Source organism: Thioalkalivibrio sp. ALM2T (assembly GCF_000381505.1).
Lineage (GTDB): Bacteria > Pseudomonadota > Gammaproteobacteria > Ectothiorhodospirales > Ectothiorhodospiraceae > Thioalkalivibrio > Thioalkalivibrio versutus.
On the sequence record NZ_KB906556.1, the window covers coordinates 115344 to 229227 of the forward strand.

The 113884-nt window shown below is 65.1% G+C and carries 106 protein-coding genes, 1 tRNA gene, 1 other RNA gene and 2 pseudogenes (1 of these 110 running past the window's edge); 78 read left to right on the plus strand and 32 right to left on the minus strand.

All coding sequences use genetic code 11. The features are described 5' to 3' along the window. The first annotated feature begins 73 nt into the window (after nt 1-73). The 8 genes from F816_RS13940 (at nt 74) to dinB (ending at nt 7680) form a co-directional block, all read left to right on the plus strand. On the plus strand, nt 74-847 hold the full coding sequence (locus tag F816_RS13940; protein ID WP_019593077.1) for an IS5 family transposase: 774 nt from the start codon (nt 74-76) through the stop codon (nt 845-847). A 225-nt stretch (nt 848-1072) separates the two neighbouring features. Then, nucleotides 1073-2149: a DUF4328 domain-containing protein gene (locus F816_RS0100500; RefSeq protein WP_081622654.1), complete on the plus strand. Its 1077-nt coding sequence runs from the start codon at nt 1073-1075 to the stop codon at nt 2147-2149. Between the two features lie 227 nt (nt 2150-2376). Beyond that, the gene (locus F816_RS14805) at nt 2377-2931 is read left to right on the plus strand and encodes a hypothetical protein (RefSeq protein ID WP_155998475.1); all 555 of its coding nucleotides are present in this window, start codon (nt 2377-2379) and stop codon (nt 2929-2931) included. A 733-nt stretch (nt 2932-3664) separates the two neighbouring features. Then, entirely contained in the window at nt 3665-4786 is a 1122-nt protein-coding gene (locus tag F816_RS0100505) for a Fic family protein (protein WP_019593079.1), read from the plus strand. Nucleotides 4787-4931: 145 nt separating this feature from the next. Next, nucleotides 4932-5318, plus strand: a complete 387-nt coding sequence (locus F816_RS0100510) for a BrnT family toxin (RefSeq protein WP_369773220.1) — start codon at nt 4932-4934, stop codon at nt 5316-5318. Next, complete coding sequence (locus tag F816_RS0100515) at nt 5315-5590, plus strand: hypothetical protein (protein WP_019593081.1); 276 nt, start codon at nt 5315-5317, stop codon at nt 5588-5590. Before F816_RS0100510 ends, F816_RS0100515 begins: the two co-directional genes overlap by 4 nt. 105 nt (nt 5591-5695) lie before the next feature. Beyond that, a complete protein-coding gene (locus F816_RS0100520; RefSeq protein WP_019593082.1) occupies nt 5696-6382 on the plus strand; it encodes a YceH family protein in 687 nt (228 codons plus the stop codon). Nucleotides 6383-6540: 158 nt separating this feature from the next. Beyond that, nucleotides 6541-7680 carry a DNA polymerase IV gene (dinB, locus tag F816_RS13945; RefSeq protein WP_231363366.1) on the plus strand — a complete coding sequence of 380 codons (1140 nt, stop codon included), beginning with the start codon at nt 6541-6543 and terminating at the stop codon, nt 7678-7680. Nucleotides 7681-8273: 593 nt separating this feature from the next. On the opposite strand, the gene F816_RS0100530 is transcribed toward dinB, so the two are convergent. Both F816_RS0100530 and ssrA read right to left on the minus strand, forming a co-directional pair. Then, nucleotides 8274-8693, minus strand: coding sequence for a secondary thiamine-phosphate synthase enzyme YjbQ (locus tag F816_RS0100530; RefSeq protein WP_019593084.1), 420 nt, complete (start codon nt 8691-8693; stop codon nt 8274-8276). Nucleotides 8694-8752: 59 nt separating this feature from the next. Then, nucleotides 8753-9113: a transfer-messenger RNA gene (gene ssrA / locus F816_RS14240) on the minus strand. Nucleotides 9114-9315: 202 nt separating this feature from the next. Here ssrA and purL point away from each other — a divergent pair. The 34 genes and pseudogenes from purL to F816_RS0100700 all read left to right on the plus strand — a co-directional run bounded on the left by purL (nt 9316) and on the right by F816_RS0100700 (nt 43577). Further along, nucleotides 9316-13191 (plus strand): phosphoribosylformylglycinamidine synthase, encoded by a 3876-nt coding sequence (purL, locus tag F816_RS0100535; protein ID WP_019593085.1) that lies wholly within the window; start codon nt 9316-9318, stop codon nt 13189-13191. A gap of 60 nt (nt 13192-13251) precedes the next feature. Next, nucleotides 13252-13788, plus strand: coding sequence for a PilZ domain-containing protein (locus tag F816_RS0100540; RefSeq protein ID WP_019593086.1), 537 nt, complete (start codon nt 13252-13254; stop codon nt 13786-13788). 93 nt (nt 13789-13881) lie between these two features. Continuing rightward, nucleotides 13882-15262 (plus strand): annotated as a pseudogene (locus tag F816_RS13950) (sigma-54 interaction domain-containing protein). 211 nt (nt 15263-15473) lie between these two features. Next, nucleotides 15474-16832, plus strand: coding sequence for a sigma-54-dependent Fis family transcriptional regulator (locus F816_RS0100550; RefSeq protein WP_019593088.1), 1359 nt, complete (start codon nt 15474-15476; stop codon nt 16830-16832). Between the two features lie 113 nt (nt 16833-16945). Then, on the plus strand, nt 16946-17284 hold the full coding sequence (fliE, locus tag F816_RS0100555; RefSeq protein WP_018937642.1) for a flagellar hook-basal body complex protein FliE: 339 nt from the start codon (nt 16946-16948) through the stop codon (nt 17282-17284). A 32-nt stretch (nt 17285-17316) separates the two neighbouring features. After that, entirely contained in the window at nt 17317-18990 is a 1674-nt protein-coding gene (gene fliF / locus F816_RS0100560; RefSeq protein WP_019593089.1) for a flagellar basal-body MS-ring/collar protein FliF, read from the plus strand. Beyond that, nucleotides 18980-19990, plus strand: a complete 1011-nt coding sequence (fliG, locus tag F816_RS0100565; RefSeq protein WP_018145758.1) for a flagellar motor switch protein FliG — start codon at nt 18980-18982, stop codon at nt 19988-19990. The genes fliF and fliG overlap by 11 nt, the downstream gene beginning before the upstream one ends. Continuing rightward, the gene (locus tag F816_RS0100570; protein ID WP_019593090.1) at nt 19987-20709 is read left to right on the plus strand and encodes a FliH/SctL family protein; all 723 of its coding nucleotides are present in this window, start codon (nt 19987-19989) and stop codon (nt 20707-20709) included. Before fliG ends, F816_RS0100570 begins: the two co-directional genes overlap by 4 nt. Then, entirely contained in the window at nt 20706-22085 is a 1380-nt protein-coding gene (locus F816_RS0100575) for a FliI/YscN family ATPase (protein ID WP_019593091.1), read from the plus strand. Before F816_RS0100570 ends, F816_RS0100575 begins: the two co-directional genes overlap by 4 nt. Continuing rightward, complete coding sequence (gene fliJ, locus F816_RS0100580; protein WP_019593092.1) at nt 22082-22528, plus strand: flagellar export protein FliJ; 447 nt, start codon at nt 22082-22084, stop codon at nt 22526-22528. The genes F816_RS0100575 and fliJ overlap by 4 nt, the downstream gene beginning before the upstream one ends. A 65-nt stretch (nt 22529-22593) precedes the next feature. Then, on the plus strand, nt 22594-23679 hold the full coding sequence (locus tag F816_RS0100585; RefSeq protein ID WP_019593093.1) for a flagellar hook-length control protein FliK: 1086 nt from the start codon (nt 22594-22596) through the stop codon (nt 23677-23679). 310 nt (nt 23680-23989) lie between these two features. Next, complete coding sequence (fliL, locus tag F816_RS0100590) at nt 23990-24487, plus strand: flagellar basal body-associated protein FliL (RefSeq protein WP_019593094.1); 498 nt, start codon at nt 23990-23992, stop codon at nt 24485-24487. Nucleotides 24488-24497: 10 nt separating this feature from the next. Continuing rightward, on the plus strand, nt 24498-25472 hold the full coding sequence (gene fliM, locus F816_RS0100595) for a flagellar motor switch protein FliM (protein ID WP_019593095.1): 975 nt from the start codon (nt 24498-24500) through the stop codon (nt 25470-25472). A 10-nt stretch (nt 25473-25482) separates the two neighbouring features. Next, nucleotides 25483-26091 (plus strand): flagellar motor switch protein FliN, encoded by a 609-nt coding sequence (gene fliN, locus F816_RS0100600; protein WP_019593096.1) that lies wholly within the window; start codon nt 25483-25485, stop codon nt 26089-26091. A gap of 2 nt (nt 26092-26093) precedes the next feature. Beyond that, complete coding sequence (fliO, locus tag F816_RS0100605; RefSeq protein WP_026333069.1) at nt 26094-26540, plus strand: flagellar biosynthetic protein FliO; 447 nt, start codon at nt 26094-26096, stop codon at nt 26538-26540. Beyond that, nucleotides 26540-27292, plus strand: a complete 753-nt coding sequence (gene fliP / locus F816_RS0100610) for a flagellar type III secretion system pore protein FliP (protein ID WP_019593098.1) — start codon at nt 26540-26542, stop codon at nt 27290-27292. Before fliO ends, fliP begins: the two co-directional genes overlap by 1 nt. A gap of 9 nt (nt 27293-27301) precedes the next feature. Beyond that, nucleotides 27302-27571 carry a flagellar biosynthesis protein FliQ gene (gene fliQ / locus F816_RS0100615; RefSeq protein ID WP_019593099.1) on the plus strand — a complete coding sequence of 90 codons (270 nt, stop codon included), beginning with the start codon at nt 27302-27304 and terminating at the stop codon, nt 27569-27571. 4 nt (nt 27572-27575) lie between these two features. Then, nucleotides 27576-28349, plus strand: a complete 774-nt coding sequence (gene fliR, locus F816_RS0100620) for a flagellar biosynthetic protein FliR (RefSeq protein WP_019593100.1) — start codon at nt 27576-27578, stop codon at nt 28347-28349. A gap of 1 nt (nt 28350) precedes the next feature. After that, complete coding sequence (flhB, locus tag F816_RS0100625) at nt 28351-29502, plus strand: flagellar biosynthesis protein FlhB (protein ID WP_019593101.1); 1152 nt, start codon at nt 28351-28353, stop codon at nt 29500-29502. Next, nucleotides 29502-31604 carry a flagellar biosynthesis protein FlhA gene (gene flhA / locus F816_RS0100630; protein ID WP_018951414.1) on the plus strand — a complete coding sequence of 701 codons (2103 nt, stop codon included), beginning with the start codon at nt 29502-29504 and terminating at the stop codon, nt 31602-31604. Before flhB ends, flhA begins: the two co-directional genes overlap by 1 nt. 43 nt (nt 31605-31647) lie before the next feature. Next, nucleotides 31648-32740: pseudogene (flhF, locus tag F816_RS0100635) on the plus strand (flagellar biosynthesis protein FlhF); the annotation flags it as partial. A 168-nt stretch (nt 32741-32908) separates the two neighbouring features. After that, nucleotides 32909-33733, plus strand: a complete 825-nt coding sequence (locus F816_RS0100640; RefSeq protein WP_018937629.1) for a MinD/ParA family protein — start codon at nt 32909-32911, stop codon at nt 33731-33733. Beyond that, nucleotides 33730-34497 carry an RNA polymerase sigma factor FliA gene (locus F816_RS0100645; RefSeq protein ID WP_018951417.1) on the plus strand — a complete coding sequence of 256 codons (768 nt, stop codon included), beginning with the start codon at nt 33730-33732 and terminating at the stop codon, nt 34495-34497. Before F816_RS0100640 ends, F816_RS0100645 begins: the two co-directional genes overlap by 4 nt. A gap of 41 nt (nt 34498-34538) precedes the next feature. Continuing rightward, nucleotides 34539-34919, plus strand: coding sequence for a chemotaxis response regulator CheY (gene cheY / locus F816_RS0100650; RefSeq protein ID WP_018145741.1), 381 nt, complete (start codon nt 34539-34541; stop codon nt 34917-34919). A 95-nt stretch (nt 34920-35014) separates the two neighbouring features. Next, a complete protein-coding gene (locus F816_RS0100655) occupies nt 35015-35791 on the plus strand; it encodes a protein phosphatase CheZ (RefSeq protein ID WP_018145740.1) in 777 nt (258 codons plus the stop codon). Between the two features lie 44 nt (nt 35792-35835). Beyond that, on the plus strand, nt 35836-37899 hold the full coding sequence (locus tag F816_RS0100660; RefSeq protein WP_019593103.1) for a chemotaxis protein CheA: 2064 nt from the start codon (nt 35836-35838) through the stop codon (nt 37897-37899). 2 nt (nt 37900-37901) lie between these two features. Then, nucleotides 37902-39017 (plus strand): chemotaxis response regulator protein-glutamate methylesterase, encoded by a 1116-nt coding sequence (locus F816_RS0100665; RefSeq protein WP_019593104.1) that lies wholly within the window; start codon nt 37902-37904, stop codon nt 39015-39017. A gap of 1 nt (nt 39018) precedes the next feature. Continuing rightward, nucleotides 39019-39762: a flagellar motor protein gene (locus F816_RS0100670; RefSeq protein WP_018145737.1), complete on the plus strand. Its 744-nt coding sequence runs from the start codon at nt 39019-39021 to the stop codon at nt 39760-39762. A gap of 7 nt (nt 39763-39769) precedes the next feature. Next, complete coding sequence (motD, locus tag F816_RS0100675) at nt 39770-40672, plus strand: flagellar motor protein MotD (RefSeq protein ID WP_019593105.1); 903 nt, start codon at nt 39770-39772, stop codon at nt 40670-40672. Further along, nucleotides 40669-41469: a ParA family protein gene (locus tag F816_RS0100680; RefSeq protein WP_018169735.1), complete on the plus strand. Its 801-nt coding sequence runs from the start codon at nt 40669-40671 to the stop codon at nt 41467-41469. Before motD ends, F816_RS0100680 begins: the two co-directional genes overlap by 4 nt. Beyond that, nucleotides 41466-42176, plus strand: a complete 711-nt coding sequence (locus tag F816_RS0100685) for a chemotaxis protein CheW (RefSeq protein ID WP_019593106.1) — start codon at nt 41466-41468, stop codon at nt 42174-42176. The genes F816_RS0100680 and F816_RS0100685 overlap by 4 nt, the downstream gene beginning before the upstream one ends. Before the next feature lie 127 nt (nt 42177-42303). Continuing rightward, nucleotides 42304-42762 (plus strand): chemotaxis protein CheW, encoded by a 459-nt coding sequence (locus F816_RS0100690; RefSeq protein WP_018145733.1) that lies wholly within the window; start codon nt 42304-42306, stop codon nt 42760-42762. Nucleotides 42763-42825: 63 nt separating this feature from the next. Then, nucleotides 42826-43011 (plus strand): hypothetical protein, encoded by a 186-nt coding sequence (locus F816_RS0100695; protein WP_018169737.1) that lies wholly within the window; start codon nt 42826-42828, stop codon nt 43009-43011. Between the two features lie 140 nt (nt 43012-43151). Next, a complete protein-coding gene (locus F816_RS0100700) occupies nt 43152-43577 on the plus strand; it encodes a DUF2802 domain-containing protein (RefSeq protein WP_018145731.1) in 426 nt (141 codons plus the stop codon). Here F816_RS0100700 and F816_RS0100705 read toward each other — a convergent pair. Both F816_RS0100705 and F816_RS0100710 read right to left on the minus strand, forming a co-directional pair. Continuing rightward, entirely contained in the window at nt 43572-43934 is a 363-nt protein-coding gene (locus F816_RS0100705; RefSeq protein ID WP_019593107.1) for an EscU/YscU/HrcU family type III secretion system export apparatus switch protein, read from the minus strand. The two genes, F816_RS0100700 and F816_RS0100705, sit on opposite strands and share 6 nt — an antisense overlap. Before the next feature lie 4 nt (nt 43935-43938). Continuing rightward, a complete protein-coding gene (locus tag F816_RS0100710; protein ID WP_019593108.1) occupies nt 43939-45207 on the minus strand; it encodes a flagellar hook-length control protein FliK in 1269 nt (422 codons plus the stop codon). A 119-nt stretch (nt 45208-45326) separates the two neighbouring features. Here F816_RS0100710 and F816_RS0100715 point away from each other — a divergent pair, with 119 nt between their 5' ends. Beyond that, the gene (locus F816_RS0100715) at nt 45327-45818 is read left to right on the plus strand and encodes a low molecular weight protein-tyrosine-phosphatase (RefSeq protein ID WP_026333070.1); all 492 of its coding nucleotides are present in this window, start codon (nt 45327-45329) and stop codon (nt 45816-45818) included. A gap of 197 nt (nt 45819-46015) precedes the next feature. Here F816_RS0100715 and F816_RS0100720 read toward each other — a convergent pair whose 3' ends face one another. Beyond that, nucleotides 46016-49021, minus strand: coding sequence for an Rne/Rng family ribonuclease (locus F816_RS0100720; protein WP_019593110.1), 3006 nt, complete (start codon nt 49019-49021; stop codon nt 46016-46018). Between the two features lie 435 nt (nt 49022-49456). Between F816_RS0100720 and F816_RS0100725 the strand changes: the two genes are divergently transcribed. From F816_RS0100725 to F816_RS0100735, 3 genes are read left to right on the plus strand one after another with little or no spacing between them, the layout of a single operon-like run. Continuing rightward, entirely contained in the window at nt 49457-50437 is a 981-nt protein-coding gene (locus tag F816_RS0100725; RefSeq protein ID WP_019593111.1) for an RluA family pseudouridine synthase, read from the plus strand. Next, nucleotides 50434-51129: an HAD family hydrolase gene (locus F816_RS0100730; protein ID WP_019593112.1), complete on the plus strand. Its 696-nt coding sequence runs from the start codon at nt 50434-50436 to the stop codon at nt 51127-51129. Before F816_RS0100725 ends, F816_RS0100730 begins: the two co-directional genes overlap by 4 nt. 13 nt (nt 51130-51142) lie before the next feature. Further along, complete coding sequence (locus F816_RS0100735; protein ID WP_019593113.1) at nt 51143-52108, plus strand: S49 family peptidase; 966 nt, start codon at nt 51143-51145, stop codon at nt 52106-52108. A gap of 30 nt (nt 52109-52138) precedes the next feature. Here F816_RS0100735 and F816_RS0100740 read toward each other — a convergent pair whose 3' ends face one another. The 5 genes from F816_RS0100740 to F816_RS0100760 form a co-directional block, all read right to left on the minus strand. Continuing rightward, nucleotides 52139-52816: a CsiV family protein gene (locus tag F816_RS0100740; protein WP_019593114.1), complete on the minus strand. Its 678-nt coding sequence runs from the start codon at nt 52814-52816 to the stop codon at nt 52139-52141. Beyond that, the gene (gene mfd / locus F816_RS0100745; protein WP_019593115.1) at nt 52817-56287 is read right to left on the minus strand and encodes a transcription-repair coupling factor; all 3471 of its coding nucleotides are present in this window, start codon (nt 56285-56287) and stop codon (nt 52817-52819) included. Nucleotides 56288-56480: 193 nt separating this feature from the next. After that, complete coding sequence (locus F816_RS0100750) at nt 56481-57377, minus strand: carbon-nitrogen hydrolase (RefSeq protein ID WP_019593116.1); 897 nt, start codon at nt 57375-57377, stop codon at nt 56481-56483. Between the two features lie 21 nt (nt 57378-57398). Beyond that, nucleotides 57399-58472 carry an agmatine/peptidylarginine deiminase gene (locus tag F816_RS0100755; RefSeq protein WP_019593117.1) on the minus strand — a complete coding sequence of 358 codons (1074 nt, stop codon included), beginning with the start codon at nt 58470-58472 and terminating at the stop codon, nt 57399-57401. Further along, nucleotides 58469-58801, minus strand: a complete 333-nt coding sequence (locus F816_RS0100760) for a hypothetical protein (RefSeq protein WP_019593118.1) — start codon at nt 58799-58801, stop codon at nt 58469-58471. The genes F816_RS0100755 and F816_RS0100760 overlap by 4 nt, the downstream gene beginning before the upstream one ends. Nucleotides 58802-58945: 144 nt before the next feature. Here F816_RS0100760 and F816_RS0100765 point away from each other — a divergent pair, with 144 nt between their 5' ends. Both F816_RS0100765 and F816_RS0100770 read left to right on the plus strand, forming a co-directional pair. Continuing rightward, entirely contained in the window at nt 58946-60196 is a 1251-nt protein-coding gene (locus F816_RS0100765) for a lipoprotein-releasing ABC transporter permease subunit (protein WP_018937609.1), read from the plus strand. After that, nucleotides 60189-60911 (plus strand): ABC transporter ATP-binding protein, encoded by a 723-nt coding sequence (locus tag F816_RS0100770; RefSeq protein WP_019593119.1) that lies wholly within the window; start codon nt 60189-60191, stop codon nt 60909-60911. Before F816_RS0100765 ends, F816_RS0100770 begins: the two co-directional genes overlap by 8 nt. A gap of 61 nt (nt 60912-60972) precedes the next feature. Here F816_RS0100770 and F816_RS0100775 read toward each other — a convergent pair whose 3' ends face one another. Further along, entirely contained in the window at nt 60973-61569 is a 597-nt protein-coding gene (locus tag F816_RS0100775; protein ID WP_019593120.1) for a DUF2062 domain-containing protein, read from the minus strand. Between the two features lie 215 nt (nt 61570-61784). Here F816_RS0100775 and F816_RS0100780 point away from each other — a divergent pair, with 215 nt between their 5' ends. The 17 genes from F816_RS0100780 (at nt 61785) to galU (ending at nt 81300) form a co-directional block, all read left to right on the plus strand. Continuing rightward, the gene (locus tag F816_RS0100780) at nt 61785-64097 is read left to right on the plus strand and encodes a DNA internalization-related competence protein ComEC/Rec2 (protein ID WP_019593121.1); all 2313 of its coding nucleotides are present in this window, start codon (nt 61785-61787) and stop codon (nt 64095-64097) included. Between the two features lie 9 nt (nt 64098-64106). Then, nucleotides 64107-65183, plus strand: a complete 1077-nt coding sequence (gene mtnA, locus F816_RS0100785) for an S-methyl-5-thioribose-1-phosphate isomerase (protein WP_019593122.1) — start codon at nt 64107-64109, stop codon at nt 65181-65183. A 142-nt stretch (nt 65184-65325) separates the two neighbouring features. After that, nucleotides 65326-67959, plus strand: a complete 2634-nt coding sequence (gene gyrA, locus F816_RS0100790; RefSeq protein WP_019593123.1) for a DNA gyrase subunit A — start codon at nt 65326-65328, stop codon at nt 67957-67959. Continuing rightward, entirely contained in the window at nt 67956-69035 is a 1080-nt protein-coding gene (gene serC / locus F816_RS0100795) for a 3-phosphoserine/phosphohydroxythreonine transaminase (RefSeq protein ID WP_019593124.1), read from the plus strand. The genes gyrA and serC overlap by 4 nt, the downstream gene beginning before the upstream one ends. A 50-nt stretch (nt 69036-69085) precedes the next feature. Next, on the plus strand, nt 69086-70249 hold the full coding sequence (locus F816_RS0100800; RefSeq protein ID WP_019593125.1) for a 3-phosphoglycerate dehydrogenase family protein: 1164 nt from the start codon (nt 69086-69088) through the stop codon (nt 70247-70249). Nucleotides 70250-70252: 3 nt separating this feature from the next. After that, nucleotides 70253-71368 carry a prephenate dehydratase gene (pheA, locus tag F816_RS0100805; protein ID WP_019593126.1) on the plus strand — a complete coding sequence of 372 codons (1116 nt, stop codon included), beginning with the start codon at nt 70253-70255 and terminating at the stop codon, nt 71366-71368. Nucleotides 71369-71385: 17 nt separating this feature from the next. Then, nucleotides 71386-72543 (plus strand): histidinol-phosphate transaminase, encoded by a 1158-nt coding sequence (gene hisC, locus F816_RS0100810; protein WP_019593127.1) that lies wholly within the window; start codon nt 71386-71388, stop codon nt 72541-72543. Further along, complete coding sequence (locus F816_RS0100815; protein WP_019593128.1) at nt 72540-73421, plus strand: prephenate dehydrogenase/arogenate dehydrogenase family protein; 882 nt, start codon at nt 72540-72542, stop codon at nt 73419-73421. Before hisC ends, F816_RS0100815 begins: the two co-directional genes overlap by 4 nt. Nucleotides 73422-73427: 6 nt before the next feature. Continuing rightward, nucleotides 73428-74732: a 3-phosphoshikimate 1-carboxyvinyltransferase gene (gene aroA / locus F816_RS0100820; RefSeq protein WP_026333071.1), complete on the plus strand. Its 1305-nt coding sequence runs from the start codon at nt 73428-73430 to the stop codon at nt 74730-74732. After that, nucleotides 74729-75436, plus strand: a complete 708-nt coding sequence (cmk, locus tag F816_RS0100825; protein WP_019593130.1) for a (d)CMP kinase — start codon at nt 74729-74731, stop codon at nt 75434-75436. Before aroA ends, cmk begins: the two co-directional genes overlap by 4 nt. Nucleotides 75437-75521: 85 nt before the next feature. Then, nucleotides 75522-77192: a 30S ribosomal protein S1 gene (gene rpsA / locus F816_RS0100830; protein WP_026333072.1), complete on the plus strand. Its 1671-nt coding sequence runs from the start codon at nt 75522-75524 to the stop codon at nt 77190-77192. Nucleotides 77193-77285: 93 nt separating this feature from the next. Beyond that, the gene (locus tag F816_RS0100835; RefSeq protein ID WP_018937599.1) at nt 77286-77582 is read left to right on the plus strand and encodes an integration host factor subunit beta; all 297 of its coding nucleotides are present in this window, start codon (nt 77286-77288) and stop codon (nt 77580-77582) included. Nucleotides 77583-77591: 9 nt separating this feature from the next. Further along, on the plus strand, nt 77592-77909 hold the full coding sequence (locus F816_RS0100840) for a lipopolysaccharide assembly protein LapA domain-containing protein (RefSeq protein WP_018145703.1): 318 nt from the start codon (nt 77592-77594) through the stop codon (nt 77907-77909). Between the two features lie 69 nt (nt 77910-77978). Continuing rightward, nucleotides 77979-79211, plus strand: a complete 1233-nt coding sequence (locus tag F816_RS0100845) for a tetratricopeptide repeat protein (RefSeq protein WP_019593132.1) — start codon at nt 77979-77981, stop codon at nt 79209-79211. Next, nucleotides 79208-79927 (plus strand): orotidine-5'-phosphate decarboxylase, encoded by a 720-nt coding sequence (gene pyrF / locus F816_RS0100850; protein WP_019593133.1) that lies wholly within the window; start codon nt 79208-79210, stop codon nt 79925-79927. Before F816_RS0100845 ends, pyrF begins: the two co-directional genes overlap by 4 nt. Before the next feature lie 99 nt (nt 79928-80026). After that, nucleotides 80027-80308 (plus strand): ComEA family DNA-binding protein, encoded by a 282-nt coding sequence (locus F816_RS0100855; RefSeq protein WP_018949517.1) that lies wholly within the window; start codon nt 80027-80029, stop codon nt 80306-80308. Nucleotides 80309-80421: 113 nt separating this feature from the next. Beyond that, nucleotides 80422-81300, plus strand: a complete 879-nt coding sequence (galU, locus tag F816_RS0100860; protein ID WP_019593134.1) for a UTP--glucose-1-phosphate uridylyltransferase GalU — start codon at nt 80422-80424, stop codon at nt 81298-81300. Between the two features lie 326 nt (nt 81301-81626). Here the strand turns inward: galU and F816_RS0100865 are convergent, their stop codons facing one another. Genes F816_RS0100865 through hspQ form a run of 3 tightly spaced genes read right to left on the minus strand, consistent with a single transcriptional unit; the run spans nt 81627 to nt 84363 of the window. Continuing rightward, complete coding sequence (locus F816_RS0100865) at nt 81627-82313, minus strand: rhomboid family intramembrane serine protease (RefSeq protein ID WP_019593135.1); 687 nt, start codon at nt 82311-82313, stop codon at nt 81627-81629. Between the two features lie 22 nt (nt 82314-82335). Beyond that, nucleotides 82336-84021: a dihydroxy-acid dehydratase gene (gene ilvD / locus F816_RS0100870; protein ID WP_019593136.1), complete on the minus strand. Its 1686-nt coding sequence runs from the start codon at nt 84019-84021 to the stop codon at nt 82336-82338. Between the two features lie 21 nt (nt 84022-84042). Continuing rightward, complete coding sequence (gene hspQ / locus F816_RS0100875) at nt 84043-84363, minus strand: heat shock protein HspQ (protein WP_019593137.1); 321 nt, start codon at nt 84361-84363, stop codon at nt 84043-84045. Between the two features lie 142 nt (nt 84364-84505). On the opposite strand from hspQ, the gene F816_RS0100880 reads away from it, so the two are divergent. Beyond that, complete coding sequence (locus tag F816_RS0100880) at nt 84506-85060, plus strand: NUDIX domain-containing protein (RefSeq protein WP_019593138.1); 555 nt, start codon at nt 84506-84508, stop codon at nt 85058-85060. Between the two features lie 22 nt (nt 85061-85082). Here the strand turns inward: F816_RS0100880 and F816_RS0100885 are convergent, their stop codons facing one another. After that, nucleotides 85083-85754: an L-fuculose-phosphate aldolase gene (locus tag F816_RS0100885; protein ID WP_019593139.1), complete on the minus strand. Its 672-nt coding sequence runs from the start codon at nt 85752-85754 to the stop codon at nt 85083-85085. Between the two features lie 209 nt (nt 85755-85963). On the opposite strand from F816_RS0100885, the gene F816_RS0100890 reads away from it, so the two are divergent. After that, entirely contained in the window at nt 85964-86431 is a 468-nt protein-coding gene (locus F816_RS0100890) for a cytochrome c (protein WP_019593140.1), read from the plus strand. Nucleotides 86432-86482: 51 nt separating this feature from the next. Beyond that, nucleotides 86483-87352 carry a cytochrome c gene (locus F816_RS0100895; protein ID WP_019593141.1) on the plus strand — a complete coding sequence of 290 codons (870 nt, stop codon included), beginning with the start codon at nt 86483-86485 and terminating at the stop codon, nt 87350-87352. A 65-nt stretch (nt 87353-87417) separates the two neighbouring features. On the opposite strand, the gene F816_RS0100900 is transcribed toward F816_RS0100895, so the two are convergent. Both F816_RS0100900 and F816_RS0100905 read right to left on the minus strand, forming a co-directional pair. Then, nucleotides 87418-87493 (minus strand) — tRNA-Asn (locus tag F816_RS0100900). An 83-nt stretch (nt 87494-87576) separates the two neighbouring features. Continuing rightward, nucleotides 87577-88767 carry a pyridoxal phosphate-dependent aminotransferase gene (locus tag F816_RS0100905; RefSeq protein WP_019593142.1) on the minus strand — a complete coding sequence of 397 codons (1191 nt, stop codon included), beginning with the start codon at nt 88765-88767 and terminating at the stop codon, nt 87577-87579. 84 nt (nt 88768-88851) lie between these two features. Here F816_RS0100905 and uvrB point away from each other — a divergent pair, with 84 nt between their 5' ends. The 5 genes from uvrB (at nt 88852) to F816_RS0100930 (ending at nt 93918) form a co-directional block, all read left to right on the plus strand. Then, on the plus strand, nt 88852-90882 hold the full coding sequence (gene uvrB, locus F816_RS0100910; RefSeq protein WP_018145690.1) for an excinuclease ABC subunit UvrB: 2031 nt from the start codon (nt 88852-88854) through the stop codon (nt 90880-90882). Between the two features lie 42 nt (nt 90883-90924). Then, a complete protein-coding gene (gene nagZ, locus F816_RS0100915; protein ID WP_019593143.1) occupies nt 90925-91968 on the plus strand; it encodes a beta-N-acetylhexosaminidase in 1044 nt (347 codons plus the stop codon). Between the two features lie 114 nt (nt 91969-92082). Continuing rightward, a complete protein-coding gene (locus F816_RS0100920) occupies nt 92083-92451 on the plus strand; it encodes a DsrE family protein (protein WP_018145688.1) in 369 nt (122 codons plus the stop codon). A 140-nt stretch (nt 92452-92591) separates the two neighbouring features. Then, nucleotides 92592-93143, plus strand: coding sequence for a hypoxanthine-guanine phosphoribosyltransferase (locus tag F816_RS0100925; RefSeq protein WP_019593144.1), 552 nt, complete (start codon nt 92592-92594; stop codon nt 93141-93143). 22 nt (nt 93144-93165) lie between these two features. Further along, nucleotides 93166-93918 carry an S-methyl-5'-thioinosine phosphorylase gene (locus F816_RS0100930; RefSeq protein ID WP_018937586.1) on the plus strand — a complete coding sequence of 251 codons (753 nt, stop codon included), beginning with the start codon at nt 93166-93168 and terminating at the stop codon, nt 93916-93918. Nucleotides 93919-94148: 230 nt separating this feature from the next. On the opposite strand, the gene F816_RS0100935 is transcribed toward F816_RS0100930, so the two are convergent. Beyond that, nucleotides 94149-95507 carry an adenosylmethionine--8-amino-7-oxononanoate transaminase gene (locus F816_RS0100935; RefSeq protein ID WP_019593145.1) on the minus strand — a complete coding sequence of 453 codons (1359 nt, stop codon included), beginning with the start codon at nt 95505-95507 and terminating at the stop codon, nt 94149-94151. 38 nt (nt 95508-95545) lie between these two features. Further along, nucleotides 95546-96916: a KamA family radical SAM protein gene (locus F816_RS0100940; protein ID WP_019593146.1), complete on the minus strand. Its 1371-nt coding sequence runs from the start codon at nt 96914-96916 to the stop codon at nt 95546-95548. 658 nt (nt 96917-97574) lie between these two features. On the opposite strand from F816_RS0100940, the gene F816_RS0100945 reads away from it, so the two are divergent. Next, nucleotides 97575-98708, plus strand: a complete 1134-nt coding sequence (locus F816_RS0100945) for an aminotransferase class V-fold PLP-dependent enzyme (RefSeq protein WP_019593147.1) — start codon at nt 97575-97577, stop codon at nt 98706-98708. 95 nt (nt 98709-98803) lie between these two features. On the opposite strand, the gene F816_RS0100950 is transcribed toward F816_RS0100945, so the two are convergent. The 10 genes from F816_RS0100950 to fabD form a co-directional block, all read right to left on the minus strand. Then, nucleotides 98804-99142, minus strand: coding sequence for a PilZ domain-containing protein (locus F816_RS0100950; protein ID WP_017941553.1), 339 nt, complete (start codon nt 99140-99142; stop codon nt 98804-98806). Nucleotides 99143-99239: 97 nt separating this feature from the next. Further along, the gene (locus F816_RS0100955; RefSeq protein ID WP_026333074.1) at nt 99240-100229 is read right to left on the minus strand and encodes a DNA polymerase III subunit; all 990 of its coding nucleotides are present in this window, start codon (nt 100227-100229) and stop codon (nt 99240-99242) included. Between the two features lie 7 nt (nt 100230-100236). Then, nucleotides 100237-100890 (minus strand): dTMP kinase, encoded by a 654-nt coding sequence (gene tmk / locus F816_RS0100960; protein ID WP_019593149.1) that lies wholly within the window; start codon nt 100888-100890, stop codon nt 100237-100239. A gap of 17 nt (nt 100891-100907) precedes the next feature. Next, nucleotides 100908-101942 carry an endolytic transglycosylase MltG gene (mltG, locus tag F816_RS0100965; protein WP_019593150.1) on the minus strand — a complete coding sequence of 345 codons (1035 nt, stop codon included), beginning with the start codon at nt 101940-101942 and terminating at the stop codon, nt 100908-100910. After that, the gene (locus F816_RS0100970; RefSeq protein ID WP_019593151.1) at nt 101929-102741 is read right to left on the minus strand and encodes an aminotransferase class IV; all 813 of its coding nucleotides are present in this window, start codon (nt 102739-102741) and stop codon (nt 101929-101931) included. The genes mltG and F816_RS0100970 overlap by 14 nt, the downstream gene beginning before the upstream one ends. Then, complete coding sequence (locus F816_RS0100975) at nt 102738-104087, minus strand: aminodeoxychorismate synthase component I (protein WP_019593152.1); 1350 nt, start codon at nt 104085-104087, stop codon at nt 102738-102740. The genes F816_RS0100970 and F816_RS0100975 overlap by 4 nt, the downstream gene beginning before the upstream one ends. Before the next feature lie 15 nt (nt 104088-104102). Beyond that, complete coding sequence (gene fabF, locus F816_RS0100980) at nt 104103-105323, minus strand: beta-ketoacyl-ACP synthase II (RefSeq protein WP_018937578.1); 1221 nt, start codon at nt 105321-105323, stop codon at nt 104103-104105. Nucleotides 105324-105452: 129 nt separating this feature from the next. Further along, nucleotides 105453-105692, minus strand: a complete 240-nt coding sequence (gene acpP, locus F816_RS0100985) for an acyl carrier protein (RefSeq protein WP_018145676.1) — start codon at nt 105690-105692, stop codon at nt 105453-105455. A 133-nt stretch (nt 105693-105825) separates the two neighbouring features. Next, nucleotides 105826-106563 carry a 3-oxoacyl-ACP reductase FabG gene (gene fabG / locus F816_RS0100990; RefSeq protein WP_019593153.1) on the minus strand — a complete coding sequence of 246 codons (738 nt, stop codon included), beginning with the start codon at nt 106561-106563 and terminating at the stop codon, nt 105826-105828. 44 nt (nt 106564-106607) lie between these two features. After that, the gene (gene fabD / locus F816_RS0100995; protein ID WP_081622644.1) at nt 106608-107552 is read right to left on the minus strand and encodes an ACP S-malonyltransferase; all 945 of its coding nucleotides are present in this window, start codon (nt 107550-107552) and stop codon (nt 106608-106610) included. A 197-nt stretch (nt 107553-107749) separates the two neighbouring features. Between fabD and infA the strand changes: the two genes are divergently transcribed. Further along, a complete protein-coding gene (gene infA / locus F816_RS0101000) occupies nt 107750-107968 on the plus strand; it encodes a translation initiation factor IF-1 (RefSeq protein ID WP_012982660.1) in 219 nt (72 codons plus the stop codon). 92 nt (nt 107969-108060) lie between these two features. Here the strand turns inward: infA and clpA are convergent, their stop codons facing one another. The 3 genes from clpA to icd all read right to left on the minus strand — a co-directional run bounded on the left by clpA (nt 108061) and on the right by icd (nt 112025). Next, nucleotides 108061-110331, minus strand: coding sequence for an ATP-dependent Clp protease ATP-binding subunit ClpA (clpA, locus tag F816_RS0101005; protein ID WP_018145673.1), 2271 nt, complete (start codon nt 110329-110331; stop codon nt 108061-108063). A 5-nt stretch (nt 110332-110336) separates the two neighbouring features. Then, nucleotides 110337-110663, minus strand: coding sequence for an ATP-dependent Clp protease adapter ClpS (gene clpS, locus F816_RS0101010; RefSeq protein ID WP_018650138.1), 327 nt, complete (start codon nt 110661-110663; stop codon nt 110337-110339). Between the two features lie 105 nt (nt 110664-110768). Beyond that, on the minus strand, nt 110769-112025 hold the full coding sequence (gene icd, locus F816_RS0101015) for an NADP-dependent isocitrate dehydrogenase (protein WP_019593155.1): 1257 nt from the start codon (nt 112023-112025) through the stop codon (nt 110769-110771). A gap of 152 nt (nt 112026-112177) precedes the next feature. Between icd and F816_RS0101020 the strand changes: the two genes are divergently transcribed. From F816_RS0101020 to hflD, 3 genes are all read left to right on the plus strand, one after another. After that, nucleotides 112178-112639, plus strand: a complete 462-nt coding sequence (locus F816_RS0101020; protein ID WP_026333075.1) for an NUDIX domain-containing protein — start codon at nt 112178-112180, stop codon at nt 112637-112639. Continuing rightward, on the plus strand, nt 112636-113733 hold the full coding sequence (mnmA, locus tag F816_RS0101025; protein WP_019593157.1) for a tRNA 2-thiouridine(34) synthase MnmA: 1098 nt from the start codon (nt 112636-112638) through the stop codon (nt 113731-113733). The genes F816_RS0101020 and mnmA overlap by 4 nt, the downstream gene beginning before the upstream one ends. 75 nt (nt 113734-113808) lie before the next feature. Beyond that, on the plus strand, nt 113809-113884 hold the 5' portion of the coding sequence (hflD, locus tag F816_RS0101030; protein WP_019593158.1) for a high frequency lysogenization protein HflD. 554 nt of this gene lie beyond the right edge of the window; 76 of the gene's 630 nt are visible here — the first part of the coding sequence; the start codon lies at nt 113809-113811; the stop codon falls past the right edge of the window.

The window sequence follows — 113884 nt, forward strand, 5'->3', positions numbered from 1 at the left end:
GGGTCAAACCTTGCCTTTTGCCTTCGATGTCGCTCGGGCAAATGGCAAGGTTTGACCCCGTTGCCCGCAGCTAGTGCAGCAGTGCTTCAACCTGTCGGATGAAGGGATCGAGGATGCGGTCTTTGATAGCCAGGCGATCCGGAGCTTTGTCGGGGTCGACCTGAGCCGCGAAGACGCCCCGGATGCTACGACCCTGCTGCAGTTCCGCCGGCTGCTGGAGCAGCACAACCTGACCCAGGTGATTTTCGACCGGATCAACGCCCATCTGCAGCAGCGGGGCCTGCTGCTGCGCGAAGGGACGGTCGTGGATGCCACCCTGATCGCGGCCCCGCCCTCCACCAAGAACCGGGAGAAGGCCCGCGATCCGGAGATGCACCAGGCGAAGAAGGGCAACCAGTGGTACTTCGGGATGAAGGCGCATATCGGTGCGGATGCCGTCACCGGGCTGGTTCATACGGTGAAGGGCACGGCGGCGAACGTCTCGGATGTCTCGCAGGTGCCGGAACTGCTCCACGGCGAGGAAGCCAGTCTGCATGGCGATGCCGGTTACATCGGTGCGGAGAAGCGATTGGAAGGGCATCGTCCGGAGACGCACATCGCTCGCAAGCGCGGCACGGTGCGCGCGATGCCGGAAGGCCCAGAGCGCGACCAGGTGCGGGCCGATGAACGGCAGAAGGCCCAGTTGCGTTCGGTCGTGGAGCATCCGTTCCATGTGCTGAAGAACCTGTTCGGGTATCGCAAGGTGCGCTACCGGGGCCTCAAGAAGAACACCGCGCAGCTGCACAGCCTGTTCGCCCTAGCGAACCTGTACCGCGCACGACGATGGGGGCTGCTGCCGCAGGGGTAGTGTGTCCGCAGGACCGGAAATCGCCCCTGTAACCGCCAAAAACGGCGGTTACAGGGGCCCAGGCCGGCCGTAATGGCCCCAGTGCCATTCCAAAAACGCTTCGGCGGGGCACGGAGCCGGATGCAGGCCCATTGATCAGTGTTTCCCTAGGGAGAGAGAGACGAGGAACCAGATTTAATTTAGACTGGCAATTGCTAGTCGAAACTCTAAAAGGAAATGATGGTCATGGATGAAGTGAATGAGCCCCATATTGCCAATGTGACGGTCGCCCGCAACTGGTTTTCCGCCTCTCTCTGGATTTATGGTTTTCTGGTCGGGTTTGGTTTGCTTTCTTGGATAAGGGAGAGAGGGTTGGTGGTCGACTATCTTGCGGCGGAATCGGGCACTCAAAGGGCAGTGTTGGCGTCGAGGATCGAAGATAACGCCGTACTCATTCCGGTTTTACTCTATACGGTTCCTTTGCTTTTGCCCTTTGCTATGTTCTTGGTATGGAAGTACCTAATGAGCAGGGTCGTAAGCGAATCATATAATAGTCATGCTCGGTTTGATCCGACATTGTCAGTGGTCTGGTATTTCGTTCCGATTTTGAATATATGGAAGCCCTATCAGGCGCTGAAGGAAAAGATATTGATTCTGGGGTTTAACAGCACCGGTGGCCTTAAATTATGGTGGTTTCTATGGTTGCTGTCTTTCGCTCTATCATTTATTGCTTCAGGAATTCTTCTATGGGGTGAAGGGCTCGGCCAATATCTTTCCGCCATCAACTGGGCGGTGGTTAGCTCTGTTGTGTCGCTAACGATGATTGCCGTGTGGTGGGGGTTGGTTACGGAAATCACTAATACCGTTGAATCTCTCAATGGAGAACAAGTCGAGAAAAGTAACGATGGCCTAGATGAGCTTATTGAGTGGGCTCATTCAATCGACTCCGAACGGGTAAAGCTGGCAAACGAGACGGGGGCGGGAGACCTTCAAGTGATCGCCCAAGAAGAGTTTGTGGATAGAAACGCTCCATCCGGGTTCGAGCGTCAAGAGGCCCCCGGGGAAGAAAGGAAAAATCCTACTACGGAAGATCTTCAGGCGTTCAAATGGGTAAACTCTTTTGTTCAAGAGTCGGAGGGCGTTCTCACGGAGCCAAAGATAGAATTGAGAAGGGGTGAATCTGGAAACGATGACTCCTTTGTAAGTGTTGCTGTGTGCGCGCCGAATGGATTCATGCAGCGTTTTGAGGCGCGAGTTCCCGACTTGATGCAAGAAAAAGAGGACGCCCATGATCTTCTTGACGGTCTGAGGCGGTCGGGCTAGGTTTCAGGGGGAGCCCATGGGGGGGCATGAAGAGGACACCCGTGATGTTCTTAAATCAATGTTTCCCTAACATGCGGCGTAATTCGGAGCCTTATTCTTCGGCTTTACTGAGGCCTGTAGGGCAACTTTGGAGTTTGTGTTACAGCAACGCCATCTTATTGCAGACTTACAGCCTGTAAAGGTCGATGTGGATGTATCAATTCAATTCCTAGGAATGAAACTTTATCATGAAGAGAATCGTCTTTCTTACTCTGCTTACCCTTCTGGCGTCTACTCAACTGCACGCTAAGCACCCTCATATCATCGGAACTGAGTCATCTTGGGACTATCAGGAAGAAGGGCAACGGTGGGGCTGGGTTCCCTTGCTCACCTCCGGTACAACATATAGTTCGAGTTCCGTAAGTGATCGTGGAGGTATTGTGGTAATCTGTGACTCTGGTACTGGCCATGTATCAATCCAAGCCTCTATGGATCAAGGAGAATATTACCACTCAGGCGGAACAATGAGGGTGGGTACTTGGAATAATAAATTCAGGATAATCCAAAGCAATTGGAGCTGGGACGATGAAAGAAACACTGCTATTCTTACCTCTGAAGATGCTCCTCAAATAGTGGATAGCACATTGTCCCAAATCAAAGATAACTTTGAGCATTTTGGAGTTACCTTTTATGGAAATCCTCATGGTCGACTTCTTAAGTTCAGGATTATAGCTCCTCTGGAAGGGCAGGCTAACGTAGCCAAAGCTCTTTCCAATTGCGGCTATACCGCACCCGAAAAGTAAGGGCAAGAATACAAGGACAAGAAGAGAGCAGGGACACCCATGATCGTCTTGACGGTCTGAGGCGGGCCGGCTAGGTTTCAGAGAGACCGGCAGATATACGGGGTCGGACCACGCCAACCTGCGGAAAATAAAACCGAAACCGTCGGATAAAGGGCCGAATTCGGGCTTAAAGCCGCAATTTCAGGGGTCAAATGGCCCGTCCAGGGAGGGAGGCCATCATTAGCTCCGCAGGATGTGCGGAGAATGTGATGCGGTATGTTTGGCAACATCCGGACTGGCCGGCGTGGTTTTTGGGATGCAGGGCGCACCGCACAGCCGCTGGGCGCCGCGGCGCGGGAGCAGGGGTGGCTGCTTCAGGGCATGGCCTTCGATCTGCGCGATGAGGCGTGGCAGTCAAAGTGGGATCTTGCCTTTTGCGCCTGTGCGGCAGGGAGGGAAGAACGCGGGATCGGGCCCCGTAGCCCTGCGGCGCCCCGTCAGAGTCCCGCCGATCAAGCAAGCCAATCACACGAACGAGACCGCCCAATGCCGCATACTACGCACCACTCCCGCAACCGGATCCGATGTGCATGAGCGAGCAAAACGAAACCGCCCCAGGCCTGCCTCTGGACCCGCCACTGGAACCTGAAGAGGCCCGCGTGTTGGGCTGCTTGATAGGTGGTGCCGGGACATCCCCTGGTTGGTGTTGCGGTGAATAGGCGTCATAATCTCCGCAGGATGTGCGGAGATTGGTATGCGGTATATCTGGCAACACCCGGACTGGCCGGCGTGGGTTTGGGATGCGGAGCGCATTGCACAGCCGCTGGCCGCCGCGGCGCGGGAGCAGGGGCGGCTGCTTGGACGGATGCAGGGCCTGGGCTTCGAGCTGCGCGATGAGGCGTGGCTGAGCGCACTTTCGGCGGACATCGTGGACTCCAGCGCGATTGAAGGGGAGCGGTTGCCGCTGGATCAGGTGCGGTCGTCGTTGGCGCGCAGGCTCGGTCTGGAAACGACCGGTCTGGGTCGGGCCGCGCGGGATGTCGAGGGCGTGGTGGAGATGATGCTGGACGCCACGGAGGGCCTTGATCGTCCGCTGACGGTGGACCGGCTTTTCGACTGGCATGCGGCGCTGTTTCCGACAGGCCGAGCGGGCATGACCACGATTCCGGTCGGGCAGTGGCGCGATGACCGTGACGGTCCGATGCAGGTGGTGTCCGGTTCGGTGGGGCGCGAGAAGGTGCATTTTGAGGCGCCGCCTGCGGTGCGCGTGACGGCGGAGGTCGAGGCCTTCCTGGAGTGGTTTGAACGCCCCGGCCATGTCGATGCTTTGCTGGTGGCCGGGCTGGCGCATTTGTGGTTCGTGACCATTCATCCATTTGCCGACGGGAACGGGCGCATCGCGCGGGCGATCGCCGACATGGCGCTGGCTCGGGCGGATGGCTCGCCGCGGCGCTTTTACAGCATGTCCGGGCAGATCCTTCTGGAACGCAGCGACTACTACGCGATGCTGGAACGCACCCAGAAGCAGGATGATCTGGACGTGACGGACTGGCTGGAATGGTTTCTTGGATGCCTGTTGCGTTCGCTCGGCAACGCGCAGGAGGCGCTACATGCTGTGCTGTACAAGGCGCGGTTCTGGGAGCGGTTCGCAACCGAGCCGCTGAATGCGCGGCAGATCAAGGTGCTCAATCGGCTGCTGGATGGGTTCGAGGGCGGGATGACGTCATCGCGCTGGGCGCGGATGGCCCGGTGCTCGCAGGATACCGCGCAGCGTGACATCGCCGATCTTGTACGCCGCGGCGCGCTGAAGAAGAACCCCGGTGGAGGGCGCAGCACCAGCTACGCCCTCCCGCAGGACCTCGAAGCTTCCGAGTGACGCGCAATCTGCTGGATTGGATCTCGTTGGCATGGATCCTTCGGCGTGGGGTGACGAACCGGACCGGGTAGGGTTCTGGTCATTGGGATGCCCTCGCTGGCGAGCCGTTCGTTCGTGCCAGAGGGGATGTATCTCGGAGGAGGTCGTGCGCGGAGGCGACGGCCGCTATGCCGATCTGAATTGCTCCCTCTATACAGCACAACTTTTGGACGGAATGAGTGCAAAAGGCACACGTTGTACTAAAATGGCGTTTATGAAGCCGATCACGTGGAGCCCTGAGAAGAACAGGCGTCTTAAAGAAGAACGGGGTGTCTGTTTCGAGGATGTCGTTCTGCATATGTCGCTGGGAGGTATCCTGGATACGTTCGAGCATCCGAATCAGGAACGGTATCCGCGCCAGCACGTGCATGTGGTCGACATCGAGGGGTATGCCTACCTGGTGCCCTTCGTGGAATCGGAAGACGAGGTGTTCCTGAAAACGATCATCCCGAGCCGGAAGGCGACGAAAACCTATCTTGGAGGCCCGAAATGAGCAGGCTGGACAAAGAAGAGCAGGAAATCCTGGATGCCTTCGATGCGGGTGAGCTCCAGCGCGTGCCGGATTCCGAGGAGCGGAAGGCGCGGCATCGGGAGTACGCAGAGGCCATGTTCAAGAAGGATGCGCGTATCAACATCCGGCTTTCTTCCAGGGATCTTCGCGGGCTCCAGAAGAAGGCATTGGCGGAGGGCATCCCCTACCAGACGCTTGTAGCCAGCATTCTCCACAAGTATGTGGAAGGCCGGTTGCACGAAGATCCATCGTAATCTCGGCGTGCGCGGCGGAGCGGGCGCGCATCTCATTCCAGGATCCGACCCGGAGAACTCAATGCCCCATACTACGCACCACTCCCGCAACCGGATCCGATGTGCATGAGCGAGCAAAGCGATACCGACCCAGGCCTGCCTCTGGACCCGCCACTGGAGCCTGAAGAGGCCCGTGTGCTGGGCTGTCTGATCGAGAAGGCAGCGGCCACGCCGGAGAGCTACCCGCTGACCCAGAATGCCACGGTCACGGCGGCCAACCAGAAAACCAGCCGGCACCCGGTGATGAAGCTTGAGCCGGGCCAGGTCGGTCAGGCGCTGCGCAAGCTGGAGCAGCGCGGCCTCGTCAAGAGTGATGTTGGTGCCCGCGCGACGCGCTACGCACACAGGGCCAACCATGTGCTTGAACTGACGTCGGCTCAGTCCGCGATCATTGGGCTGCTGCTGTTGCGCGGCCCGCAAACGGTGGCCGAGTTGTATACGCGGTCCGAGCGGCTGCATGGCTTTGATGACCTGGAAGACGTGCGCGACAACCTTCAGCGCCTGGCCGGGCGCGAAGCACCCCTGGTCACGGACCTGGGCCGTGCGCCGGGGCAGCGCGAGGACCGCTACATGCACCGCCTGTGTGGTGAGGTCGACGTCGAACTGCTGCAACGGTCGTTTGCCAGCGCCAGTGGAGCAGCCAATTCTGATAACCCGGCTCTGACTGAGCGGGTCGAAGCATTGGAAGCCCGATTGGCCGAACTGGAAGCGCACCTGGGGTTAAGTGGCGATTCGGACGGGGCTGAGGACTGACTAGGGCGACCCCCAGCCTGATGTCGCAGGCCATTGGCCCGTGCTGTTCGCCGCCGGCGGCCGTTAAAGAAGAACCCCGGTGGCGGGCGCAGGCCCAGGTACGCCCTGTCGCAGAATCCGGCCGCTCTTAGGTGAATAACCTCCGGCACAACACTTCCGTGAGAACCATCGCCCATCTGGATATGGATGCGTTTTATGCATCCGTGGATCTGCTGCGCTTTCCGGAGCTGCGTGGGCGGCCCGTGGTGATCGGGGGGCGGCGGTTATCGGCGCCCGAGCGGGGCGCGGACGGGCAGCATCAATTCGAACGTCTGGGTGACTATCGGGGGCGCGGCGTGGTTACGACGGCGACGTACGAGGCGCGTGCGTTCGGGGTGCATTCCGGGATGGGGTTGATGAAGGCCGGCAAACTGGCGCCGGATGCGGTGCTGCTGCCGGCGGATTTCGATGCCTATCGGGCCTATTCCCGCCAGTTTAAGGAGGTGGTCCGGGCGCGGGCCGAAAAGGTCGAGAATCGCAGTATCGATGAGCTGTTCATCGACCTGAGCGAGGCGCCGGGCGACCCGGTGGCGACGGCGCGCGATATACGGGATGCGGTGCAGGCAGAGACAGGGCTGTCCTGCTCGGTTGGCCTGGCCGCGAACAAGCTGCTGGCCAAGATCGCCTCGGATCTGGAGAAGCCGGCGGGGATGACGGTGCTGGGCGCGGGTGACCTCGAGACGCGCATCTGGCCGCTGGGGGTGGGGAAGGTCAACGGCATCGGCCCCAAGGCAACGCAGCGCCTGGAGGCGTTGGGCATTGTCTCGATCGGGGATTTGGCGCAGGCGGATCTTTATTGGCTGCGCCAGCACTTTGGTGAGAGCTATGCCTGGTGGCTGCACCAGTCGGCGCATGGGCGGGACGATAGCCCGGTGGTGACAGAGCGGGCGCCCAAATCGGTGAGCCGGGAGTCGACCTTTGAGCGGGATCTGCATCCCCGCGCGGATCGTGACGAGCTGACCCGGATATTGCTGGGCCTGTGCGAACGGGTGGCCGAGGACCTGCGGACGAAGGGGTATCTGGGGCGGACGGTCGGGATCAAGATCCGGTATGACGATTTCCGCACGGCCACGCGTGATCTGACGCTGGAGGCCTGGACGGACGATCCCGAGCAGATCCTGGCGGCCACCCGCGACTGCCTGCGCCGGATTCCGCTGGACCGGCCCATGCGCTTGCTGGGGGTGCGGATCGGCAAGCTGGCCCTGGACGCGCGACAGGGGGCGCAGGAGGAGGGGCAGCAGGCCATCCTGCCGTTCTAGGGGGCGTACGGTCATCGCGAGGCGCGTAGCGACGTGGCGATCTCTGTGGGTGCCCCGGCGGCGGGTGGCGGAGCTGGGCGGACGTCTTTGTCATCCCGGAAACCGCGTCGCGGTTATCCGGGATCTGGTTGGGGGTTGCAGGGCGTGGGTGCCGGGGTCTGGAGATCCCGGCTCTCCGCTGCGCTCCGGCCGGGATGACGTGGCTTGGGTGGCGCCGGGGGTGATTGGGGATCGTGCGAATGGCTTTGACAGCGGGCCGGGAGCGGGTAGAACGGGGCGCCGGGGTCAAACCTTGCCTTTTGCCATTTCGGGGCGCCGGGGTCAAACCTTGCCTTTTGCCATTTCGAACGGGGCGCCGGGGTCAAACCTTGCCTTTTGCCATTTCCGAAGCGGAGGGACGCCGAGCTGGTGTTTGTCTTTCTTCAGGAGAGGGTTGAATCCTATGGCTCCACGTGACCTCTGGGCTCTCTGGGTGTGGGTCGACGCACCGGACGCGTGCTGGATGCGGGGATCGCGCATGGGATACCGGCGCGTCAGCGGTATCACGACCGCGAGGAAAGCACGGCGCATGTGGAGCGGGGCTGAGTCGGGTCCTATTCGCCCTGCACGGTGATCGTGAGCTTGCGCGTGTGGGCGGCGTAGCGGTGCTCCCAGAGGAAGAGGCCCTGCCAGGTGCCGAGGATCAGGCGGCCCTGGCCGACCGGCACGGTCAGGTCGTTGTGCGTGAGCATGGCGCGGGCGTGGGCGGCCATGTCGTCGTCGCCTTCCATGTCGTGGCGGTAGGCGGGGTCGCCGTCCGGGGCCATGCGCGCGATCAGGGTCTCCAGGTCGTGGCGGACGTCGGGGTCGGCGTTCTCGGTGACGAGCAGGGAGGCGCTGGTGTGATGCTGGAATACGTGGCAGGTGCCGGTGGTGATGCCGGAGGCGCGCACGATGTGCTCCACGGCGGTGGTGATGTCGTGGGTGCCGCGGCCTCGGGTCTGCTGGGTCAGGGTGTCCTGGTAGACGGCCATAGGGTTCCTCGAATGCAAACAAAAAAGCGCCCGTAGGCGCTTGATTGGTCGTTCTAAATTGGTGGAGGCGGCGGGAATCGAACCCGCGTCCGCAGGACCTCCGCCTTCGGCTCTACATGCTTATTCTGTCTTTTAATTTAACCAGCGACCACCCGACAGTCAGGGCATGTAACTGGCGATCCCGGTTGAGTTTTAATGGATCCACGCCGGGCGCGCTTCACCACGAGCTTATGAGAGTCGACGCCCGATACTGGACGCATAAGCACGGCTCCAGTCGGACGGCATCTACCGGTTTTTAAGCGGCGAGTGCGTAGTTGTCGTCGTTGGCAACTATTTTTTTGCAGTGATTTTTACGAGGTTCACCACATCCTCGGCATGCACCTAAGGTTTCGCGACCCGCGTCGAAGCCATGTCGCCCCCAAGTACTGAATGGACATGGTAGCGCATCGAGAGTTCCCCGGCCACGGGAACTCCTTCTGTGTGTCCTCTGGGGTCGCCGTAGTGGAAATGACCTGGGCACGTGGTTGGCGCTGATCCGTCGCGGTTGGCTGGCAGGTCCCGCGCGGGGGGCGGGTCCGGTACAATGCGCGGCTTTCGGTACGTCCGGTTTCGAGGAAGCGTAATGCGGGTTGTGGAAGGGGGCGCGGCGGTCTCGCCGTTTCGACTGCGGGCTCTGGAGGCAGGGCTGCGGACAAGCGTACCGGGTGCCGGCCCGCTGGCGGCACGGTTCATCTATTTCGTGCAGACTCGCCGCCGGCTGAGTCCGGACGAGGAGGCGGTGCTGGCGCGCCTGCTGCGCGAGGGCGAGGCCTGGGAGGCCCCCGAGTTTGCGGTGCAGCGCGAACTGGTGGTGATCCCGCGCTTTGGCACGATCAGCCCGTGGTCGTCCAAGGCCACCGAGATCGCCCACCATGCCGGACTGGAGGACGCGGTCGATCGCATCGAGCGCGGCATCCACTGGCAGGTCGGGGGTGAAGCGGCGGCGAGCGCCGATCTGGAGGCGCTGGCCGAACTGCTCCACGATCGCATGACCGACGCGGTGATCGAGGACCCAGCGGCCGCCGCCCAACTCTTTCACAACGAGACGCCACGGTCGTTGGGACGTGTGGAGCTGGGCGAGGATGCCCACGCGGCGCTGGAACGCGCGAATGGCGAGCTGGGCCTGGCACTGTCCCTGGACGAGATTGACTACCTGGCCGATGGGTTCTCCGCGCTGGGGCGCGCGCCGACCGATGCCGAACTGATGATGTTCGCGCAGGCCAACTCGGAACACTGCCGCCACAAGATCTTCAATGCCGCCTGGGTGCTGGATGGCAAGGCGGATGACCGCACGCTGTTCGGCATGATTCGCCAGACTCATGCACGCCATCCCGAGGGCGTGTTGTCCGCCTACAGCGACAATGCATCGGTGATCGCCGGGCATGAGGGGACGCGCCTGACGCCGGATGCGATTACCGGCGAGTATCGTCGCGAGGCGCTGGATCTGGCGATCCTGATGAAGGTCGAGACGCATAACCATCCGACCGCCATTTCGCCGTTTCCTGGAGCTGCCACCGGCTCCGGGGGCGAGATCCGCGACGAGGGCGCGACGGGGCAGGGGTCCAAGCCCAAGGCGGGGCTGACGGGGTTCTCCGTGTCCAACCTGCGCATTCCCGGCTTCGAACAGCCCTGGGAGCGGGATTTTGGCCGCCCTGGCCGGATCGAGAGCGCGCGCCAGATCATGCTGGATGGCCCGATCGGCGCGGCTGCGTTTAATAATGAGTTCGGGCGGCCGGCGCTGGCTGGCTACTTCCGCACCCTGGAGATGGCGCTGCCGGATGCCGCGGGTGGCGAGACCCTGTACGGCTACCACAAGCCGATCATGCTGGCCGGGGGGGTCGGTTCGATCCGTGGCGAGCACGTGCACAAGCAGGATGTGCCGGCCGGCACCCCGATCGTGGTCCTGGGCGGCCCGGCGATGCTGATCGGCCTGGGCGGCGGGGCGGCCTCCTCCATGGCGAGCGGGGCGAGTTCGGAACAGCTGGACTTCGCCTCGGTGCAGCGCGGCAACCCCGAGATGGAGCGGCGCTGCCAGGAAGTGATCGACCGTTGTACGGCCCTGGGGGCCGGCAACCCCATCCTGTCGATCCACGATGTGGGCGCGGGCGGCCTGTCCAACGCGATCCCCGAGATCCTGGATGACGCCGGGCGCGGTGGGGTGATCCAGCTGCGCGACCTGCCGACGGCCGAGCCGGGGCTGTCGCCGATGGAGCTGTGGTGCAACGAGGCGCAGGAACGCTACGTGCTGGCGATTGCCCGCGAACATCTGGAGACCTTCCGTACCCTGGCGGCGCGCGAGCGCGCCCCGTTCGCGGTGGTGGGCGAGGCCACGGACGAGGGGCACCTGAAGGTCGAGGACGACCTGTTCCACGAGCCGCCGGTGGATATGCCCATGGGCATGTTGCTGGGCAAGATGCCGTTAATGACCCGCGAGGACTGCCGCGGGGCGCCGCCGGTGACGGACTTCGACCCCGAGGCTTGTCCGTTGGCGGAGGCGTTGGAGCGCGTGCTGCACATGCCTTCAGTCGCGGCCAAGCACTTCCTGATCACGATCGGGGATCGCAGCGTGGGGGGGCTGGTCGCGCGCGATCAGATGGTCGGTCCCTGGCAGGTGCCGGTGGCGGACTGCGCCGTGACGCTGACGGATTTCGATGGGTATACCGGCGAGGCGATGGCGATGGGCGAGCGCACGCCGCTGGCGATCCTGTCGGCGCCGGCCTCCGGGCGCATGGCGATCGGCGAGGTGGTGACCAACCTGGCCGGGGCCGATATTGATGGCACGGATGCGATTCGCCTTTCGGCCAACTGGATGGCCGCCGCCGGGGTGCCCGGCGAGGACGCGAACCTGTTCGACACCGTGCGCGCCATTGCCGAGGACCTGTGTCCGGCGCTGGGGATCTCGATCCCGGTGGGCAAGGACTCGCTGTCCATGCGCACGGTATGGGAGACCGTGGACGGGCAGGCGCGGCACATGCACGCCCCGGTATCGCTGATCGTGTCGGGCTTTGCCCGGGTCACGGATGCCCGCCGGACCCTGACGCCGCAACCGGATCCGGCGGCGGACGACCGGCTGTGGCTGATCGATCTCGGCGAGGGTCACGCGCGCATGGGGGGCTCGGCGCTGGCCCAGGGTTACGGGCATGTCGGCGAGACCGCCCCGGACGTGGTGGATGCCGCCCGCCTGCGCGCCTTCTTCGATGCCATCGGCACCCTGCGCCGCAACGGCCTGTTGCGCGCCTACCATGACCGCTCCGACGGTGGGCTGGTCACGACCCTGCTGGAGATGGCCTTCGCCGGGCGCTGTGGGCTCGATGTGGAGATCCCTGGCGGCCAGCCGGTAGCGGCCTGGCTGTTCAACGAGGAACTGGGTGCGGTGGTCCAGATGGCCGCGGGTGCCGAGTCCGCGCTGCGCGACGCCTTCGCGGAGGCGGGACTGGAGGCACACCTGCACCCGGTGGCGCGCCTGCGCGAGGATGAGCAGATCGTCATCCGCCAGGACGGGCGGGATCTGTACACCGGTGACCGTGCCGGTCTGCAGCGTCAGTGGCAGGAGACCTCGGCGCGGATGCAGCGGCTGCGCGATGATCCGGAGTGTGCCGACGAGGAGCTCGCGCGGGTAGATGCCGATGGCGGTCTGCAGCCACGGGTGAATTTCGATCCGGCCGAGGATGTGGCCGCCCCGATGATCGCGCGCGGCGAACGTCCGCGCATTGCGATCCTCCGCGAACAGGGGGTCAATGGGCAGCTGGAGATGGCGGCGGCGTTCGAACGCGCCGGGTTTGCCCCGGTGGACGTGCACATGACCGACCTGCTGGATGGGCGCCAGGATCTGGACTCGATGCAGGGGATGGCCGTCTGCGGCGGGTTTTCCTACGGCGACGTGCTGGGTGCCGGCGGTGGCTGGGCGCAGACCATCCTGAATCATCCGGTTCTGCGGGATGCCTTCCAGGGGTTCTTCGAGCGTCCCGAGACCTTCACGCTGGGGGTCTGCAACGGCTGTCAGATGCTTTCGCATCTCGCGCCGCTGATCCCGGGAGCCGATCATTGGCCGCGCTTTGTGCGCAACCGGTCCGAGCAGTTCGAGGCGCGCCTGTCGCAGGTGCGCATCGAGCCGGGCCCGGCCGTGCTGCTCGACGGAATGGCCGGCTCGGTGTTGCCGGTTGTGGTCTCGCATGGCGAGGGACGCACCCGCTACGCTGACGGTGTGCCGGTCCACGATCAGGCCTCCCTGCGCTACGTGGAGGCCGATGACACCCCGGCGACGGTTTATCCGGCTAACCCGAATGGTTCTGCCGGCGGGGCCACCGGCTTCGCCAGCGAGGATGGGCGTGCGCTGATCATGATGCCGCATCCAGAACGGGTGTTCCGCAGCGTGCAGCATAGCTGGCATCCGGCGGACTGGGGCGAGGAGGGCCCGTGGTTGCGGCTGTTCCGCAATGCCCGGGTATTTGTCGGCTAAGGCCCACCTTGGTCTATAACGGAAACATTTGTTCCGGCGACGAGGGAGGCGGGAGCGCACATGGATGACGCCAGTCAGGACGAGTTTCTCGGAGATGACCTGCGTGTGACGACCGCGTTGATGATTGGTCCATCGGTCCGGCCCGCCACCGATCCGGTGCTGGCGCAGCGCCTGATCGAAAACCTGGACCTGTTCGACGCCGCCCACCCACGCGGCGCGATGCCGCACGAGGATGAGACTTCGCCCGAGGTGCAGCGCCTGGAACACAAGCTGGATCTGTTGTTGCACCTGGTCGCAGAGTCACTCCACCCCGAGCGTCCCGATCCGGTGGAGGCGACGCTCAGTGGCCACGGGATTGTGCTGCCCGCGGGCACGTTGCCGGAGGGGTGTGATCGCGTGGAGGTCTACCTCAGTCGCCTGTTGCCCCAGCCGTGCGTCCTGGGCGTCGAAAGTCCGACGACACGCGGAGGCGTGCAGATGACACGCTGGACGGGGGTTGAAGGTCCCCTGGAAGAGGCGATCGGCCGCTGGATCTTTCGCTTGCATCGCCGCGAAGTCGCCGGGAAACGCCAGAAAGTTGACGGCAATCACAAATAGGCTCGATACTGCGAACTCGATCACACCATTGGATGCCGGCCGGGGCTTTTTCCGGGTGGGCGCATCCGATCGCGGCAGTCGGGGCACAGCGGTATGCGGGATTCGGGGGAACAACAACAGGCGATGCGCATTGCACTTAGCGGCGATGCAGGAGCCACGGACGCAACACAGGCGATCCTGAATTGCCTCGGCTGCGTGGCCGAGACCCACACCAACCCCACTGACCTGATGGATGGCACACCCGCCGCAGCCGTGTGGCTTTGCGGGCCTGCCGCCGAGCTCTCCGCACGCCTGCAGGAGCCGCGCGGGGATTTGGCGCCGGTTGTCGTGCAACCGACTGACGGTGGCAAGGTGCAGGCCGACGGGGTGGATTGCATCGTCGAGCATCCGCTCTCGATTGGCCGGGTTTCTCAGGTCCTCCAGTGGCTGCGCTTCGGTCGCGAGCCGGGGTACGACGATATCCCCGGGCTGGTCGGGTCGCATCCGACCATGCAGGCGGTCAAGCGTCTGGTCGGGCAAGTGGCGCGAACCGATGCCACGGCGCTGATTCTGGGCGAGACCGGTTCCGGCAAGGAGGTGGTGGCCCGCGCGATCCACAACGCCTCCGACCGCGCGGATAAACCATTCGTGGCAGTCAACTGCGGTGCCATCCCGGCGGATCTGCTGGAAAGCGAGCTGTTCGGCCACGAGAAGGGTGCGTTTACCGGCGCCTTCACCGCGCGCGCTGGTCGGTTTGAACTGGCCGAGGATGGCACGCTGTTTCTCGACGAGATCGGCGATATGCCGTTGCCGATGCAGGTGAAACTGCTGCGCGTACTGCAGGAGCGGGTGTTCGAGCGGGTGGGTTCCAATAAATCGATCCCGGCCCGCGCGCGAATCATCGCGGCTACCCACCGGAATCTGGATGACGCGGTGGCGGATGGCGGTTTCCGTCAGGATCTTTTTTTTCCGCCTGAGTGTATTCCCGATCGAGCTGCCACCCCTGCGCGAACGCACCAGCGACATGCCGCTGCTGATCGCCGCTCTGGAAGACCGGCTGCGCGACCAGGGCATGACCCCCGCCCACCTCACCCCTGCGGTGGTTGCCCACCTGGGTCAACTGGCGTGGCCGGGAAATATCCGCGAGCTGGCAAACCTGCTGGAGCAGCTTGCGATCATCTATCCGGATCTACCGGTAGACCTGGCGCAGCTGCCGCCAAGGGTTCGTCCGGACGGGATCGAGGATCTGACCCTGCCGCCGACTACGCCCAATGGTTTCGAAGGCGGTTCTGCTGCAGGTGTCAACCTGCTGGCCGGTGGTCTGCCACCGGAGGGTGTCGATCTGCGCAGTTTCCTCAACGACCTGGAACGCGACATGATCACCCGCGCCCTGGACGAGACTGGGCACGTTGTGGCGCGCGCCGCGCGGCGTCTGGGCATGCGGCGGACCACCCTGGTTGAGCGCATGCGCAAGTTCGGCCTGGGCAAGGCCTGAGAAGACACGAATGCGGGCGTGAACGCGCCCGGAAATCGGTGTGCTCAAGTGGACGGAATCCCGTCACTCGATGGAGCCGGGATGGGTAATCTCCGCGTCATGAGCTTGACGGATCCCGGGCCGATCCAGAAAAACCCTCGATAAACCAATCGCCTGCGTTAGTGGCGCGATGTTTGCTAGATCTTTCCCGAATCGATACGGGAAGAACTTCATGTCGCGAGCCACGATCCTGCTGGTGGATGCCGAACCCGAACTACGAGAGGCCGTGGTCCAGGTGCTGGCCACGATCCCGCGGGTGCGTCTGCAGACGTGTACTGCCGATGCGCTGGTGCAATCCCTGGAAGTGTCTGCCCCGGCGGTCATCCTGCTGGCGCATCCTGCGGACGTGTCCCGGGAAGCCCTGAGCCAAGCCACGGCAGCACTGGCGGCAGTCAGCCGCGATCCGAGCCAGGATCAGGAACTGGCTGCGATGCGACACGGGCTGGAGGCGCACTTCGCGCTCCCGCGGATGGCGGACGAGCTGGCCGGGTGGCTGCGTCCGCGGGTGCGACCGGCGCCGTCGCTCGAGGTCCCTGCGTTGGTTACCTGCAGTCCCGTGATGCGCGGCATCGATCGCTTCGTTACGCGCATTGCCGGCAGTACGGCAACCGTCTTTGTTACCGGTGAGTCGGGGGTGGGCAAGGAGGTCCTGGCGCGGCAGCTGCACGCGCGCTCGCCGCGGCGACGGGGACCATTCGAAGCGATCAACTGCGCCGCACTGCCCGAGGCGATGCTCGAGGCGATGCTCTTCGGGCATGCCAAGGGCGCCTTTACCGGCGCGGTTGAGGCACGCCCGGGCAAGTTTGTGCGAGCCGACGGCGGCACATTGCTGTTGGACGAAGTGACGGAGATCCCGGTGCATTTGCAGGCAAAGCTGCTGCGTGCGCTGCAGGAGCGCGAGGTCGAGCCCTTGGGCGGGCGGCGGCCGCAGCGCGTGGACGTGCGCGTGATCGCGACCTCCAATCGGGATTTGCGCGCGGCCGTGGCCGAGGGGCATTTGCGCGAAGACCTGTACTACCGACTGAACGTCTTTCCCCTGTGCATTCCGCCACTGCGCGAGCGTGCAGAAGATATTGTGCCCTTGGCCGAGGCCTTGCTCCGACGCCTGAGTGGCGGTCAGCTCCAGGCCCTGGATGACGGCGCACAACGACGGCTGCGCGAACACGACTGGCCGGGCAACGTGCGCGAACTGGCGAACGTGATGGAACGCGCGGTCACATTGCATGACAACGCGGATCCGCAGGTGAGTGCAGAGTCGGTTTGGCTGGATGCGGACATGGTGAATCCCTGGAGTACCGGGGCCGGCGAGGTGACCACCGGGGCGCAATCGATACCGGATGACGAGAACCCGACACCGATGCTGGAGAAGACCCTGCAGACGCAGGAGAGCCGGGTGATCATCAACGTCCTGCGCGAGTCCGGCGGGCGGCGCAAGGAGGCCGCCGACCGGCTGGGAATCAGCCCCAGAACATTGCGTTACAAGATTGCGCGTCTGCGCGAGCACGGCTTTGCGGTGCCCGCGTCGGGCTAATGTGCAGTCGCCTGGCATATGGATTGCTAGAGAGTTTCTGTCGAACATGAAAATACGACGGGCCCTGCGTGGTCGGTCGGCCGGCGTAACAAGACGCCCCGGGGGGAGTGAGCATGAGCGAGATGCAGATCCAGAACGTCCTGCAGCAAATGCGTCAACTGACGCAAGCCAACGGCGTGGAGAACACGAATGCGGCCCAGCAGACGCGCGAACCCCAGCGCGTCGGCGGCGCGGACTTCCAGAACGTGCTGACGGAGTCGCTGCGGGGTGTCAATCAGGTGCAGCAGCAGGCGACCGATCTGCAGACGCGCTTCGAGCTGGGCGACGACAACGTGAGCCTGCCGCAGGTGATGACCGCGATGAGCAAGTCGAGCATCGCCTTCGAGGCGACCAACCAGGTACGCAACCGTCTCCTGACGGCGTATCAGGAAATCATGCGGATGCAGGTCTGATCGGCCGATCGGGCTGAGGGAGAGAACGGACGATGGCCGAAAATGCACAATCCCTTCCCGCGGTGGTGACCGGCGGGATCAAGGAGTTTAACGGGATGCCTGCGGGCCGCCAGCTGGCCCTGATCGGCATGCTGGCGGGTGCCATTGTGGTGATCGTGGCGCTGCTGTACTGGGCGCTGCGCCCGACCTACGTACCACTGTTTCCGCGTATGGATTCGGAGGATGCGGCGGAGGTTGTGCAAGTCCTTTCGCAGGCCGGTATTCAGTATCAGGTCGATTCCACGACGGGCCAGGTGAAGGTGCCCCAGAGCGAGGTGGCGGGCGCGCGGCTGCAGTTGGCCGGCGAAGGCCTGCCACGTTCCGGCGACATGGGCTTCGAGCTGCTGCAGGAGGATACCGGCCTGGGTACGAGCCGGATGATTGAGGGCGCGCGCCACCATCGGGCGATGGAGGGCGAACTGGCGCGTACCGTGGCATCGCTGAATGCGGTGGACCGGGCGCGTGTGCACATTGCCGAGGGTGAACAGTCGGTGTTCGTGCGTGATCGGCGCCCGGCCAGCGCGTCGGTGGTCGTGCACCTGCGCGGTGGGCGGTCCCTGAGCGAGTCGCAGGTTGGTGCGATCGTGCACCTGGTCGCGTCCAGCACCTCGGATCTGGAGCCTGAACGGGTCACCGTGGTGGACCAAAGCGGGACGCTCCTGACGCAGGATGGCGGCGAGTCGGGCATGGGTGGTAGTGGTGACCGCCTGAGTTTCACCCGCGACGTGGAGACCCGCTATACCGATCGTATCCGTGACCTGCTGATTCCGATCGTTGGGCGCGACAAGGTCCGGGTGCAGGTAAACGCGGACATCGACTTCTCGCAGGTGGAGCGCACCGAGGAACTGTACGATCCCGAGACGATTGCCCTGCGGTCCGAGCAGACCCGCGAAGACGAACGCACCGGACCCGAGGGCGGTATCGGGGGTGTCCCCGGGGCGCTGACCAACCAGCCGCCCGCCGGTGGGGTTGTCGGCGAGGAAGGCGACGAGGGTGAGGGCCCGCCCGCGGCGCTCCCGGGCAGCCGCAGCACCAATGTCACCCGCAACTACGAGGTGGATCGCCGCATCAACCATATCCGCGAGATGCCGGGCGGCGTGCAGCGCGTGTCCACGGCCGTGGTGGTGGACTTCCGCCAGGAGGTCAACGAGGACGGCGAGACCGTGCAGGTGGCGAGGGATGCGGAGGAACTGCAACGCATCGAGGCGCTGGTGCGCGAGGCGGTTGGATTTAATGCCGAACGGGGGGATACGATCAATGTAGTGACCGCCCCGTTCGAGGCGCCCATCGAGGCGGTGGCGGCGGACGAAATCGCCTTCTGGGAACAACCCTGGTTCCTCGAGGTGGTCAAGATCGTGACGGCATTGCTGCTGGCTCTGATTATCCTGTTGACGGTGGTGCGTCCGGCGATGAAACATCTGATGAAGCGGCCGGCACTGCCGCCGCGGCGCGAGGAAGATCGCGAAGCGCTGACCGACGAGTCCGCCGGCAGCGAGATGGGCATGGGGATGGGCCAGGGCGAGGGTTCGGCCGTGGCCGCGCTGACGGGCCCCAAGGGGCCGGACCAGCAGGAGATGGATCTGGAGGCGGTGCGCGAGATGGTCCGCGAGGACCCCAAGCGCGTGGCACAGGTGATGAAGACGTGGTTGGGTGACGATGGCCGCTGACAAGAACGCCAAACAGGAAGGTGCCGAGCGCGCCGCCGTGTTCATGATGAGCCTCGGCGAGGACGCGGCGGCCGAGGTCATGCGCCACATGGGGCCCAAGGAGGTGCAGAAGATTGGCACCGCGATGGCCTCCATGGACCGCATTTCGCGCAGTGACGTGAACGCGGCGCTGCACGAGTTTTCCACTCACGTGCAGGAACAGACGGCGCTGGGCGTGGGTGCCGACGAGTACGTGCGCAGCGTCATGGAGAGCGCGCTGGGTGACAAGGCCTCGGGCCTGATCGACCGCATCCTGCTGGGGCGCAATTCCAAGGGAATCGAGGCCCTCAAGTGGCTGGACCCGCGGGCGATCGCGGACATGCTGCGCAACGAGCATCCGCAGATCGTTGCCATCGTGCTGTCGCATCTCGACTCCGACCAGGCATCGGACACGCTGCAATACCTGCCCGCGCGCGTGCAGTCGGACATCGTGATGCGCATCGCGACCATGGACGGCGTGCAGCCTCAGGCCCTGCAGGAGCTGGACGAGATCCTCGACCGTCAGCTTTCCGGCAATGCCGCGAGCAAGACGTCGATGCTGGGTGGCGTGCGTTCGGCGGCCAACATCATGAACTTGATGGAGGGCTCTCGGGAGGCGGAGATCATGGATACGATCAAGGAGTCCGATTCCGATCTGGGTTCCCGCATCGAGGAAGAGATGTTCGTGTTCGAGAACCTGGTGGAGATCGACGACCGCGGTATCCAGACGCTGATGCGCGAGATCCAGACGGAATCGCTGGTACTCGCCATGAAGGGTGCCGACGACGACATGAAGGACAAGATCTTCCGCAACATGTCCAAGCGCGCGGCGGAGATGCTGCGCGAGGACCTCGAGGCCAAGGGCCCGGTCCGGGTCAGCGAGGTCGAGGGCGCGCAGAAGGAGATCCTGTCCGTGGCCCGCCGGCTTGCGGAGAACGGCGATATCGTGCTGGGTGGCGGTGGTAGCGAGGCGATGTTGTGACCGATGGCCCGGCGGCCAGGCTTTACACCGACGCGGCGGCATCGCTTTGGGAGCCGCCGGAGATTGGAGCCAATGGGGTCCATCCCCCGCGTCGCCTGCCGACGGCCGCCGAGATCGAGACGATCGAGGACGAAGCCCGCAAGAACGGGTTCGAGGGTGGTTATGCCGAGGGGCATGAGCTTGGCAAGAAAGAGGCCGAGAAGGCCACCCGGGCGCGCGAGGACAAGAAACTGCGCGAGACGGTCGCCATGCTGGAATCCGTGGCCGGCGGCCTTGCTGATCCCCTGGCGGATGCTGCCGATGCCCTGGAGCCGGAGTTGCTGGCGCTGGTGACGGCGCTTGCACGCAAGGTCGTCCAGAGCGAGCTGGAGACGCGACCGGAGCAGATCCGGACGGTCCTGGAGGGGGCATTGGCCCAGCTTCCCGGGCGCAACCAGGAGGTTCGGGTGCACTTGAACCCGGAGGACCAGGCGCTGGTGGAGGCCTATGGTGAGCGGGCGGATGCGCGCATCACCTGGGTCCCGGACGCGAGCCTGGCGCGCGGCGGCTGTCGCCTCGAATCGGGCGCGGCGAGTGTCGACGCAAGTCTCGAACGGCGTCTGCAGCACGCGGTGGAAGCCCTCTGGGATGGCGAGTATCCGGAGATGGACGGCGCACCCGACGAGGAAGATCACCAGTCCGCCACTTCCGTGGACAGCGCGGCCCCGGAGGATTCATGAATACCCCGATTGACGAGGTGCGCCGCAAGGGCCGAGAGCGGCTGAATAGCGGCTTGCTGGATCGTCTGCAGCAGTCGCGCGGGCGGGTCGAGCGGGTCAACCCGCCGCAGTCGGAGGGTCACCTGTCGCGCCTGACCGGCCTGACGCTGGAGGCGGAAGGCCTGCGCTTGCCCATTGGGGGGCGCGCGCTGATCCACGGCGAGAACGGAGACACGGTGCCGGCCGAGGTCGTCGGTTTCCAGAATGAACGCACGTTCCTGATGCCCGAGGAGATCGCGGCGGGCCTGACGCCCGGCGCGCGCATCGAACCGCTGGACAACCAGCGTCAGATTCCGGTCGGGGAGGGGCTGCTGGGCCGCGTGATCGATGCCAACGGGCAGCCGCTGGACGGAAAAGGCCCGATCCGTACCCATGATTTTGGGCTGCTGGCCGGGCGGCCGATCAACCCGCTGCAACGCGCACCGGTCCGCGAGCCGCTGGATGTGGGGATCCGGGCAATCAATGGTCTGCTGTCGGTGGGTCGTGGTCAGCGCCTCGGTCTGTTCGCCGGATCCGGGGTCGGCAAGAGTGTGCTGCTGGGGATGATGACCCGCAACACGACGGCGGACGTGATCGTGGTCGGACTGATCGGCGAGCGCGGTCGGGAAGTGAACGAGTTCATCCACGAGATTCTCGACGAGGAATCGCGCACGCGCACGGTGGTGGTCGCGGTGCCAGCCGACCAGTCGCCGCTGCTGCGCCAGCACGGGGCCTGGGTGGCCACTGCGGTGGCGGAGCATTTCCGGGACCAGGGCCTGCACGTCCTGTTGTTAATGGACTCTCTGACCCGCTTTGCCCAGGGCGCCCGCGAGATCGCGATGGCGATCGGCGAGCCGCCGGCCTCCAAGGGGTATGCGGCATCGGTATTTGCGCGCCTGCCGCAACTGGTGGAGCGCGCTGGCAACGGCGACGTAGGGGGCGGCTCGATTACCGCCTTCTATACCGTGCTCGCCGAGGGCGATGACCAGAACGATCCGATCGTGGACGCCGCGCGCGCGATCCTGGACGGCCATGTCGTGCTGTCGCGCGAGGTAGCAGAGACCGGGCGCTACCCGGCGATCGACGTCGGTGCGTCGGTCTCGCGCGTAATGTCCTCGCTGATCTCGCCGGAACACGAGCGGGCGGCGCGACGCTTCCGCGGCCTCTCCGCCACCTATATGCAGAACCGCGATCTGATCGCGGTCGGGGCCTATCGCAAGGGGGCCGACCCGCACCTGGACGAGGCAGTGGCGATGCATGAGCGCCTGGAGGCGTATCTGGCGCAGGGCCGCGAAGAGGCCATCGGCTTTGACCGGGCGCGGGATGACCTGCTGGCGCTGGTTGGCGGGGCGGCATGAACCCGAAGCGCCTGGAACGACTGTTGCGCCTGCGCCGGGTCGAGGAGAGCGAGGCCACCCGCCAGCTGGGTGAACGTCTGCAGCAACTGGATGGCATTGCCGGTCAGCGCGAGCGCCTGGAAACCTATCAGCGCGAGTATCTGCAGGCGACCCTGCCGGATGATGCCAACGCCCTCAAATGGTTGGCCGGCATGCGCGACCAGTTGCGCTCGGCGCTGGAGCAACAGGACCTGCGCATTCAGGCGGCGGAGTCGCAGGTGGAGACCGCGCGCCAGGAGTGGCTGGAACGGCACCGCAACAGCCTGTCGCTGGAAAAGCTGCTGCAACGCCGGAAGGCCGAGACGGCGCAACACGGCGCCCGGCGCCAGCAGACCGAACAGGATATGTGGGCCACGCGGCAGGCTCATGCGCGCGAGGAAGCGTCGCGTTGGCAAGGTTCTTGAATGGACCGTGACTATCGATTAGGGCAAGGGCCCGGGGATCCGCCCGGCACACCGAGGATTCGGAGATGATCGCGACACAGAACACCGGTCAGGGCATGCTGCCGCTGCTGCAATTGCTGGGCGGCGAGGCATCGCTGCAGGACCTGGACGGCCTGAAGGGGCTGAAAGGGAAGGACGGCGAGGGGTTCCTCGCGGTTCTGGAGCCGCAGATGGAGGCCTTGCTGGCGAACCTGGGCGTGCCCGGGGACGAGATGGAAGGGCTCGATCTGGAAGCCATGCTGGCGCGGTTGCAGGATCTACTCGACGGGCAGGGTTTCGCCGCAGGCGACGAGCCGGGTGGCAAGGGCTTGCCGATCGCCAGCCTGATGGCGGGAGTGCAGGAACCGGGGCGTATGGACGCGGCCCGTGGCGAAGCGGGCGCCTCTGGCCGCGGGGGTGCCGAGGGCCAGGCGTTGCCGGTCAAGCCCCTGCCTGCAGCTGTCATGCGCCTGTTTGTCGAGGCCAGCCAGGCGGCAGGCGGGCGCGATGGCCTGGCCGCATTGAAGCCCGAACTGTTGGGCGCGCAGGGCGGGCTGTCGCGGGACGGCGTGCTCGATGTCCTCGCCCAGTGGATGACTCAGGGCGGGGACGAGTCGCGTCGGGGGCGTACCGATCCCCTGGGGGGCGCCTTGCCGGCTCTCGCCGGTGGCCAGGCCGAAGGGGCGGACGCTGCACGCGCGTTGCCGCGACTGGACCTGACCCGGCTCCTGCAGCAGCCCAATGGGGCCCGCGAGCTGGCCGATCAGGTGCGCATGCTCGCCCAGGCACAGGGTGGGCGAACCGAGCTCAAGCTGCATCCCCCACAGTTGGGCAGTCTGGATATTCGGGTGCTGGTCGATGGTGACCGCACAAGCATCCAGTTCATCAGTGCCAATCCGGTGACCCGCGAGGTGCTGGAGGCGGCCATGCCGCGCTTGCGCGACAGCCTCGCCGAGAGCGGACTGATGCTCGAGGACGCCACCGTTTCCGACCAGGCGGCCGAGGAGCAGGCCGAGCAGGATGAGCGCCAGGCAGCCGCCGGGACCGCTTCGGAGCTGGACGAGGCCGAAGACAACGAGAATGGGGGCAGCACGCTCTCGATGCTGAATCGGCGACTGGATCTGTTTGCCTGAGGCGAGCCCGGCGCGGGCTCGTTCTTGCGATATCCGATGGGCGGCCGGCGGTATCCGGGACCTGCCCCATCGGGCCCCTTTCGCTGTGGTAGCGATCTTCCATGAGTGCCGCCAAGAATCCGTCTTTCCCGCGCGGCGGGCGGCCGATTCTTGACGTTATCGCCCGTTCCTTCCCCCGAAGTGTCCCTCCTCCCCCTCCAGTGCTGGTCGCTAACTATCGGATAAAGCGATAGAAAGCCAATGCTGGCATCTGCCTTGCTAAGGTCTTTTCCGAGATCAAATCCTCGGTTTACCGGACAGCGGGTGCGACATGGCGAAGAAGGAAGTCAATCTGGACGACGAAGAAGGCGGCACCCCGAAGAAGGGCGGCATGGGCAAGCTGCTTGTGCTGCTGCTGATCGTGATTCTGCTGGTGGGCGCCGGGGCCGCTGCGGCCTGGTTCTTCCTGGTTGCGGGCGACGAGGCTGCCGAACAGGTGGTGGAAGGCCCCCCCGAGCGCTTCTACACCAGCCTGGAGCCGATGACCGTCAACATCGAAGCGCCGGGCCGCATCCGGTATCTACGTGCCGAGGTGAGCCTGGTGACCCACGAGGCGCCAGTGATCGAGGCGTTCGAGCGGCATATGCCGGCGATCCGCAACGACATCCTGGGCCTCCTGGCGGAACAGCGTTACGAGGATCTGAATACGCGTGATGGCAAGGAATCGCTGGCGGAGGAGCTGAAGGAAGCAATCCGCGAGATTCTGCGCTCGCGGGATGCGCCGGACGCGGTCGAGGCCGTGTTGTTCAACGAACTGGTGATGCAGTAGGAGCCCCGTTATGGCGCAGACGGATATCCTCAGCCAGGACGAGATCGATGCCCTCCTGCATGGTGTGGACGAGGGCGACGTCGAGACCGAAGACCCGTATCCGAGTGACGGTGAGGCGCGGGAATTCAACTTTGCCACGCAGGATCGCATCGTCCGTGGGCGCATGCCCACGCTGGAGATGATCAACGAGCGCTTTGCGCGTCAGCTCCGGGTCCGTCTGTTCAATGTACTGCGCCGCTCGGCCGAGATCTCGGTGGTCGGCACCCGTATCACCAAGTTCTCCGAATACATGCACTCGCTGTTTGTCCCCACCAGCCTGAATCTGGTGCGGGCGCATCCGCTGCATGGCACCGGCTTGTTCGTGTTCGATCCCAAGCTGGTGTTCATCCTGGTCGACAACTTTTTCGGTGGCGACGGACGCTACTACACCCGCATCGAGGGACGAGACTTCACCCCAATGGAGATGAAGGTCGTCCACGGCGTGCTGGAGGGGGCCTTCGAGGATATGCAGAAGGCCTGGCAGCCGGTGATGGAGCTCAAGTTCGAGTTCCTGAACTCCGAGGTCAATCCGCAGTTCGCGAACATCGTCTCGCCGACCGAGATCGTCGTTATCAGCGAGTTCCACATCGAGCTCGACGGGGGCGGCGGCAATCTGCACGTGACCCTGCCGTACTCGATGATCGAGCCGATCCGCGAACAGCTGGATACCGGGATCCAGTCGGATCGCTCCGATGTGGACCAACGCTGGATGCACGCGCTGCAGGAGGAGATCCAGACCGCCGAGGTCGAGATCAGCTCCATGCTGGCGGAGACCGAGGTCACCGTGCGCGAGCTGCTGGATATCCAGCCGGGCGACATCATCCCGGTGGACCTCCCCGAGAAGATCACCTTGCAGGTCGAAGACATCCCGATGTTCCGCGGGAAGTTCGGCGTATCCAATGGCATGAATGCGATCCAGGTTTCGGAACGCATTCTCAAACGATAGAGGGCGCAGCATGGCTGACACCGACGATCCCAAGCAGGACACCCCGGCCGTGGATGAAGATACCGCGGGCGCCGAAACCATGACCGACACCGAAGGCGGTAGCGATGACCAGGCGCTGGCGGATGAGTGGGCGGCAGCCCTGGCCGAGCAGAAGGATGACGACGGCGAAGACGCGGCTGATCCCGATGAGTTGCTGAACGCCGCGCAAGGCGGGGCTGCTGCGGGGGGAGGTGATGACGCGACCGCCGCGAAGCAGACGCCGAAGTCCGAGAAAAAGGAGCGCAAGCACCAGCCCGATTCGTCCGCGGAGGCCCTGCAGCCCGAACAACTCTCGGGGGTGGTGCAGGGCGACGGTGAGGAAATGAATCTGGAGATGGTGCTGGACGTTCCAGTGACGATCGCCATGGAGATCGGTCGCACGCGCATCCCGATCCGCAACCTGCTGCAGCTGAACCAGGGCTCGGTGGTGGAACTGGACCGCCTGGCCGGCGAGCCACTGGACGTACTGGTGAACGGCACGTTGATCGCGCACGGCGAGGTCGTGGTGGTCAACGAGAAGTTCGGGATCCGGCTGACCGATGTGATCAGCCCCAGTGAGCGCATCCGCAAGCTTAAATAGCCATGAATCTACGTAATACGCGCAGTTCGGCCCTCGTCCTGGCGGCCGTCACGGGGACCCTCTGGCCTTTGACGGCCCTTGCGGAGGATGGCGCTGGCGGGGCCGCAGCCTATCTGACCCAGCTAATCGGCGGTCTGGTCCTGGTGATCGGTGCCATTGTGGTGCTGGGCTGGATCCTGCGCCGGACCCAGGGCGGACTGAACCGCGGCTCGCAGGTGATCGAGATCGTCGCGGCGCGCTCGGTGGGCACGCGTGAACGTCTGGTACTGGTCCAGGTGGGCGACGAACAGGTGCTGGTCGGCGTGGCGCCGTCCGGGATGCGCACCCTGCACACGATGCGCGAGCCGGTGGTGGCGCCGGTAGGCGAGACCCCGGATTTCTCCAGCGCACTCAAGCGCGCCGTGACCCGCCGGGCTCCGCCCGGTAGCAGCGAGCGGGGGCAGTCGTGATGGCGCTGTTCCTGCGGTTCGGGCTGGCACTGGGCCTGCTGCTCCTGCCCGGACTCGCCGGGGCCCAGGTGGCGCAGGGCATCGAGGCCCTTACGGTGACGACCAACGGCGACGGGGGCGAGACCTACTCGGTCACGCTGCAGATCATCCTGCTGATGACGCTGCTGACCCTGCTGCCGTCGATCCTGATCATGATGACGTCCTTCACCCGGATCATTGTGGTGCTGGCGATCCTGCGCCAGGGCCTGGGCACGACTCAGACACCTTCCAACCAGATTCTGATTGGCCTGGCCTTCTTCCTGACTCTGTTCGTGATGGCCCCGGTGCTGGACGAGATCTACGAGACCGCGTTTGTGCCCTACGTGAACGAGGAGATCGGGACGGAAGAGGTGATCGAGGCGGGGGTGCAGCCGTTGCGCGAGTTCATGCTGATGCATACCCGTGAGAGCGATATCGCGATGTTTGCCGAGATCAGCGGGATCGACGGATTCGAGGAGGCGGATGACATCCCGTTGAACCTGCTGGTGCCTGCGTTCATCACCAGCGAGCTGAAGACCGCATTCCAAATTGGCTTCCTGATCCTAATCCCGTTCCTGATCATCGACCTGGTGGTGGCCTCCGTCCTGATGTCGATGGGGATGGTGATGCTCTCCCCGCTGATTATCTCGCTGCCGTTCAAGGTGATGCTGTTCGTGCTGGTGGACGGCTGGGCGCTGATGATGAACACACTCGCCACCAGCTTTTTCGTGTAGGAGTCGAGAATGACACCCGAACTCGTCGTGGATGTGGGACAGGAAACCCTCATGGTAGTGATCCTCCTGTCTGCACCCCCGTTGTTAACGGCCCTCGCGGTCGGCCTCACGATCGGGATGCTGCAAGCGGCTACGCAGATTCAGGAAATGACCCTGTCGTTCATTCCCAAGCTGCTGGCGATGTTCGCGGCCCTGCTGTTCAGCGGCCACTGGATGTTGCAGCTACTGATCGATTACACCGAGCGACTCTACGAGGGTGCGCCGGGGATGGTGGGGTAGGCACATGACGTTGGCGGCGGAACAGCTGGTGCTGTGGGTGGGGGCGGTCCTGTGGCCGTTCGCCCGCATTGGCGCCATGCTTGTCGCCATGCCGATCTTCGGCGCGGATACGGTCAACGCGCGGGTGCGCATGGGGCTGGCGCTGTTGCTGGCGATCTTCGTGGCCATGCAGGGCCCGGTCCTGCCGGATATCGATCCGCTCAGCCTGGAGGGCGTGCTGGTCACCCTGCACCAGATCGCGATCGGCGTGTTCATGGGATTCATTCTGCAGATGGTGTTCTCGGCCGTGACTCAGGCGGGCGAGGTGATCGCACTGGGCATGGGCCTGGGTTTTGCCTCCATCATGGATCCGGCCCAGGGCGTGCAGGTCCCGGTGGTCTCCACCATCTTTGTGATCTTCTCGACCCTCCTGTTTCTGGCGATGAACGGCCATCTGATTGCTCTGGAGCTGATGTTGACCAGCTTCGAGACCATGCCGATCGCCCCGACCGGTCTGAACGCCGAGGCCTTCTACGCCCTGGTGGCCTTCGGCTCCACGATGTTCGTGGGCGCGGTGCTGGTGGCATTGCCGGCGGTTGCCTCGCTCCTGTTGGTGAATATTTCCATGGGGGTCATCACTCGCGCGTCCCCGCAGCTCAACATCTTCGCGGTGGGTTTCCCGATGATGATCCTGATCGGGTTCGTGCTGATGATGTTGATCCTGCCGGGCCTGCCCGAACGTTTTGGCGAACTGATGTTCGAGGCCTTCAACCTGATGCAGACCCGGATGGGCTTCTGAGATGGCCGAGAACGAGAGCGGACAGGAAAAAAGCGAAGAGCCCACTCCGAAACGCCTGCGCGAGGCGAAGGAGAAGGGGCAGGTCCCGCGCTCGCGCGAGCTGAGCACCTTTCTGGTGCTGATGGCGGGCGGGAGCTTCCTGCTGATGTATGGCCCGAACATGGGGGCGCAACTTACTGAACAGATGAGCAGTCGCCTGGATTTCGAACGCGAAATGGCCTACGACTCGTCGCTGTTATTGCCTTATCTGGCCGATGAGATCTTCCGTACCCTGCGGACCCTGTTTCCGTTGTTCGGGGTACTGATCGTAGCCGCGGTACTCGCGCCGATCGTGATCGGCGGCGCCAATTTCTCCTGGAAGGCCGCCGCGCCCAAGGCCTCCAAGCTGAATCCCGGAAAGGGCCTCAAGCGAATCTTCTCCTGGCAGGGGCTGATGGAGTTCGGCAAGACCTTCGCCAAGTTCGTACTGATCAGCAGTGTCGCGGTCGCCGTGCTGGCCACCTTCTCCGACCGGCTGCTGATGCTCGGCTACGAGCCCATCCATCAGGGCATTAGCCATGCCGCCCAGCTGGTGCTGGGAACCTTCATCGCGGTGTCCGCGGCGCTGATCGTCGTGGCGGCCATCGACGCGCCGTTCCAGATGTGGAATCACCAGAAACAGCTGCGCATGACCCGCCAGGAGGTCAAGGACGAGTACAAGGAGACCGACGGGAAGCCGGAGGTCAAGCAAAAGATCCGCCAGTTGCAGCAGGAGATGGCGCAGCGGCGAATGATGGAAGAGGTCCCCAAGGCCGACGTGATCATCACCAACCCGACCCACTATGCCGTCGCTATCGTCTACGAGGCCTCGCGCATGGCGGCGCCGAAGGTGGTGGCCAAAGGCGTCGACGAGGTGGCCGCCTCGATCCGTGCAGTCGGGGACGAACACGCGATCATCCGCGTCGAGGCCCCGCGTGTGGCGCGCGCCATCTATTTCACTACCGATCTGAATCAGGAAGTTCCCAACGGCCTGTTCGTGGCCGTGGCCCGCATCCTGGCGTACGTCTACCAGCTCAAGCGGGCCGATGCCGAGGCGCAGATGCCGGATGACCTGCCGGTGCCCGAGGACTATCTCGATCCCGACAAGCAACGCGGCCAGCGGAGGGATCGCTAATGGCGTTTTTTGACCGTCTGGGTAACGTCGGCAAGTGGGGTCTGGGGGCGCCGATCCTGCTGATCGCGATGCTCTCGATGATGGTGCTGCCGCTGCCGCCGCTGGCGCTGGACGTGCTGTTCACTTTCAACATCGCGCTGTCACTGGTCGTGATCATGGTTGCGGTGTACACCCCGCGGCCGCTGGAATTCGCGGTCTTCCCGACCGTGTTGCTGGTCGCCACCCTGCTGCGCCTGGCGCTGAACATCGCCTCTACCCGCGTAATCCTGCTGGAAGGCCACACCGGCACGGATGCCGCCGGCAAGGTCATCCAGGCCTTCGGCGACTTCGTGGTTGGTGGCAACTACACCGTGGGGCTGGTGGTGTTCGCGATCCTGATCATCATCAACTTCGTGGTGGTGACCAAGGGGGCCGGGCGTGTGTCCGAGGTCAGCGCCCGCTTTACGCTGGATTCCATGCCCGGCAAGCAGATGGCGATCGATGCGGATCTGAACGCCGGCATCCTGACTCAGGAAGAGGCGCGCAAGCGCCGCGAGGAGATCGCCAGCGAAGCGGACTTCTACGGCTCCATGGACGGTGCCTCCAAGTTCGTCCGCGGCGATGCCATCGCGGGGATCCTGATCCTGTTCGTGAACATCATCGGCGGGCTCACCATCGGTGCGGTGCAGCACGGCATGTCGATCGGCGATGCCGCGACCAACTACGTGTTGCTGACCATCGGCGACGGCATCGTTGCCCAGATCCCGTCGCTGGTGCTGTCCTCCGCCACCGCGATCATCGTGACCCGCGTGACCAGCAGCCAGGACATGGGCCAGCAGGTGTATGGGCAGATGTTCTCCAACCCGCGGGTCCTGTACGTCGCCGGTGGCGTGATCGGCGCGCTGGGCGTCGTGCCGGGCATGCCGAACGCCGTGTTCCTGGGCCTGGCGGCGCTGATCTTTGGCTGGGCCTATCTGCTCAAGCGCCGGAGCCGCGAGGCCGAGGTGGAAGTGGAGCGCATCCCGCAGGAAGACGAGGGCGGGGCGCGTTCGGAGGATCGCGACCTGACCTGGGAAGATGTCCCGCCGGTGGATCTGGTCTCCCTTGAAGTCGGCTACCGCCTGATCCCGCTGGTGGACCGTACCCAGGACGGCCAGTTGATGGGACGGATCAAGGGCGTGCGCCGCAAGCTGTCGCAGGAGCTCGGGTTCCTGCTGCAGCCGGTGCACATCCGCGACAACCTGGAGCTCAGTCCGAACGCCTATCGGATCAGCCTGCTGGGGGTCACCGTGGCCGAGGCCGAGGTATTCCCCGACCGCGAACTGGCGATCAATCCGGGCGAGGTCTTCGGCACCGTGCCGGGCACCCCGACCAAGGACCCGACCTTCAACCTGGATGCCCTGTGGATCGACCCGTCGGATCGCGACCAGGCCCAGGGCGCCGGCTATACCGTAGTCGACTGTTCCACGGTGATTGCGACGCATTTGTCGCAGGTGTTCCGCGAGAACGCTCACCGCCTGATCGGGCACGAGGAGGCACAGCATCTGCTGGATCAGCTGGCGCGGCATTCGCCGAAGCTCGTGGAGAACCTCGTGCCCAAGACGCTGTCGCTTTCGATCGTGCTGAAGGTGTTGCAGAACCTGCTGGCCGAGCAGGTCTCGATCCGCGACCTGCGCACGATCGCCGAAACCCTGGCAGACGACGGGGTGAAGAGTCAGGATCCCGGCACTTTGACCGCTGCGGTGCGCGTCGCGCTGTCGCGTTCCATCGTCCAGGACCTTGTGGGACCGGAGGATGAGCTGCCACTGATCGCCCTGGACCCTTCGCTGGAACAGCTCTTGCATAAGTCCCTGCAGGGCAGCTCGGGTGGCACGGTTGGACTGGAGCCCGGGCTGGCGGAACGGTTGCAGCGTTCGGTTGCGGACGCGGCGCGCCGCCAGGAGACAGCCGGTCAAGCGGCGATCCTGGTGGTGGCACCGGAGATCCGTTCCTGGATTGCCGGCTGGTTGCGCGGCGCGGTTCGCAGCCTCACCGTCCTGGCGTTTACCGAGATCCCCGACAACCGGCGGATTCGGGTAGTCGCCACGGTCGGTCAGGAAGAAACGGCGAAGCAGTCCGCATGAGACATAGGGGTTCCGCCGCGCGAGCGGCGCAGGAGATCAAAGCATGAATGTCAGACGATATCGGGCCCGGGACATGCGCGACGCCATGCGTCAGGTGCGCGAACAACAGGGAGAAGATGCCGTGATCCTCTCCAGTCGCCGGGTGGATGGCTGGTTGGAGGTGGTCGCCGCCCTGGAGGATGGCGAGTCCTCGGAGCCGGTGCGCGAGCCGGAGGCCGAAAAGCCGGCCCGCGAGGCGCGTACCGCCGACCGCGCCCCGAATTCGGTGGCGCCTTCCTGGCCGGCCGATCCCGAGCTCACCGCGATGCGGCAGGAGTTGCGTGACCTGCGCAGCCTGATGACGCGTCAGTATGCGGAGAGTGACGAGGCTCGCTGGGCGGCCCGTCACCCCCTGGCGGCAGAATGCAAGGTCCGCCTGATCGACCGCGGCTTCAGTGAATCGCTGGCCCGCAGCCTGGCGGGCAGCATCCTCGATGACAGCTCCCCCGAGCAGGCTTGGGAGCGTCTCCGCGCCCGGCTTTCGGGTGCGATTGCCACGCATCGCCCGGCGATTCTGGACGAGGGCGGGCTGCTGGCGATGGTGGGGCCGACGGGTGTCGGCAAGACCACCACGCTGGCACGGATCGCGTTGCGCCAGATCCGTCGGATGGGACCGGATTCGGTTACGCTGGTGACCCTGGACAGCCAGCGCATCGGTGCCACACGGCAGTTGCAAGCCTTTGCGCAGATGGCGGGGATCTCGGTGCGCGTGTTGCAGAATGCGCGCGAACTGCGCGATCTGGCGCGGCGCGTGGACGATGGCCACCTGATCCTGGTGGACACCGCCGGGCAGGCGCCGCGCGCGGTGGAGGAGGAGTCGCTGTTCGCACATCTGCCGCCGGATATCCGTGCCGAGAGCTGGTTGGTCGTGTCGGCCACGACCCAGGGCAGTACCTTGCGGCGGGTGCTGGAGGCGTTTCGCAAGGCGGATCCCTCGGCGCTGGTGCTGACCAAGCTGGACGAGGCAGAACAGCTGGGCGAGGTCCTGTCGGTCCTGCTGGACCAGCACCTGGGACTTGGGTTCGTAAGCGATGGCCAGCGCATCGCGGAGGATTTTCACCGGGTCGATACGGGGTATCTGACCCGCCTGGCGCTGGACGACGATGCGGAGGGTGCGCAGGTGGGTGGCAATGCCCGTGAGACTTGGGCTGCCGAACGGCTGGCCGAGATGGAACCGCCGCGACGCTCGCGTTCGCCGCTGCGCCCGGCTCAGGGGTCCGAGCCGGCAACACTGGAACTGATTCAGCCGGTTGGAAAGGGGCGTTATGCCACGCACTAACAAGCCGTTGAAGGTCATTGCGGTCGCCTCGGGCAAGGGCGGGGTCGGGAAGACCAACGTGTCGGTCAATCTGGCGGTCGGCCTGGCCCGGCTGGGCCGCGAGGTGATGCTGTTCGATGCGGACCTGGGCCTGGCCAACGTGGACCTGTTGCTCGGGATGCGCCCGGAGCGCACCCTGCACGACCTGGTGACCGGCGCGGTGGACAGCCTGGACGATGTCCTGGTCCAGGGGCCGGATGGGGTGAAGGTGGTCCCGTCGGCCTCCGGTATCGCGGCGATGGCGAACCTCACGCCGGCCGAGCACGCGGGTCTGATCCATGCCTTCAGTGCCTACCGCAAGCCGCTGGATGTCCTGATCGTGGATACCGCTGCGGGCCTGCAGGAGTCGGTGACTTCGTTCTGCCGGGCGGTGCAGGAGACCCTGGTGGTGGTCTGCGACGAGCCGGCTTCGATTACCGATGCCTATGCCCTGATCAAGGTGCTGCATCGTGACCACGGGCTGCGGCGTTTCCGGATGGTCACCAACATGGTCAGCGGACGCGAGGGTGCGGAGCGGCTGATGCAGAAACTCAATACTGTCTGTGGCAATTACCTGCCGGAAGTGGTCCTCGATCTGGCCGGCTATATCCCCATGGACGAACATCTGCGCAAGTCCGTGCAGAAAAGGGCACCGGTGGTTCAGCAGTATCCCGGCAGTCCGGCCGGCAAGGCGTTTGCCGAACTGGCACGCACGGTGGACCGTTGGCCGGTTGGTGGGGGTGACCACGGGGGCGTCGGGTTCTTCGTGGAACGAATGCTGCAGAGTGCATGATGACGACGCGTAATCGACTTTCCGGCTACCAGGCGACGTCCACCGCGACCGGTGGGCACGAGAAGTTGATTGCCGATCACGTTGAACTGGTGCACCGCATCGCGCACCACCTGATGGCCCGTCTGCCGGCCTCGGTCCAGGTCGATGATCTGATCCAGGCCGGCATGATCGGCCTTCTGGAGGCGGCGCGGCAGTTCGAGGGCGGGCAGGGGGCGACCTTTGCCACCTACGCCGGAATCCGCATCCGCGGTGCGATGATCGACGAATTGCGGCGCAGTGACTGGACGCCGCGTTCGGTGCATCGCAACAGCCGGCGTATTGCCGCCGCGATCCAGAGTGTCGAGGCCCGCGAGGGGCGTGCGGCGCGGGGGAGCGAAGTGGCGGCGGAACTGGACGTGGCGATCGATGACTATTACGACATGCTCAAGGACCACGCCGGGGCCCATCTGTTTGCGCTGGACGATCTGGGTGGTGGTGATGACGGGGCCGATCGCGTGATCGAGGGGCAGGAAGTCTCGCCGTCGCGTAGCCTTGAGGCTGGCGAGTTTCGCGAGGAGTTGGCCGAGGCCCTTGGGGATCTGCCTGAACGCGAACGCCTGGTGCTGTCGCTGTATTACACCGAAGAACTGAATCTGCGTGAGATCGGGGCTGTTCTGGGCGTGACCGAGTCGCGCGTGAGCCAGATTCGCAGCCAGGCGGTCATCCGGCTGCGCGCGCGCATGGGGTCGTGGCTCGAAGACGGCACGGCTTTGCAGTTATTCTAAAACTCACCTTACGAATCCCGGAGTGACGTGTGGACAAGGGAATGAAAATTCTCATCGTGGACGATTTTTCCACGATGCGGCGCATTATCAAGAACCTCTTGCGCGATCTTGGCTTCAATAATACGCAGGAAGCCGACGACGGCAGCACCGCGCTGCCGATGCTGCAAAATGGTGACTTCGACTTCCTGATTACCGACTGGAACATGCCCAATATGCCGGGCATCGACCTGCTGAAGGCCGTCCGGGCGGATGCCAACCTGAAGTCGATGCCGGTGTTGATGGTGACGGCCGAGGCCAAGCGCGACCAGATCGTGGAGGCGGCGGAGGCAGGTGTGAACGGTTACGTGGTCAAGCCGTTTACCGCCGAAACGCTGAAGGAAAAGATCGACAAGATCTTCGAACGTATTGAAGCACAGGGCTAAGCATCGCCCGGTGATGAATACGGACGACGTCCGTCTCGCTTGCGCGGGTGGACGTGCCCCGGCTCCTTCGGCGCCGTACCAGCAAGAGGCTCCTCATGACTGAACAGGAACACCCCCCACGCGACGGCCAGCTCGAGCTGGCCCGGCAACTGGTGCAGACGCTCGAGGCGGGCGACGACGCGGCGGCGCGCGCGCTGGTGCAGGATCTAGCGCGTCCTTACGACCGCGAGCTCTTCGATGAACTGGGCAAGCTGACGCGCGACCTTCACGAGGCCTTGCAAAGCTTCCGTGGGGACTCGCGTCTGGTAGAGCTGACCCAGGCGGAGATCCCGGATGCGAAGGAACGCCTGAATTACGTGGTCACCATGACCGAGCAGGCCGCGCACGCCACGATGGGCGCCATCGAGTCGAGCCTGCCGATCGCGGAGTCGTTCAGCCAGCAGGCGGCCGACTTGACCGCCAAATGGACGCGGTTTCGCAACCGGCAGCTCTCGGTGGACGAATTCCGCGATTTCGCGCGTGAGCTGGACAGCTTTTTCGGGCAAGCGGGCGAGGACGCCGAGGAGTTGCGGCGGCTGCTCTCCGAGGTGCTGATGGCACAAAGTTATCAGGACATTACCGGCCAGGTGATTCGCCGCGTGATTCAGCTGGTGACCGACCTTGAAGAGAACCTCGTTACCCTGATTCGGCTCTCCAGCGGGCGCATGGAGCAGGTCGAAGCGGCCGAAGCGTCCCTGGAGCGTGGCGAAGAAGACCGCGAGGCGGACCGCAAGGGCCACGGCCCCAGTGTGCCAAAGACTCAAGATTCCAGCGCAGATGTCGTTCAAGGACAGGACGAGGTGGACGATCTGCTATCAAGCCTGGGCTTCTAGCAGTGCCCCCCATACGACTGGCGCCACGGGACCGGAGAGACTGAATGGCCATCGACCCCAATGACGAAATCCTTCAGGACTTCCTGATCGAGGCCGGGGAACTGCTGGAGGGGCTCAACGAGCAACTCATCGACCTGGAACAGAATCCGGACGACCGGGATCTGTTGAATGCGGTCTTTCGAAGCTTCCACACCATCAAGGGGGGCGCCGGGTTTTTGAGCCTGGATCCGCTGGTGACGGTTTGTCATCACGCCGAGGACGTCTTCAATCTGCTGCGCAACGGCGAGCGCCGGGCCGATAGCCATCTGATGGACACCATGCTCCGCGTGCTGGACTCCCTGAACGTCATGTTCGGGGATCTGCGCTCCGGCATGGACCCGACCCCCGCCGATGCCGCGGTGGTCGAGGACCTGCGGCGCATGGCAAAAAACGAAGACGTCGCCGGAGATACCGCCGCGGCGCCGCCCGCGCCTGAACCGGAGCCAGTCCCCGAGCCCCAGGCCTCGGCCCCGGGCGATGCCATGGTGGGCGGCGGGGAGGAGATCACGGACGACGAATTCGAGGCCCTGCTGGATACGTTGCACGGTGACGGTGCCCCGGCACCCGTGGACGCGGCCGTGCCGGGCGGCGCCGGGGCCAGCGAAGACTCGGGCGGTGATCTGATCAGCGATGACGAATTCGAGAACCTATTGGACGAGTTGCAGGCCAAGGGCGGAGGTCCGGCATCGCCCGGACCGGCTGCGGACGCCCCTGCGGATCCACTGCCGACCGAGCCCGCGGCCGCGGCGCCCGAGCCGGAAAAAGCGGTAACGCCGGAACCGGCTGCCGCCGGTGGGCAGGGCGGTGGTGGTGCCCGCGCCGGCGGGGCCGAGGCCGGGGGGCGCCCGGCTCCACAGGGCGAGACCTCCGTGCGTGTGGATACCGAGCGGCTGGACGAAATCATGAACCTGGTGGGCGAACTGGTTCTGGTGCGAAACCGCTTGAGCATGCTGCGTTCGCAGCATGTCGACGACGAACTGGGCAAGGCGATCAGTTCGCTGGCACTGGTGACCTCCGACCTGCAGACCTCGGTGATGAAGACCCGCATGCAGCCGGTGAAGAAGGTCTTCAATCGCTTCCCTCGAGTGATCCGCGATCTGTCGCGGAATCTGGGCAAGGAGATCGAACTGGAGATCTTCGGCGAGGAAACCGACCTCGACAAGAATCTGGTCGAGGCCCTGTCCGATCCGCTGGTGCATCTGGTGCGGAATGCTGTGGACCATGGCATCGAGACGCCCGCTGTGCGCGAGGCGGCGGGCAAGCCGCGCAAGGGTACGGTCGTGCTCGGCGCGGCCCAGGAGGGCGATCACATCGCACTGCTGATCAAGGACGACGGCGGTGGCATGGATCCACAGGCCCTGCGGCGCAAGGTGGTGGAGAAGGGGCTGATGGAGTCCGCGATGGCCGAACGCATGACCGATCGCGAGGCCTTCAACGTGATCTTCATGGCCGGATTCTCCACCAAGACCGAGATCTCGGACGTCTCCGGCCGCGGGGTCGGCATGGACGTGGTCAAGACCAAGATCTCGCAGCTCAACGGCACCATCGAGATCGATTCCGAGATCGGCGTGGGGACTACGCTGCGGGTGAAGCTGCCCCTGACCCTGGCGATCCTGCCCGCCCTGATGGTGATTCTGGACGGCCGCCGTTTTGCGATCCCGCTGGCCTCGGTCTCCGAGATCCTGGACCTGGATCTGACCAAGACGAATTACGTGGATGATCAGGAAGTCATCATGGTGCGCAAGCACGCCCTGCCTATCCATTACCTCAAGCGCTGGTTGAAGCCGGGGCACGAACCCGAGCCGCGCAAGGATGCGCACGTAGTGGTGGTCCACACGGCCGACCGCAAGGTAGGGCTGGTAGTGGATGATCTCGTGGGGCAGGAAGAGGTGGTCATCAAGCCGCTCGGCCAGAATCTGCAAGGTGTGAAGGGCCTGGCGGGAGCGACGATCACCGGAGATGGCGGCATCGCCCTGATCCTCGACGTCTCTGATCTGGTGACCATCCTGATGCGGCAACTGCAAATGTCCGGTCGACCGCGCCGCGCGTCGCGCTCGAACGAGGGCTGAGGATGCCGATCAGGGTTCTGGTGGTTGATGACTCGGGGTTCTTTCGTCGGCGTATCGCCGAGATCCTGGATTCCGATTCCGGCATCGAGGTCGTGGGTTCGGCCGAGAATGGCGAGCAGGCGATCGCCAAGGTCCGGGAGCTTGATCCCGATGTCGTGACCATGGATATCGAGATGCCGGTGATGGACGGCATCACCGCGGTGCGCAAGATCATGGCCGAGCGTCCGCTTCCGATCCTGATGTTCTCCAGTCTCACGACCGAAGGAGCCCAGGCGACCCTGGATGCGCTCGAGGCCGGTGCGGTGGACTTCCTTCCCAAGCGCTTCAGCGACATGGCCGGGGACGAGGATAGCGCACGCATGCTGCTTCGGCGCCGTGTGCGCTCGCTGTCACGCAGCCGGGCGCGCTCCGTCAGTGCCCCGGGCACGACCACGCCTGCGCGGGAAGCCCGTCCGTCCGCGCGCCGCGAAGAGACGGACCGTCAGGCGGCGGCCGATGCGCGCAAGCCAGCTCCGGCGGTTGCCAGTTCTCGGCCGCCGACGCCGTTACGGCAGTTGCGCGCGGTGCTGATTGGTACCTCCACCGGCGGTCCGGTGGCGCTGCAGGAGGTGCTGAAGCCGCTCCCGGCGAATTTCCCGCTGCCGATCCTGCTGGTGCAACACATGCCCGCCAGTTTTACCCCGGCCTTCGCCGAGCGCCTGAATGCCATGTGCAATATCGAGGTACGTCAGGCGAAGGACGGCGATGTGCTGAAGCCGGGCGTGGCCCTGCTGGCGCCGGGCGGGATGCAGATGACGCTGGAACGCGGCAGCCAGACGCATGTGCGAATTGCGGAGAGCCCTCTAGGCACCATCTACAAGCCGAGCGTGGATGCGGCCTTCAGCTCCGCCGTGGAGGCGCTGCGCGGGCAGGTGCTTGCCGTGATCCTCACCGGCATGGGCGCCGATGGCCGCGAAGGCACGCGGGCATTGAAGGGCGCCGGCGCACAGGTGTGGTCGCAGGATGCGGCGACCTGCGTGGTGTACGGGATGCCGGCGGCAGTGGCCGAGGCCGGCCTGTCCGATCATGTCTACCCGCTGCCCGAAATCGGGCCCGCACTGGTGAAGGGGTTCTGCTGACATGGATATCCTGAGCCTCATCGGGATTACCCTGGGGCTGGTGGCGGTTCTCGGGGGCAGCATTGCCAAGGGCAGTGGCCTGGGCGCGCTGTGGAATGCCGCGGCCTTCCTGATCGTGGTGCTGGGGACCCTGGGGGCGACCCTGGTGCAGGCACGGCTGTCGGTGTTCATGCACGGTATGCGCATCCTGCCGTGGGCCTTCAAGCCGCCGAAGGTCGACAATCGCGCGACGGTCGAGCAGATCGTCGAGTGGTCGCATGTCGCGCGCAAGGAAGGCCTGCTAGGCCTGGAGACGCTGGCCGACGAGGAGACCGACGGCTTTGCCCGCAAGGGGCTGCAACTGCTGGTGGACGGTAGTGAACCGCAGACCATTCGCCAGATCATGGAGGCCGACCTCGACAACCGCGAGCACTTCGACCTGCAGGGCGCGAAGATCTTCGAGAGCATGGGGATCTATGCCCCGACCCTGGGGATTGTCGGCGCGGTGATGGGCCTGATGGCGGTGATGCAGAACCTCGCGGATCCGAGCAAGCTGGGGGCGGGCATCGCGGCGGCCTTTGTTGCCACGATCTACGGCATTGCCTCGGCCAACCTGCTGTTCCTGCCGGTGGCCAACAAATTGAAGTCAATCATTCAGAACCGTTCGCAACACCAGCAAATGCTGATGGAAGGCCTGATCGCCATCGCGGAAGGGGAAAACCCGCGGAACATCGAAAGCAAGCTGAGTGGCTTCATCCACGAGTGAGGTCACCATGGCACGACGCAAACGGGCGGAAGAACATCAGAATCACGAGGCATGGGCCATCCCCTATGGGGACCTGGTCACACTGCTGCTGGCGTTTTTCGTGGTGATGTACGCCATCTCCTCGGTGGACGACGGCAAGTACCGGGTACTGTCCGAGTCGCTGGTGGACGCCTTCCGCGCACCGATGCAGGCCGACCCGATTCAGGTCGGGGATCCCACCGTGGCCCGGGAACGTACACCGCAGGATCTGCGAGCCCTGGTGCCTATCGAGGTCCAGCCGGGTCTGGTGGAAGACGGTCCGCAGCCCATCGACATGGCTTTGAGCGGGATGCTTGACGAGGGCCCGGACGACGCTGGGATGCAGGCGTTCCTGGACGAACTGGCGGATACCGCGCGCGAGATCGAACAGGCGATGGCGCAATGGATCGAGGATGGCGACCTGCGCGTGACGCGCGAGGCCTATTGGCTGGAGATCGAGATCACCAGCCGTCTGCTGTTTGCGTCCGGGGCGGCGACCCTGAACCCCCAGGCGGAGGGGCTTCTGCAAGAGGTTGGCGGGATTCTGGCGCCCCGTGTCTCCCGCGTTCATGTGGAGGGACACACGGACAATGTGCCCATCCAGACCGCAATCTATCCGTCGAACTGGGAGCTGTCGTCCGGACGGGCGGCCGCGGTGGTCAGCGTGTTCGAGGAGGTCGGGGTCGATCCGGAGAATCTGGTCGCCCTTGGCTATGGCGAGCACCGGCCGACGGCCAGCAACGACACCGCGGAGGGGCGAGCCGAGAACCGGCGCGTGTCCATTGTGGTATTGCCCGGGGGGCGTCCGCGTGCCGAGGGCGCGCAGGAACCGGAGCGCCTGCGCGAGGATCTTCCGCCCGCACCGCTCCCGACGGATGGAGACACACCATGAAGGTCTGGGCGGTTGCGAACCAAAAGGGCGGTGTGGGCAAGACCACCACCACGGTGACGCTGGGCGGCCTGCTGTCGGGCCCGGAGCAACGCGTCCTGCTGGTGGATGTGGACCCGCACGGATCGCTGACAGCGTATTTCGGCCATGATCCGGAGACCGCCACGCGCGGGGTGTACGAGCTTTTCAGCCAGTGTGCCGAGGGGGCGGATCCAGACCCGAATGGCCTGATCCGCGAGACCCGGTTCCCGGGGCTGGACCTACTGACCGCGAGTACTGCGCTGGCGACGCTGGATCGCCAGCTGGGCACCCGCAGTGGCATGGGGCTGGTGCTGCGTCACGCGCTGGAGAAGATCTCGGGGCAGTACGACTACGTGCTGCTGGATTGCCCTCCGATGCTCGGAGTGTTGATGGTCAATGCCCTGGCCGCCTGTGACGAACTGCTGGTTCCGGTGCAGACCGAGTTCCTCGCCCTGAAGGGGCTGGAACGAATGATCAATACCCTGAAAATGGTACAGAAATCGCGCAAGTCCGAGTTGGCGTACCGAATTATTCCGACCCTGTTCGACCGTCGAACGCGCGCGGCGCACGAGGCCCTGTCGGAACTGCGCCGTTTGTACGGTGACGACGTCTGGCCGGGCGTAATCCCGGTGGACACGAAATTCCGTGATGCCTCCAGTGCCGGGCAGCCGCTGTGTTTCATGATCCCGGACGCCCGGGGCGTGCTTGCCTACTCGGATCTGCTGGAGGCCATTGGTGGTCGGCTGTCCGAACCCCATGAACGGAGGCGACGCGGATGAAACGTTCCATAGTCGACAATCTGGCCCTGAAGGCCGAGCCGGAGGCGCTGGATGACTACTTCGGCAGCCTGCTGGACGAGCCGGAGCCCGTTCGCCCGCTTCTGAGACCGGATATCCTGGAGCCACGGGCGCCGGTAGAAGAAGCTGCGCCCGCAGTGGAGTTGGAAGCCCCGGTCCGTGAAGCGGATGCGGTGGACGTCCCGGCGCCGGTAGTGGCCTCGACCCCACCAGCCCCACCGGCCGATCCGGCGGAGCGCGAGTATGCGCGGCCCGAACAGCCGTTTTCGGCCCTCGTGATCGAGGCCGGCAACCTGACCCTGCTGGCGCCGCTGCATGCGCTGGGCGGGGTGGCGCCGCTGGACAGCCTGGAAGTGCGGCCCACCCCGAATCATTCGGTCTGGTACCTTGGATTGGCGGATACCAAGCAGGGGCGGGTGCAGCTGATTGACCTGGCCGCAGTGGTGACACCGGAAGATCGTGATTACGAGCCGGATACGGCCCGGCAGGTGGTGTTCCTCGCGGGTTCGCGGTTCGCGCTGGCCTGCCGCGCGATTCACGGCACCCGGGTGATCCATCCGGAGTCGTTGCGCTGGCGCAGCCACCGCCGACGCCTGCCCTGGCTGGCCGGCGTGGAACGCGAGAAGATGGCGACGTTGCTGGACCTGGAGGCGCTGGACCGCACTCTCGACGAGGGTGGCTGGGACTGATCCCTGCCGGTGCCATTCAAGCATGGCGGTAATCGGCCGATAACCCGGTCAAGACGACTCTACAGGGCGGCCCCCGCCGGCACGGAATATCGAGGATGACATGAGCAGCGCACAAGACGTAGAAGCCATGACCAAGGCCGACACCGCTCCGTATGTGACTTTCAGTCTCGCGGAGGAAACCTATGCGATCGACGTTCTGCAGGTTCAGGAGGTCCTCAAGGTTACCGAGATCGCCCCGGTACCGGGTGTGCCGGACTACATCCTCGGGATCATCAACCTGCGTGGCAATGTCGTTACGGTGATCGACGCCCGGCGGCGTATGGGGCTGGATGATCGCGAATCGGATGAGGCCTCGCGCATCGTGATCATCGATGTAGACAACCAGAACGTGGGGATTCTGGTGGATTCCGTTTCGGAGGTCGTGCGGATCTCCCCGGATTCGGTCGAGCCGGCGCCCGAGGTGGGTAACGATGACAGCAGCCGCTTTATCCAGGGCGTGACCAGCACCGAGGAGGGCCTAACCATCCTGGTGGACCTCAACAGGCTGCTATCGGACGACGAGTGGGCGCAGTTGCGCGAACTGTAGCCGCGCACATCGGGTCTACAGTCAACAGACGAGGACCATGAGGCGCAAGCCGGGAGGTGAGCCATGGTCGACGAACTCCAGCCGGACCGGACTGTTCGACCGGTCCATACCACCGTTCCCGGGCGCAGTTTGAGCGACGACCATGACCGCGATCCGGTGTTTCGTCCCGCAGTGCGTCCAACCCAGCAGCGTCCGCCGCGCAAGGAAGAACGTCGCCAGCGGCGCGGCCTGATCGACGACTACGCCTGAACGTCCCGGGGACCGGCACGAACTCGGTCCGGGCGCGGTTCCGTGTCCGATTTTTTCGCCATGGCTGGTCACGCCCTCATGAATCACGCGACAATCGGCATGCCCTGGGTTTCAGGAGAGTGCAGGCAATGGGAGAGGGAATGCTGATCTGGCTCGCCGCGTTGATTGCGTTGCTGGCGACCATCGTCGCCGGATTTGCCGTGGGGCTCGTGATTCTGTTGCGTCGGCAGTTGGCGGCCCTGCGCCAGGATTATCAGCGCCAGGCCACCTCGGTGATGGCCCTGCAAGGGGCGATGAAGGCCCTGTCCGAGGGAGTCGCGACCCATGGGCAGGCACAGGCCTCGGTACAGCGTGCCCTGGAGCGCCTGCATGACCAGCACAGCGAGCTGCGCGCCCGCGAAGGCGACAGCGGTGCCTACGAGCAGGCGATTCTGCTGATCCAGCAGGGTCTGGGTCGTGAAGAGGTACGTCGGCGTTGCGGCCTCACTTCCACCGAACTCGATTTGTTGTTCAGCCTGCACGGCTCCGGGAATGCCGGCGGTACCGGGTTCGCCGGCCGATCATGAGCCCCGGTCCGGACCCTCGCGGTCCGGATTGGAGCGGCGCGAGGGATCCTGGTACCCGCTGGCCCGGTCGTCGGGTGTAATCCCTGCCAGCAGGAACACAAAGGCCAGGATCTCCGCGACCGCGACGTAGAGCTCTTCCGGGATCTCGCTGCCGACGGGGACCTGCGCAAGCGCCTCGCTCAGGGCCGGGTCCTGATGTAGCGGGATTCCATGTTCCTCGGCAATGCGCAGGATGGCCTCGGCCGTCAGACCCGAGCCGCTGGCGGTAATCCGCGGGGCCTGTCGACGATCCCATTCCAGTGCGACCGCCTTCGCAGTTGACTGGCCCCGGTCGTCCCCATGATCCTTGCGTGCCATCGGTTCAGGCCTGTTCGTCCAGCATGCGATGCGAACTCGCGGGGCGCGGGTCAGTATCAACCTCGCCCTGACGCACCGACAGCCCCGTCACACTCAGGTCGCGCTCGCCCAGCCGATCGCGGAGATAGGCCATTTCGCTGCGCAGCCGCGTGACGGTCCCGGCTTCGAGGGCGGTGAAATGCACGCTGACGCCTCCCTTGCGCGAGGCCAGGGCGATCCGTGTCGGGCCGAGGTCACCGATATCCAGTGTTAGCACGATGGACCAGGGCGGTTCGGCTTCGTCATCATTTCCGCCTTCGCGGTGGATCTCGCCGAAGACGCCGTGGATGCCCTGCTCGCTGCGCAGCGGCAATTCGAAAAACCAACGACTGTTGCCGGGTTCGTCACTTGCGAAGGATTGCAGCGACTGCAGCTGCAGGGACGTGACACGTTTCAGGAGCCCCTCCAGAAGGCCGGACAGTGCGGCCATGGCAGGGGGAGCCGAGGCGGTGGCGGGGGATGCCTGCGCTGCAGGGCGGGCATCCGCCCCTTGGCGAACTTGGTCGGCGGCACGCAGCAGCTGGGCCTTGAGATCAGCCGCAAATGGATGCATCGGGCCCTGACTGCGTCCGGCATGCCCCAGCATGGCCTCCATCCAGAGTCCCGATTGCTGGATGTGCTGGCGCAGGCTCTCGGGCTGTGCCAGTTGGCCCGGGGTGGGCAGGAGCTCCAGGATCCGTTGCAGTGCGGGCGGCGCCTGGGCCCCGGGGATGGCGCCGGTGGCTGGCGCGCCGGTGGCCGGTGTCAGCAGGCCGTGCAGAGCCGGCCCCAGCGGGCGTGCCCCGGGGAGCTGCTGGCGCAGTTCTTGTCCCAGCCATTGCTGGGCCGGGTTGGGCACTGAGCCGCTACTGGCGGGGCGGGGTGCGGCACGATCCATGGTCAGGGGGAGCAGGCGGACCTCCAGGCGTGGCTCGGTGCGGGTGATCTCGGCCAGCATGGCGGTGCCGGAAGCGCCCGAGCCGGGTCGGTTCAACAAGGCCGTGGGCAATGCGCCGGTCAGCTGGGCGGTTACCACCGGTGCGGGGGCGGAGGGGCGTGCTGCGGTCGGTGCGCCGCCGCGGCCCGGGGAGGGTTCGAGACGCAGCCGCACCCCGCGATCGGCTAGGACTTCCAGAACACGAACCTCGATGCGCGTTCCGCTCTGGAGGGATTGCCGCGCTCCGGTGCCCGCCCCACTGGCCACATTGCCAGGGGGTGTCCAGCCGGGAATGCGCGGACCGCCAAGGTCGACCATCAATGGATCTCGTGATGCAAAGCCTCAGCATGGCATACCGGGGGGCGCGGAATGAAACGGCCCGCCCAGGTTGCCCGGTTTGTTATCCTGATGCCTTTCGCGATTCGGACTGTGGAGCGATGTCGAAGATACGTGTACTGATGGTTTGCCTGGGTAATATCTGTCGCTCGCCGATGGCCCATGGGGTGTTCGAGGCGCGGGTGCGTGAACACGGACTGAGCGAGGCCATCGAGGTCGATTCGGCCGGAACCGCCGGGTATCACGTGGGGGCGAAGGCGGATAGCCGGGCCCGCCAGGAGGCGCGCTCGCGCGGCTACGATCTGGAACATCTGCGCGCGCGCCGGCTGGAGCCCGAGGATTTCCTGGAGTTCGATTACATCCTGACCATGGACGACGCGAACTACCGCAATGCCGAGCGCATCCGTCCGGCAGATGCGCGGGCGGAGTTGCTGCGGTTTCTGGATTTTGCGCCACAGTTCGACGAACACGAAGTCCCGGACCCGTACTACGGCGGGGACGAAGGCTTCGTGCACGTCATGGACCTGGTGGAAGCGGCAGCCGATGGTTTGCTGGAACATATCCGCGAGCGCCACACGTTGAAGGCCTCCTGACAGCACTTCCGGACGCGTGGCGGACCGAGCGCAGGAGTCGCTGCCGGAGTCGACTGGCGCAGGGTCGCGTTCAAACCGAGTCAAAGGCATCGGTCTGACCCTTCTGGAATATCATCCATTCGGAATCCCGAGGCCAGAACGGCAAAGGGCCCGCCTATAGGCGGGCCCTTTTTGGTTGGACGAGGGACCTCGTCCTGTCAGTCGTCGCCTTTGCGGCTCGGACTTTCGGCGGCCGGTTCCGCTGGCTCGGCAGTGGGCTTGGGCGCGGCAGGTTTGTCGTCTTTCGCCTCCGCAGGCTTTTCTGCTTTCACTTCGTCCGGCCTTGAAGCAGCGGCCCCTTCATCGGTGGGGGTGGTCTCCGCCTTGGTCGCCTTTGGCCGCCGGGTTCTTGGCTTGGGAGCGGTGTCCGGCTGGTCCGTCGAGGCCGCGTCGGTCTTGCTCGCGGCATCCCCGGCATCGGCTGCGGCCTTCTTGGCCCGGGCCGGGCGCTTGGCCGGGGCCTTGTCGCTTTGGCCTGTGGCGTCCGCCGTGTCCTGCTTCGCAGCCGCCTCGGCTTTTGGGGACGGTTCCCGGGAATCGGAAACGGCCGGCTGGCCTTCCGTCGGGGTGTTCGGCTCGCTGGAGCCCGGAGTCACTTCGCCGGTGGAGGTATCTGCGGAGGCCGGGGCCGGCTTGCGGCCGCGACCACCGCGGCTACGCCCCTTGGCGGGTGCGGCGTCCTTGGGGGCGCCATCGTCGGGGCTGGCCTTTTCCGGTGGCGGGGTACTCTCGCCACCGTCCCTGGTTGGGGCCGAGGACTCGGGATTCTGAACTTCTTTGGGCGGCTCAGCGTGCGTTTTTCCGGTGTCGGCCGATGCGACTGAGTCCGCGGCGGCCGTATCACTGCCGGATTCCGGAGCGGAACCCTCGTTTGCGGTGTTCTGCGCACTGTCGTTGCCGGCTTCGCCGGCGTTTTCGCCAGAACGTCCACGACCGCCACGACGCCGGCCACCGCGACGGGAACGGCGGGACCGGGTGCTGCGCCCCTTGCTGCCGTCATCCTCGTCCGACTTCTCCGGTCCGTTACCCGCAGGAGTGTCCGCGGCCTCGCTAGTGGCGGCCTCGTCCTTGTCCCGTGTCGGCTTCTCGGCCGGTTTCGAATCTGCGGACTTCTCGGGTCCCCTGGTGTCAGGCGTCCGGCCTTCGGCGGCTTGTTTCGGCGATTCGTTGCTCGTGCCCTTCGCGGCATCGGCATCTTTCTTGCCGCCACGACGGGAACGGCCCTTGGCACCATCCGGCTTGGTGCCATTGCCCTTGGCACTATCCGCCTTGTCGGGTGCGCCCTTCTTGCCCTTGTCGGCGTCGTCACGCTTGTCGCCGGTATTGCGGCCGCCGTTGTCGGCCTTTTTCCGATTGCCCCCGCGGCCGCTGCCTTTGCCGCCGCGGTTGCTTTCGCCGGCGCGCCCGCGACCTCCATCCTTGCGGCTGTCTTCCTGATCATCTTCCGGTCCGTCCGCCGGACGCGCGTTGGGGAACAGCGAGGACCAGATGCGCGTGAAGAATCCGGGCTTCGCCACCGGCTGTGACGTCTCCGGAGCGGAGGGTGCGCTGTCGCTGACCGGGGCCGGGCCGGTCATCTTGACGCCCTGGACCAGCGGCTTTTCGACCTTGCTGCGGCGCTCCTGATGCGGGTCGCTCTCGTCCTCGGTGGTCTCCACCAGTTCGTGCGAGCCGCGATCGCTGATTGTCTCTTCGCGTTCGTCGCCGCGCACGCGGCGGACCTCGAAGCGTGGGGTGAGGTACTGCGGGTTGGGGATGATGCTGATGTCGACCTTGTGGCGATCCTCGATGTCGTTGATCGATTCGCGCTTCTCGTTCAGCAGGAAGGTGCCTACGTCGACCGGGACCTGACCCATCACCAGGCCCGTGCGGTCCTTCATCGCCTCTTCCTCGATTAATCGCAGGATCGACAGGGCGAGGGACTCCACACTACGGATCTGGCCGTGACCCTGGCAGCGCGGGCAGGTGTTCTGGCTGGATTCCCCCAGTGACGAACGCAGGCGCTGGCGCGACATCTCCAGCAGGCCGAAGCGGCTGATGCGCCCGACCTGGACCCGGGCGCGATCCATTTCCAGCGCTTCGCGCAGGCGGTTTTCGACCTCCCGCTGGTGCTTGTTGGCGTTCATGTCGATGAAATCGATCACGATCAGGCCGCCCAGGTCGCGGATGCGCAACTGGCGCGCGACTTCTTCCGCTGCCTCCAGGTTGGTGTGGAAGGCGGTCTCCTCGATGTCGCCACCCTTGGTCGAGCGCGCAGAGTTCACGTCGATGGAGATCAGGGCCTCGGTGTGGTCGATGACCAGCGCACCGCCGGAGGGCAGGGTGACGTCGCGGTCGAATGCGCTCTCGATCTGGCTCTCGATCTGGTAACGATTGAACAGCGGGACCGGGTCATCGTAGCGCTTGAGCTTGCGCAGGCTGTTGGGCATGACCAGACGAACGAATTCCTCGGCCTGCTGGTAAACGTCGTTGTCATCGATGATGACCTCGCCGACGTCGTTGCGCATGTGGTCGCGCAGGGCGCGGATGATGACGTTGCTTTCCTGGTGGATCAGCGCCGGGGTCTTGGCCTTTTCCGCCGCTTCGGTGACCGCCGCCCACAGGGCAGTCATGTAATCCAGATCCCACTGGAGCTCTTCAGTGGTACGCCCGACGCCCGCGGTACGGGCGATTACGCCCATGCCGTCCGGCATCGTCAGTCCGGAGAGTGCGTCACGCAGGGAGGCGCGGTCTTCGCCCTCGATGCGGCGCGAGACTCCACCGGCTTTCGGGTTGTTGGGCATCAGGACCAGATAGCGGCCGGCCAGGCTGATGTAGGTGGTCAGCGCGGCACCTTTGTTGCCGCGTTCTTCCTTTTCGACCTGGACGAGGAGTTCGGTGCCTTCCTTCAGGAAGTCGCGGATTGGCTTGTCGCTGTCGGCAGGGGCGCCAACCGCGGAATGAGCGATTTCCTTGAACGGGAGAAACCCGTGGCGATCAGCACCAAAGTTGACGAACGCGGCCTCCAGGCTCGGTTCGACGCGGGTGATCTTGGCCTTGTAGATGTTCGCCTTTTTGCGTTCGCGCGAAGGCAGTTCGATATCCAGGTCGTACAGCCGCTGGCCGTCGACCATGGCGACCCGCAACTCTTCCGGCTGCGTGGCATTGATCAGGATGCGTTTCATGCATTGGACTCGGTAGGGCGTCCTGGCGTCCGGCGGGGAAGATCGGGGTCCGGGGTGCGGCGATCGAGCGGCGGCACGGCAACGCTTGCGCACGCGTGCTCGCAGCGGCGGCGCGTAGCACAAGCCAACGCGCCAGCCAGGTGTTCACCAGCAACCACGGGATCAGTCGCCTGCGGGAGGCGTAGCCGGGGAGACAGGACTGGGTTAGAAGAAATAGCGTCACAGTGTCGCTTTGTGGCGATGGCCCTTCGACCGGAGGCTGCTTTCAGCCTGTGGATCGAAGCGGCGGGTGATTCGAGGCGCGTTGCAGGCGTAGCACAGCAACGTACCGTGGGCCAATGTAGGGCATAACCCCCCGTCCGGGCAAGTTTTTCCGCCCGCAAGGGGGATGGGTGCAGTAGCCCGGTGAGCGCGGCTCCGGTAGCATCCCGCGCCATGAAAGCAACGCGCGAACCCTCCGGCCCACGTACCTTCCGGGTCACCGAGCGTGGTGACGGTCAGCGGCTCGACAACTTCCTGCTCCGCGAACTGAAGGGCGTACCCAAGGACCTGATCTACCGCCTGGTCCGTCAGGGCGCCGTGCGGGTGGATGGGCGCCGGGCCAAGGCGCACAAGCGCCTGGCTGTCGGGAACGAGGTCCGGGTGCCGGATCTGGATCGACCGGAGGCGGCCAGCAACGAAATCCCGCCAAAGGTGCTGGATCGGTTGCGTCGGGCGATTATCCACGAGGATGACGATGTGCTGGTGCTGGACAAGCCGTCCGGCCTGGCGGTGCACGGCGGGAGCGGGCTGGCGTTCGGCATTATCGAGGCGATGCGCCAGTTACGGCCTGATATCGAGCTGGAACTGGGGCACCGCCTGGATCGGGAGACCAGTGGCTGCCTGCTGCTGGCCAAGCGCCGTTCGGCGCTGCAAGAGTTCCATGCCGCGTTGCGTGAAGGGCGGGTCGAGAAGCGCTACCTGGCGCTGCTGGTGGGGCAGTTCGCGGGCGGACAGACCATCGAATGCGATGCCCCGGTCGCCAGTGGCCGACAGGAAGACGGCCGCCGCCGAATGCGTGCGGGCGAGACCGACAGCGACGGACCGCGGGCACGGGAAGCCCGGAGCGTCTTTGTTCCGCTGGAGGTGCACGGTGCCTTCCAGTTGGCGGAGGTGAAGATCGGGACCGGCCGCACGCACCAGATTCGCGTCCACGGCCAGTCGATCGGCCATCCGGTGGGGGGCGATCACGACTACGGCTTGCCGGATGCCAATCGCAGCCTGCGGCGCCATGGGCTGAAACGGCTGTTCCTGCACGCACAGGCACTGGCATACCAGTCGGCGGACGGCGAGCGACATATCTTCTCCGCCCCGTTGCCGGACGAGCTGACCGCGGTGCTCGCGAGCCTGGATGCCGGAGGCGAGGACGACGCATGATGGCCTCGTTGCTGCCACCGGAGGAGGGCGACCTGCGCCTGGTTGTGTTTGACTGGGATGGAACGCTGATGGACTCGCCTCGCCGGATCGTGCACTGCCTGCAGCGTGCGGCGAAGGATACCGGTGTCCCGGTGCGGGACGAGGCGACGCTGCGCAATATTATCGGGCTCGGGGTTCAGGCGGCGGTCCGCGAGCTCTACCCGGACGCCGATGATGCCTTCGTGCAGCACTTTTCCGACACCTATCGCGAGTGCTATCTGGCGGCTGACGATGCCCCGGAGACCCCGCTGTTCGCCGGCGTGAGCGACCTGCTCGACTGGCTGGATACGCGCGAGATCCTGCTAGCCGTGGCGACCAGCAAATCGCGACGGGGACTGGACCAGGCCCTGGAGGCGACCGGTCTGGGCAGGTACTTCGTGGCAACCGCCACGGGCGACGAATACCCGTCGAAGCCGAATCCGTCCATGCTCCAGTCCGTGATGGGGCGCGCGGGGGTGGAACCGGCCCGGACGCGCATGGTCGGTGATAGCGTTTATGATCTTGAAATGGCGCGGCATGCAGGAGTACCGGCCGTGGCTGTCACCCACGGGGTGCATTCGCCGGAACGTCTGAGTGACGAATCCCCCCTGGCCTTGCAGCCGGATCTGGAATCGCTGCTTGAGGCGTTCCGGCGGGCTGAAGGTACAACTTAGAAAAGGAATGACGATGGGCTGGGCGAACGAGAACAAACCGGGCTGGGAACGCGAGGCCCTGGAGAACCTGGTCCAGGCACAGGTGATCGAGCAACGCCGGGCCCGACGCTGGGGCATCTTCTTCAAGCTGTTGTTCTTCTTCTACCTGGTCGCGCTGCTGATCCTGGTGCGCGGCGGCGATCTGGGCCTTTCGGGGATGTTCGAGAGCGAACGCGAGCCCACCGAACACGTGGCCGTGGTCAAAGTCGAGGGGTTGATTGCCTCCAGCGCGGCGGCCAATGCCGAGGACATCTCCAAGGTTCTGAAAGAGGCCTTTGAGGCGGATGGCACCCAGGCGGTAATGCTGCGTATCAACAGCGGGGGCGGAAGCCCGGTGCAGGCCGCCAACGTGCACGACGAGATCCTGCGGCTAAAGGAGAAGCACGCGGATATCCCCGTGTATGCGGTCATTGGGGATGTGGGCGCCTCGGCGGCCTATTACATCGCGGTAGCGGCGGACGAGATCTATGCCAGCCAGGCCAGCATGGTGGGTTCGATCGGCGTGCGCATGGACAGCTTCGGGCTCGTGGATCTGATCGACAACATCGGTGTGGAACGACGTCTGTTTACCGCCGGCGAGAACAAGGGGTTCCTGGACCCGTTCCTGCCGTTGGACGATGACCATGTGAATCACCTCGACGGGGTGCTGCAGGGCGTGCACGAGCAGTTCGTGGACGTGGTGCGTGCCGGTCGTGGCGATCGCCTGGTCGAACGCGACGATCTGTTCAACGGCCTGATCTGGACGGGCGACCGATCGGTAGAGCTCGGCCTGATCGATGGCATCGGCACGGACCGCAGCGTGGCGCGCGACGTGATCGGTGTGGAGAAGATGGTGGAGTTCAAGCCGCGGCGCAGCGCGCTGCAGTTGCTGTTCGAAGACCTCGGCATGGCGGCCTTCCAGCAATGGATGAGCTGGGAGACCACGCCGCAGTGGCGCTGAGGCGCGCTGCCCGGCCTCCCAGTCTGCGGGTCAGCTGCGATCGATGCGGGTGACGCGGGCGATCATGCCGATCACCGGATGGTCCAGGTAGAACAGTTCGTCGCCGGAGTTCATGCGCTGGCTGCCGCGTACCGTTATCGCGCGCGGCGGCTGGTCTCCCTGCGGTTCCTCGACGTGGTAGATCAGGTCGGTCTCCAGGTGCAGGAATCGCCCCACCCAGATACGCAGTCGGCCCTCCAGCTCGAAGCGTTCGTCCTGTTCCTCCATGAGCGGACGCGGCATCCGGTCGGCCTCGTCGTGCAGAAGATCACGCGTACCGATTCGCCGTCCCTGCTGCACTCGCAGCCAGGGGGCGGAGGCGTGGTCGCGTCCAGTCTGATCCCAGGCCAGGCTCGCCAGGATGCGCCCGGCGCCGGAGTCCTCCACACGGCGTACCACGCGCTGCAGTTCAAAGCCCCTGCGTGAGTCGCGATAGATCCGCCCGCCCAGTTCGGATTCGCCGAGCATGGCCTCGCGCGGCGCGGCGAGCTCCATCTGCAGCCGACGGCTCTCGTCCGTGCGATGCTCGAAGATCACCAGTTCGATGCGATACTGGCGTCCAGCCTGTGCCAGGGCCGGCCCCGTGGCGCCGGCCAGGGGCAGAGCGGCCAGCCCGCCCAGCAGGCGGCGGCGAAGGGGGTTGTGGGATTCGGATGGGTCGTTGCGCATTCAGGCGGCCTGTTGTTCGGGGCTGATGGTGTTCAAGAGGCGCAAGACGGCCTGCGCCCGAGCCTCCAGTGTCTCCATCGGCGCAAAGAAGCGGAAGGCCTTCTGGCCATCCAGTTTGTACATTTGTGGATCGGATTGCACCAGCTGGATCAGGGCCGCGATGTCCAGATTGGGACTCGGGCCAAAAACCAGGCGTCCGCCGGCAGGGCCCAGCTCCAGCTTGCGAATCCCGAGCGGGGTCAGCTTCAGCCGCAGACGGGCGGCCTCGAACAGGGCCTTGGCCGGGTCCGGAAGCAGGCCGAAACGGTCCACCAGTTCGACTTCAAGCTCGCGAAGGGCATCGGAGGTCGGTGCGCTGCTGATGCGCTTGTAGAGGATCAGCCGGGTGTGCACGTCGGGTACGTAGTCGCCCGGGAGCAGGGCGGGAAGGCCCAGTTCCACCTCGGTCCCGGTGGCCGCGGGCCCTTCGAGTTCCGGCATGTTGCCGGAGCGCAGGGCATTCACGGCGCGGTTTAGCAGGTCGTTGTACATCGAGAATCCGACCTCGTGGATCTGCCCGCTCTGCTCGTCGCCGAGCAGCTCGCCGGCACCCCGAATCTCCAGGTCGTGGCTGGCCAGGGTGAAACCCACGCCCAGGTCCTCCAGCGATGCGATGGCCTCCAGCCGTTTCTTGGCATCGGCGGACATGGCCTTCTCAGGCGGCGTGATCAGGTAGGCGTAGGCGCGGTGGTGTGAACGCCCGACGCGGCCACGCAACTGGTGCATCTGTGCCAGGCCCAGCTTGTCCGCACGGTTCATTATGATGGTGTTCGCGGTGGGGACGTCGATGCCGGTCTCGATGATGGTGGTGCACACCAGGATGTTGTAGCGCCGGTGATAGAAGTCGAGCATCACCTGTTCCAGTTCGCGCTCGCGCATCTGCCCGTGGGCAATGCCGACCCGTGCCCCGGGCAACAGATCCTGCAGGCCCTGGGCAGTGCGTTCGATGGTGTTGACCTCGTTGTGCACGAAGTACACCTGGCCCCCGCGCCGGATCTCGCGCAGGCAGGCCTCCTGGATGATGGCGTCGTTCCATTCGTTGACGAAGGTCTTGATCGCCAGACGGTCGCGCGGCGGCGTGGTGATCACCGACAGGTCGCGCAGGCCGGCCAGGGCCATATTCAGGGTGCGCGGGATCGGCGTGGCGGTCAGCGTGAGCATGTCGACCTCGGCGCGCATCTTCTTCAGCGCCTCCTTGTGGCGTACGCCAAAGCGCTGTTCCTCGTCGACGATCACCAGACCAAGGTTGGAGAAGTCCAGGTTGGCCTGCAGCAGCTTGTGGGTGCCGATCACGATGTCGACCTTGCCGTCTTTCAGGCCCTCCAGTACCCCGGCCTGTTGCTTGGCGCTGCGAAAGCGTGACAGCGACTCGATGTGGACCGGCCAGTCGGCGAAGCGGTCGGTGAAGTTCTGGTGGTGCTGCTGGGCGAGCAGGGTGGTGGGGACCAGGACCACGACCTGCTTGTTGTTCTGCACCGCGACGAATGCGGCGCGCATAGCGACTTCGGTCTTGCCGAAGCCCACGTCGCCGCAAATCACGCGATCCATGGGTCGGCTGTCGGCCATGTCGGCGAGTACGGCATCGATCGCCTGTTGCTGGTCCAGGGTCTCCTCGAACGGGAAGCCGGCGGCGAAAGCGTGATACTCGGCGGTGTCGGTAGCGAAGACCGTGCCCTGTTTCGCCGCGCGCCGGGCATGAATATCGAGCAGTTCGACGGCCACGTCCCGCGCCTTTTCCGCCGCCTTCTTGCGAGCCTTGCCCCATTGCTCGCTGCCGAGCCGGTGCAGGGGGGCGTGTTCGGCATCCGCGCCGGTATACCGGCTGATGAGGTGCAGCGAGGACACGGGGACATAGAGCTTGGCCTCGTCGGCGTATTCCAGCGTCAGGAACTCCGAAGGCTGGCCGTTGAAGTCCAGGGTCTGCAGCCCGAGATAACGGCCTACGCCCTGTTCCTCGTGGACCACGGGTGCACCGATGGTCAGGTCGCTGAGGTTCTGGATGACTGCGTCTGCATCCCGTGTGGTGCGGTTGCGTCCACGGGTCTGGCGCGCGCGTTCTCCGAGCAGGGCGGCCTCGGGGGCGACGGCCACACCCTCGGGCAGCACGAAGCCCTCGCCGAGCGCGGCCACGGTGACGTACAGGCCGGGTTCGGCGGTTAGGAAGGCGTCCCAGTCGTCCACGGCATGATGGGGTACGGCCTGGTCCCGCAACAGCGTTAGCAATGCCTCGCGGCGACCGGCGGATTCTGCAGTCAGGAGCACGCGCTGTTGCCCCTCGACAAAGACCTTCAGGGGATGGGCTGGATCGTCGCGGCCCTGCTGCATGCCCAGCTCCGGCAGCGCGTCGCAGGCAAATGCGATATCCGCGCCGCGTCCCGCGGGGAGCGGAGCGGCCGGGTCGCCCAAGGCAATGCCGGAGTGCTCGCGCAGCGCGCCGGCCAGGCCGTCGACGTCCAGGTAGAGCCGTTCGGGCGGCAGCAGCGGTCGATCATACTGATGGCTGAGCTGTTCGAAGCGCTCATGGATCTCCTGGGCGAACTCCTCGGCCGCCCCGGCGATGTTGCCGACCTGCACCATCTGGACCTCGGGGCAGTAGTCGAACACCGTGTCCATGCCCTCGAAGAACAGCGGTAGGTAGGCCTCGATACCCGGCGGGACCAGGCCCTCGCTGATGTCGCGGTAGATCGGGTGCTTGGCGGGATCGCCTGAGAAATGCGCCCGGTAGCGGGTGCGGAATTCGCTGATGGAGGTATCGTTCAGCGGGAATTCGTGGCTGGGCAGGATCTCCAGTCGCTCGACCTTTTCCGTGGAGCGCTGCGACTCGGGGTCGAAGCGGCGCAGGGAGTCGATCTCGTCATCCAGGAACTCGATGCGCACCGGTTCGTCCGCGCCCATCGGAAACAGGTCCAGGATCTCCCCGCGGGCGGCGAACTCGCCATGGCTGATGACTTGTTGTACGGAACTGTAGCCGGCCTCGGTGAGGTTCTCGCGCAGGGTCATGCGGTCCAGGCGCTGGCCGGTTTGCAGGGCAAGGCCCTGGGTGGTTAGCCAGTCGCGCGGTGGCAGGCGTTGCATCAGGGTCGAGACCGGCATCAACACGATGCCGCGTTCCAGCCCCGGCAGGTGGTACAGAGTGCGCAGGCGTTCGGAGATGATGTCCTCGTGCGGGGAGAAGACATCGAACGGCAGGGTCTCCCAGTCCGGCAGGCGCAACAGCGGGAGGTCGTGGTCGCCGGCGAAGAACTCCCACTCTTCCTGCCAGCGGTCGGCTGCCTCGTTGGATTCCGTGATCACCAGCAGTGGCCGGGCGAACTCGCCGGCGTTCCGCGAAAGTGCGAGCGTGGCCGCCGAGGCATTGAGCCCCGACCACACCTCGAATCCGGAGCCGGGGAGGCGGCCGGGATGGAGCGGGTTGCGCCGTTGTTCGGACATGGGCCTGTTGTTCGGTCGGGGGGCGGAAAGGGCCGCGATTATACGGATTCCGCCTGACGGGTGCGCGTGAGCCAGAGGACGCCCTGACGAATTGGTTTGTACCGTGTGAGGGTCAAGGGCGTTTTTGCGGCGGAGGGCATGGAGACCGCGGAGGAGGGTCTGGGGCTGATCGCGCTAGTGGATGTTGATCACCTCAGGAGGGATCGATGTAGCGGTGCAGGATCGGGCCGTAGGCATCGATGCGGCGATCGCGGAGAAAAGGCCACTGGCGGCGTACGGCCTCGGTCCGGCCGCGATCCAGCTCGACGGTGAGGATCTCCGGCTGCGCTTCGCCGGCGCGGGCCAGGATCTCGCCCTGGGGCCCCGCGACGAAGCTTGTGCCCCAGAAGTTCGCGCCGGGCGTGTGTCCGGAGGGGTCCGGTTCGTGACCTGTGCGGTTACAGGCGATCACCGGCAGGTTGTTGGCAACGGCATGGCCGCGCTGGACGGTCATCCATGCGTCCTGCTGCCGGGCCTGTTCCTCGGGCGTGTCCTGCGGGTCCCAGCCGATGGCGGTGGGATAGATCAATAGCTCGGCGCCGGACAACGCCATGATGCGGGCGGCCTCCGGGTACCACTGGTCCCAGCAGACCAGGACCCCAAGGCGACCAACCGAAGTGTCGATGGGGACGAAGCCGGTGTCCCCCGGCGTGAAATAGTACTTCTCGTAATAGCCGGGATCGTCCGGGATGTGCATCTTGCGGTAGGTCCCGACCGGGCGGCCGTCGGTTTCGAAGACCACTGCGGTGTTGTGATAGAGGCCCGGGGCGCGACGCTCGAACAGGGAGCCGACCAGGACCACGCCGTTGTCCCGTGCCATTGCGCCCAGGCGCTCGCAGCTCGGGCCGGGGATCGCCTCGGCACGGTCGAAGGTGGCGAGATCCTCGGTCTGGCAGAAGTAGGGGCCGGTGTGCAACTCGGCCAATACAACCAGGCGGGCGCCGTTCGCGGCGGCCTCGGCGACCGCGGCCGCGGTGGCGTCGAGATTGGCGTCGACGCTCCCGGCATCGCGGTGCTGGATCAGGGCGACGGACAGGGCAGTGCTGGACATGGCGCGGGCTCGATCTGGTGATTATTCCTGCGGGATGCCAAGGGCGGCCGCAGGGTATTGCATGGTCAGGCAATGCAGGCTGCCGCCTTGGCGGATGATGGCCCGGCAGTCGATCTCCACGATGTCGCGCCCCGGAAAGCCTCCGGCGAGACGGTCGCGGGCGATGGCATCCGCGGGATCGTCGTAGACGGGCAGGAGTACGGCGCCGTTCAGGATCAGGAAATTGGCATAGGTGGCGGCCAACCGCCGGCCGTCCTCAACGATCGGCGCCGGCCACGGAAGCGGAATCAGGTGATAAGGCTCGCCGGAAGCTTGGCGCAGGGCGTGGAGTTCCTGCTCCATCGCCTGTAGCTCCGGGTAATGCGGGTCTTGCGGATCATCGCACTGGACGTAGGCGATCGTATCGCGGGCGCAGAAGCGGGCCAGCGTGTCGATATGGGCATCCGTGTCGTCGCCCTCCAGCTGCCCGTGTTCCAGCCAGAGGATCCGCTCCGCACCTAGCCATTCGCCGAGGTGCTGTTCCAGCCCGGTGCGATCCAGATCGGGGTTGCGGGTGCTGGAGAGCAGGCAGCGCGCGGTAGTGAGCAGTGTGCCGGCGCCATCGGATTCGATGGACCCGCCTTCGAGGATCAGCCCGGTGGGTTCCGGTACACAGCTGCCGAATACGCCCTGGCTGGCCAGGGCCCGAGTGATCGCATTGTCCAGGTCGGCGGGGTATTTGCCGCCCCAGCCGTTGAAGGTAAAGTCCAGCAGGCGTGGCTGATTGCCGTCGAATACCGTGATGGCGCCATGGTCGCGCGCCCAGGTGTCGTTGCTCGAGGCCAGGGCAAACCACAGCCGGTCGGGCCGGATGGCGGTCTCGGTCAGGAAGCCGGAGATCTCCTCGATGTGCTCGGGATCGCGCGCGACGATGATGACCGGCTCGTACTGGCTGATGCTCGCGGCAATGGTGGCAAATACCGGGTGCACCTGATCCAGGATGGGTGCCCAGTCCGTGGCGTCATGCGGCCAGGTCAGCTGGATCGCACCCTGGGGCTCCCACTCGGCGGGGAGGCGGCGTTTGGGCGGCACCGGGGTGGCGTCCCCGGTACTCATGGACGGTCGGAGCGGGATCCGTTGCGCACTGCGCTGTGCAGGACGAACTCGCCCTCGAAGAACACAGAGAAGTCGGCATAGTCCCAGCGTGTGATCGGCGGATCGCCCACGGTGGCGTGGCGTTGTTCCGGCTCGCCGTGCTGGCGGATGACCGCTGACTGGCTCTGGCCACGGGTTGGAGCCCCTTCACGTTCCTTTACCGTGAAACCCCCTTCGGGGCTGCGCAGGATGTCGGCCGAGGCGGTGGCCATGGCCCCGGTGAAAAGCGCCAGTACAAGGGCGCTGGCCGCGGTGCGCACGGTGCTGCCCCGGCGCGCGCCGGACTTCAAGGTGGGGTTCGTTGCGTAGCATTTCCCTGGCATGGCCAACTCTCCGTTTGCTGGATGGCTCCATGTTAGCGTCAACCGCGACGCCATGCCTCCCCCGAGGCTTCCCCTATAGGCGCGACCCGGTATCTCTGGCATGCTTTCGCGATGTTTCGCCCCCTGACCCTTGCCATCGGCCTGCGCTATACGCGTGCCAAGAGGCGTAACCACTTCATCTCGTTCATCTCGGTGGTGTCGATCATCGGGCTGGTGCTCGGCGTGATGGCGCTGATCACCGTGTTGTCGGTGATGAACGGGTTCGAGCGCGAATTGCGCGAGCGCATCCTGGGGATGGCCTCGCATGCGACCATCGGTGAGGCCAACGGAGGGCTGCGTGACTGGGAGCGCCTGCAGCGCGAGGCGCCGGACATCGATGACCGGGTGGTGGCCGCGGCCCCTTATGTTCAGGGCGAGGCGATGCTGAGTGCGCGCGGGAACATCTCCGGGGCGCTGATCCGCGGTGTGGAGCCAGAGGCAGAGGAACGGGTGGCGCGCATCGGTGAACACATGATCCGGGGCGAGCTGGGGAGCCTGGAGGGCGGTCGCTACCGCGTCGTGCTCGGGCGCGAACTGGCGGCGGAACTGCGTGTGCAGGTTGGCGATTCGATCATCCTGATGGCTCCCCAGGCCTCGGTGTCGCCGGCCGGGGTGATGCCGCGCATGCGGCGCTTCGAGGTGTCCGGCCTGTTCGAGGTCGGCATGTATGAATACGACCGGGGGACTGCCTTCATCCATCTGGAGGACGCCCAGGCGGTGTTCCAGATGGGCGATCAGGTCACCGGGCTGCGGCTGCGGCTGACCGACATGATGCAGGCCGGGGTGATTGCACGTGACGTCGCGGCGCAGCTGGACGGGCTTTTCCGGGTGTCCGACTGGACCCGTCAGCACGCGAATCTCTTCCGCGCCATCCAGATGGAGAAGATGGTGATGTTCATCATCCTCTCGCTGATTGTGGCGGTGGCCGCCTTCAATATCGTCTCGACCCTGATCATGCTGGTGACCGACAAGCAGGGGGATATCGCGATCCTGCGAACGCTCGGGTTGTCGCCCGCAGGCATCATGGTGATCTTCATGGTCCAGGGGGTCGTGATCGGGGCGATCGGCATCCTCCTGGGTACCGCGGCCGGGGTCGCGCTGGCGTCCAATATCGATGTCGTCGTGCCCTTTATCGAGCGGCTGGTTGGCGTCGAATTCCTGTCCGCCGAGGTCTATTACATCAGTGACTTGCCATCTGAACTTAAACTGTCAGATGTTCTCCGGGTCGGCATCCTGGGCTTCCTGCTGACGGTCGTGGCCACCCTGTTCCCGGCCTGGCGCGCGGCCCGTACCCAGCCGGCGGAGGCGCTGCGCTATGACTGACCGCGAGACCCCGGTCCTCGAGGCGTTGGGCGTGGAACGCCGTTTCCGCGACGGCAAGCTGGATGTGGCCGTGCTGGACGGGGTTGATTTCGCCCTGCAGCCGGGGGACCAGACCGCGATCATCGGCGCCTCGGGCAGCGGCAAGAGCACGCTGCTGCACCTGCTCGGTGGTCTGGATCGCCCGACCGCCGGCGAGGTGCGCTTGCTGGGCACGGACTGGACTCGCATGAGCGAGGCGCGGCGCGGGCATCTGCGCAACCAGCATCTGGGGTTCGTTTATCAGTTCCACCACCTGTTGCCGGAACTGACGGCCGCCGAGAATGTGGCCCTGCCACTGCTGATCCGGCGGATGTCCAACCGCAAGGCGCGGGAGGAGGCCCGACACTGGCTGCAGCAGGTGGATCTGGGCCACCGCCTGGAGCACAAGCCTTCGGAACTCTCAGGTGGCGAGCGTCAGCGAGTCGCGATCGCCCGCGCGCTGGTCACCCGACCCTCGGCGATCCTGGCGGATGAGCCGACCGGGAACCTGGATCAGGAGCGGGCGGCGCAGGTGTTCGAGCTGCTGCGCGCGATGAATCGCTCTACTGGCACCGCGCTGGCCCTGGTCACCCACGATATTACCCTGGCGCGCGAGCTGGACCGCTCGGTGCAGCTGGTCAAGGGGCACCTCGAGCCGGAGGTGTTCGACGGCCAATTGGCGGCGGTCCACGAATAGGCCCCCGTGCAGCGCGAATCCGCGCGCCTGGCAGCATCGGACCCTGAACGGGCTCGGTTGATCAGTCCAACGGCGGTTGCTTCTTGTTCGATTTTTCCTCTTCGCTGCGTTCCGCGGCTTCGCGTTCCGCCAGTTCCTTGCGCAGGCGCCGCAGATAGCGGCGGCTGCGCACGCGCTGGACCACGTTCAGCCGCCACAGGAAGCGCACGAGCAAATAGCCCGACAGGCTTGCGACCGACCCGAGCAGGACGCTGCCGAGGAGCAGGGGCTGCCAGATGGTCAGTAACTCCGTGCTGAACCACTCCCAGCTCCAGTCCAGGCGGATATCGCGACGGGGTTCGCCCAGAAGCTTGCGCCCGATCGTGTAGGCCGTATACAACATGGGCGGCATGGTGATCGGGTTGGAGATCCAGACCAGGATCACCGAAATCGGCAGATTGACGCGGACGATAATAGCCACGGCCGCCGCGATCAGCATCTGCATGGGCAGTGGCAGGAAGGTCACGAAGAGCCCTACGGCAAACGCACCAGCCACGGAGCGGCGGTTCAGATGCCACAAATCCGGCGACCCCAGGCGCGGCCCCAGCGGGGCGAGCGCCTTGTGCCCACGCATGCGCTCCATGCCGGGAAACATCTTCTTGATGATGTGTCTTGCCATGTTCCGGGTTGCCGATGGTGCGCCTGGCGCGGGTTCGCGACCGCGCATGTGGGTTCCATTCTCGCTGATTTGGGCCGGCGAATGCCCGTGTCGGCGGTCACGTGGATCTTGGGCCGCGCAGTAGGCCGATCGTTCAGGGCCCCAACGTGACCGCTTTCACCCTCGGGCTGCTGGTCACGGGTTGGTGGCTGCACCGGCTGCCGGAGCCGCTTCCGATGGCCCCGGGTCTGGTGCTCGCCCTGCTGATGGTGACCGCCGGTGCCAGCGCCGGCCTGCGACGATTCGGCTACCGGGCTACCGTGCCGTGGGCGATGGCCCTTGGCGTGGTGGTCGCCTGGGGGATCGTCTCCGTGACCGCGAACACCTGGCTCGAGGAGGCCTTGGCGCCTTCGCTTGCGGGAGAAGAGGTCACGGTTCTCGCCACGGTCACCAGTTTGCCGGAACACACGGGGCATCGCAGCCGTTTCCGGGTCACGGTGGAGGCGGTAATCGCAGGGCCGGAGGCATTCCGTGCCCGCGAGCTCCTGGTGGCGGCGTATCCAGCGCGGCCGGAGGTCGAGGCTGGCACACGCGGCCACATGGCCCTGCGCCTGCGCCCAGCCGAGGGGCCCGCGAATCCCGGTGGGTTCGACCGCGCAGGGTGGTTTTACCGCGAGGGCCTGCATGGCTCCGCGACGCTGCTTGATCTGGAGCTCCTCGGGAAGGGCGGGAAGGGAGTGCCGGCCGCACCGGCACGGCCTTGGCGGGCCGAGCTGCACCGCGTCCGCGGCGGGCTGCGCGAGCGGCTGGAAGTCGCGGCCCCGGAGCTCCGCCATCCGGGGCTGGTACAGGCCCTGGTGATCGGCGACCGTCAGGGCATGACCGCGCAGGAATGGCAGGCCTTTCTACGCACCGGGACTAATCATCTGATGGCGATTTCCGGGCTGCATGTGGGCCTGGTCGCTGGTTTTGTCGGGCTGCTCTCGGGGTTCATCTGGAGCGGGTTGGTGCCGCTGCAACGGGTAATGCGGAAGGCGGCCTTCATGGCGCTGGCCGGTCTGGCGGGGGCTGCGGTGTATGCCGCGCTGGCCGGGTTCAGTATCCCGACCCAGCGCGCGTTGATCATGCTCGCGGCCTTCATGGCGGCCCTATTGTGGCGCCGCGAGGCCTTTGCCTGGCGAGGTCTGATGCTGGCCGCGATCGCGGTCGTGCTGTGGCAGCCGACGAGTGTGCTGGCCCCCGGTTTCTGGTTTTCGTTTGGTGCAGTCGCGGTCATTCTTCTGTTGTTGCAGGGGCGCTCGGGGCGTCCGGGCTGGCGCGAGGCGGGGAGTATCCAGGTGATGCTGGCGCTGGCGATGCTTCCGCTCAGTCTCGCCTGGTTCCATTTGGGTTCGTGGGTCGCGCCGGTGGCCAACCTGGTGGCAGTGCCAGTGATCAGCCTGCTGGTGCTGCCGGTGTTGCTGGTCGGGGCAGGGCTGGCCGCCTTGTGGGCACCCTTGGGTCAGCCGTTCCTGCACGCGGGCGACGGCGTGCTGGCTCTGCTCGTCGGATTGCTGGATCTCCTGTCCGGATTGCCCGTGCTGGTGGACGAGCGGCGGGTCCCGCTGGTTGCGAGCCTGCTGGGTGGGGTCGCGGTGCTCGTGGCCCTGCAACCACGGCTGCGTCTGGGTGCCGTTTGGGTCGTGCTCGCCGGCATGGCGCTGGCCTTGCCCATGCGACCGGATATCGAGCCGGGTGCCGTGCACGTGCTCCTGCTGGATGTCGGGAACGGGCAGTCGGCCTTGCTGCAGACGCGTAACCACAACCTGTTGTTCGATGCGGGTCCCGGGCGTGCGGGTGGCTACAGTGCGGGTGAACAGATTGTGGTCCCGACCCTCCGGGCGGAGGGTGTGCGGCGGCTGGATCGCATGATCCTCAGCCACGAACACGCTGCGCACGCCGGAGGCAGCGCCGGGGTCCGGGGTTCCATACCCGTGGTCGAGACCCTGCGACGGGTGCCGGCAGAAGCCGATGAGCGGGCGTGCGAGGTCGGAGAGCGCTGGGAATGGGACGCGGTGCGATTCGAAGTGCTGCATCCGCCGCCCGGATGGGATGGCAGCGCCTCGGCCTCCTGCGTGCTGGCGGTGGAGACGGCCGGTGGCGTCCGTCTGTTGCTGTCGGGCGGGCTTGGAGGTCTGGGCGAGGCAGTGCTGATGCGTAATGTGCCGGACAGGCGTGCCAGTGACCTCCTGGTGCTGCCGCGCGGAGCTGGCGCGGACAGCTTGAGCCGGGGCTGGCTGGAGGATGCGCCGCCGCGCATCGCCTGGGCGAGTACCGATGGGCGCGGGAGGGGCCTGGAGGGCGATGTGCGTGAACGTCTGCAGGCTGCCTGCGTTCCACTGCAGGAGACCGGGCTGCATGGCGCATTGCGGCTGGAGGCGAACTCGGTGCTGGAGGTGGGGCCCGGTCATCGGGCCCGCCACCGGAGGCTCTGGCAGCCTGCGCTCTTGCCGCCCTCCCGCGAGCAGGAGGGTTGCATCCCAACGCCGACGGACGAGACACGCTGGTAGAATGACCGGATGAGTCTCGAACATTCCGACAGTATCCGCCCCATCCGCTTCCGCGAGGGCGCGCTCCAGTTGCTGGACCAGCGCCGCCTCCCGCAGGAGAGCGTCTGGCAAACCTATCAGGACGCGCCCGCCGTCGCCGTAGCGATCCGCGACATGGTCGTGCGCGGGGCCCCGGCGATCGGCATCACGGCGGCATTCGGTGTGGTGTTGGCTTGCCAGCGCGCGACAGGTCAGGGCGACTGGCGCGCGCGGGTGGCCGCCGATATCGAGACCCTGCGCGGTTCCCGTCCCACCGCGGTGAACCTGTTCTGGGCACTGGATCGCATGCAGGCGGTCGTGGCCGCCAGCCAGTCGGTAGATGCGGCCGCGAGCGAGACCCGGGCAGTAGCCGAGCAGATGCTGGAGGCGGACATCGCGGGCAATCGCCATCTGGGCGCCCTGGGTGCGCAATTGATCGAGCCGGGCCGCGGCGTGCTGACCCACTGCAACACGGGTTCGCTGGCAACCGGTGGATATGGCACCGCGCTCGGCGTGATCCGTGCCGCCTGGGACGCCGGGCGCATCAAGGAGGTGTTTGCGGACGAGACCCGACCCTGGCTGCAGGGCAGCCGACTGACCGCCTGGGAGCTGGTGCACGACGGCATTCCGGTGCAGGTGCTGTGCGAGGGGGCGGCGGCCAGCCTGTTGCGCTCCGGCCGGGTGGGCTGGGTGATCGTCGGGGCGGACCGAATTGCCGCCAACGGCGATACCGCCAACAAGATCGGCACCTACGGCCTGGCGCTGCTGGCGCGTGCCCACGGCGTGCGGTTCATGGTGGCGGCACCGGTGGCGACGATCGACTTCGAGATGGCGGACGGGTCGGGTATCCCCATCGAGCAGCGCGGGGAGGACGAGGTGCTGGCGCTGGCCGGCCAGCGGGTGGCGGCCGAGGGGGCACGCGGATACAACCCGGCCTTTGACGTGACGCCGGCGGACCTGATCGACGCCATCGTCACCGAACGCGGTGTGGTCGAGGACCCGACGCGGGAGCGCCTGGCCACCCTGCGCGCGTCGGCTGACGCGGAATCGGCCACGACCGGGGCCTGACACCCGGGAAAATGGGGCCGGCACAGGCCGGTGTCGGGCCTGAGAGCCTCGGAGAACCGTTTTGAGGGGAGAAAAGGGCGCCCCCAGTGGTTACCCCTGTGGTATCATCGCGAGCTTGTTCAGACGGACGGCGTAACCCTCGATGGCTGAATTTGCCAAGGAAGTTTTTCCGGTCAATCTCGAAGACGAGATGCAGCAGTCTTACCTCGATTATGCGATGAGCGTAATCGTGGGCCGGGCCCTCCCCGATGTCCGTGACGGCCTCAAGCCGGTCCATCGCCGCGTGCTCTACGCGATGCGCGAGTTGGGCAACGACTACAACAAGCCGTACAAGAAGTCGGCGCGTGTGGTCGGTGACGTCATCGGTAAATACCACCCGCATGGCGACTCCGCCGTCTACGACGCCATCGTGCGCATGGCGCAGCCGTTTTCGATGCGCTACATGCTCGCGGATGGGCAGGGCAACTTCGGTTCCATCGACGGGGACTCGCCGGCGGCCATGCGCTACACCGAGGTGCGCATGGCGCGCATCGCGGCCGAGCTGCTAGCCGATATCGACAAGGAAACCGTCGATTTCATCGACAACTACGATGGTTCGGAGAGCGAGCCGACCGTCCTGCCGAGCAAGTTTCCGAATCTTCTGGTCAATGGCTCCGCCGGGATCGCGGTGGGGATGGCGACCAACATCCCGCCGCATAACCTGCGCGAGGTGATCAACGCCTGCGTGGCGCTGATCGACGACCCCGACATCTCCATCGAGGGCCTGATGGAGCACGTGCCGGCGCCGGATTTCCCCACCGCCGGCATCATCAACGGCATCGACGGCGTGCGCGAGGCCTATCGCACCGGTCGCGGCCGGGTCCTGATCCGGGCGCGTTCGCACGTGGAGCCGCTGGAAGGCGGCCAGCGCGAGGCGATTGTCGTCACCGAGCTGCCCTACCAGGTGAACAAGGCGCGTCTGACCGAGAAGATCGCCGAGCTGGTGAAGGAAAAGCGCATGGAGGGCATCTCCGAGTTGCGCGACGAGTCGGACAAGGACGGCATGCGCCTGGTCATCGAGCTCAAGCGCGGCGAGATGGCCGAGGTGGTCCTGAACCACCTGTACATGCACACCCAGATGCAGAACGTCTTCGGCATCAATATGGTCGCGCTGGTGGATGGCCAGCCGAAGGTGCTGGATCTGCGCCAGGTGCTGCGGGCCTTCCTGCGTCATCGCCGTGAGGTGGTGACCCGGCGCACGATCTTTGATCTGCGCAAGGCGCGCGAACGCGCCCATATCCTGGAAGGCCTGGCGATTGCCCTGGCCAATATCGATCCGGTGATCGAACTGATCCGGGCCGCCCCGAGCCCGGCCGAGGCCAAGGCGGGGCTGCTGGCGCGCGCCTGGCCACTGGGCGTGGTCAGCGACATGCTGGATCGCGCCGGGGCCAGTGCGTCGCGTCCCGAAGACATGGCGCCGGAATACGGCGTGAGCGAGGACGGCTATCGCCTGTCCGAGGGCCAGGCCCAGGCAATCCTGGATCTGCGTCTGCACCGCCTCACCGGGCTGGAGCAGGACAAGATCCTCGACGAATACCGCGACTTGCTGGAGTTGATCGAAGACCTGCTGGATATCCTCGGTTCCGGTGATCGCCTGCAGCAGGAAATCCGCAACGAGCTGCTGGGCGTGGCCGAGCAGTTCGGCGACGAGCGCCGCAGCGAGATCCGCGAGCGCCAGGCCAACCTGACGCTGGAGGATCTGATCGGCGAGGAGGACGTGGTCGTCACGCTGTCGCACGCCGGCTACGTGAAGTACCAGCCCGTGGCCGACTACCGCGCCCAGCGCCGGGGCGGTCGCGGCAAGGCGGCGACCAGCTTCAAGGAAGAGGACTTCATCGACCGGCTGGTGGTGGCCAATACCCATGACACGATCCTGTGCTTCTCCAGTCGCGGCCGGGTGTACTGGCTGAAGGTCTATGAGCTGCCGCAGGGCTCGCGGGCCGCGCGCGGCAAGCCGATCGTCAATCTGCTGCCGCTGGAAGCGGATGAACGCATCAGCACGATCCTGCCGGTGCGTGAATACGATCCGGATCATTACGTGTTCATGGTGACCACGCAGGGGACCGTGAAGAAGACCCCGCTGACGGATTTCTCGCGCCGCCGTGCCTCCGGCATCATCGCGGTGGATCTGCGTGAGGGCGACCACCTGGTGGATGTGTCCCTGACCGATGGCACCCTGGATGTGATGCTGGTGACTACCGCCGGCAAGGCCGTGCGGTTCCACGAGAGCGACGTGCGGGCCATGGGGCGGACCGCCTGTGGCGTACGCGGCGTGCGCATGGAGGATGAACAGCGAGTCATCGCGCTGCTGAATGTCGACGAGGGATCGGCGCTGCTGGCGACCGAACACGGCTACGGCAAGCGCACCCGTTTCGACGAGTTCCCGGTGCATCGCCGTGGCGGCCAGGGCGTGATCGCGATCCAGACCGAGGGCCGGAACGGCTTGCTGGTCGGCGCGGCGCGCGTGCTGGACGACGACGAGGTCATGCTGATCACCAATGGCGGGACACTGGTGCGGACACCGATCGACCAGATTCCATTGATCGGTCGCAACACGCAGGGCGTGCGTCTGATCCGTCTGGATGAAGACGAAAACCTGGTCGAGCTCGCCCGGGTTGCCCAGTTGCAAGGCGAGGACGGCGTCGAAGACGATGAAGAGCCCGGTCAATCGGAAATCGGGACGGACCCGGACCCGGAGACGGGTCCCGAATCCAGTGACGATGGAGAACAGGCATGACGCGAGTGATGAACTTCAGCGCGGGGCCGGCGGCCCTGCCTCAGGCGGTGCTCGAACGGGCGCGTGACGAGCTGCTGGACTTCCGCGGGTCCGGGATGTCCGTGATGGAGATGAGCCACCGAGGCAAGCCCTTCATGGCCGTTGCCGAGAAGGCGGAGCAGGACCTGCGCAAGCTGATGGACATCCCCGAAAACTACTCGGTGTTGTTCCTGCAGGGCGGGGCGACCGGGCAGTTCGCCGCCATCCCGATGAATCTGGCCAACGGCCAGGGCATGGACTACATCGATACCGGGGCCTGGTCCGGCAAGGCAATCAAGGAGGCTCAGAAGTACGGGCCGGTGAATATCGTGGCCAGCTCGCAAGCGAGCGGGTACGACTCGATCCCGGATCGCGCCTCGTGGAAACTGGACCCGAACGCCGCCTACGTGCACTACACCCCGAACGAGACCATCGGCGGAGTGGAATTCCCGGATATCCCGGATGTGGGTGACGTACCGCTGGTGGCGGACATGTCCTCCACCATCCTGTCGCGTCCGATCGACGTCTCGAAGTTCGGCGTGATCTATGCCGGGGCGCAGAAGAACATCGGCCCGGCCGGCCTGACCGTGGTGATCGTGCGCAATGACCTGCTGGAGCGCGACAAGGGCAACGTGCCGGCGGTGCTGGACTGGGCGCTGCAGGCCAAGAACGATTCGATGTACAACACCCCGCCGACCTTTGGCTGGTACCTGGCCGGGCTGGTGTTCGAATGGTTGCTGGAGCAGGGCGGCCTGGAGAGCATGGGCAAGATCAACCAGCGCAAGGCCGCCAAGCTGTACCAGTACATCGACAACTCCGCCTTCTATCGCAACCCGGTCGAGCCCTCGGCCCGGTCGTGGATGAATGTGCCGTTTATCCTGGCGGATGATTCCCTCGACGGGACGTTCCTCAACGAGGCGGATGCGGCCGGCCTGTCCTCGTTGAAGGGACATCGCTCGGTGGGCGGGATGCGCGCAAGTATCTATAACGCCGTGCCGGAAAGCTCCGTGGATGCCCTGATCGATTTCATGGCGGACTTCGAGAACCGCCACGCCTGATCCTGTTGAATCGTGGTTGCCGGGCATAGCTACCGGGCCAGGAGGTCGTGATGTACCGAATTCAGACCTACAACAACATCGCCGTGCGTGGGCTGGACCGCTTCCCGCGCGACCACTACGAGGTCGCGTCGGACATCAACCAGCCAGACGCCTTGATGCTGCGGTCGTTCGACCTGCATTCGGTGGAGATCCCGGATTCCGTCCTGGCCGTCGGACGCGCCGGCAGCGGGGTGAACAACATCCCGGTGGAGGCGCTGTCCGAGCGCGGGGTGGCGGTGTTCAATGCCCCGGGCGCCAATGCCAACGCCGTGAAGGAACTGGTGATTGCCGGTCTGCTGTTGGCCGCGCGCAATCTGTTGCCGGCGGCAGGCTACGTGCAGGGGCTGGACCCCACCAAGGAGGACTTCATGTCCTCGGTGGAGCACGGCAAGAAGAAGTTCACCGGCTTCGAACTGCCCGGCCGGCGCCTGGCCGTGCTCGGCCTGGGTGCGATCGGTGTGGGTGTGGCCAATGCCGCGCGGGCGCTCGGCATGGAGGTGGTGGGCTTCGACCCGAAGGTGACGGTCGAGAACGCATGGCGTCTGGACTCCGGCATCGAGCGCGCGCGCTCGGTGGAAGCCGCGATGGAGGGGGCCGATGCGGTCACCGTGCATGTGCCACTGACCGAGAACACCGCCAATTTGGTCAACGCGAAGAACCTGAGCGGGATGAATGCCGGGGCCATGGTGCTGAACCTGGCGCGCGAGGGCATCGTGGACGACGCCGCGGTGCGCGAGGGACTGGACGCCGAACGCCTGCACGCCTACATCACCGATTTCCCGGTGCAGGGCATGATGGGGCACCCGCGGGTAATCACCCTGCCGCATCTGGGGGCCTCGACGACCGAGTCAGAGGAGAATTGCGCAGTGATGATCGCGGATCAGCTGCGTGACTACCTGGAAAACGGCAATGTGGTCAATTCGGTGAATCTGCCGACCCTGGTGCTGGACCGCAAGGGGGATACCCGGATCGCCGTCGTCAACCGCAACCTGCCGGATCGGGTCGGGCGCATCTCGCATACCCTGGGTGAGTCCAACATCAACATCCTGCACTTGATGAACGACTCCCGCGGCGACATTGCGTACACCCTGCTGGATGTGGATGGCCAGCCGGACCAGGCGACCCTGGATGCACTGCATGAGATCGATGGCGTGCTGCGGGCGCGGGTGCTGTAGATCGTGGCCGGGGACCCGCATTCGTCGCAGCCCGCCGACGGCCAGGAAGATCTGGCTGGCCTGCGGGCGCGCATCGACGCGCTGGACGCCGAGCTGCTTGAGCGGCTGAGCGAGCGTGCCCGCTGCGCCGAGGCCGTGGCCCGGGTGAAGCGCAGCCAGGAGAACAATCCGGTGTTCTATCGTCCGGAGCGCGAAGCCGAGATCCTGCGCCGGGTGCGTGAGCAGAACCCCGGCCCGCTGTCCGGCGAAGCGATTACCCGGCTGTTCCGCGAAATCATGTCCGAATGCCTGGCGTTGGAGCATCCGCTCCATGTGGCCTATCTGGGACCGGTGGGCACCTTTACGCATCTGGCGGCGCGCAAGCATTTCGGCCATGCGGTCGAGACCCAGCCGCTGGCCTCTATTGATGCCGTGTTCGACGCCGTAGAGACCGGTCGCGCGCAGTTCGGCGTGGTGCCCATCGAGAACAGCTCCGAGGGGGTGGTAACCCACACGGTCGACTGCTTCATGGATTCTTCGCTGCAGATCTGCGGTGAGGTCGTGACCCCGATTCACCACCATCTGCTGACGCACGCCGAGGACCTCGGTCAGGTCCGGCGCGTGCTGGCCCACGCCCAGGCGCTGGCGCAATGCCGCCAGTGGCTGGACGCGGAGCTGCCGCACGCCGAACGCGAGGCGGTCTCCAGCAATGCCCGCGCAGCCGAGATTGCGGCGCAGGACCCGACCGTGGCGGCACTCGCCAGCCAGGCCGCGGCCGACCATTACCAGATCCCGGTGCGGGCGCCGCACGTGGAAGATCGCGCCGACAACACCACCCGTTTCCTGATCATCGGTTCCGGCACCACGGAGCCCAGCGGCGCGGATCGCACCTCGGTGATGCTGACGACCGCCAATCGCCCGGGATCGCTGTATGCGCTGCTCAAGCCGATTGCGGAGTCGGGTATCAGTCTGACCCGCATCGAGTCGCGCCCGTCGCGCTGCACGCCGTGGAACTACGTGTTCTTTCTCGACCTGGTTGGCCACCAGCAGGATCCGCTGATCCGCGAATGTCTGGAGCAGCTGCGCGCGAGCGCCGATACCGTCAAGGTGCTGGGGAGCTATCCCCAGGCCGCCACCTGAATCCCCGAGGTTTCCGCATGGCATCCAATCCTTCCGTATCCGCTACGGCCGGCCCGGCGTTTGATCCGGTGACTCTGGCGGTTGCTGGCGTCCAGGGGCTTAGCCCCTACCAGCCGGGCAAGCCCGTGGCCACGCTGGAACGCGAACTGGGGATTACCCAGGCGGTCAAGCTGGCCTCCAACGAGAATCCGCTGGGCCCGTCGCCCCTTGCGGTGAAAGCCGGGCGCGCGGCGCTGGCCGATGCGCATGTCTATCCCGACGGCAATGGCTTCGAGCTGAAGGCGCGTCTGGCCGAACGTCATGGCGTGACCCCGGAGCAGATCACCCTCGGCAATGGCTCCAACGAGGTGCTGGAGTTGGTTGCACGGACCTGGCTGGCGCCGGGGCGTGCCGCTGTGTTTTCCGCCCATGCGTTTGCGGTCTATCCCCTGGTGACCCAGGCGGTGGATGCCGAGGCACGGGTTGCCCCAGCGCTGCCTGCCGACCATCCGGAGCAGCCCTTCGGCCATGATCTTGATGCGATGCAGGCACGAGTGGATGGTGACGTGCGGGTCGTGTTCGTGGCCAACCCGAACAACCCGACTGGCACCTGGCTGGATGCTGCGGCGCTGGAGGCCTTCGTGGCCGCGATGCCGGCGACCACCGTGGTGGTGATCGACGAGGCCTATTTCGAGTATGTCGAGGAGGCCGAGTATCCGGACACCACGCAATGGCTGGATCGCTATCCGAATCTGATCGTCACCCGGACCTTCTCCAAGATCCAGGGCCTGGCCGGACTGCGGCTCGGCTATGCGGTCAGCTCGCCGGCCATCGCGGACCTGCTGAATCGAGTGCGCCAGCCGTTCAATGTGAATGCGATTGCCCAGGCGGCCGGCCTGGCCGCGCTGGACGACGACGAGCATGTGGAAAAGTCGGTGGCCATCAACCGGGAGGGGGTTCGCCAGGTGAGCACCGCCCTGCGCGAGCAGGGCTTGCGCGTGATCCCGTCGGTGGGCAATTTCGTGACGTTTGACACCGGCCGGGATCCGGGCCCGGTATATGACGCCATGCTGCGCGACGGCGTGATTACGCGCCCGGTCGAGAATTACGGTCTCCCCGGGCATCTCCGCGTCACGGTCTCGACCCGTGCGGACAATGACCGCTTTCTCGCGGCCCTGAAAAAGGCCCTGGCGTGATCGAACGGCTGGTCATCTTCGGCGTCGGGCTGATCGGCGGTTCGCTGGCCCTGGCCCTGCGCGAGGCAGGGGCCGTGCGCGAGATCGTGGGTTGTTCGCGCAATGCAGACAACCTGCGCGAGGCGCAGCGCCTCGGCGTGATCGATCGCTGGACCACCGATGTCGCCGAGGCCGCCGAGGGCGCGGACCTGGGCGTGCTCGCCGTCCCGTTGGGGGCGATGGAGCCACTGGCGCGCGACCTGGCTGCGGCGTGGCCCGAAGACAGCCCGCTGACCGATGTGGGCAGCAGCAAACAGGCCGTGATCGATGCGGTGGGTGCCGGGTTCGGCAAGGTCCCGCGCGCGTTTGTCCCCGGCCATCCGATTGCGGGAACCGAGAAGAGCGGGGTGGGGGCGGCCTTTGCCACCTTGTTCCGTGAGCGCCTGGTAATCCTGACACCGGTCGATGCCACGAATGCGATGGCGACCGACCGAGTGGCCGCGATGTGGCAGGCCGCCGGGGCCCGGGTCGAATACATGACCCCGGCGCACCACGATCGGGTGCTGGCCGCGACCAGTCATTTGCCCCATGTGCTGGCCTTCACGCTGGTGTCGTCGCTTGCGAACATGAGCGAGCGCGACGAGATCTTTCATTACGCCGCCGGGGGCTTTCGCGATTTCACGCGCATTGCCTCCAGCGATCCGGTGGTCTGGCGGGATATCTGTCTCGCCAATCGAAACGCCATCCTCGAGGTGATCGGGCAGTACCAGACCGATTTGGAGGGTTTGCGCAGCGCCATCGAGCACGGCGATGCCGCGACCATCGAAAAGAGCTTTGAACACGCCAAGGAAACCCGCGATCGCCTTTGCGACCCCGCGGACGCGCAACTGGATACCTGAAAATCGATGAATACCTTTACCGTACAGCCCGGAGGGCAGCTTTCAGGCCGCGCCCGCGTGCCGGGCGACAAGTCGATCTCCCACCGGGCGATCATGCTGGGTGCGCTGGCCGAGGGCGAGACGCGTGTGACCGGATTCCTCGAGGGAGCCGATTGCATTGCCACGCTAGAGGCGTTTCGCGCGATGGGCGTGGCGATCGAACGGACCGGTCCGGGCGATGTACACATTCAGGGTGCCGGCGTGCACGGGCTCAAGGCCCCGGCGGCGGCGCTGGACATGGGCAACTCGGGAACGGCGATGCGGCTGCTGTGCGGCGTACTGGCCGGTCAGGCGTTTGACAGCGAGCTGGTCGGCGATCGCTCCCTGAGCGGGCGGCCGATGCGCCGAGTCACCGACCCGCTCGCCCACATGGGTGCGCACATCGAGACCAGCGCGACCGGGACGCCACCGTTGCGGGTACACGGCGGGGCCCCGTTGCGGGGTACGGATCATGTATTGCAAGTCGCCAGTGCCCAGGTGAAATCGGCCTTGTTGTTGGCCGGTCTTTGGGCGGACGGCAGGACCTGCGTGACCGAGCCGGCGCCCACCCGCGATCACACCGAGCGGATGCTGGCCGGATTCGGCTATCACGTGGAGCGCGACGGTCCCCGTACCTGTGTCGAGGGCGGCGGGCGCCTGGTCGCAAGCGCGGTGGACGTGCCGGCGGACATCTCGTCGGCGGCGTTCTTCCTGGTCGGGGCCTCGATTGCCACCGGCTCGCGCATGCGCCTGGAGCATGTGGGGATCAATCCGACGCGCACCGGCGTGATCGACATCCTGCGTCTGATGGGCGCCGAGATCCGCGTCCTCGATGAGCGCGAGGCCGGCGGCGAGCCCGTGGCCGATCTCGAGGTCGAGGCAGCTGCTCTGAAGGGGATCCAGATCCCCGAGCATCTGGTGCCACTGGCAATCGATGAATTCCCGGCAATCTTCGTCGCCGCGGCCTGTGCTGAGGGCGAGACGGTCCTGACTGGCGCGGAGGAGCTGCGGGTCAAGGAAAGTGACCGTATCCAGGTGATGGCCGATGGTCTGGCCGCGCTGGGCGTGGACTGCGCGGTGCAGCCGGATGGCATTCGCATCCAGGGCGGTGACGGTTTCACTGGGGGCGAGGTCGACAGCCATGGCGATCACCGCATCGCCATGTCGTTCGCGATGGCCGGGCTGCGTGCCCGAGCGCCGATCCGCATCCGCGATTGCGCAAACGTGGGGACCTCTTTCCCCGGCTTCGTGGCGCTGGCGCGTGAGGCCGGGCTGCAACTGGAGGCAGCATGAGCACGCCCATTCCGGTACTGACCATTGATGGCCCCGGTGGTGCAGGGAAGGGCACGGTCTGTATGCGCGTGGCGGCGGCGATGGGCTGGCATCTTCTGGATAGCGGAGCCCTCTATCGGCTGTTGGGGCTGGCTGCGCGGCAGCACGGCGTGGAACTGACTGACGAGGAGGCACTGGCCCGCCTGGCTGCGGGTCTGGATGTGGATTTCGAGGTCAATCGGGATGCCACGGCCGTGACCACGCTGCTGGAAGGCGCACCCGTGGACCAACTTCTGCGCACGGAGCAGACGGGCAGTGACGCCTCGCAGGTCGCGGCGATTCCGGCGGTGCGCGAGGCGCTTCTGGAGCGTCAGCGCGGGTTCGCCAAGGCCCCGGGGCTGGTCGCCGACGGGCGCGACATGGGCACTGTCGTGTTCCCCGAAGCGGACCTGAAGATCTTCCTGACGGCCTCGGCCGAGGAGCGGGCCAGGCGGCGATATATGCAGTTGAAGGAACAAGGACTTAGTGCTAACCTCTCCGCCCTTCAGGACGAGATGGAGGCCCGCGACCGGCGTGATCGCGAACGCAGCGTGGCCCCCCTCAAGCCCGCCGAAGATGCCTGGGAAGTGGATACCACGGACCTGGACATCGTCGGCGTGGTGGACATGATCCTGGAACGCCTCCGGGACGTACTCCCGGAACAAAGCCCCCGCCCCGCGGAATAAGCCGTCGGAAGCGGGATCATAAACGTCTAGAACTGGTTGCAGGAAGTCTCTGCAAGCATTTGTTAAACCACAGGTTCACAAATCCATGAGTGAAAGTTTCGCGCAACTGCTCGAAGAGAGCATGGCCTACACCCAGATGCAGCCGGGTGCCATCCTCAGTGCCACCGTCATTGAGGTCACCCCGGAAGTCGTCGTGGTGAACGCCGGCCTGAAGTCCGAGGGGGTCATTCCCACCGAGCAGTTCATGAACGAAGAGGGTGAGCTCGAGGTCAAGGTCGGCGATGTCGTCGAAGTGGCCCTCGAAACCCCGGAAGACGGTTTCGGCGAGACGCGCATGTCGCGCGAGAAGGCCAAGCGAGCCAAGGCCTGGGACCGTCTCGAAGGTGCGATGGAAGAAGAGCAGTACGTCACCGGCAAGATCTCGGGCAAGGTCAAGGGTGGCTACACCGTCGAGCTGGGCGATATCCGGGCGTTCCTGCCGGGTTCACTCGTGGATGTCCGTCCGGTGCGCGATACCGCGTATCTGGAAGGCAAGGAGCTGGAGTTCAAGCTCATCAAGCTGGATCGCCGTCGCAACAACGTGGTTGTGTCGCGTCGTGCCGTGGTCGAGCAGGAATACAGCGCCGAGCGCGAAGAACTGCTGAAGAACCTGCAGGAAGGCGCGCAGGTCAAGGGTATCGTCAAGAACCTGACCGACTACGGGGCATTCCTGGATCTGGGCGGCATCGACGGCCTGCTGCACATCACCGACATGGCCTGGAAGCGCGTGAAGCATCCGTCCGACGTGGTCGAGATCGGCCAGGAAGTCGAGGTCAAGGTCCTGAAGTTCGACCGCGAACGCATGCGCGTATCGCTGGGCCTGAAGCAGCTCGGCGAGGATCCGTGGGAAAACATCACCCGCCGTTACCCGACCGGCACCCGGATCTTCGGCAAGGTCACCAACATCACCGATTACGGCTGCTTCGTGGAGATCGAAGACGGCGTGGAAGGCCTGGTGCACGTGTCCGAGATGGACTGGACCAACAAGAACGTCAACCCGGGCAAGATGGTTGCCATCGGTGACGAGGTCGAGGTGATGATCCTGGACCTGGACGAAGAGCGCCGCCGCATCTCGCTGGGTATGAAGCAGTGCCAGTCCAACCCGTGGGACGACTTCGCCGCCAACCACAACCGGGGCGAGAAGGTCAGTGGCCAGATCAAGTCGATCACCGATTTCGGTGTGTTTGTTGGCCTGGAAGGCGGCATCGACGGACTGATTCACCTGTCCGACCTGTCCTGGCACGAGGCCGGCGAAGAGGCGATCCGCAACTTCAAGAAGGGTGATGAGGTCGAGGCCGTGGTCCTGTCCGTGGATCCCGAGCGCGAGCGCATCTCCCTGGGTCTGAAGCAGCTGGACCGCGATCCGTTCGCCAACTTCGTGGCCGAGCACAGCAAGGGCAGCATCGTGTCCGGTACCGTGAAGGAAGTGGACGCCAAGGCCGCGGTGATCGAGCTGGCCGACGGCATCGACGGCATCCTGCGTGCCGCCGACATCTCCCAGGATCGTGTGGAGGATGCCAGCACCGTGCTGAAGGTTGGCGAAACCGTCGAAGCCCGATTCATGGGCGTGGACAAGAAGACCCGCGCCATCAGCCTGTCGATCAAGGCCAAGGATCGTGCCGAGGAAGCCGAGATGGTGTCCGATTACGGCAGCAATGCCGGTAGCGGTACCACCCTGGGCGATCTGCTCAAGGAGCAGATGGACAAGAACGACTAAGTCCGTTCTGCGGCGGCCCACGGTGCCGGAAGGTGCCGTGGGCCATTTTGTTCCGGGAAACCGGGTTTCCTTCCTGTCTGTGACGAGTGCCTGATGACCAAATCGGAATTGATCGAGAACCTCGCCCGGAAATCGCCCCATTTGCCTGCCAGGGATGTCGAGATGTCGGTCAAGGCATTACTCGAACGGATGAGTCATGCGCTGGCCAATGGGCAGCGGGTAGAGATTCGCGGCTTCGGCAGTTTTTCCCTCCATTTCCGGCCCCCAAGGCTGGGACGTAACCCCAAGACCGGTGAAAGCGTTGCCTTGCCCGGTAAGCATGTCCCCCATTTCAAGCCCGGCAAGGAATTGCGCGAACGGGTAAACGGCTCCATCGACGGGAACGACTAGGGACCGTCCGTGGACGACCGACGTCGACAGCAGATTCGCAATGCCGTGGCCTTTGCCGCGCTTATCGTGATTTCGTCCGCTGTTGGCATTCTTGTTGTATTGAACGAAGACCTGGTGACCCTTGCGTTACCCGGTGTACAGATCGAGGCGCCGCTCGTGGTGTTCCTCGGGATTGCGGCCCTGTTCGGGGTCGTTTTGGCTTCGCTTGTACTCTGGCTGCGGCTGCGCCGGTTGCGTCAAAAGATTGCAGACCTGCGCGAACAGAACCATGCCCTCAAGGTCGAGGTCGAGCAGTTGCGTACCGCGCCCATGCGGGATTTCTACTAGTCACGTGGCGCGCATGCGGCCACTGACGCCCCACACGTTTCTTTTCTCATCCGGGAACCATTCTCGCTCATGATCGACGACTGGTTCTGGTTGCTGCTCCCTATTGCGGCTGCGAGTGGCTGGTGGCTCGCGCGTTACGGCGTGCCGGAAGACCGTGAGGAACGGGAGCCGTCACTGGATCGCTACCTGGAAGGTGTGCGCCACCTCCTCGACGACCGCACGGATGATGCCCTTCAGGCCTTCATCGAAATGGTGGAAGTCGATCACGAAACCTTCGAGACCCATGTAATCCTGGGCCGGCTGTTCCGGCGCCGGGGCGAGGTCGATCGCGCCATCCGGATCCATCAGAACCTGGTCGCACGGCCCACGTTGCCCGCGGCGCAGCGGGCGCAGGCCCTGTGCGAACTGGGTGAGGATTTTCTCCTGGCCGGCGTATTGGATCGGGCGGAGGCGGTGTTTCGCGAATTGGCGGATTCGCCGCATCAGGCGGTCGCCGCACTGGAAGGCCTGCGTCAGGTCTACGAGACCCAGCGGGAATGGGAACGTGCGATCGAGGTGGGCGACCGGTTGAAGGAACATGGGGTCGCGCACGAGCATCAGAGGATCGCGCATTATCATTGCGAACTGGCCCAGCTCGCGCTGGACAAGGGTGACTGGGAAAGCGCCAGAACGCGGGCGGAACAGGCCGAGGGCCTGGTGCCGGGGCTTTCGCGGGCACTGCTGATTCAGTCGGAGATCGCGGCACGCAGGGGCGAGATCCGTGATGCGATCGGATTCGGACGCGACGCGGTGGCGCGTACCCCGCAGCTGGCGCCCTTGCTGGTACCGCGTATCGAGCGGTTGCATCAGGAGCTGCCTGGGGAGAATCGTCTGGGGCAGCTCGAGGAGCTCCTCGACGATCTTGCGCGCAACCGTGGGATCACAATGGCGCGCATTGCCCTGATGCGTCTATACCGACGTACGGGCCGGCTGGATGCCGCGCTGATGGAGCTGGGTTCGATCCTGGCACAGCGTCCGGTGCCGACCTCGGGATTGCTGGAGGCGGTACGCTGGATGAAGATTCTCCCGGCGGTCCAGCAATACAGCACCGAGTTTGCGGCATTCGAAAAGGCCCTGGCGGACCAGCTCGGGAGCCAGCATCTATACCAGTGCGTGAACTGTGGCTATCAAGGGCGTGCGCATGTGTGGCAGTGCCCAAGCTGTCGTCGCTGGGATACGCTGCGCGGTCTCGACTTCGACATTGATCAGACGACGGAGGCCGCCGAGGAGGCGCTCATCCGCGAAGGGAGTCCCCGTTCATGAATCCGATTCCGGAACCTTCAACGCGCCTGATTGTGGCGCTCGATTTTTCCGAGGCCGAAGCCGCACTGGCGTTCGCCCGAAAGCTCGATCCAGCCCAGTGCGCGCTGAAGGTCGGGTTTGAGCTGTTCGTGGTCGCCGGGCCCGAACTGGTGCACCGTCTGCACGGCCTGGGTTTTCGCGTCTTTCTGGATCTGAAGTTCCACGACATCCCGAATACGGTGGCGGCGGCTTGTCGGGCCGCGGCGCGGACCGGTGTCTGGTTGATTAACGTGCATGCCAGTGGCGGTGAAGAGATGATGCGCGCCGCGCACGCGGCGGTGCGCGAGACGAATGACACGACGGCGCTTCTGGCCGTAACGGTGCTGACCTCCAGTGACGCCGGTACCTTGCGTGAGATCGGCGTGAATCGCAAACCGGCCGAGCAGGTGCGTCTGCTGGGCGAACTGGCGGTGCGCAAGGCGGGCCTGGAAGGGCTGGTCTGTTCGGCGCAAGAGGCCGCCATGCTGCGCCGTCTGCTCGGCGAGGAACCGCTGCTGGTAACGCCCGGAATTCGGCTGGAGGACGCGGGCGGGGACGATCAGAAGCGGGTGATGACCCCCGAGCGGGCGATCGCGGCCGGGGCCAGCGCCATCGTGGTCGGCCGGCCCATCACGCGCGCCGCGGACCCGGGCATGGCCATGGAGGCCTTCGTCACACGATTGGGGAAGAGCGAATGACGTCGTGGATTGGAGGGGTTTTCGAAGGGCATTAATCCCGCTAGGATGCCGTTGGTGCATGGATGCACCGATCGTTCAATGAAGATAAGGAGCGTTTTCATGAAGAAGCTTTTTCAATGTGCGAAGTGCTGGGCCCTGGCGGGCCTCTGCGTCCTGCCGTTGGTGATGGTGACGGCCTCGGGTGGGCAGCCGCTCAACCTGAATGGCGCATCCGCCGAAGAGCTGGCCGCGCTGGACAACGTCGGTCCGGTGAAGGCCCAGGCGATCGTGGAGCACCGGGAGGCACATGGTGAGTTCGCTTCGGTGCAGGCACTGACCGAGGTCTCCGGGATTGGTGAACGCACCGTGGAGATGAATCTCGACCGCATCGTCGTCGAGTAACGTTGTAGCGTTATGGATGGCGGCGCGTGCCGCCATCCGGTTCCAGCCCCTGGTCAATGGGTCCGGCAGGACGCGTGGGCCAGGGGTTCGTTATTGAGCGCCCAGGAGATGGAATGAGCCAGAACCACGCCCCGATCCGTACCGCCGTGTTCCCGGTTGCCGGCATGGGTACGCGCTTTCTGCCGGCCACCAAGGCGAATCCGAAGGAGATGCTGCCGATCGTGGACAAGCCGCTGATCCAGTACGCAGCGGAGGAGGCGGTGGAAGCGGGGATCGAGACCCTGGTGTTCGTGACCGGGCGCAACAAGCGATCCATTCCGGACCACTTCGACAAGGCGTACGAGCTGGAACACGAGCTGGAGGAGCGAGGCAAGACAGAGCTCCTGGAGCAGGTGCGCAATATCGTTCCGCCGAATGTGACCTGTGTCTATGTGCGCCAGTCCGATGCGCTGGGTCTCGGCCACGCGGTGGCCTGCGCCCATCCGATTGTGCGTAACGAGCCCTTTGCCGTGATCCTGGCGGACGATCTGATCGAGTCAAGTAATGGTGGGGCGACGCGGCAGATGGTCGAGCAATATGCCGAGCACGGTTGCAGCGTGCTCGGGGTGGAAGAAGTGCCGGGTGACCGCACACATCAGTACGGGATCATCGATCCAGTGAAGACCGGCCCGCGCAGCTGGGATGTGAAGGGGATCGTCGAGAAGCCCGATCCGGACCAGGCCCCGTCGAACGTGGCGGTGGTAGGGCGTTACATCCTGACACCGAGAATCTTTGAGATGCTGGCCACGCAGAAGCCAGGGGCCGGCGGCGAGATCCAGCTGACCGATGCCATCGCGCGGTTGCTGGAGCTGGAGCGGGTAACGGCCTTCAACTTCGAGGGGCGCCGCTTCGATTGCGGTTCCAAGCTGGGCTATCTGGAGGCGACCGTGGAGCTCGCTCTGAACCACCCGGAGCTGAAAGACGACTTCGCCGAGTATCTCCGCAACCGCTAGGGAAACACTGATCAATGAACGCGTTCGCGTTGGTACCCCAGGTTTTCCGAGACAAGGCGCGTCGTGCAACAGGTAGTGGTTCTACCTGTAAGCGGCGCAACGCAGGATCGGGGAACCTGGGGTGCCAACCCCGCACGTTATTGAAAGCAGGGGATCGGCCGCCCGTTGTTGACGAAAACGGGCGCGCGCACAGCCTTGCGGCTCCCTTGTGCAGAATGACTGCACGGCAGTCACCGCGCCTTGTTCGCACGCAAAAGCGACTCGAGCGCGAACGCGTTCATTGATCAGTGTTTCCCTAGAGAGACGCCGAGCCTAGGCGGGTCCTGTTACCACCAGAAACGGCGCTGACGCGGCCGGATCGGCAGGCGCCCGCGCCAGTACTGGATCAGCAGGAAGCCGAAGGCCATCCCGCCCAGGTGAGCGAAGTGGGCGATGCCGGCGAGCGTGCCGGAGATCCCCAAGTAAAGCTCCAGCGCACCGTAGCCGATCACGAAATACTTGGCCTTGATCGGGATGGGCAGGAAGATCAGGAACAGGCGCTGGTTGGGGAACATCATCCCGAACGCAAGCAGAACCCCGAATACCCCGCCCGATGCGCCGATGGTGGGGTAGATCATGTCACCGTTGCCGTGGGCAGTGATGACCAGCTGCACCAGCCCGGCGCCGACCACGCACACCAGAAAGTAGATCCCGAAGGTGCGTGAACCCCACGCGTTCTCGATCTGCACGCCCAGCATCCATACGGCGAACAGGTTCACGAACAAATGGACTGGACCGCCGTGCAGAAAGCCATAACTGACCAGCTGCCAGAGCTGGAAGTCGGGCACCCGCATCCAGCTGCCGTCCTGATGGACGGTGGCCGGCGTGCCGATGGGCCAGAGCCCAAAATGGGTGATCAACCAGTCACCCAGCCACGGCATGGTGAGGAACAGGCCCACGTTGGCGATCAGCAGGAAGCCGATCACCGGCGGCATCATGCTGAAGTCGGGGTGCCGGGGGTCCGGGTGCGTCATCGGACTCTTTTGCTCCCCGCCGTCAGGTGAAATCGTCGGTTACGGCACCGCGACTGGCCGAGCCCACGATGCGCGAGTATTTCGCCAGGACCCCGCGGTTAAAGCGGGGCACCGGCGGCTCCCAGGCCGCGCGGCGGTGTTCCAGCTCGGCTTCGTCGACCTGCAGCGTGAGCCGGTTTTCTCCGGCGTCGATCTCGATCGTATCCCCGTCCCGGACCAGCGCAATCGTGCCGCCGGTCGCCGCCTCGGGGGCGACATGTCCAACCACCATTCCGTATGTCCCGCCGGAGAAGCGCCCGTCGGTAATCAGACCAACGGAATCGCCCAGGCCCGCACCGATAATCGCGGCGGTCGGCGCGAGCATCTCGCGCATGCCGGGACCCCCACGCGGCCCCTCGTAGCGGATGACGAGGATATCGCCGGCCTGGATCTGGCCGTCGAGGATGGCATCCAGGCAGGCCTCCTCGGAGTCGAAGCAGCGCGCGGGGCCGGCGATGGCGGTCCGCTTGAGTCCAGTGATCTTGGCCACCGCGCCTTCGGTCGCGAGATTGCCCTTGAGGATGGCCAAGTGCCCGTGCGGGTACAGGGGCCGCTCCAGCGGGCGGATGATTTCCTGATCCGGGGAGGGCGTATCGGGGATCTCCGCCAGGGTCTCGGCCAGGGTGGCCCCGGTAATCGTCAGGCACTCACCGTGCATCAGCCCGGCATTCAGGAGCATCTTCATCACCTGGGGCGTGCCGCCCACCGCATGGAACTGGGTGGTCACGTAGCGCCCGGAAGGCTTCAGGTCGCACAGCACGGGGATCTTGCGGCGGATGCGCTCGACGTCGTCGATGTCCAGGGGGACCTCGGCGGCATGCGCAATCGCCAGCAGGTGGAGTACTGCGTTGGTGGAGCCCCCGATGGCCATCACCACTGCGAGGGCGTTCTCGAAGGCCTCGCGGGTCAGGATGTCGCGCGGGCGCCGGTTCGCGTGGATGGCCTCTACCAGGACCTCGGCCGACAGGGCGGCCGAGTCGCCCTTTTCCGGGTCCTCGGCGGCCTGGGTGGACGAACCGGGGAGGCTCATGCCCATGGCCTCGAAGGCACTCGACATGGTATTGGCGGTGAACATACCGCCGCAGGAGCCGGCGCCGGGGCACGCGTTGCGTTCCACGCCCTGAAGGTCCTCGTCGGACAGATTGCCGGCACCATGCTGACCCACGGCCTCGAAGGCGCTGACGATAGTCAGGTCCTGACCCTTGTAGTGCCCGGGCTTGATGGTTCCGCCGTAGACGAAGATGCCCGGCACGTTGAGACGGGCCAGGGCAATCATCGCCCCGGGCATGTTCTTGTCGCAGCCGCCGGTGGCGAGAATGCCGTCCAGGCTCTGGCCGTTGACTACGGTCTCGATGGCGTCGGCGATGACCTCGCGCGAGACCAGCGAGTACTTCATCCCCGGCGTTCCCATGGAGATGCCGTCGGAGATGGTGATGGTACCGAAGGTCTGCGGCATACCACCGGCCTGGCGCACCGCCTGTTCGGCGCGGGCGGCGAGGGCACCAATGCCCATGTTGCAGGGCGTGATCGTGCTGTGCGCGTTGGCAATGCCCACGATCGGGCGCTGAAAGTCGTCGTCGCCGAAGCCGACTGCGCGCAGCATGGCGCGATTGGGCGTGCGGCGGGGGCCTTCGGTGACGACGCGGCTGCGGCGGTTGTCCTGTGCCATGGTCTTCCCTGCGGTTGTGGGTTAGTGGGCGCCGGGCTCGCCGTGGCGCGAGTAGCGGCCGTTCATGAAACGATCGAAGAACTGCCCGAGGGCGGGGTGTTCGATCTGTTCGCCGCGAGTATCCGGCTCCAGGTGGCGTTCGGCCACGTAGGTGCTGTGCGCATAGCCGTCCACCAGCACGTGATACCACGGCTGGTCCTTGGGTGGGCGGCTCTTGGCCACGGTTTCGTACCATTCGTCCGACCCGGCGTACACCGGATCCACATCGACGATCACACCCCGGTAATCGAACTTGGTATGGTGAATGAGCTCACCAACGGTAAAGCGTGTGCGTGTGGTCATGTTCGCCTCTGTACTGCCTCGGTGCGCAAGCCTCTATTGTGGACCGCGGCCACCGGCGCGTGTTCGAGCTCGGCTCTCGGGTGCACCGCATGGCACTGTATGACTTTGTATTTAAAGCTATAAAGCCCCTAACGGTACCGCCATGAGTCGCAATCAAAACAGGCTGGATGCCAGCTTCCACCACCATATCCCCGAAGGCGATGATCGCGAACGGCGTGTTTGCGACCATTGTGGCTTCGTTGACTACGAAAACCCGCGAATCATCGTCGGCAGCGTGGCCATCTGGGAAGACCGCATATTGCTTTGCCGCCGGGCCATTCAGCCGCGCAAGGGTTTCTGGACGCTGCCGGCGGGGTTCATGGAAAAGGGGGAAAGCCCGGCCGAGGGGGCCCGCCGCGAGGCCTGGGAGGAGGCGCGGGCCGATCTGGAAATCGGTCAGTTGCTGGGCGTTTATAGCGTCCCGCACATCGGGCATGTGCAGATGATCTATCGGGCGCGCTTGCTGAGCGATGCGATTGGGCCGGGCCCTGAATCGGAAGAGGTCGGCCTATTCCGATTCGATGAACTGCCGAAGGAGCGCGCCTTCCCGTCGGTGACCTGGGCCCTGCAGCACTATCTGGAAACCCGTGATCGGGCCGACTTCGCCCCGCGCTCGGCCCCGCTGGCCGATGGAGAAGGTGTCACCCCCGGTCTTTGAGGGTGGCGCGCTCCACGCGTGTCTATTTCCTGTCGCGCTGCGGCCCGTAGTGGCGAAACTTTTCCAGGACGCGATCCATCTCCGCGTCATCCAGCAATTGCGGCCCTCCGATCTGCAGGCTCAGCACATATTGCCGTGCCAGGAGTTCAACCTCCTCGGTCAGCCACAGGGCGCGCTCCAGGTCCGTCCCGGTGGCAATCATCCCGTGATTCGCGAGCAGACAGGCCGTGCGGTCCTGCAGGGCCGCCACCGCGAGCCGCGAGAGGGTCTCCGTTCCAAACGTGGCGTACGGGGCGCAGCGGATGGAGTTCCCGCCGGCGGCGGCGATCATGTAGTGCAGCGCGGGGATGTCACGTCCCTGGATCGCCACGACACTGGCATGGACGGAATGGACATGGACGACCGCTCCCAGCTCTGGTCGCGCCTGAAGGATGGCGCGGTGGAAGTGCCACTCGCTGGAGGGCTTGCGGCCTGGCGCCCATTGTCCGTCTGCAGCGACATACACCAGGTCGTCCGTTTGTAACGCCTCGTACGGGATGCCAGAAGGGGTAATCAGTATGCCGTCGCCGAAGCGCGCGCTGATGTTGCCCGAGGTGCCCTGGTTGAGCCCCCGACGATTGGTCTCCAGGCCGGTGTTGATGATGGCTTGGCGAAGGGCGGTCTCGTCAGTCATGTTGGGGGAGTTCAGGGTCATCTTCTCGGAAGCGCTTGGGCGTAATGCGATTGTACCGGGTTCGCCCGGGAACCCCGCGCACGGGTTGTGGTCAATCGGGAAAGCCCGCAATCGTGATGGGTAATCCATTTCGCTCATGGAAATGGGGCGGGCCCGCCGTTTATAGTGGCTTCGCATATCCGGTTCGCCAGATATCCGCGAAGTTTTGATTGTTACAGGGAGGAAGCACCATGAAGAACGTCGCACGCCTGATTACCGCCACCTCCGTGGCCGCCGCACTGACCTTGGGGTTGGGTGCCGGAAGTACCGTTCACGCATTCGATGAGCACGAGGCCACGATCGACTACCGCCAGGGTGTGATGCGCGCCATTGGTGGCAACGTGGGCGCCATTGCCGCCGTGGTGGTGGACGGAGCCGAGTTCGGCGATAACCTCGAGATGCATACCAGCCAGCTGGTAGCGCTGAGCCAGGACATCCCGGGCCTCTTTCCGGAGGGGAGCGATTTCCCGGATACCGATGCCAAGGAAGAGATCTGGGATGACTGGGAACGCTTCGAGGAGCTCTCCAATGACACGCTGGAGGCCGCCGAGGCCCTGCACGCGGCCGTGGAGGCCGGTGACGAAGACGAGTACGCCATTCGCTTCCGCAACCTCGGGCAGTCCTGCCAGGCTTGCCACGACGACTTCCGCCGCGAGTAATCCGCAGTGCTAGCAGGTAACAAGGGGCTGACAGCCTGTCTGTCAGCCCTGTTGTTTCTCGGCTCGACGGCCTCGGTACAGGCCGAGGTGCGGATCGGCGAGCACGATCCATCCGTCGGCCCGGACGAACAGATTGCATACGGTGAGTATGTCTTGCGCGCTGGCGGTTGCGTGACCTGCCATACAGCGGAAGAGGGAGAATTCCTGGCCGGCGGGCGTCCGATCGAGAGCCCGTTTGGTGCGTTTTACGGACCGAACATTACGCCTGATGCGGAACACGGTATCGGGGGGTGGTCGGAGGAGGACTTCAAGCGCGCCCTGCTGGAGGGTCGCAATCCGGACGGGCGCCACTACTATCCGGCCTTTCCGTATACGTCCTACACCCAGATGCAGCCGCGTGACGTGGAAGCCCTGTGGGCCTTTCTGCAATCCGAGGTGGAGCCCGTCGCTCGAGAAAACACGCCGCATGACCTGGTCTGGTATGCCCAATTCCGGTCATCCCTGATGGGCTGGAAGTGGCTGCATTTCGAACCAGGCACCTTCAAGGCTGACCCCGACCAGTCGGACGAATGGAACCGTGGGGCCTACCTCGCCAACGCCCTTGGACACTGCATGGAATGCCATACTCCGCGCACGCGGACCGGTGGTCTGGACCTCAAGCGCATTGGGGCCGGCGCCCGACTGCCCGACGGGGACGTTGCCTCCAATATCACGCCGGATCGCGAAACCGGCATCGGACGCTGGGGGGAGCGGCATATCGCGCGCTATCTGGAGATGGGCCTGACCCGCGACGGTGATTTTGCCGGCGGCGGTATGGCGGACGTGATCGACCACGGTACTGCCCACCTGACCGATGCCGATCGCCGCGCCATCGCGATCTATATCGGTTCTCTGGAGCCCATTGAACACGATCCCGGGTGATAGGTACGCCGTACGCATCATGAAAAAAGGGCCAGGTCATGCCGACCTGGCCCTTTTTCTTTATCTGGCTCCCCGGGACGGGCTCGAACCGCCGACCTAGTGATTAACAGTCACCCGCTCTACCGACTGAGCTACCGGGGAATTGGGCGCAAATCCTAATGGGGCGGGGCGGGGGCGTCAAGGAAAATCTGGCCACCCTTCGCGTTTTACCGCCGTTCGCGGCCTTAACTGTGGTTGGCCACGAACTGGCGCAGCCGTTCCAGGGCCTTGTCGAGCTGATCGACGCTGGTGGCAAACGAGACGCGGACATGACCAGGGGCGCCGAAGGCGCTGCCCGGCACCAGGGCCACCCCCACCTCGTCCAGCAGCTGCTTGGTCAAGGCCACATCGGTATCGATGTCTGCGGCCTGCATCAATCCGGTGACGCGCGGGAAGCAGTAGAACGTACCATCTGGCATCAGGCACTCGATGCCGTTGATGGCATTGAGGCCGTCCACCACACGACGTGCCCGCTCGGCAAAGGCGGAGCACATGGCGACCACGCAGCCCTGATCGCCATCGAGTGCGGCCTCGGCCCCGGCCTGGGCAATGGAAGTCGGGTTGGAGGTGCTTTGCGACTGGATCTTCTTCATCGCCGCGATCAGGTTCTTGGGTCCACCGGCGTAGCCGATACGCCAGCCGGTCATCGCGTAGGCCTTGGAAACGCCGTTCAGGACCACAGTACGGTCCAGCAGGTCCGGGGCCACGTTGACGATGTTCACGAACGGCGTGGAGCCGAACAGGATGTGCTCGTACATGTCGTCGGTGGCGATGACGACGCGCGGATGGCGCCGCAGGACCTCGGCCAGTTCCGTCAGTTGCTCGGCCGAATAGGCGGCACCCGTGGGGTTGGACGGGCTGTTCAGGAACACCAGGCGGGTGTTCGGAGTGATCGCCGCTTCCAGCTGTGCGCCGGTGATGCGGAAGCCGGCTTCTTGCTCTGCGCTGACGACCACCGGGCGGGCCCCGGCGAGCAGCGCAATATCCGGGTAGGAGACCCAGTAGGGGGCGGGGATCACCACTTCGTCGCCCGGGTTCAGCAGGGCCTGGCAGAGGTTGAAGATGCTCTGCTTGCCACCGGAGGACACCAGGATCTGGTCGGGGGTGAACGTCAGGCCGTTGTCGCGATCGAATTTCCGAATGATGGCGGCCTTGAGACTGACCGTTCCGTCCACCGGAGTGTACTTGGTTTCTCCGCGGGCAAGCGCGTCGACCGCGGCCTGCTTGATATGCTCGGGGGTATCGAAATCTGGTTCTCCCGCCCCCAGCCCGACAATGTCCCGGCCCTCGGCTCGCAGCTGGGCGGCCAGGGCGCTGACGGCGAGAGTGGGGGAGGGCTGGATGCGCTGGACGCGGTCGGAGAGCTCGATTTCCAAGGTGGGGCCTCTGTGTGATCGGGGCGAAGGGCCGCGCGGGCGGTCGGGTGCGAAATGATACTGAAATCAGGCGCGGAGGATAAGGTGCAGCCAGGCGAAGGCGAACAATTCCAGGTGGTGTCCGAATACCAGCCGGCTGGCGACCAGCCCGCGGCGATCGCGGCATTGACCGAAGGCCTCGAGGCGGGCCTGGCACATCAGGTCCTGCTTGGGGTCACCGGGTCGGGCAAGACGTTCACCATCGCCAATGTGATCGAGAATATCCAGCGCCCCACCATTATCCTGGCGCCAAACAAGACCCTGGCCGCCCAATTGTACGGGGAATTCAAGGAGTTTTTCCCGAACAACACGGTCGAGTACTTCGTTTCCTACTATGACTACTATCAGCCGGAGGCCTACGTCCCGTCCTCGGATACCTATATCGAGAAGGACGCCTCGATCAACGACCACATTGAGCAGATGCGCCTGTCAGCCACCCGTGCGTTGCTGGAGCGGCGCGATGCGATCATTGTGGCGTCGGTCTCCGCGATCTACGGCCTGGGTGATCCGCGCAAGTATCTCTCCATGGTGCTGCACCTGGAGCGGGGCGAGCGCATTGACCAACGCGACTTGCTGCGGCGCCTGGCGGAATTGCAGTACACCCGCAACGATGCGGAGTTGCGCCGTGCGACCTACCGGGTCCGCGGCGAAGTCATCGACATCCACCCGGCGGAATCCGACATCGAGGCGGTGCGCATCGAGCTGTTCGACGACGAGGTGGAACGCCTGTCGTATTTCGACCCCCTGACCGGCGAACAGCTGCGCACCGTCCCGCGCCTGACGATCTACCCGAAGACCCACTACGTGACGCCGCGCGAAACCCTGTTGGGGGCGGTGGACCACATCCGCGACGAACTGAAGGAGCGCCTGGACTTTCTGCGCAAGGAAGACCGGCTGGTCGAAGCACAGCGTCTGGAGCAGCGCACGCTGTTCGATCTGGAGATGATCCTCGAGATCGGCTACTGCAACGGCATCGAGAACTACTCGCGCTACCTCTCCGGCCGCGCCCCCGGCGAGCCGCCACCGACCTTTTTCGACTACCTGCCAAAGGATGCGCTGTTGGTGATCGACGAGTCGCACGTGTCGGTCCCGCAGGTGGGCGGGATGTACAAGGGCGACCGTTCGCGCAAGGAGACGCTGGTGGAATACGGCTTTCGCCTGCCATCGGCGCTGGACAACCGGCCGCTGCGTTTCGAAGAGTTCGAGGCCTTGCAGCCGCAGACGATTTACGTCTCTGCCACCCCGGGGCCCTATGAGCGTGAACATGCCGACGCGATCGTGGACCAGGTGGTGCGCCCGACTGGGTTGCTCGACCCGATCCTGGAGATCCGCCCGGCCGGTACCCAGGTGGACGATGCACTCTCCGAGATTCGCGACCGGGTCGAATGCAACGAGCGCGTCCTGATCACCACGCTGACCAAACGCATGGCCGAGGACCTGACGGATTATCTGTCCGAGCACGGGGTACGCGTGCGCTACCTGCACTCGGATATCGATACCGTCGAGCGCATGGAGATCATCCGCGACCTGCGCCTGGGCGAGTTCGATGTACTGGTGGGGATCAACCTCCTGCGCGAGGGCCTGGACATGCCCGAGGTCTCGCTGGTGGCGATCCTGGATGCCGACAAGGAGGGCTTCTTGCGCTCCGACCGATCGCTGATCCAGACCATCGGCCGCGCCGCGCGCAACGTCAACGGCAAGGCGATCCTGTACGCCGACAAGGTGACCGGATCCATGCGGCGCGCGATCGACGAGACCGAGCGCCGCCGGGCCAAGCAGATCGAGCACAATGAGGCCCACGGGATCACGCCCATGGGCATTCGCAAGAACGTTGCGGATATCCTGGAGGCGCGCAACGCGATGCCCGGCGCCGGCGGCCGACGAGGTCGCAAGGTGGCGGAGGAGGGCGCCGATTACGTGGGCGCACCGGACAACGCGGCCAAAGAGATCGAACGCCTGGAAAAGGAGATGTTTGCCAAGGCACGCGACCTCGAGTTCGAGGAGGCCGCCCGCATTCGCAACCGCATCGAGAAGCTCAAGGCACTCGCCTTTCTCCCCGAAGCCTCGCTATCCTGAAAAGATGGCTCCCGCGGGAGCGCCGAATCGAGCCCCTGAGTGATGTTCAAGAACGACTCCTTGCCCCTGGGTCCGGTGATGCTCGACGTCGCCGGTACCGAACTGACTCCCAAAGACCGTGAACGCCTGCGTCATCCTGCCACCGGCGGCGTCATCCTGTTCGCCCGCAATGTCGGCGCTGCGGAGCAGGTGAGCGCGCTGGTCGCCGCCATTCGCGCCGAGCGCCCCGGCATCCTGATTGCGGTGGACCAGGAGGGCGGGCGGGTACAACGGCTACGCGACGGCTTCACCGCCATCCCGCCGATGCGTCAGCTTGGCCACGTCCACGATTACGACCGCAACAAGGCGTGCGAGCTCGCGCATGCGACCGGCGAACTTCTCGGGCGTGAGCTACGATCGGTGGACATCGACTTCAGCTTTACCCCGGTGCTGGATCGCGACCTCGACATCAGCGAGATCATCGGCGATCGTGCCTTCCATTATGACCCGGACGTGATCGCGCGCCTGGCCGGCGAGTTGATCCGGGGCCTGTCCGCGGCCGGCATGGCGGCCGTGGGCAAGCATTTCCCGGGTCACGGGGCTGTTGCCGCGGATTCACATGTCGCCTTGCCGGTCGACGACCGTCCACTCTCCGAGATCGAGAATCAGGACCTGGAGGCGTTTCGCCCGGTGCTTGGGGACCTCGAGGCCATCATGCCGGCACACGTCGTATACCCACAGGTGGATGAACATCCCGCGGGCTTCTCGCGCGTCTGGCTGCAGGACATCCTGCGCCGCGAACTGCGCTATCGCGGGGCGATCCTCAGCGACGACCTTGCCATGGCTGGGGCGGAGGGCATTGGCGGGTCCGCCGAGCGCGCTGCGGCCGCACGTGCGGCCGGCTGCGACATGGTGCTGATTTGCAACCAGCCGGAACAAGCCGACATCATCCTTGCCGCCCAGGCGGATCAGCCGTTGTCACCTGATTCGCGGCGTCGACTGGAACGCTTGCGGGCGCGCCCAGTGGAGCCTGATCCACAGCGTCTCGTCGCACTGCGCGCGCAGTTGACGCACTGGACTCAAGCTAGCCAGATCGCCACTGCATAACCCCATGAAAAGGGCGCATTGGCACCCGCGTGCCGAGCCGCCTATAATGCGCCACCGGTTTGCAGTTGAGCAGCTAGTAATATTCACATTCACCACTGAAGTTGGAGATCCAAAATGGCCGATAAGCTCATGATCGTCATGGTCAACACCGACCCGAGCAACGCTTCCGAACTGGGTGCCCCGTTCTTCCAGGCCACCGTGGCTGCCGCCATGGAGTACGACGTTGAAATCGTGATGACCGGCCGTGCTGGCGAGCTCGCCAAGAAGGGCGTTGCCGAGAACCTGTTCGTGCAGGAAGGCTCCAGCAAGAGCGTCTACGACTTCATGAAGGACGCCCACGAAGCCGGCGTCGTAATGAAGGTCTGCACCCCGACGCTGGATCTGTGGGGCAACGACCTGATTCCGGAGATCGAAGAAACCGTGGGCGGCGCCTACGTCATCTCCGAAGCGATGGACGACGACACGGTCACCTTTACCTACTAAGGTCACCAACGTTCGTTAGGAACCGGCCGGCCCTTGTGCCGGCCGGTTGCGTTTCCGGGGTCCGAACAGGCGAGGCCAACCTTGCCGAATGTTCGGCGCTCGGACATGATTTCCCCGCATCGACACCCTCAGGATATGCCATGAGCCCGGAACAGGCCCGAGCCACGCTGCGCGACGCCGACTGCCTCTTCAGCCGCGATGCCGTCGAGACGGCGATCGACCGCTTGGCGGAACGCACGGCCAGCGCGCTGAAGGACCGCAATCCGCTGGTCATGGGCGTGATGAACGGGGGTGTGGTGCTGATGGGCGGGTTGTTGACCCGCTGGTCGTTTCCCATGCAGGTGGATTACCTGCACGCCACGCGCTATCGGGGCGGCACCCGCGGCGGCGAACAGCTGCACTGGTTGGCACGTCCGCAGGCGTCGCTCAAGGACCGAACCGTGGTCATCGTGGATGACATCCTCGACGGCGGGATCACCCTGGAGGGAATCAAGACGTTCTGCGAGGAGCAGGGCGCGGCGCAGGTGATCTCCATCGTCCTGGTGGACAAGCACAACCCGGAACGGGACCCGGCGATCACCGTCGACTACGCCGCCCTGGAGGCCCCGAACCGCTACCTGTTCGGGTACGGTATGGATTATCAGGACTATCTGCGCAATGCGCCCGGCATCTTCGCCGTGGCCGACCACTAAACCACTGACGCCCGAGGCGCTCATGTCCACACCCCGTATCGCCGTCATCGGCGGCACCGGCCTGACCCGGCTGAAGGATCTGGAGATCACCCGGCGTCAGGTAATGCACACGCCGTATGGCGAACCCTCGGGGCCGCTGGTGTTCGGCCGCCTAAACGACACCGAGATCGTGTTTCTGCCACGACACGGGGCCCGGCATACGATCCCGCCGCACGAGGTGAACTACCGCGCCAATATCTGGGCGCTGAAGAATGCCGGGATCGACAACGTTGTGGCCGTGGCTGCAGTCGGCGGGATTGGCGAAGAGATGAAGCCTGGTATGGTCGCGATCCCCGATCAGATCATCGATTACACCTGGTCACGGGCGAATACCTTCTTCGAGGGGAATGACCTGGAAGAGGTCACCCACATCGACATGACCTGGCCCTATAGCGACAGCGTCCGCCAGACACTGATCCGCGCGATTGACGACCTGGGTATCGAGGCCGTGGAGCACGGGACCTACGGGGCCACGCAGGGACCGCGCCTGGAGACGGCCGCGGAGATTGATCGCCTGGAACGCGACGGCTGCGATCTGGTGGGCATGACCGGCATGCCCGAGGCGGCACTGGCGCGTGAACTGGGTCTGAACTACGCCTGCTGTGCCGTAATCGCCAACTGGGCGGCCGGACGCGCCGAAGGCGAGATCACGATGGACGACATCGCCGCGAATCTCGATGTCGGCATGGCGCGGGTGAAACAGATCCTCACGCACGTCATCAGCAGTCTTTCCTGACGCCACGGCGTTAACAATCCGGGGACCGGCCGGGGAGAGAACCCGGGCCGGACGACCGCACGCGCATTGTCCATGGACTGGACTCACGCAGACGACCAACACAGTCCCTTATCCAGAATTTAACATAATATGTATTATGCGTCGTTTTGGATGAGGTGTGGTCGGGCGGTCAATGGGCTTAATGATCGGCAACGCCTGGGCCTACGCCGTGCCCCGGCTCGTCATTTGCCTCAGGCACGCACGGCTTTCTCGATGCCTTCAGTCATCACCTCGACCAGGAAATCGATCTGCTCCTCGCTGATCACGTATGGCGGCATCAGGTAACTCACATTACCCAGCGGCCGCAGCAACGCACCGCGGGTCAGGCCGTGGCGGTAGATATGCAGGCCGCGGCGCTCCTGCCATGGATAAGGCGTGCGCCGGGTCTTGTCCTGCACCAGCTCCACCGCCGCGATCATGCCGTGCTGGCGCACGTCGGCCACGTTCGGGTGTTCTTTCAATGGCTCGAGTCGTTTCTCGATATGAAGTGCAAGCTCCCGGTTTCTCTCGATAACTGGATCGGCCTCGAAGATATCCAGTGTGGCGAGGGCGGCCCTGCATGCCAGCGGATTCCCGGTATAGGAATGCGAATGCAGGAACATGTTGAGCTTTTCGTAATCGTCGTAGAACGCCTGGTAGACGGTATCCGTGGTGAGCACCGCGGCCATTGGCAGATAGCCGCCCGTCAGTCCTTTGGACAGGCACAGGAAATCGGGCGTGATCGGGCCCTGTTCGCAGGCGAACAACGTGCCCGTTCGGCCGAAGCCCACCGCGATCTCGTCGGCGATCAGGTGGACCCCGTGGCGGTCGCAGGCGGCGCGCAGCAGCCGCAGGTATTCCGGGTCATACATGCGCATGTGGCCGGCACACTGCACCAACGGCTCGATGATGACGGCGGCAGTTTCATCGGCGTGTTCCGCCAGGGCCTGTTCCATGTGCACGAATTGCCGCCGGGCCACGTCGGCGCAGCTCTCGCCGGCCTCGCGTTCAAAGCAGTCAGGCGCCGGGACGGTGATCACGTCCAGCATCAACGGTTCGTAAGTGGCGCTGTACAGTGGGACGTCGCTGACCGACAGCGCCCCCAGGGTCTCGCCGTGGTAGCTGTTCGACAGGCGGATGAACCGAGTCTTTTGCGGGCGCCCCACGTTGCGCCAGTAATGAAAGCTCATCTTCAGGGCAACCTCGACCCCGGCGCTGCCGTTGTCCGCCAGGAACACGCGATCCAGACCTTCGGGAGTGATGTTGATCAGGCGTTCGCAGAGTTCGACCACCGGCTCGTGGGTGCAGCCCGCGAGGATGACGTGCTCCAGCTGATCGAGCTGCTCCTTCACCGCATTGCCGATGCGGGGGTTGGCGTGACCGAACAGGTTGACCCACCACGAACTGATGGCGTCCAGATAGCGGTTGCCATCGAAATCGTAGAGCCAGACGCCCTCTCCGCGCTGGATCGGAAGCAGCGGGAGGGTCCCCTCCTCGCCGTAGTCCTTCATCTGGGTGCAGGGATGCCAGAGGGCGCGCAGGTCGCGGTGCTTGAGGGTGTTGTTATCCATAGGGCGCATTGTGCCAAACCCGACCAACAAAGGCGGGTTCAATGAGCGGATTCGGCCCTCATCGTGGCCAGCTCGTTCTCGAAGAAGAAGCGGTCTTCGCCAAAGGCGGGTTCCAGCTGATCGAGCCAGGTGGCGTGTTCGTCGTAGCGCGCAAAGAACGGCCGCTGGACCCAGTCGGGATTGCGCGCCTGGATGAAACGCAGGACGAAGACCTTCTCGCCCTGGACCTCGGCAACGCCCTGGATCTCCACCTTGCCGGGCTCGGCGCTCATTGAGGGTCCGCGGGCGGTGCGTCCGAGCCCCGAGACCTGCTTCATGGCCTCGCGGTAGATCTCCCAGGCGCGGGCCAGCGGTACCTCGAAGTAGCGTCGCGCCCCGGTGTCACGCTCTACGAACATGTAATACGGGATAATCCCGAGGCGCACCTGTTCGCGCCAGAGATTGGCCCAAGCCTCGGCGTCGTCGTTGATGTGCCGGAGCAGCGGCCCCTGGGCGCGAATCTCGGCGCCGGTGTCGCGCACACGGCGGATGGCTTCGTGGGCGATCGGGGTGCGCAGTTCGTTCGGATGGTTGTAGTGCGCCATCAGGGCCACGTGCTTGCCCGCCTCCACCAACCGTTGCAGTAGACACAGCAGTTCGTCCGCATCCGAGTCGGTCACGAATCGGTAAGGCCAGAATGTCAGGGCCTTGGTGCCGATCCGTACGGTCTGTATGTGGGCCAGCTCCGGCTCCAGCAAAGCCTCAAGATAGGCCTTCAGATGCTTGGTTTTCATTACCATCGGGTCGCCACCCGTCATCAAAAGGTCGCTGATCTCCGGATGGCCGCGCAGGTAGTCGTGCAGCAACGCGGCATCGGTGCTGGCGATGCGCAGCTCCTTGTCACCGACGAACTGGGCCCAGCGGAAGCAGAAGGTGCAATAACTGTGGCAGGTCTGGCCCTGGCCGGGGAAGAACAGCACGGTTTCGCGATACTTGTGCTGGAGGCCGTTGATGACCTCGCCCGCTTCCTCGCTCGGGCGGTTGAGCTCCATCTGCCCGGCTGGATGCGGGTTGAGCTCCTCGCGCAGCTCGCGCGCGAGGGCCTGGATCTCGGCCCGCCCTGCCCCATGGCGATGCAGAACGGCCATACGTTCGAAGGCCTCGGGGGCCAGCATGTCCCGTTGCGGAAAGGTCAGCTGGAAGATTGGGTCGTCGGGAACCCGGCTCCAGTCGATCAGCTCCTCGATCACGTAGTCGTTGACCCGGAACGGAAGCACGCTGGCAACTACCTGCATCTCGAAGCGTATGGACTCGGGCAGGCTGGCCAGGGCCGGGATGCGTTCGATCGAGCGTTCATTAAAGACGCGGAACTCGCGCGGCTCGACCGCACCAAGCTGGGGATCACGATAGAACTGGACAACGGAATTCATCCGCGACTCCTGTGCCGACAAACTGAAATTGGAGTGCCTCGCCGCAGCGCTGGGCGAGGATGCGCGTGTATCCCGGGACGTTCGGGGCGCTCAAGCTCTAGGGAAACACTGATCAATGAACGCGTTCGCGCGCGAGTCGCTTTTGCGTGCGAAAAGGCGCGGTGACTGCCGTGCAGTCATTCTGCACAAGGGAGCCGCAACGCTGTGCGCGCGCCCGTTTTCGTCAACAACGGGCGGCCGAGCCCCTCCTTTCAATAACGTGCGGGGTTGGCACCCCAGGTTCCCCGATCCTGCGTTGCGCCGCTTACAGGTAGAACCACTACCTGTTGCACGACGCGCCTTGTCTCGGAAAACCTGGGGTACCAACGCGAACGCGTTCCTTGATCAGTGTTTCCCTAGGAATACGGGATGACCATTCGCACACGAACGGCGTCCGCAAGAGCAGCGAGTAAGACGCTGACCCGTGCCGCTGTCGATGGGCGGGGTAGCGGGACCTTCAGAAGCCGGCAAATTAACAACTTGCCGACATTTTCACAACCATTCCCCGGGGATGGCTGATGCGCCGGGTGCGCAGGCGGACCACTTCATCTGCCTCTTTCCGGGTGTTCTAAGGCCCGCCTGACTGAGTTACCCTTTGGCTCCGGCCAAGGAGGATCGCATGCACCCGGAGTTTCCACAGGAAGGGATCATCCATCTCAATCATGCCGCCGTGGGGCCCTGGCCCCGGCGCACCGAGGAGGCCGTCTGCCGCTTCGCTCGGGAGAATGTGGCCCATGGCTCGCGTGACTACCTGCAGTGGCTGCAGCAGATCGACGCGACGCGGGAACTCGCACGGGCGCTGATCGGGGCGCCGTCCGCAGAGGACATTGCCTTCGTGAAGAACACGTCCGAGGCGCTGTCGATGGTGGCCTTCGGCCTGGACTGGCAGCCGGGCGACAATGTGGTGTTCCCGGCGCACGAGTTCCCGTCCAATCGTGTCGTCTGGCTGGCCGCCGCGGAGCGCTTCGGCATCCAGGCGCGCGAGGTCGCCATTGGCGAGGAACCGGAGCGCGAGTTGCTGGCCGCCTGTGATGCGCGGACCCGTCTGCTGGCCACCAGTGCTGTGCGCTATGACTCCGGGCTGCGAGTCGACATCCAGGCGCTGGGCGCGGAACTGCGCTCGCGGCGCATCCTGTTTTGTGTCGATGCGATCCAGCACCTGGGCGCCCTGCCCTTTGACGCGCCCGGCTGCCATGCGGACTTTGTGATGGCCGATGCCCACAAGTGGATGCTGGCGCCGGAAGGAATCGGGGTGTTCTACGTAAATCCGGAGATCCGCGAACGGCTGACGCTGCAGGAATATGGCTGGAATATGCTGGCGCATGCCGGCGATTTCTCGAACCCGGGGATCGAGCCCGCCACGAGTGCACGGCGTTTTGAACCGGGCAGCCCGAACATGCTCGGGATTCACGCCCTGCACGCCAGTCTCTCCCTTCTGCTGGAGATCGGGCTGGACAGCATCGACCACGAGATCCGCGAGCACTGGCTGCACCTGGAAGACGGGCTGCGTGCGCATGGCTGCCAAATCCTGACACCGCGCGGCCGGCGTGCCGGCATCCTGACGTTCCGACCGCCGGTGGATGACCTGGAAGCGCTATACGCGAGGCTTCAGGGGCGCGGCATCCTGTGTGCCATGCGAGGCGGCGGGATCCGCTTTGCGCCCCACTTCTACCTGACGCGGGCGCAGATTGACCAGGCGCTGGAAACGCTGGGCGAGGCCATCCGCGAGACCGGTGCCGCGAACGTGCGCTGACGGTTCCGGGCTCGTCGCGAAGGGGTAGCAAGCGGGTGTTCGTGCGCGATGCATGGTCCCGACGAGGTGTCGGTCAAGACAGCATTTTCAGACGTCTAGAAGGTATGCGTCTTGCGGTCGGAGTTCAGCATGCCGCCCAGGTGTTCCTCGATGCGGCGGTGGGTCACACCCTTGTCCGACTTGTTGAACTGCACGCCGATGCCCCGCAGCCGGTTGCCCTGGGCGCGCGGCGGCGTAATCCAGACCACCGTGCAGGGGGTCGGAAGGCGATCCGAATCCTCCAGCAGTGACAACAGCAGAAAGACCTGATCTCCGAGCTTGTAGGCCTTGTCGGTCGGGATGAATAGACCGCCATTGGTCACGAACGGCATGTATGCCGCATACAGCGCGGGTTTTTCCTTGATTGCCAAGGTGAGCATGCCCTGCCCGGCCATAGACCCTCCGTGTGACCTGAAATCGTACTGGGTCTGGCAGTATCGCCCATCGCACCGATACCGCGCCACCCCGACTGTACTCGTGGCAAGTGACGCCTTACTGCTCGAGGAAGCTCAATGCGATGTCTTCCATGCGCAGCTGCGGGTTGAGCTGGCGCGAGGCCTGGCGTTGCCAGCCGAGCGCTTGAGTCGACAGTTCGGCCAGCCGCCGCGGGCCCATGCGGCGCGCGAAGTCCTCGAGTCGATCGCGCGGGAACTGCCGGCCAAACGCATCCGGCTCGCCGTTGACGAGCAGGCGCTGGGCCGCAACCAGCAGGGCCTGGATTCGCGGGATCAGGGATTCCGGCAGGCTGCGTTGCATGGCACTGGCCATCGGTGTCACCCCGGGGCGACGCAGTAGCAGGGTCAGGGCCTCGCGGTCCTGTTCCCAGCGCGCCATACGGTCGGGGTCGGTCAGGATCTCGCGGGCGGCCAGCGGACGCCCGAGACTGGCGGCATAGGCCTCGTCCACTGCCGCAGGGTCATCGGCGGCCCCACGCAGCCAGTCCGTTGCCTCGGCCGGCCCTGGCGTGGCGATCTCGACCATCTGGCAGCGGCTGCGGATGGTCGCTGGCAGGCGCGCCGGCTGCGCCGCCTCGAGAATCAGCATGGCCCTGGGCGGGGGTTCCTCCAGGGTCTTCAGAAGCGCATTCGCCGCATTCGTGTTCAGGGCATCGGCCGGGCGGATGATCACGCTGCGCAGCCCGCCCGAACCGGACAGCGAGAGAAACTCGATCGCCTCGCGGGCCGCCGCGATCAGGATCTCCTTGCCCGCCTCCTCCGGCTCCAGCGTCATCACCTCGGGGTGTACACCACCAAGGAAGCTGCGACAGGCGTTGCATTCGCCGCATGGCGGCTCGGTGGCAGTCGCGCGCTGGCACAGCAGGGCCTGGACCAGCGCCCGCGTCAGCAGCGCCTTGCCAACGCCCGGAGCGCCATGAACCAGCAGACCGCTGGGCAGGCGGCCTTCGCGCCCGCGCCGAGCCAGCGCCTCCCACGGCTTTTGCAGCCAGGGCGGCAGCGTATCGTCGGTGACTGGCGCAGCCATGGCCATCTTAACCCTCCAGCGCGTGCAACGGCAGGCGCTCGCGAACGCCCGCGAGGATGCGTCCGGCTACCGTGTCCGGGTCCGCGGATGCATCCACGACCAGATAGCGCGCGGGCGCTCGCTCGGCGCGTTCCCGATACGCCTGGCGTGCGCGCTCGAAGAAGTCCAGCGCCTCGCGTTCGATGCGGTCTCGCCGGCCACGCTGGACGGCGCGATCGAGCCCGGTCTCTGGGTCGATGTCCAGCAGGATTACCAGATCCGGGCGGAGATCGCCCTGCAGCCAGTCCTCCAGCTGCGCGACCCGCTGGGAACCGAGTCCCCGCCCGGCCCCCTGGTAGGCAAACGAGGCATCGGTAAAGCGGTCGCTAAGCACCCAATCGCCGGCCTGCAGAGCCGGCCGAATCACCTCGTGCAGGTGCTGGGCCCGCGCGGCGAACATCAGCAGCAGCTCGGACTCGGCACACATGCCCGGCAGATCGGGGTCCAGCAGCAGGCCGCGCAGGCGTTCGCCGAGGGCGGTCCCGCCCGGCTCCCGGGTGTTGCGCACCGGGTGTCCGGCAGCGCGCAGCGCGGTATCCAGGCGCTCGATCTGGGTGGTCTTGCCCGAGCCCTCGATGCCTTCGAGGACCAGGAAACGGCCGGGATGGGGCGAGCGTTCCATGTGCAGGGCGTCTCCAGTTACCGGTTGCGTATGCCGTAGCGGCTGCCATCCCCGCCCAGCTGGTAGCGGATCACGGCCTCGCGATGTTCACGATAGGTCTCGGAGAAATGATGACTGCCGTCGCCGCGCGAGACGAAGAACAGGTCATTGGTTGCGGCCGGACGTGCAGCCGCCTGCAAGGCCGCGCGCCCCGGCAGGGCGATGGGCGTTGGCGGGAGCCCGGCACGGGTATAGGTGTTGTAGGGATGATCGCGGTCCAGTTCGGCGCGCGTCAGGCGTTGTACGCCGGGTTCCTGCGCGTACAGCAGGGTGGGATCGGTCTGCAGGCGCATGCCGCGCTTGAGCCGGTTCACGAACACCCCGGCTACCCGGTCACGCTCGTCCCCGCGCCCGGTCTCGCGTTCGATGATGGAGGCAAGGATCAGCAGCTCATAGGGAGAATTCACCGGGTGGTCCTCGATTCGATCCTCCCAGGCGCGGCCCAGGTGCAGGCGCATCGCCTGGTGGGCGCGTTGCAGCACCGTAAGGGCCTCGGTTCCGGACCCGAAGAAATAGGTGTCCGGCAGGAACCATCCCTCCGGGTGTCCCAGGTCCTCGAGCCCCAGTGCCTCCAGGAGGTTGTCGACCCCGACCGATTCGGCGGGCCCGATGAGTTCCGGGTGCTCGCGCAGGGCGGCCAGCGCCTGGCGGATGGTCCAGCCCTCCGGGAACGTGAGGCGATGTTGCACCACCTCGCCGCGGGCCATCGCATGGATCAGTTCGCGCGGGGTCATGCCCGGCGTCACGGCGTATTCCCCCGCCTGGAGACGCGGTGCAATGCCCTGACGCCGTCCATAGGCCTCGAGTACCCAGGCAGAATCCACCCAGCCGCGTTCAGCAAAGGTCCTGCTCACCGAACGCAGCCCCTGCCCCGGTTCCAACTCAAAGCGTTCCGAGGCGTCCAGCGCCATCGGCGTATCCAGCTGCGCCTGGTAGTGTTCGCTCAGCCACCAGGCGGCGCCCAGGGCCAGAACGACCAGGAGGGCCAGGACAGCGAGGCTAATCCGCTTCATGCAATGCGATTCCCATTGGATACAGCGGATCATCCTGCCACGCAGACCCCCGCTTGTCCCCTTCGGACAGCACGGCCGGGGTCATCCCGATACGCGCGTTGCTGACATAGAGCGCATCGACGCCCTCGATACGCGCGGGCTCCGGGTACGCCTCGATCACCTCGAACCCGAACCGATCGGCATGCTCAAGGACCCAGGCGCGTCGCGTACCGGCGATCCCGGACTGATCCACCGGCGGGGTCAACAAGGTACGCCCTTCGCGCAGCCAGAGATTCCCCTGCGTGGCGCTGACCACGCGCCCCAGCGCATCATGAAGGATTGCCTCGTCCCAGCCCGGTTGCCAGCTGCGCCGGGCCATCACGTGTTCCAGGCGACTGGTGTGTTTGAGACCCGCGAGCGCCGGGTTTACGCCGATCGGCACTGCGGCCCAACCCAGGCTCAGGGGTTCGCGTTCAGTGGGGGCGGTGTCGTCCAGCGCCGGACCGGCACTGACGATCCGAGTCAGTGCCGGTGCCGCGGGAGGCGCGTAGCCCCGTGGCCCCTCACCCCGGCTCACCGTCAGGCGCACCATGCAGGCTGGCAGGGTCGCCACTCGGGCAATCTCGTCCAGCACCTCGGTCTCGCGGAGTTGCGGAAACCCGAGGTGCTCCAGCCCGCGCGTCAGGCGGGCCCAGTGGTAGGGCCATAGCTGCGGTCGGCCCTGTCGCACCCGTAGCGTCTCGAACAGGCCGTCGCCCAGGAGCAGCCCGCGATCCAATGGCGATACCCGCCCCTCGCGCTCGCCGTTCACCAGGATCATGGGTTCTTCTCCCCCGCCCCCTGCAGCGCCTCCAGCAGGCCGTGTGCCTTGTGCCGGGTCTCCTCCAGCTCGCGCTCGGGATCGGAGTCCGCGACGATGCCGGCTCCCGCCCGAAAGCGCAGTTCGTTCCCCCGAACGACGAGGGTGCGGATCAGGATATTGGTATCCATGCGGCCGTGGCGGCTGACGTACCCGCAGCCTCCGGTATAGGCCCCACGCGGGGCCTGTTGTTCCAGTTCCTGGATGATCTGCATGCTGCGGATCTTCGGGCAGCCGGTAATGGTGCCGCCGGGAAAGACCGCGCGCAGGATGTCGGCCGTGGTGGTGCCCGGGCGCAGGCGCCCGACAATGCTGGAGACGATGTGATGCACCCGGCGATAGCTCTCGATGGTCATCAGCTCCGCCACGCGCACGCTACCGATCTCGGCCACGCGCCCGACGTCATTGCGTTCAAGATCCACGAGCATGACATGCTCGGCGCGTTCCTTGATGTTGAACGTCAACTCACTGAAAAGACGCCGGTCTTCTTCCGCATCCGGATCGCGGCGACGTGTCCCCGCAATCGGCCGGGTCTCGACCATGGCGTCTTCCACCGACACCAGCCGCTCTGGGGAGGAACTGATCACGTGAGCCCCTGGGAGTTGCAGCCACGCGGCAAACGGCGCGGCATTGGCCTCGCGCAGGCGCGTGTACAGCCCCGCCGGATCCATCGGCTGCGTGGCGGTGGCACGCCATTCGCGGGACAGATTGACCTGAAAGGTGTCGCCGGCCCGGATGTAGTCGAGGCCCTTCATCACTGCGTCGCGATAGCGCTGGGGGTCCTCCTCCTGAAGGGCCAAGGCGGGCAACGGCTCGGATGCGGGACTCGGCTGGCCCCGGACCGTCGCGCAGTCCGACTCCACCCGCTCCAAACGCGCGCAATCGCCCGCCTCGTCGACGAACCAGGTGGTTCCCTCGTGGTGATCGTGGATCAGGGCCGCCGGGAAATAGGTCACCAGGGCATCTGGCAGCCAGGGGTCAGATCGGCAATCACCCAGGGCCGGCTCCATGCGCCAGGCCAGTTCGTACCCGGCGTACAGGAACCATCCCCCGAGGAACGGGAGATGGGCATATGCGGCGTCTTCGGGATCGAGTGGTGGTGTGCTCGAGAGATCCTGATCCAGCACGCCCAGCACGTCCTCTCCGGCCGCACTGGACAACGTGCGGCCGGGGAAGGCGAACAGGATGGAAAACCGAGCCGGAGCCTGCCCGATCAGGGCCGACTCCAGCAGGTGGGGATAGCGCTCTGGGAATCGCCGCGCCAGGGCCGCAAAGTCGACCCCGGCGTCCAGTTCATGGACCGCCATGGCGGCGCCGCAGCGTCAGATGCTGCGGAACACTAGGGTGCCGTTGGTGCCCCCGAAACCGAAGGAGTTCGACAGGCCGACCTTGGTCTTCATTTCACGGGCCTCGTTGGCCACGTAGTTCAGGTCGCACCCTTCGCTCGGGTTTTCCAGGTTGATGGTCGGCGGTGACACCTGATCGCGCAGCGCCAGGGCGGTGAACACGCCCTCGATCCCACCCGCGGCACCCAGCAGGTGGCCAGTCATCGACTTGGTGGAGTTGACCATGAGCTTGTAGGCGTGATCGCCGAAGGCCTTCTTCAGACCCTGGGTCTCCGCCAGGTCACCCGCGGGGGTCGAGGTCCCGTGAGCATTGATGTACCCAACCTCTTCCGGATTCACACCGGCATCTTTCAAGGCACGATGCATGCACTTGGCGGCACCGGAACCATCCTGGATCGGCTGCGTCATGTGGTGCGCATCCGCATTCCAGGCGAAGCCGGCCACTTCGCAGTAGATGTGGGCCCCGCGGGCCTTCGCGTGCTCGTACTCTTCGAGCATCATTACGCCGGCGCCATCGCTCAGCACAAAGCCATCGCGGTCCTTGTCCCAGGGACGCGAGGCACGTTCGGGGTCGTCATTGCGAGTGGACAGCGCGCGGGCGGCGGCGAAGCCGCCAATGCCCAGTGGCGTGGTGGCCATCTCGGCCCCACCGGCGACCATGGCATCGGCGTCCCCATAGGCGATCATGCGAGCGGCGTCACCGATGTTGTGGGTACCGGTGGCGCAGGCCGAGACGATGGAGATGTTCGGGCCCTGCAGGTTGCGCATGATCGACAGGTTCCCGGCCACCATGTTGATGATCGCACTGGGCACGAAGAACGGGGAGATCTTGCGCGCCCCGCCCTTCAGGTACGCGCCGTAGGAGCGTTCGATATAAGGCAGCCCGCCGATCCCGGAGCCAATGGCTACCCCGATCCGCTCGGCGTTCTCCTCGGTGACTTCCAAACCGGAGTCATCCAGGGCCTGAAGCCCCGCCGCGATCCCGTAAAGGACGAAGGTGTCCATCTTCTTCTGGTCTTTCGGCGGGACGTAGTCATTGGCCTCGAAGTCCCGGACCGCGCCGGAGATCTTCACCGGCATGTCCGATGCATCGAAGACATCGATGGGGGAAATGCCGCTCTTGCCGGCCTTGATGTTGCTCCAGGCCTTGTCGATAGTGGATCCGACCGGGGAGACGATCCCCAGTCCGGTTATCACGACACGTCGCTTAGCCAATGTGTTCTCCTCGAAAGACTGAAATTACGCGCTCAGCGCAACGACGAAGGGCCGCCCTGCGCGCAGGAAGGCCCGTTCGCGTCGTCCTGATCGGCGCCCGGAGGCGTCGAATCAGTCCTTCATGTGCTCGTTGATGTAATCGATCGCCTGCTGCACGGTGGTGATCTTTTCCGCCTGCTCGTCCGGGATTTCGGTTTCGAATTCCTCTTCGAGCGCCATGACGAGTTCCACCGTGTCCAGCGAATCCGCACCCAGGTCGTCGACGAAGCCGGCCGCGTTGGTCACGTCCTCTTCCTTGACACCCAGCTGCTCGACAACGATTTTCTTGACGCGTTCTTCAATGCTACTCATGGTTCAGAAATCCCCTTCAGTGTGAGGCGGCTTCGTTGAAAGGTCCGCCATTCTAGAGAAAAGCCCCGCCGCGATCTAGCGATCCGCGCAGCGGGCCGTACGGGCGGCCTGCGGCCGACCCGTCGTGATCAGATCAGTGCATGAACATCCCGCCGTTCACATGCAGGGTCTCGCCGGTGATGTATCCGGCCTCCTCGGAGGCCAGGAAACCGACGGCTGCGGCGATTTCTTCCGGCGCCCCCAGGCGCCCCAGCGGAATCTGTCCGAGCAGGGCCTGTTTGGTGTCATCGCCCAGTTCGCGGGTCATGTCGGTATCGATGAAACCCGGTGCGACCGTGTTCACGGTAATACTGCGGCTGCCAACCTCGCGCGCCAGGGAACGGGCAAATCCCGCAAGGCCGGCTTTTGCAGCGGCGTAGTTGGTCTGCCCGGCGTTGCCGGTGGAACCCACGACGGAACCAACCAGGATAATGCGGCCGCGGCGCAGTTTCATCATGCCTTTCAGCAGGCGCTGTGTCAGGCGCACGGCAGCGGACAAGTTCGTGTCGAGGACCGCGTCCCATTCCGCGTCCTTCATGCGCATGAACAGGTTGTCGCGAGTAATACCGGCATTGTTGACCAGCACCTCGATCGGCCCTTCCTGTTCCTGGATCGCCTGCAGGCCGGCTGCGACGGAGTCCGCGTCGGTCACGTCCATCGCAATGCCGCGCCCGCCCCATTGCTTCAGGGTTTCGGTGATTCGTTCGGCGCCGGACTCACTGGTCGCGGTACCCACCACCTGCAGGCCCTGCTCCGCCAGACGGCGGGCAATGGCCGCGCCAATTCCGCGGCTTGCACCGGTTACAAGGGCTACACGTTTGCTGTCGGACATGGTTAAGCCTTTACTTCAAGTGAGAGAAAGTCGCAGTCGGTCGATCAGCCCGCGGCCAGACGTTCGAGCGTGACGTTCAGGGTATCGCGGTCGGCAACATCGAACAGCTCCAGTTCGCGGTCGATGCGTTTGGCAAGACCGGTCAGGACGCGTCCTGGCCCGCATTCAACCTGAACCGCCACCCCCTGTTCGCGCAACCCGCGAATGGTCTCGACCCAGCGCACCGGCCGATACAGCTGCGCGGCCAGATTTTCCTTGATGGCCGCGGCGGCATCGGTCGGCGCGGCAGTCACATTCTGCCAGACCGGGATGGTGGGGGACTGGAAGCTGGTGCCGTCCAGGGCCGCCTGCAGGCGTTCCGCGGCCGGGCGCATCAGTGCGCAATGCGACGGGACCGAGACCGGCAGCTTCAGGGCGCGCTTCGCACCAGCATCCTTGGCGCCGCTTACGGCCCGATCCACTGCAGTGGCATTACCCGCAATCACGACCTGCCCCGGCGCGTTCAGATTGACCGCCTCCAGGATCTCGCCTTGGGCATGCTCGAGGCAAAGGGCGTGTACCGCGGCATCGTCGAGCCCAAGGATGGCCGCCATCGCGCCTTCACCTTCCGGCACCGCAGCCTGCATGGCCCGGGCGCGCTCGGCGACCAGGCGTACTGCATCCGGGAAGCGCAGGACGCCGGCGGCAACCAGGGCGCTGTACTCGCCCAGGCTGTGGCCCGCGACGGCCTGCGGGCGGGCGTCCGTTTGTTCGGTCAGGAGGCGCCAAGTGGCGACCCCGGCAGCCAGCATCACCGGTTGTGTCCACTCGGTCTGGTTGAGTTGTTCCACCGGGCCATGCTGACAAAGGCTCCAGAGATCCGCGTCGAGGCAATCCGACGCTTCCTGAAAGGTGTCGCGGACAATGGCGTGGTCATCGCCCAGATCGGCCAGCATGCCGGTGGACTGGGACCCTTGCCCCGGAAATACGGCGGCCCAAGAAGTTGTCATTCGTTACAGATCTCGCGCGTGAAAGCGCGCGTAGTGTAGGCGGTCACGTACACCCCGGCAAACGCCGCCCATCCGCAGGGACCGCCTCTGGTCCGTCGCCGGGGGGTGGTTATGTCCCCCGAAAGCCGCCACGTGACTTGTGTTCCGCCGGTGCATCCGGATAATGTCGCACCTTGATTCAATACGAGAGGGACCGTATGGCGAAGGAAGACGAAATCGAGCTGGAGGGCACTGTAGTCGAAACGCTCCCCAACACCACCTTCCGGGTGGAGCTCGAAAACGGGCACACGATCACGGCGCACATCTCCGGAAAAATGCGCAAGCATTACATCCGGATCCTGCGCGGCGACAAGGTGATCGTGCAGATGACGCCCTATGACCTGACCAAGGGTCGTATCGTCTACCGCAACAAGTAAGTTCCCTCTCCAACGAAGAAGCCCCGGCCGGACCGGGGCTTCTTCGTTTGCGGGCCCTCCCGGGCCCGGTAACGCCGGGTCGACGAGCCGCGTCAGGACGGCACCGCGGTTTCCTGGATGTCCAGCTCCAGACCAGCCTCGCCCAAGCGGACCACCACTTCGCCACCGTGGGCCAGTCGCCCGAACAGCAGCTCGTCGGCCAGCGGCTTTTTGATGTACTCCTGCAACGTACGCGCCATCGGGCGCGCACCCATCTTGACGTCGTAGCCGTGCTCGGCCAGCCAGGCACGCGCCTCCGGCTCGACCGTCATATGCACCTTCTTCTCGTCGAGCTGGGCTTGCAGCTGGATCAGGAACTTGTCGACCACGCTGAGGATGGTGGCCTCGTCCAGCGGCCCGAACTGAATGGTGGCATCCAGGCGGTTGCGGAACTCCGGCGTGAACGTGCGCTTGATCGCTTCCATCGCATCGCTGGAATGATCCTGCTTGGTAAAGCCCACCGATGGACGGCTGGCCTGCTCGGCCCCCGCGTTGGTGGTCATCACCAGGATCACGTTGCGGAAGTCGACCTCGCGCCCATTGGCATCGGTCAGCGTGCCGTGATCCATCACCTGCAGCAGCACATTGAAGACATCCGGATGGGCCTTCTCGATCTCGTCCAGCAGCAGCACCGAATGTGGATGTTTGAGGATGGCATCGGTCAGCAACCCTCCCTGTTCGTAGCCCACATAGCCCGGCGGCGCCCCGATCAGGCGAGATACGGTATGCCGCTCCATATACTCGGACATGTCGAAGCGGGCCAAATGGATGCCCATCTGCTGCGCCAGTTGGCGCGTGACCTCGGTCTTGCCGACACCGGTCGGCCCGGCAAACAGGAACGAGCCGATCGGCTTGTCCATGTCGCCCAGCCCGGAGCGTGCCATCTTGATCGCGGTGGATAACGTCCCGATGGCTTCGTCCTGTCCGAAGACGGTCATCTTCAGGTTGCGATCGAGGTGGCGCAGGGTCTCCTTGTCGGAACTGGAGACGGACTTCGGCGGGATGCGCGCGATCTTGGCCACGATCGTCTCGATGTCCTGTACGCCGATGGTCTTCTTGCGCTGGCTGACCGGCTGCAACTGCCGACTGGCCCCGGCCTCGTCGATCAGGTCGATGGCCTTGTCCGGCAGGAAGCGGTCGGTGATGTAGCGATCGGCCAGTTCCGCCGCCGCGCGCAGGGCCGGCTTGGTGAAGCGCACGTTGTGATGCGTCTCGAAGCGGGACTTCAGCCCGCGCAGGATCTGCTCGGTCTCGTCCACCGTCGGCTCCGGCACCTCGATCTTCTGGAAGCGCCGTGCCAGGGCCCGGTCCTTCTCGAAGATGCCGCGATATTCCTGATAGGTGGTGGACCCGATGCACTTCAGTTCGCCCGAGGCGAGCATCGGCTTGATCAGGTTGGAGGCGTCCATCACCCCGCCGGAGGCCGCGCCGGCCCCGATGATGGTGTGGATTTCGTCGATGAACAGCACCGCGCCCGGCTCTTTCTTGAGTTGGGCGAGCACGCCTTTCAGACGCTTCTCGAAGTCACCGCGGTACTTGGTGCCGGCGACCAGCGCGCCCAGATCCAGCGAATAGACGGTGGCAGACGCGATCGCGTCCGGTACCTGTTCATCGACGATGCGGCGCGCCAGACCCTCGGCGATCGCGGTCTTGCCCACGCCGGCCTCGCCGACCAGCAATGGGTTGTTCTTGCGGCGGCGGCAGAGGATCTGGATGGTGCGTTCGATCTCGTGATCGCGCCCGATCAGCGGGTCGATCTCGTCCTTGCGCGCCTTGTCGTTCAGGTTGGCGGCGTAGAGCTGCAGCGCGTTGGTCTTTTCTTCGCGCTCACCCTCCACCGGCTCGCCCTGGGACTCGCCCGGGTTGGGCTGGGCCCCGAGTTCGTCCTCCCCGACCTTGGAGATGCCGTGGGAGATGAAATTTACGACGTCCAGACGCGAGATGTTCTGCTGACCCAGCACGTACAGGGCCTGGCTGTCCTGCTCTCCGAACAGGGCCACCAACACGTTGGCGCCGGAGACCTCCTTGCGCCCGCTGGATTGCACATGGAATACCGCCCGCTGCAGCACTCGCTGGAAGCCCAGGGTTGGCTGGGTCTCGCGCGAATCGCTCGGCGGGATGCGCGGCGTGTTTTCGTCAATATAGGCCGCAAGCTCGTCGCGGATGCGATCGAGATCGCCCCCGCAGGCCCGCAGCACCGTGGCAGCGCTGGGGTTTTGCGCCAGCGCCATCAGCAGATGCTCAACCGTCACGAACTCGTGACGCTTTTCGCGGGCTTCCTTGAAGACCATGTTCAGGCTGAATTCGAGTTCCTTGTCGAGCATGGGAGTCAGACCTCCTCCATCGAGCAAAGCAGTGGGTGCTGATGACTGCGGGCATAGTCGTTCACCTGCGCCACCTTGGTCTCGGCCACATCCCGGGTAAAGATGCCGCATACGCCTTTGCCACGCGTATGCACGTGCAACATGACCCGGGTGGCCTTCTCGCGATCCATGCTGAAGAAGGTCTCCAGTACTTCGATCACGAACTCCATCGGCGTGAAATCGTCGTTGAGCAACACCACCTTGTACTGTCGCGGTGGTTTGAGCTCCGGCCTCGATTCTTCGACCGTTACCGAGTCGTCTCGATCGGGGGATTGGGGCTTGTCATTACTCATCGGTCGAAATTACGCCTTCAGCGGTTACTCGTTTGTTAGTCGTCATCCTCGATTGGTTCCGGGTTCAGGCCAAGTGCCCTTACGGACACTCCGACCACCCGACCCTCACATGTGCTTGATCATCGCCTCGCCGAAGGCCGAGCAGTCGATCGGCTCGACGCCATCCATCTGCCGCGCAAAGTCGTAGGTGACCTCGCTGGCACTGATCGCTCCACCCATGCCCTTGACCACCAGGTCGGCCGCTTCCGACCAGCCCAGGTGCCGCAGCATCATCTCGGCAGACAGGATCAGCGACCCCGGGTTCACCTTGTCCTGACCGGCATACTTCGGCGCCGTGCCGTGCGTGGCCTCGAACATCGCCGTGCTGTCGGACAGGTTCGCCCCCGGCGCGATGCCGATACCACCCACCTGGGCCGCCAGGGCATCGGAGATATAGTCGCCGTTCAGGTTCAGAGTGGCGATGACCGAGTAGTCCTCCGGGCGCAGCAGGATCTGCTGCAGGAAGGCGTCGGCGATCACATCCTTGATCACGATGTCACGCCCGGTCTTCGGGTTCTTTAAGGTCTGCCAGGGCCCGCCGTCCAAATCCTTCGCACCGAATTCCTCGCGTGCCAGCTCGTAGCCCCAGGCCTTGAAGGAACCTTCGGTGAATTTCATGATGTTGCCCTTGTGCACCAGGGTCACCGACGGGCGATCGTTATCGATCGCGTATTCGATGGCCTTGCGCACCAGGCGCTTGGTGCCTTCGCTGGAGACCGGCTTTACACCGATCCCGGCGGTCTCCGGGAAGCGGATCTGGGTGACACCCATCTCGTCCTGCAGGAAGTCGATGACCTTCTTGACCTCCGGGGTCCCCGACTCGAACTCGATGCCGGCGTAGATATCCTCGGAGTTCTCGCGAAAGATCACCATGTCGGTCTTCTCCGGCTCCTTCAATGGGCTCGGGGTGCCGTCGTAATAGCGCACCGGGCGCAGACAGACATACAGATCCAGCTTCTGACGCAGGGCCACATTCAGGGAGCGGAAGCCGCCACCCACCGGGGTGGTCAGCGGGCCCTTGATCGACACGCGATAGTCCTTCACCGCCTCCAGGGTCTCGTCAGGCAGCCCGGAGTCGTCATCGTAGACCTGCGTCGCCTTCTCGCCGGCGTAAACCTCCATCCACTCGATGGCCTTCTTGCCGCCGTAGGCCTTTTCCACCGCCGCATCGGTCACCCGGCGCATCACCGGGGTGATGTCCACACCGATCCCGTCACCTTCGATGTAGGGGATCACCGGATGATCCGGCACCTGCAGCTTCCCCTGGTCGTCGACGGTGATGCGTTCGCCCTTCTCCGGGACCTGAATGTGCTGATAGGCCATGCCAACTCCTTGTGCGGATATCGTAGATGAATCGTTAATCACGGTTGACCTGATTATACATGCCGGACCGGGTTTTCCGGTGACCGAACCAGTGCGCGATTGCGCGTTCCCCTATGGCAGCCCGACCGGCAGCCTGCGTTATCATCCGTGCCATGACCGACCGCCTCCCCTGTCATATCACCGTGGCCGCCGTGATCGAGCGCGAGGGCCGGTTCCTGTTCGTCGAGGAAACCGACGCCGGCCGCCGGGTACTGAACCAGCCCGCAGGCCACCTGGATGCCAGCGAGGACCTGATCGCGGCCGTGATCCGCGAGGTCCGCGAGGAAACCTGCCTGGAATTCGTGCCCGAGGCGGCCCTCGGCTGCGACTTGCTGCAAGTGGCCAGCGGCGCCGTGATCCTGCGCGTGACCTTCTGCGGCCCGGTGACAGCGGCTCAATCCCCTGCGCCCCGCGACCCGGCCATTCATGCCCTGCACTGGCTGGCGCCCGAACAGGCCGAGGGTGAATGGCCGTTGCGCAGCCCACTGGTGATGCGCAGCATCCGCCGGTATCAGGCCGGCTTGCGGCTGCCGCTCGCGGCGGTGGGCGATCTGGTTCGGGTGTCGGGCGCATGATGCGCGCCGAGCGCGTCATCGTCGGATTGTCCGGTGGGGTCGATTCCGCTGTCGCGGCCAGCCGCCTGCTGGAGGCTGGCTATCGCGTCGAAGGCCTGTTCATGAAGAACTGGGAAGATGACGACGACGCCGAGTACTGCGCCGCCGAGGCCGACTACGCAATGGCGCGCGAAGTGGCGGACTCTCTCGAGATCCCCCTGCACAAGGCCAACTTTGCCGAGGACTACCGCCAGCGGGTGTTCACGCAGTTTCTGCATGAGTACGAGGCCGGGCGCACCCCGAACCCCGACATCCTCTGCAACCGCGAGATCAAGTTCCGCTCGTTCCTCGATCATGCCCAAGATCTCGGGGCTCGCTGGATTGCCACCGGTCACTACGCCCGGGTGCGCCATCACGTGCACTACAGCGAGCTGTGCCAGGCGGCCGATGCCAACAAGGACCAGACCTACTTTCTGCATACCCTGACCCAGGAGCAACTGCGCCCCGCCCTGTTCCCGCTCGGAGACATTCCCAAGCATCAGGTCCGCGAACGCGCCCGGGAACTGGGTCTGCCGAACCATGCGCGCAAGGATTCCACCGGGATCTGCTTCATTGGCGAGCGACGCTTCCGTGACTTCCTCGCCCAGTACCTGAAAGCGCCCGAGGGAGCGATGCGCACCCCGGAAGGCCAGGTGGTCGGTCGCCACCAGGGTCTGATGTTCTACACCCTCGGTCAGCGCCAGGGCCTGGGGATCGGCGGGGTCGACGGCTTTGCCGAAGCCCCGTGGTATGTCGTCGACAAGGACCTCGACAGGAACACCCTGGTAGTCGCCCAGGACCCACAGCACCCGTTGTTGATGAGCCCGTCGCTGACCACCGAGGTGGTGCACTGGATCCACGATGTACCGGTCCCCGGTGAGCCGTTGCAGGCCCGGTTACGCCATCGCCAGCCCTTGCAGGAATGCCGGGTGCAAGCGCTGGACACGACCGGCGCCACCGTGGTCTTCGACACACCCCAACGCGCGGCGACGCCGGGGCAGTCCATCGCCTTCTACCGTGGCGATGTCTGCCTAGGCGGGGCGGTGATCGCCACACGAACCACGAATGCGCCGTGAGTCTGCCAGGCCACTTCCGGTATAGTGGCCGCTGCCCGGCGACCCGACTCCGACCCACCCAAGGAACCGACTGGTTTGGACCGCTCCGATCACAACCGCACCCTGGCGCTGGCCGCCCTCTTCCAGTGCGCGAGCCTGGTCAAGGATCTGG

What these genes read in the sequence shown, in the direction of transcription:
- F816_RS0100500 (WP_081622654.1), top strand. Translation starts at nt 1,073, where the DNA reads ATGGATGAAGTGAATGAGCCCCATATTGCCAATGTGACGGTCGCCCGC.
- F816_RS14805 (WP_155998475.1), top strand. Translation starts at nt 2,377, where the DNA reads ATGAAGAGAATCGTCTTTCTTACTCTGCTTACCCTTCTGGCGTCTACT.
- F816_RS0100505 (WP_019593079.1), top strand. Translation starts at nt 3,665, where the DNA reads ATGCGGTATATCTGGCAACACCCGGACTGGCCGGCGTGGGTTTGGGAT.
- F816_RS0100515 (WP_019593081.1), top strand. Translation starts at nt 5,315, where the DNA reads ATGAGCAGGCTGGACAAAGAAGAGCAGGAAATCCTGGATGCCTTCGAT.
- F816_RS0100520 (WP_019593082.1), top strand. Translation starts at nt 5,696, where the DNA reads ATGAGCGAGCAAAGCGATACCGACCCAGGCCTGCCTCTGGACCCGCCA.
- F816_RS0100530 (WP_019593084.1), bottom strand. Translation starts at nt 8,693, where the DNA reads ATGGCCGTCTACCAGGACACCCTGACCCAGCAGACCCGAGGCCGCGGC.
- purL (WP_019593085.1), top strand. Translation starts at nt 9,316, where the DNA reads ATGCGGGTTGTGGAAGGGGGCGCGGCGGTCTCGCCGTTTCGACTGCGG.
- F816_RS0100540 (WP_019593086.1), top strand. Translation starts at nt 13,252, where the DNA reads ATGGATGACGCCAGTCAGGACGAGTTTCTCGGAGATGACCTGCGTGTG.
- F816_RS0100550 (WP_019593088.1), top strand. Translation starts at nt 15,474, where the DNA reads ATGTCGCGAGCCACGATCCTGCTGGTGGATGCCGAACCCGAACTACGA.
- fliE (WP_018937642.1), top strand. Translation starts at nt 16,946, where the DNA reads ATGAGCGAGATGCAGATCCAGAACGTCCTGCAGCAAATGCGTCAACTG.
- fliF (WP_019593089.1), top strand. Translation starts at nt 17,317, where the DNA reads ATGGCCGAAAATGCACAATCCCTTCCCGCGGTGGTGACCGGCGGGATC.
- fliG (WP_018145758.1), top strand. Translation starts at nt 18,980, where the DNA reads ATGGCCGCTGACAAGAACGCCAAACAGGAAGGTGCCGAGCGCGCCGCC.
- F816_RS0100575 (WP_019593091.1), top strand. Translation starts at nt 20,706, where the DNA reads ATGAATACCCCGATTGACGAGGTGCGCCGCAAGGGCCGAGAGCGGCTG.
- fliJ (WP_019593092.1), top strand. Translation starts at nt 22,082, where the DNA reads ATGAACCCGAAGCGCCTGGAACGACTGTTGCGCCTGCGCCGGGTCGAG.
- F816_RS0100585 (WP_019593093.1), top strand. Translation starts at nt 22,594, where the DNA reads ATGATCGCGACACAGAACACCGGTCAGGGCATGCTGCCGCTGCTGCAA.
- fliL (WP_019593094.1), top strand. Translation starts at nt 23,990, where the DNA reads ATGGCGAAGAAGGAAGTCAATCTGGACGACGAAGAAGGCGGCACCCCG.
- fliM (WP_019593095.1), top strand. Translation starts at nt 24,498, where the DNA reads ATGGCGCAGACGGATATCCTCAGCCAGGACGAGATCGATGCCCTCCTG.
- fliN (WP_019593096.1), top strand. Translation starts at nt 25,483, where the DNA reads ATGGCTGACACCGACGATCCCAAGCAGGACACCCCGGCCGTGGATGAA.
- fliO (WP_026333069.1), top strand. Translation starts at nt 26,094, where the DNA reads ATGAATCTACGTAATACGCGCAGTTCGGCCCTCGTCCTGGCGGCCGTC.
- fliP (WP_019593098.1), top strand. Translation starts at nt 26,540, where the DNA reads ATGGCGCTGTTCCTGCGGTTCGGGCTGGCACTGGGCCTGCTGCTCCTG.
- fliQ (WP_019593099.1), top strand. Translation starts at nt 27,302, where the DNA reads ATGACACCCGAACTCGTCGTGGATGTGGGACAGGAAACCCTCATGGTA.
- fliR (WP_019593100.1), top strand. Translation starts at nt 27,576, where the DNA reads ATGACGTTGGCGGCGGAACAGCTGGTGCTGTGGGTGGGGGCGGTCCTG.
- flhB (WP_019593101.1), top strand. Translation starts at nt 28,351, where the DNA reads ATGGCCGAGAACGAGAGCGGACAGGAAAAAAGCGAAGAGCCCACTCCG.
- flhA (WP_018951414.1), top strand. Translation starts at nt 29,502, where the DNA reads ATGGCGTTTTTTGACCGTCTGGGTAACGTCGGCAAGTGGGGTCTGGGG.
- F816_RS0100640 (WP_018937629.1), top strand. Translation starts at nt 32,909, where the DNA reads ATGCCACGCACTAACAAGCCGTTGAAGGTCATTGCGGTCGCCTCGGGC.
- F816_RS0100645 (WP_018951417.1), top strand. Translation starts at nt 33,730, where the DNA reads ATGATGACGACGCGTAATCGACTTTCCGGCTACCAGGCGACGTCCACC.
- cheY (WP_018145741.1), top strand. Translation starts at nt 34,539, where the DNA reads ATGAAAATTCTCATCGTGGACGATTTTTCCACGATGCGGCGCATTATC.
- F816_RS0100655 (WP_018145740.1), top strand. Translation starts at nt 35,015, where the DNA reads ATGACTGAACAGGAACACCCCCCACGCGACGGCCAGCTCGAGCTGGCC.
- F816_RS0100660 (WP_019593103.1), top strand. Translation starts at nt 35,836, where the DNA reads ATGGCCATCGACCCCAATGACGAAATCCTTCAGGACTTCCTGATCGAG.
- F816_RS0100665 (WP_019593104.1), top strand. Translation starts at nt 37,902, where the DNA reads ATGCCGATCAGGGTTCTGGTGGTTGATGACTCGGGGTTCTTTCGTCGG.
- F816_RS0100670 (WP_018145737.1), top strand. Translation starts at nt 39,019, where the DNA reads ATGGATATCCTGAGCCTCATCGGGATTACCCTGGGGCTGGTGGCGGTT.
- motD (WP_019593105.1), top strand. Translation starts at nt 39,770, where the DNA reads ATGGCACGACGCAAACGGGCGGAAGAACATCAGAATCACGAGGCATGG.
- F816_RS0100680 (WP_018169735.1), top strand. Translation starts at nt 40,669, where the DNA reads ATGAAGGTCTGGGCGGTTGCGAACCAAAAGGGCGGTGTGGGCAAGACC.
- F816_RS0100685 (WP_019593106.1), top strand. Translation starts at nt 41,466, where the DNA reads ATGAAACGTTCCATAGTCGACAATCTGGCCCTGAAGGCCGAGCCGGAG.
- F816_RS0100690 (WP_018145733.1), top strand. Translation starts at nt 42,304, where the DNA reads ATGACCAAGGCCGACACCGCTCCGTATGTGACTTTCAGTCTCGCGGAG.
- F816_RS0100695 (WP_018169737.1), top strand. Translation starts at nt 42,826, where the DNA reads ATGGTCGACGAACTCCAGCCGGACCGGACTGTTCGACCGGTCCATACC.
- F816_RS0100700 (WP_018145731.1), top strand. Translation starts at nt 43,152, where the DNA reads ATGCTGATCTGGCTCGCCGCGTTGATTGCGTTGCTGGCGACCATCGTC.
- F816_RS0100705 (WP_019593107.1), bottom strand. Translation starts at nt 43,934, where the DNA reads ATGGCACGCAAGGATCATGGGGACGACCGGGGCCAGTCAACTGCGAAG.
- F816_RS0100710 (WP_019593108.1), bottom strand. Translation starts at nt 45,207, where the DNA reads ATGGTCGACCTTGGCGGTCCGCGCATTCCCGGCTGGACACCCCCTGGC.
- F816_RS0100715 (WP_026333070.1), top strand. Translation starts at nt 45,327, where the DNA reads ATGTCGAAGATACGTGTACTGATGGTTTGCCTGGGTAATATCTGTCGC.
- F816_RS0100720 (WP_019593110.1), bottom strand. Translation starts at nt 49,021, where the DNA reads ATGAAACGCATCCTGATCAATGCCACGCAGCCGGAAGAGTTGCGGGTC.
- F816_RS0100725 (WP_019593111.1), top strand. Translation starts at nt 49,457, where the DNA reads ATGAAAGCAACGCGCGAACCCTCCGGCCCACGTACCTTCCGGGTCACC.
- F816_RS0100730 (WP_019593112.1), top strand. Translation starts at nt 50,434, where the DNA reads ATGATGGCCTCGTTGCTGCCACCGGAGGAGGGCGACCTGCGCCTGGTT.
- F816_RS0100735 (WP_019593113.1), top strand. Translation starts at nt 51,143, where the DNA reads ATGGGCTGGGCGAACGAGAACAAACCGGGCTGGGAACGCGAGGCCCTG.
- F816_RS0100740 (WP_019593114.1), bottom strand. Translation starts at nt 52,816, where the DNA reads ATGCGCAACGACCCATCCGAATCCCACAACCCCCTTCGCCGCCGCCTG.
- mfd (WP_019593115.1), bottom strand. Translation starts at nt 56,287, where the DNA reads ATGTCCGAACAACGGCGCAACCCGCTCCATCCCGGCCGCCTCCCCGGC.
- F816_RS0100750 (WP_019593116.1), bottom strand. Translation starts at nt 57,377, where the DNA reads ATGTCCAGCACTGCCCTGTCCGTCGCCCTGATCCAGCACCGCGATGCC.
- F816_RS0100755 (WP_019593117.1), bottom strand. Translation starts at nt 58,472, where the DNA reads ATGAGTACCGGGGACGCCACCCCGGTGCCGCCCAAACGCCGCCTCCCC.
- F816_RS0100765 (WP_018937609.1), top strand. Translation starts at nt 58,946, where the DNA reads ATGTTTCGCCCCCTGACCCTTGCCATCGGCCTGCGCTATACGCGTGCC.
- F816_RS0100770 (WP_019593119.1), top strand. Translation starts at nt 60,189, where the DNA reads ATGACTGACCGCGAGACCCCGGTCCTCGAGGCGTTGGGCGTGGAACGC.
- F816_RS0100775 (WP_019593120.1), bottom strand. Translation starts at nt 61,569, where the DNA reads ATGGCAAGACACATCATCAAGAAGATGTTTCCCGGCATGGAGCGCATG.
- F816_RS0100780 (WP_019593121.1), top strand. Translation starts at nt 61,785, where the DNA reads ATGGCCCCGGGTCTGGTGCTCGCCCTGCTGATGGTGACCGCCGGTGCC.
- mtnA (WP_019593122.1), top strand. Translation starts at nt 64,107, where the DNA reads ATGAGTCTCGAACATTCCGACAGTATCCGCCCCATCCGCTTCCGCGAG.
- gyrA (WP_019593123.1), top strand. Translation starts at nt 65,326, where the DNA reads ATGGCTGAATTTGCCAAGGAAGTTTTTCCGGTCAATCTCGAAGACGAG.
- serC (WP_019593124.1), top strand. Translation starts at nt 67,956, where the DNA reads ATGACGCGAGTGATGAACTTCAGCGCGGGGCCGGCGGCCCTGCCTCAG.
- F816_RS0100800 (WP_019593125.1), top strand. Translation starts at nt 69,086, where the DNA reads ATGTACCGAATTCAGACCTACAACAACATCGCCGTGCGTGGGCTGGAC.
- hisC (WP_019593127.1), top strand. Translation starts at nt 71,386, where the DNA reads ATGGCATCCAATCCTTCCGTATCCGCTACGGCCGGCCCGGCGTTTGAT.
- aroA (WP_026333071.1), top strand. Translation starts at nt 73,428, where the DNA reads ATGAATACCTTTACCGTACAGCCCGGAGGGCAGCTTTCAGGCCGCGCC.
- cmk (WP_019593130.1), top strand. Translation starts at nt 74,729, where the DNA reads ATGAGCACGCCCATTCCGGTACTGACCATTGATGGCCCCGGTGGTGCA.
- rpsA (WP_026333072.1), top strand. Translation starts at nt 75,522, where the DNA reads ATGAGTGAAAGTTTCGCGCAACTGCTCGAAGAGAGCATGGCCTACACC.
- F816_RS0100835 (WP_018937599.1), top strand. Translation starts at nt 77,286, where the DNA reads ATGACCAAATCGGAATTGATCGAGAACCTCGCCCGGAAATCGCCCCAT.
- F816_RS0100845 (WP_019593132.1), top strand. Translation starts at nt 77,979, where the DNA reads ATGATCGACGACTGGTTCTGGTTGCTGCTCCCTATTGCGGCTGCGAGT.
- pyrF (WP_019593133.1), top strand. Translation starts at nt 79,208, where the DNA reads ATGAATCCGATTCCGGAACCTTCAACGCGCCTGATTGTGGCGCTCGAT.
- F816_RS0100855 (WP_018949517.1), top strand. Translation starts at nt 80,027, where the DNA reads ATGAAGAAGCTTTTTCAATGTGCGAAGTGCTGGGCCCTGGCGGGCCTC.
- galU (WP_019593134.1), top strand. Translation starts at nt 80,422, where the DNA reads ATGAGCCAGAACCACGCCCCGATCCGTACCGCCGTGTTCCCGGTTGCC.
- F816_RS0100865 (WP_019593135.1), bottom strand. Translation starts at nt 82,313, where the DNA reads ATGACGCACCCGGACCCCCGGCACCCCGACTTCAGCATGATGCCGCCG.
- ilvD (WP_019593136.1), bottom strand. Translation starts at nt 84,021, where the DNA reads ATGGCACAGGACAACCGCCGCAGCCGCGTCGTCACCGAAGGCCCCCGC.
- hspQ (WP_019593137.1), bottom strand. Translation starts at nt 84,363, where the DNA reads ATGACCACACGCACACGCTTTACCGTTGGTGAGCTCATTCACCATACC.
- F816_RS0100880 (WP_019593138.1), top strand. Translation starts at nt 84,506, where the DNA reads ATGAGTCGCAATCAAAACAGGCTGGATGCCAGCTTCCACCACCATATC.
- F816_RS0100885 (WP_019593139.1), bottom strand. Translation starts at nt 85,754, where the DNA reads ATGACCCTGAACTCCCCCAACATGACTGACGAGACCGCCCTTCGCCAA.
- F816_RS0100890 (WP_019593140.1), top strand. Translation starts at nt 85,964, where the DNA reads ATGAAGAACGTCGCACGCCTGATTACCGCCACCTCCGTGGCCGCCGCA.
- nagZ (WP_019593143.1), top strand. Translation starts at nt 90,925, where the DNA reads ATGTTCAAGAACGACTCCTTGCCCCTGGGTCCGGTGATGCTCGACGTC.
- F816_RS0100920 (WP_018145688.1), top strand. Translation starts at nt 92,083, where the DNA reads ATGGCCGATAAGCTCATGATCGTCATGGTCAACACCGACCCGAGCAAC.
- F816_RS0100925 (WP_019593144.1), top strand. Translation starts at nt 92,592, where the DNA reads ATGAGCCCGGAACAGGCCCGAGCCACGCTGCGCGACGCCGACTGCCTC.
- F816_RS0100930 (WP_018937586.1), top strand. Translation starts at nt 93,166, where the DNA reads ATGTCCACACCCCGTATCGCCGTCATCGGCGGCACCGGCCTGACCCGG.
- F816_RS0100935 (WP_019593145.1), bottom strand. Translation starts at nt 95,507, where the DNA reads ATGGATAACAACACCCTCAAGCACCGCGACCTGCGCGCCCTCTGGCAT.
- F816_RS0100940 (WP_019593146.1), bottom strand. Translation starts at nt 96,916, where the DNA reads ATGAATTCCGTTGTCCAGTTCTATCGTGATCCCCAGCTTGGTGCGGTC.
- F816_RS0100945 (WP_019593147.1), top strand. Translation starts at nt 97,575, where the DNA reads ATGCACCCGGAGTTTCCACAGGAAGGGATCATCCATCTCAATCATGCC.
- F816_RS0100950 (WP_017941553.1), bottom strand. Translation starts at nt 99,142, where the DNA reads ATGGCCGGGCAGGGCATGCTCACCTTGGCAATCAAGGAAAAACCCGCG.
- F816_RS0100955 (WP_026333074.1), bottom strand. Translation starts at nt 100,229, where the DNA reads ATGGCTGCGCCAGTCACCGACGATACGCTGCCGCCCTGGCTGCAAAAG.
- tmk (WP_019593149.1), bottom strand. Translation starts at nt 100,890, where the DNA reads ATGGAACGCTCGCCCCATCCCGGCCGTTTCCTGGTCCTCGAAGGCATC.
- mltG (WP_019593150.1), bottom strand. Translation starts at nt 101,942, where the DNA reads ATGAAGCGGATTAGCCTCGCTGTCCTGGCCCTCCTGGTCGTTCTGGCC.
- F816_RS0100970 (WP_019593151.1), bottom strand. Translation starts at nt 102,741, where the DNA reads ATGATCCTGGTGAACGGCGAGCGCGAGGGGCGGGTATCGCCATTGGAT.
- F816_RS0100975 (WP_019593152.1), bottom strand. Translation starts at nt 104,087, where the DNA reads ATGGCGGTCCATGAACTGGACGCCGGGGTCGACTTTGCGGCCCTGGCG.
- acpP (WP_018145676.1), bottom strand. Translation starts at nt 105,692, where the DNA reads ATGAGTAGCATTGAAGAACGCGTCAAGAAAATCGTTGTCGAGCAGCTG.
- fabG (WP_019593153.1), bottom strand. Translation starts at nt 106,563, where the DNA reads ATGTCCGACAGCAAACGTGTAGCCCTTGTAACCGGTGCAAGCCGCGGA.
- fabD (WP_081622644.1), bottom strand. Translation starts at nt 107,552, where the DNA reads ATGACAACTTCTTGGGCCGCCGTATTTCCGGGGCAAGGGTCCCAGTCC.
- infA (WP_012982660.1), top strand. Translation starts at nt 107,750, where the DNA reads ATGGCGAAGGAAGACGAAATCGAGCTGGAGGGCACTGTAGTCGAAACG.
- clpA (WP_018145673.1), bottom strand. Translation starts at nt 110,331, where the DNA reads ATGCTCGACAAGGAACTCGAATTCAGCCTGAACATGGTCTTCAAGGAA.
- clpS (WP_018650138.1), bottom strand. Translation starts at nt 110,663, where the DNA reads ATGAGTAATGACAAGCCCCAATCCCCCGATCGAGACGACTCGGTAACG.
- icd (WP_019593155.1), bottom strand. Translation starts at nt 112,025, where the DNA reads ATGGCCTATCAGCACATTCAGGTCCCGGAGAAGGGCGAACGCATCACC.
- F816_RS0101020 (WP_026333075.1), top strand. Translation starts at nt 112,178, where the DNA reads ATGACCGACCGCCTCCCCTGTCATATCACCGTGGCCGCCGTGATCGAG.
- mnmA (WP_019593157.1), top strand. Translation starts at nt 112,636, where the DNA reads ATGATGCGCGCCGAGCGCGTCATCGTCGGATTGTCCGGTGGGGTCGAT.